General features: G+C 45.3%; 95 protein-coding genes. 52 read left to right on the top strand and 43 right to left on the bottom strand.

The features are described from left to right. The 6 genes from W234_RS0109030 to W234_RS0109055 all read left to right on the top strand — a co-directional run. The coding region (locus W234_RS0109030) for an RNA-guided endonuclease InsQ/TnpB family protein (protein WP_025646535.1) at positions 1 to 1,091 on the top strand (1,091 nt) is incomplete at its 5' end. Positions 1,092 to 1,269: 178 nt separating this feature from the next. Next, entirely contained in the window at positions 1,270 to 2,637 is a 1,368-nt protein-coding gene (locus W234_RS0109035) for a DASH family cryptochrome (RefSeq protein ID WP_025646536.1), read from the top strand. Between the two features lie 32 nt (positions 2,638 to 2,669). After that, positions 2,670 to 3,107, top strand: coding sequence for a DUF3429 domain-containing protein (locus W234_RS0109040; protein WP_025646537.1), 438 nt, complete (start codon positions 2,670 to 2,672; stop codon positions 3,105 to 3,107). Between the two features lie 192 nt (positions 3,108 to 3,299). Next, positions 3,300 to 4,529, top strand: coding sequence for an NnrS family protein (locus tag W234_RS0109045; RefSeq protein WP_025646538.1), 1,230 nt, complete (start codon positions 3,300 to 3,302; stop codon positions 4,527 to 4,529). A 27-nt stretch (positions 4,530 to 4,556) separates the two neighbouring features. Then, a complete protein-coding gene (locus W234_RS0109050; RefSeq protein ID WP_025646539.1) occupies positions 4,557 to 5,087 on the top strand; it encodes an Rrf2 family transcriptional regulator in 531 nt (176 codons plus the stop codon). A 299-nt stretch (positions 5,088 to 5,386) separates the two neighbouring features. After that, the gene (locus tag W234_RS0109055) at positions 5,387 to 5,830 is read left to right on the top strand and encodes an SRPBCC family protein (protein ID WP_025646540.1); all 444 of its coding nucleotides are present in this window, start codon (positions 5,387 to 5,389) and stop codon (positions 5,828 to 5,830) included. A gap of 46 nt (positions 5,831 to 5,876) precedes the next feature. Here the strand turns inward: W234_RS0109055 and W234_RS0109060 are convergent, their stop codons facing one another. From W234_RS0109060 to W234_RS13885, 4 genes are all read right to left on the bottom strand, one after another. Next, entirely contained in the window at positions 5,877 to 6,188 is a 312-nt protein-coding gene (locus W234_RS0109060; protein ID WP_025646541.1) for a DUF1244 domain-containing protein, read from the bottom strand. A gap of 63 nt (positions 6,189 to 6,251) precedes the next feature. Next, positions 6,252 to 6,995 carry a hypothetical protein gene (locus W234_RS0109065; protein WP_025646542.1) on the bottom strand — a complete coding sequence of 248 codons (744 nt, stop codon included), beginning with the start codon at positions 6,993 to 6,995 and terminating at the stop codon, positions 6,252 to 6,254. 179 nt (positions 6,996 to 7,174) lie between these two features. Next, complete coding sequence (locus W234_RS0109070) at positions 7,175 to 7,948, bottom strand: hypothetical protein (protein WP_025646543.1); 774 nt, start codon at positions 7,946 to 7,948, stop codon at positions 7,175 to 7,177. 171 nt (positions 7,949 to 8,119) lie between these two features. Further along, positions 8,120 to 9,067, bottom strand: a complete 948-nt coding sequence (locus W234_RS13885) for a dienelactone hydrolase family protein (RefSeq protein ID WP_025646544.1) — start codon at positions 9,065 to 9,067, stop codon at positions 8,120 to 8,122. A gap of 505 nt (positions 9,068 to 9,572) precedes the next feature. Between W234_RS13885 and W234_RS0109080 the strand changes: the two genes are divergently transcribed. The 6 genes from W234_RS0109080 to mmsB all read left to right on the top strand — a co-directional run bounded on the left by W234_RS0109080 (position 9,573) and on the right by mmsB (position 17,856). Continuing rightward, complete coding sequence (locus W234_RS0109080; RefSeq protein WP_025646545.1) at positions 9,573 to 10,712, top strand: MFS transporter; 1,140 nt, start codon at positions 9,573 to 9,575, stop codon at positions 10,710 to 10,712. A 192-nt stretch (positions 10,713 to 10,904) separates the two neighbouring features. Further along, positions 10,905 to 12,575, top strand: coding sequence for a fatty acid--CoA ligase (locus W234_RS0109085; RefSeq protein WP_025646546.1), 1,671 nt, complete (start codon positions 10,905 to 10,907; stop codon positions 12,573 to 12,575). A gap of 273 nt (positions 12,576 to 12,848) precedes the next feature. After that, on the top strand, positions 12,849 to 14,336 hold the full coding sequence (locus W234_RS0109090) for a CoA-acylating methylmalonate-semialdehyde dehydrogenase (protein ID WP_025646547.1): 1,488 nt from the start codon (positions 12,849 to 12,851) through the stop codon (positions 14,334 to 14,336). A gap of 46 nt (positions 14,337 to 14,382) precedes the next feature. Beyond that, on the top strand, positions 14,383 to 15,543 hold the full coding sequence (locus W234_RS0109095) for an acyl-CoA dehydrogenase family protein (protein WP_025646548.1): 1,161 nt from the start codon (positions 14,383 to 14,385) through the stop codon (positions 15,541 to 15,543). 51 nt (positions 15,544 to 15,594) lie between these two features. Next, complete coding sequence (locus tag W234_RS0109100; RefSeq protein ID WP_025646549.1) at positions 15,595 to 16,836, top strand: enoyl-CoA hydratase/isomerase family protein; 1,242 nt, start codon at positions 15,595 to 15,597, stop codon at positions 16,834 to 16,836. A 45-nt stretch (positions 16,837 to 16,881) separates the two neighbouring features. After that, complete coding sequence (mmsB, locus tag W234_RS0109105; protein WP_025646550.1) at positions 16,882 to 17,856, top strand: 3-hydroxyisobutyrate dehydrogenase; 975 nt, start codon at positions 16,882 to 16,884, stop codon at positions 17,854 to 17,856. A gap of 64 nt (positions 17,857 to 17,920) precedes the next feature. On the opposite strand, the gene W234_RS0109110 is transcribed toward mmsB, so the two are convergent. Further along, on the bottom strand, positions 17,921 to 18,682 hold the full coding sequence (locus W234_RS0109110; protein ID WP_025646551.1) for an IclR family transcriptional regulator: 762 nt from the start codon (positions 18,680 to 18,682) through the stop codon (positions 17,921 to 17,923). A gap of 619 nt (positions 18,683 to 19,301) precedes the next feature. On the opposite strand from W234_RS0109110, the gene W234_RS0109115 reads away from it, so the two are divergent. Further along, positions 19,302 to 20,165: a hypothetical protein gene (locus W234_RS0109115; RefSeq protein WP_025646552.1), complete on the top strand. Its 864-nt coding sequence runs from the start codon at positions 19,302 to 19,304 to the stop codon at positions 20,163 to 20,165. Between the two features lie 123 nt (positions 20,166 to 20,288). Here the strand turns inward: W234_RS0109115 and W234_RS14200 are convergent, their stop codons facing one another. The 3 genes from W234_RS14200 to W234_RS14205 form a co-directional block, all read right to left on the bottom strand. Further along, positions 20,289 to 21,086 (bottom strand): 4'-phosphopantetheinyl transferase family protein, encoded by a 798-nt coding sequence (locus W234_RS14200; protein ID WP_025646553.1) that lies wholly within the window; start codon positions 21,084 to 21,086, stop codon positions 20,289 to 20,291. Positions 21,087 to 21,271: 185 nt separating this feature from the next. Next, positions 21,272 to 21,808, bottom strand: a complete 537-nt coding sequence (gene pal / locus W234_RS0109125) for a peptidoglycan-associated lipoprotein Pal (protein WP_392397021.1) — start codon at positions 21,806 to 21,808, stop codon at positions 21,272 to 21,274. 239 nt (positions 21,809 to 22,047) lie between these two features. Next, complete coding sequence (locus tag W234_RS14205; protein ID WP_156923982.1) at positions 22,048 to 22,752, bottom strand: DUF6231 family protein; 705 nt, start codon at positions 22,750 to 22,752, stop codon at positions 22,048 to 22,050. Between the two features lie 180 nt (positions 22,753 to 22,932). Between W234_RS14205 and pepN the strand changes: the two genes are divergently transcribed. Beyond that, positions 22,933 to 25,584, top strand: coding sequence for an aminopeptidase N (gene pepN, locus W234_RS0109135; protein WP_025646556.1), 2,652 nt, complete (start codon positions 22,933 to 22,935; stop codon positions 25,582 to 25,584). A gap of 87 nt (positions 25,585 to 25,671) precedes the next feature. Here pepN and W234_RS0109140 read toward each other — a convergent pair whose 3' ends face one another. Further along, positions 25,672 to 26,754 (bottom strand): 3-deoxy-7-phosphoheptulonate synthase, encoded by a 1,083-nt coding sequence (locus W234_RS0109140; protein ID WP_025646557.1) that lies wholly within the window; start codon positions 26,752 to 26,754, stop codon positions 25,672 to 25,674. Positions 26,755 to 26,933: 179 nt separating this feature from the next. Between W234_RS0109140 and lpxB the strand changes: the two genes are divergently transcribed. Genes lpxB through W234_RS0109155 form a run of 3 tightly spaced genes read left to right on the top strand, consistent with a single transcriptional unit; the run spans position 26,934 to position 30,532 of the window. Next, a complete protein-coding gene (gene lpxB, locus W234_RS0109145; protein ID WP_025646558.1) occupies positions 26,934 to 28,283 on the top strand; it encodes a lipid-A-disaccharide synthase in 1,350 nt (449 codons plus the stop codon). Positions 28,284 to 28,328: 45 nt separating this feature from the next. Beyond that, on the top strand, positions 28,329 to 29,159 hold the full coding sequence (locus W234_RS13900) for a ribonuclease HII (RefSeq protein WP_084212648.1): 831 nt from the start codon (positions 28,329 to 28,331) through the stop codon (positions 29,157 to 29,159). A gap of 53 nt (positions 29,160 to 29,212) precedes the next feature. After that, a complete protein-coding gene (locus tag W234_RS0109155; protein WP_156923983.1) occupies positions 29,213 to 30,532 on the top strand; it encodes a CAP domain-containing protein in 1,320 nt (439 codons plus the stop codon). 78 nt (positions 30,533 to 30,610) lie between these two features. Here W234_RS0109155 and W234_RS0109160 read toward each other — a convergent pair whose 3' ends face one another. Beyond that, on the bottom strand, positions 30,611 to 31,192 hold the full coding sequence (locus W234_RS0109160; RefSeq protein WP_025646560.1) for a DUF924 family protein: 582 nt from the start codon (positions 31,190 to 31,192) through the stop codon (positions 30,611 to 30,613). 289 nt (positions 31,193 to 31,481) lie between these two features. On the opposite strand from W234_RS0109160, the gene nspC reads away from it, so the two are divergent. From nspC to radA, 15 genes are all read left to right on the top strand, one after another. Beyond that, positions 31,482 to 32,693 (top strand): carboxynorspermidine decarboxylase, encoded by a 1,212-nt coding sequence (nspC, locus tag W234_RS0109165; RefSeq protein ID WP_025646561.1) that lies wholly within the window; start codon positions 31,482 to 31,484, stop codon positions 32,691 to 32,693. A 206-nt stretch (positions 32,694 to 32,899) separates the two neighbouring features. After that, on the top strand, positions 32,900 to 34,165 hold the full coding sequence (locus W234_RS0109170) for a saccharopine dehydrogenase family protein (RefSeq protein ID WP_025646562.1): 1,266 nt from the start codon (positions 32,900 to 32,902) through the stop codon (positions 34,163 to 34,165). 117 nt (positions 34,166 to 34,282) lie between these two features. Further along, positions 34,283 to 34,489 carry a DUF2905 domain-containing protein gene (locus W234_RS0109175; RefSeq protein ID WP_025646563.1) on the top strand — a complete coding sequence of 69 codons (207 nt, stop codon included), beginning with the start codon at positions 34,283 to 34,285 and terminating at the stop codon, positions 34,487 to 34,489. Between the two features lie 140 nt (positions 34,490 to 34,629). Next, entirely contained in the window at positions 34,630 to 36,306 is a 1,677-nt protein-coding gene (locus W234_RS0109180; protein ID WP_025646564.1) for a GMC family oxidoreductase, read from the top strand. Between the two features lie 320 nt (positions 36,307 to 36,626). After that, on the top strand, positions 36,627 to 37,145 hold the full coding sequence (locus W234_RS0109185) for a hypothetical protein (RefSeq protein ID WP_051397468.1): 519 nt from the start codon (positions 36,627 to 36,629) through the stop codon (positions 37,143 to 37,145). A gap of 617 nt (positions 37,146 to 37,762) precedes the next feature. After that, entirely contained in the window at positions 37,763 to 38,275 is a 513-nt protein-coding gene (tsaE, locus tag W234_RS0109195) for a tRNA (adenosine(37)-N6)-threonylcarbamoyltransferase complex ATPase subunit type 1 TsaE (RefSeq protein ID WP_051397469.1), read from the top strand. A 21-nt stretch (positions 38,276 to 38,296) separates the two neighbouring features. After that, positions 38,297 to 40,087: a DNA mismatch repair endonuclease MutL gene (gene mutL / locus W234_RS0109200; RefSeq protein ID WP_025646567.1), complete on the top strand. Its 1,791-nt coding sequence runs from the start codon at positions 38,297 to 38,299 to the stop codon at positions 40,085 to 40,087. A 357-nt stretch (positions 40,088 to 40,444) separates the two neighbouring features. Next, positions 40,445 to 41,587 (top strand): tRNA (adenosine(37)-N6)-dimethylallyltransferase MiaA, encoded by a 1,143-nt coding sequence (gene miaA / locus W234_RS0109205; RefSeq protein ID WP_025646568.1) that lies wholly within the window; start codon positions 40,445 to 40,447, stop codon positions 41,585 to 41,587. A gap of 250 nt (positions 41,588 to 41,837) precedes the next feature. Then, positions 41,838 to 42,386, top strand: coding sequence for an RNA chaperone Hfq (gene hfq / locus W234_RS0109210; RefSeq protein ID WP_025646569.1), 549 nt, complete (start codon positions 41,838 to 41,840; stop codon positions 42,384 to 42,386). Between the two features lie 203 nt (positions 42,387 to 42,589). Continuing rightward, positions 42,590 to 43,582 (top strand): KpsF/GutQ family sugar-phosphate isomerase, encoded by a 993-nt coding sequence (locus W234_RS0109215; RefSeq protein WP_025646570.1) that lies wholly within the window; start codon positions 42,590 to 42,592, stop codon positions 43,580 to 43,582. Between the two features lie 54 nt (positions 43,583 to 43,636). Continuing rightward, a complete protein-coding gene (locus W234_RS0109220) occupies positions 43,637 to 44,212 on the top strand; it encodes a KdsC family phosphatase (protein WP_025646571.1) in 576 nt (191 codons plus the stop codon). Between the two features lie 6 nt (positions 44,213 to 44,218). Then, positions 44,219 to 44,815: an LPS export ABC transporter periplasmic protein LptC gene (gene lptC, locus W234_RS0109225; RefSeq protein ID WP_025646572.1), complete on the top strand. Its 597-nt coding sequence runs from the start codon at positions 44,219 to 44,221 to the stop codon at positions 44,813 to 44,815. Between the two features lie 260 nt (positions 44,816 to 45,075). Next, positions 45,076 to 45,558, top strand: coding sequence for a lipopolysaccharide transport periplasmic protein LptA (lptA, locus tag W234_RS0109230; protein ID WP_227501940.1), 483 nt, complete (start codon positions 45,076 to 45,078; stop codon positions 45,556 to 45,558). A gap of 154 nt (positions 45,559 to 45,712) precedes the next feature. Next, positions 45,713 to 46,495 (top strand): LPS export ABC transporter ATP-binding protein, encoded by a 783-nt coding sequence (gene lptB / locus W234_RS0109235; RefSeq protein ID WP_025646574.1) that lies wholly within the window; start codon positions 45,713 to 45,715, stop codon positions 46,493 to 46,495. A 232-nt stretch (positions 46,496 to 46,727) separates the two neighbouring features. Beyond that, a complete protein-coding gene (gene radA, locus W234_RS0109240) occupies positions 46,728 to 48,170 on the top strand; it encodes a DNA repair protein RadA (protein WP_025646575.1) in 1,443 nt (480 codons plus the stop codon). 117 nt (positions 48,171 to 48,287) lie between these two features. Here the strand turns inward: radA and W234_RS0109245 are convergent, their stop codons facing one another. Together W234_RS0109245 and rodA are read right to left on the bottom strand one after the other, a co-directional pair. Beyond that, complete coding sequence (locus tag W234_RS0109245; protein WP_025646576.1) at positions 48,288 to 48,902, bottom strand: septal ring lytic transglycosylase RlpA family protein; 615 nt, start codon at positions 48,900 to 48,902, stop codon at positions 48,288 to 48,290. Positions 48,903 to 49,423: 521 nt separating this feature from the next. Beyond that, positions 49,424 to 50,566, bottom strand: coding sequence for a rod shape-determining protein RodA (gene rodA, locus W234_RS0109250; RefSeq protein WP_025646577.1), 1,143 nt, complete (start codon positions 50,564 to 50,566; stop codon positions 49,424 to 49,426). Between the two features lie 334 nt (positions 50,567 to 50,900). Here rodA and W234_RS0109255 point away from each other — a divergent pair, with 334 nt between their 5' ends. Next, positions 50,901 to 51,830 (top strand): D-Ala-D-Ala carboxypeptidase family metallohydrolase, encoded by a 930-nt coding sequence (locus W234_RS0109255; protein WP_025646578.1) that lies wholly within the window; start codon positions 50,901 to 50,903, stop codon positions 51,828 to 51,830. A gap of 213 nt (positions 51,831 to 52,043) precedes the next feature. Beyond that, positions 52,044 to 52,598 carry a hypothetical protein gene (locus W234_RS0109260; protein ID WP_025646579.1) on the top strand — a complete coding sequence of 185 codons (555 nt, stop codon included), beginning with the start codon at positions 52,044 to 52,046 and terminating at the stop codon, positions 52,596 to 52,598. A gap of 412 nt (positions 52,599 to 53,010) precedes the next feature. Here the strand turns inward: W234_RS0109260 and W234_RS0109265 are convergent, their stop codons facing one another. From W234_RS0109265 to W234_RS14555, 3 genes are all read right to left on the bottom strand, one after another. After that, on the bottom strand, positions 53,011 to 54,555 hold the full coding sequence (locus W234_RS0109265) for a M16 family metallopeptidase (RefSeq protein WP_025646580.1): 1,545 nt from the start codon (positions 54,553 to 54,555) through the stop codon (positions 53,011 to 53,013). A 45-nt stretch (positions 54,556 to 54,600) separates the two neighbouring features. Further along, complete coding sequence (locus W234_RS0109270) at positions 54,601 to 56,043, bottom strand: M16 family metallopeptidase (protein WP_156923984.1); 1,443 nt, start codon at positions 56,041 to 56,043, stop codon at positions 54,601 to 54,603. A 121-nt stretch (positions 56,044 to 56,164) separates the two neighbouring features. Next, a complete protein-coding gene (locus tag W234_RS14555; RefSeq protein ID WP_156923985.1) occupies positions 56,165 to 56,356 on the bottom strand; it encodes a hypothetical protein in 192 nt (63 codons plus the stop codon). 916 nt (positions 56,357 to 57,272) lie between these two features. On the opposite strand from W234_RS14555, the gene ftsY reads away from it, so the two are divergent. Then, positions 57,273 to 58,184 (top strand): signal recognition particle-docking protein FtsY, encoded by a 912-nt coding sequence (gene ftsY / locus W234_RS14890; RefSeq protein WP_238063290.1) that lies wholly within the window; start codon positions 57,273 to 57,275, stop codon positions 58,182 to 58,184. A gap of 47 nt (positions 58,185 to 58,231) precedes the next feature. Then, on the top strand, positions 58,232 to 58,822 hold the full coding sequence (locus W234_RS0109280; RefSeq protein ID WP_413771577.1) for a methylated-DNA--[protein]-cysteine S-methyltransferase: 591 nt from the start codon (positions 58,232 to 58,234) through the stop codon (positions 58,820 to 58,822). A gap of 374 nt (positions 58,823 to 59,196) precedes the next feature. On the opposite strand, the gene W234_RS0109285 is transcribed toward W234_RS0109280, so the two are convergent. Beyond that, positions 59,197 to 59,949: a YebC/PmpR family DNA-binding transcriptional regulator gene (locus W234_RS0109285; RefSeq protein WP_025646584.1), complete on the bottom strand. Its 753-nt coding sequence runs from the start codon at positions 59,947 to 59,949 to the stop codon at positions 59,197 to 59,199. A gap of 228 nt (positions 59,950 to 60,177) precedes the next feature. On the opposite strand from W234_RS0109285, the gene W234_RS0109290 reads away from it, so the two are divergent. Then, entirely contained in the window at positions 60,178 to 61,008 is an 831-nt protein-coding gene (locus tag W234_RS0109290) for an ion transporter (RefSeq protein WP_025646585.1), read from the top strand. Positions 61,009 to 61,090: 82 nt separating this feature from the next. Here W234_RS0109290 and W234_RS0109295 read toward each other — a convergent pair whose 3' ends face one another. Both W234_RS0109295 and aroQ read right to left on the bottom strand, forming a co-directional pair. After that, positions 61,091 to 62,479 carry an ABC1 kinase family protein gene (locus W234_RS0109295; RefSeq protein ID WP_025646586.1) on the bottom strand — a complete coding sequence of 463 codons (1,389 nt, stop codon included), beginning with the start codon at positions 62,477 to 62,479 and terminating at the stop codon, positions 61,091 to 61,093. Between the two features lie 114 nt (positions 62,480 to 62,593). Then, entirely contained in the window at positions 62,594 to 63,082 is a 489-nt protein-coding gene (gene aroQ / locus W234_RS0109300; protein ID WP_025646587.1) for a type II 3-dehydroquinate dehydratase, read from the bottom strand. Positions 63,083 to 63,500: 418 nt separating this feature from the next. Between aroQ and W234_RS0109305 the strand changes: the two genes are divergently transcribed. Together W234_RS0109305 and W234_RS0109310 are read left to right on the top strand one after the other, a co-directional pair. Beyond that, positions 63,501 to 63,716: a cold-shock protein gene (locus W234_RS0109305; protein ID WP_025646588.1), complete on the top strand. Its 216-nt coding sequence runs from the start codon at positions 63,501 to 63,503 to the stop codon at positions 63,714 to 63,716. A gap of 293 nt (positions 63,717 to 64,009) precedes the next feature. Beyond that, a complete protein-coding gene (locus tag W234_RS0109310) occupies positions 64,010 to 65,164 on the top strand; it encodes a DEAD/DEAH box helicase (RefSeq protein ID WP_025646589.1) in 1,155 nt (384 codons plus the stop codon). A 207-nt stretch (positions 65,165 to 65,371) separates the two neighbouring features. Here the strand turns inward: W234_RS0109310 and W234_RS0109315 are convergent, their stop codons facing one another. From W234_RS0109315 to ilvA, 7 genes are all read right to left on the bottom strand, one after another. Next, the gene (locus tag W234_RS0109315) at positions 65,372 to 66,226 is read right to left on the bottom strand and encodes a sulfite exporter TauE/SafE family protein (RefSeq protein WP_025646590.1); all 855 of its coding nucleotides are present in this window, start codon (positions 66,224 to 66,226) and stop codon (positions 65,372 to 65,374) included. 59 nt (positions 66,227 to 66,285) lie between these two features. Beyond that, positions 66,286 to 66,534, bottom strand: coding sequence for a cbb3-type cytochrome oxidase assembly protein CcoS (ccoS, locus tag W234_RS0109320; RefSeq protein ID WP_025646591.1), 249 nt, complete (start codon positions 66,532 to 66,534; stop codon positions 66,286 to 66,288). 103 nt (positions 66,535 to 66,637) lie between these two features. After that, positions 66,638 to 67,408 carry a YdcF family protein gene (locus tag W234_RS0109325; protein WP_025646592.1) on the bottom strand — a complete coding sequence of 257 codons (771 nt, stop codon included), beginning with the start codon at positions 67,406 to 67,408 and terminating at the stop codon, positions 66,638 to 66,640. Further along, a complete protein-coding gene (gene murB / locus W234_RS0109330; RefSeq protein WP_025646593.1) occupies positions 67,398 to 68,531 on the bottom strand; it encodes a UDP-N-acetylmuramate dehydrogenase in 1,134 nt (377 codons plus the stop codon). The genes W234_RS0109325 and murB overlap by 11 nt, the downstream gene beginning before the upstream one ends. A 97-nt stretch (positions 68,532 to 68,628) precedes the next feature. Further along, entirely contained in the window at positions 68,629 to 69,126 is a 498-nt protein-coding gene (locus W234_RS0109335) for a low molecular weight protein-tyrosine-phosphatase (RefSeq protein WP_025646594.1), read from the bottom strand. A 295-nt stretch (positions 69,127 to 69,421) separates the two neighbouring features. Continuing rightward, positions 69,422 to 69,862: an RNA-binding S4 domain-containing protein gene (locus W234_RS0109340; RefSeq protein ID WP_025646595.1), complete on the bottom strand. Its 441-nt coding sequence runs from the start codon at positions 69,860 to 69,862 to the stop codon at positions 69,422 to 69,424. Positions 69,863 to 69,949: 87 nt separating this feature from the next. After that, the gene (gene ilvA, locus W234_RS0109345; protein ID WP_025646596.1) at positions 69,950 to 71,503 is read right to left on the bottom strand and encodes a threonine ammonia-lyase, biosynthetic; all 1,554 of its coding nucleotides are present in this window, start codon (positions 71,501 to 71,503) and stop codon (positions 69,950 to 69,952) included. Positions 71,504 to 71,714: 211 nt separating this feature from the next. Between ilvA and W234_RS0109350 the strand changes: the two genes are divergently transcribed. The 5 genes from W234_RS0109350 (at position 71,715) to rpiA (ending at position 75,503) form a co-directional block, all read left to right on the top strand. Continuing rightward, positions 71,715 to 72,077, top strand: a complete 363-nt coding sequence (locus W234_RS0109350; RefSeq protein ID WP_025646597.1) for an ArsR/SmtB family transcription factor — start codon at positions 71,715 to 71,717, stop codon at positions 72,075 to 72,077. Between the two features lie 43 nt (positions 72,078 to 72,120). Further along, a complete protein-coding gene (arsC, locus tag W234_RS0109355) occupies positions 72,121 to 72,531 on the top strand; it encodes an arsenate reductase (glutaredoxin) (protein ID WP_025646598.1) in 411 nt (136 codons plus the stop codon). Next, positions 72,515 to 73,273, top strand: a complete 759-nt coding sequence (arsH, locus tag W234_RS0109360; RefSeq protein WP_025646599.1) for an arsenical resistance protein ArsH — start codon at positions 72,515 to 72,517, stop codon at positions 73,271 to 73,273. The genes arsC and arsH overlap by 17 nt, the downstream gene beginning before the upstream one ends. Before the next feature lie 106 nt (positions 73,274 to 73,379). Next, complete coding sequence (locus W234_RS0109365) at positions 73,380 to 74,690, top strand: arsenic transporter (protein WP_025646600.1); 1,311 nt, start codon at positions 73,380 to 73,382, stop codon at positions 74,688 to 74,690. 153 nt (positions 74,691 to 74,843) lie between these two features. Beyond that, positions 74,844 to 75,503, top strand: a complete 660-nt coding sequence (rpiA, locus tag W234_RS0109370) for a ribose-5-phosphate isomerase RpiA (RefSeq protein WP_025646601.1) — start codon at positions 74,844 to 74,846, stop codon at positions 75,501 to 75,503. Positions 75,504 to 75,653: 150 nt separating this feature from the next. On the opposite strand, the gene argF is transcribed toward rpiA, so the two are convergent. From argF to dnaB, 3 genes are all read right to left on the bottom strand, one after another. Further along, entirely contained in the window at positions 75,654 to 76,577 is a 924-nt protein-coding gene (gene argF / locus W234_RS0109375; RefSeq protein ID WP_025646602.1) for an ornithine carbamoyltransferase, read from the bottom strand. Between the two features lie 182 nt (positions 76,578 to 76,759). Then, positions 76,760 to 77,923: an alanine racemase gene (gene alr, locus W234_RS0109380; RefSeq protein WP_025646603.1), complete on the bottom strand. Its 1,164-nt coding sequence runs from the start codon at positions 77,921 to 77,923 to the stop codon at positions 76,760 to 76,762. Between the two features lie 234 nt (positions 77,924 to 78,157). After that, positions 78,158 to 79,558, bottom strand: coding sequence for a replicative DNA helicase (gene dnaB / locus W234_RS0109385; protein ID WP_025646604.1), 1,401 nt, complete (start codon positions 79,556 to 79,558; stop codon positions 78,158 to 78,160). Between the two features lie 323 nt (positions 79,559 to 79,881). On the opposite strand from dnaB, the gene pdxA reads away from it, so the two are divergent. From pdxA to W234_RS0109400, 3 genes are all read left to right on the top strand, one after another. Further along, the gene (gene pdxA, locus W234_RS0109390; RefSeq protein ID WP_025646605.1) at positions 79,882 to 80,988 is read left to right on the top strand and encodes a 4-hydroxythreonine-4-phosphate dehydrogenase PdxA; all 1,107 of its coding nucleotides are present in this window, start codon (positions 79,882 to 79,884) and stop codon (positions 80,986 to 80,988) included. A gap of 148 nt (positions 80,989 to 81,136) precedes the next feature. Continuing rightward, positions 81,137 to 82,006, top strand: coding sequence for a 16S rRNA (adenine(1518)-N(6)/adenine(1519)-N(6))-dimethyltransferase RsmA (gene rsmA, locus W234_RS0109395; RefSeq protein ID WP_025646606.1), 870 nt, complete (start codon positions 81,137 to 81,139; stop codon positions 82,004 to 82,006). Positions 82,007 to 82,106: 100 nt separating this feature from the next. Continuing rightward, positions 82,107 to 82,943, top strand: a complete 837-nt coding sequence (locus W234_RS0109400) for a symmetrical bis(5'-nucleosyl)-tetraphosphatase (RefSeq protein WP_025646607.1) — start codon at positions 82,107 to 82,109, stop codon at positions 82,941 to 82,943. Between the two features lie 79 nt (positions 82,944 to 83,022). On the opposite strand, the gene W234_RS0109405 is transcribed toward W234_RS0109400, so the two are convergent. The 3 genes from W234_RS0109405 to W234_RS0109415 form a co-directional block, all read right to left on the bottom strand. Next, positions 83,023 to 85,527 (bottom strand): site-specific recombinase, encoded by a 2,505-nt coding sequence (locus W234_RS0109405; protein WP_025646608.1) that lies wholly within the window; start codon positions 85,525 to 85,527, stop codon positions 83,023 to 83,025. A gap of 275 nt (positions 85,528 to 85,802) precedes the next feature. Further along, positions 85,803 to 87,590 carry an acyl-CoA dehydrogenase C-terminal domain-containing protein gene (locus W234_RS0109410; protein ID WP_025646609.1) on the bottom strand — a complete coding sequence of 596 codons (1,788 nt, stop codon included), beginning with the start codon at positions 87,588 to 87,590 and terminating at the stop codon, positions 85,803 to 85,805. 412 nt (positions 87,591 to 88,002) lie between these two features. Then, a complete protein-coding gene (locus W234_RS0109415; RefSeq protein ID WP_025646610.1) occupies positions 88,003 to 89,796 on the bottom strand; it encodes an acyl-CoA dehydrogenase C-terminal domain-containing protein in 1,794 nt (597 codons plus the stop codon). A gap of 343 nt (positions 89,797 to 90,139) precedes the next feature. Here W234_RS0109415 and W234_RS0109420 point away from each other — a divergent pair, with 343 nt between their 5' ends. Further along, positions 90,140 to 90,790, top strand: coding sequence for an IS1595-like element ISPssp3 family transposase (locus W234_RS0109420; RefSeq protein WP_025646611.1), 651 nt, complete (start codon positions 90,140 to 90,142; stop codon positions 90,788 to 90,790). A gap of 44 nt (positions 90,791 to 90,834) precedes the next feature. Here W234_RS0109420 and W234_RS14210 read toward each other — a convergent pair whose 3' ends face one another. From W234_RS14210 to W234_RS0109445, 5 genes are all read right to left on the bottom strand, one after another. After that, entirely contained in the window at positions 90,835 to 92,073 is a 1,239-nt protein-coding gene (locus tag W234_RS14210; RefSeq protein WP_025646612.1) for an EAL domain-containing protein, read from the bottom strand. Between the two features lie 173 nt (positions 92,074 to 92,246). After that, entirely contained in the window at positions 92,247 to 93,143 is an 897-nt protein-coding gene (locus W234_RS0109430; protein WP_025646613.1) for a 16S rRNA (uracil(1498)-N(3))-methyltransferase, read from the bottom strand. A gap of 125 nt (positions 93,144 to 93,268) precedes the next feature. Beyond that, positions 93,269 to 94,177 carry a methylenetetrahydrofolate reductase [NAD(P)H] gene (metF, locus tag W234_RS0109435; RefSeq protein WP_025646614.1) on the bottom strand — a complete coding sequence of 303 codons (909 nt, stop codon included), beginning with the start codon at positions 94,175 to 94,177 and terminating at the stop codon, positions 93,269 to 93,271. A gap of 30 nt (positions 94,178 to 94,207) precedes the next feature. Continuing rightward, positions 94,208 to 95,632: an adenosylhomocysteinase gene (gene ahcY, locus W234_RS0109440; RefSeq protein WP_037059511.1), complete on the bottom strand. Its 1,425-nt coding sequence runs from the start codon at positions 95,630 to 95,632 to the stop codon at positions 94,208 to 94,210. A 326-nt stretch (positions 95,633 to 95,958) separates the two neighbouring features. Beyond that, positions 95,959 to 97,827 (bottom strand): TonB-dependent receptor, encoded by a 1,869-nt coding sequence (locus W234_RS0109445; RefSeq protein WP_227501938.1) that lies wholly within the window; start codon positions 97,825 to 97,827, stop codon positions 95,959 to 95,961. 552 nt (positions 97,828 to 98,379) lie between these two features. Between W234_RS0109445 and W234_RS0109450 the strand changes: the two genes are divergently transcribed. After that, the gene (locus W234_RS0109450) at positions 98,380 to 100,401 is read left to right on the top strand and encodes a mechanosensitive ion channel family protein (protein WP_227501939.1); all 2,022 of its coding nucleotides are present in this window, start codon (positions 98,380 to 98,382) and stop codon (positions 100,399 to 100,401) included. Positions 100,402 to 100,462: 61 nt separating this feature from the next. Here the strand turns inward: W234_RS0109450 and W234_RS0109455 are convergent, their stop codons facing one another. The 5 genes from W234_RS0109455 to W234_RS0109475 form a co-directional block, all read right to left on the bottom strand. Next, on the bottom strand, positions 100,463 to 101,095 hold the full coding sequence (locus W234_RS0109455) for a DNA-3-methyladenine glycosylase family protein (protein WP_025646618.1): 633 nt from the start codon (positions 101,093 to 101,095) through the stop codon (positions 100,463 to 100,465). Positions 101,096 to 101,192: 97 nt separating this feature from the next. Next, on the bottom strand, positions 101,193 to 101,924 hold the full coding sequence (locus W234_RS0109460; protein ID WP_025646619.1) for a Smr/MutS family protein: 732 nt from the start codon (positions 101,922 to 101,924) through the stop codon (positions 101,193 to 101,195). Between the two features lie 86 nt (positions 101,925 to 102,010). Beyond that, entirely contained in the window at positions 102,011 to 102,874 is an 864-nt protein-coding gene (trpC, locus tag W234_RS0109465) for an indole-3-glycerol phosphate synthase TrpC (RefSeq protein WP_025646620.1), read from the bottom strand. Positions 102,875 to 102,945: 71 nt separating this feature from the next. Further along, on the bottom strand, positions 102,946 to 104,076 hold the full coding sequence (gene trpD / locus W234_RS0109470; protein ID WP_037059512.1) for an anthranilate phosphoribosyltransferase: 1,131 nt from the start codon (positions 104,074 to 104,076) through the stop codon (positions 102,946 to 102,948). 74 nt (positions 104,077 to 104,150) lie between these two features. Further along, a complete protein-coding gene (locus W234_RS0109475; RefSeq protein WP_025646622.1) occupies positions 104,151 to 104,774 on the bottom strand; it encodes an anthranilate synthase component II in 624 nt (207 codons plus the stop codon). 949 nt (positions 104,775 to 105,723) lie between these two features. Here W234_RS0109475 and glnA point away from each other — a divergent pair. From glnA to W234_RS13910, 3 genes are all read left to right on the top strand, one after another. Beyond that, positions 105,724 to 107,133 (top strand): type I glutamate--ammonia ligase, encoded by a 1,410-nt coding sequence (gene glnA / locus W234_RS0109480; RefSeq protein ID WP_025646623.1) that lies wholly within the window; start codon positions 105,724 to 105,726, stop codon positions 107,131 to 107,133. 281 nt (positions 107,134 to 107,414) lie between these two features. Continuing rightward, positions 107,415 to 108,071: a DUF4124 domain-containing protein gene (locus W234_RS0109485; protein ID WP_198013351.1), complete on the top strand. Its 657-nt coding sequence runs from the start codon at positions 107,415 to 107,417 to the stop codon at positions 108,069 to 108,071. A 321-nt stretch (positions 108,072 to 108,392) separates the two neighbouring features. Beyond that, positions 108,393 to 108,839, top strand: coding sequence for a hypothetical protein (locus W234_RS13910; protein WP_025646625.1), 447 nt, complete (start codon positions 108,393 to 108,395; stop codon positions 108,837 to 108,839). 93 nt (positions 108,840 to 108,932) lie between these two features. Here W234_RS13910 and W234_RS0109495 read toward each other — a convergent pair whose 3' ends face one another. Both W234_RS0109495 and W234_RS0109500 read right to left on the bottom strand, forming a co-directional pair. Then, positions 108,933 to 109,835, bottom strand: coding sequence for a hypothetical protein (locus W234_RS0109495; RefSeq protein ID WP_025646626.1), 903 nt, complete (start codon positions 109,833 to 109,835; stop codon positions 108,933 to 108,935). 41 nt (positions 109,836 to 109,876) lie between these two features. After that, entirely contained in the window at positions 109,877 to 115,183 is a 5,307-nt protein-coding gene (locus W234_RS0109500; protein WP_025646627.1) for a DUF11 domain-containing protein, read from the bottom strand. Positions 115,184 to 115,343: the final 160 nt, after the last annotated feature.

A 115,343-nucleotide genomic window follows, 5' to 3' on the forward strand; every position in this document is an offset into this window, starting at 1 on the left:
TACGCATCAAAGACAAACACGTAAACCAGCTAAACAAAATAGCTGGGAGTGTTAACTATGCGTGGAACTATGTTAATGCGTTAAGTTTTGAGCATCTAAAGCGAACAGGTAAATTCTTTAGTGCCTACGACCTAAACGAATACACCAAAGGCAGTGGCGAACTATTAGGCTTACACTCACAAACTCTGCAAGCCATAAACGAAACTCATACCAAATCTCGTAAGCAGTTTAAAAAAGCCAAACTAAATTGGCGAACCAACCGACCCGATGCCAAGCGAAAAAGTTTAGGTTGGATTCCTTTTAAAAAGTCAGCAATCAAACATCTGCACACCAGACAAACGGGAAAGAAAGCACTTAAATCAACCATACAGCTATCGCTCTCTAAGGGTCAAAAGCTCATCATAGATGTCTTTGATAGCTACAACCTAAGCCTGTATCAAATCAACACGCTTGAGATAGTGCAAGACAGCCGTAATCGTTGGTATGCCTGTATTACCGTCAAAGATTTTCCTAGACAAGTAAGTGGGATGGGCAGCGTTGGTATTGACTTAGGCTTAAAGGAATCTGCTACCACATCAAACGGTGACAAGCTGACAACCAAACAAACGCAAAAGTGGGCTGAAAGGCTTGCAATAGCTCAACGAGCGAAAAACAAACAGCGTGTCAAAGCAATACACGCCAAAATCAAAAATTCAAGGTTAGATGCAATTCACAAATTCACCACCAAGCTTGTTAAAGACAATGCTTTGATTGTGGTTGGTGATGTTAAATCACGCTCATTCACAAGTAAGAAAACCAACCTAGCTAAATCAACATACGATGCAGGATGGTTTGAACTCAAAAGACAACTGGAATATAAATGCAAGTATGCAGGTTGTCAGCTTGAGATAGTAAATGAGAGTTACACTACCCAAACCTGTTCGCACTGCCTTAAAATAAGCGATAGTAGTCCGAAAGGTAGAGCAGATCTTGGAATAAGAGGGTGGAGGTGTGCTGAGTGTGGCACATGGCATGATAGAGATATCAATGCCGCCAAGAACATCCTTGCGGTCGGGCTTGACCGTCTTGCAGAAGGAATCCCCTCACTTTAGGGAGGGGAGGAAGTCAATCTAGTCGTTATATTTAAAACTATTCGCCAATACTAAGCCCGCTTTTAACACGCCATATACTGTATCTTATTTTTTATCACATTATAGTTACTCTTAACAGTAACTATTATTAGTTAAGGTTTAGTAATAGCTAAGTACAATTACAAATGGCAGATTAGATATGACTAATGAGCAAAATAAAAACGTAGTAATGGTGCTATTTCACAACGATTTGCGTATTCATGACAATGCGACATTGAGTAAAGCGGCTGAGCAGGCCAAATCAGGCAACCTTAAGTCAGGTTATCTACTGCCGGTATATGCTGTCGATTTGACTGAGGCACTCAATCAAGAGGCTTGGGGTCAGGCTTATCATTTCGATAAGCTTGGGCATGCCCGCCAGCAGTTTATCAATGAAAGTTTGATCGATTTAGACAGGTCTTTGCAGAGTCTTGGGAGTCAATTACTGTATTTGCGACAAGCGGATAAAGAATCAAGCGCCAATACTTTTAATCAGTTATGCCAGCTCATAGAGCAGCAGCAAGTGAGCGATATTTTTGTCAGTGATAGTGCCGATTATGCGCAGTTAAACGTTTATAATTTGTTGCGCGCTAAGTATACTAATATTGCTTGGCATAGTGAGTCGATCAACACCTTGTATCCTATAATGCCGACCAAAGAGCTACCGCAAAGCTTTACTCAGTTTCGTAAAAAAGTCGAATATGCTCAAGATTTACTCAAAGCTGAAACAGATTTAGTAATAACCGAAACCCCAAGATCGCTGTCACCATTGCCTGAAGCACTGATTAATGAGTCAAAGTATGCTCTGCAATTACCCTCAGTTGACAAACCAAATCCTAATGACGAAAAAGATAAACCCAAATATCAAGGCGGTGAAAGTGCTGCGCTGAATCATCTAAAAAGCTATTTTGCTTCTAACGCCCCAAGCAGCTATAAAACCACCCGTAACGCTTTGGATGAGTGGACGCATTCAACGAAGTTCTCAGCTTGGCTTGCTAATGGCACACTATCAGTAAAGGTATTGCTCAATCGTCTGCGTCAGTACGAGCGCGAAGTCGTGGCCAATGGCTCAACTTATTGGATCTGGTTTGAGCTATTGTGGCGTGAGTATTTTTACTGGTATGCCATAGAGCATCAAGAAGATTTATTTTTATTTAAAGGTATTGGCGATTATAGACCTTCGACGCGTCATGATGATCAGCGTTTAGCGCAGTGGCAAAATGGTGAGACTAAATATCCAATTATTAATGCTTGTATGTGCCAGCTCAATCACACTGGTTATATGTCGAATCGTGGTCGGCAGCTGGTGGCGAGCTGTTTTATTCATGAGCTAGGTCTTGATTGGCGTTATGGCGCAGCCTACTTTGAGCAGCAGCTGATCGATTATGATGTTGGGAGCAATTGGGGCAACTGGCAATACTTAGCAGGAGTAGGGGCGGATCCTCGCGGCTCTAGGCAGTTCAATCTAAAAAAACAAACCCAGCAGCATGATCCTAATGGCGAGTTTATGGATAAATGGCTGTCATAATGAATTCTAATATGTAGTGTGAGTTGTCAATCATGAAAAAACTCAGTCCTTATCTAACCTTTGCCGGTAGCATTCCCTTTATCGCTTGCGCCATCTTACTCATAGTAGGAGTCGATAGTGTTTTAGCTTTAGGAAAAACTAGCAATATTCTAGCGACTTACGGCTTAGTGATTGCCACCTTTATGGCTGGGGCGCAGTGGGGTAATCATTTGGCTTTAGCGGACGATAACCCTTGGGCTGCAAGGTTGCCTATCTTGAGTAACCTGATAACTTTGGTATTATGGTTTGGCTTTTTACTGTTATCGACAGCGGCTTTTATTTGGCTGTTAGTGATAGGGTTTATCAGCTTACTACTCATTGATTATGGACTTAATCAAGCGAGTATCATCACCACTAAATACTTTAGCGTTAGAAAGTATGTGACTTTGATTGTTGTTATCTCATTGATAATTTCTGTAGTACAAATATAAATAATTAAGAATATTTCATTGAGTGCTATATATGAGCTACCATTTAGGAGGCTCTTTTTTGTGATTTAAAAATTCTAGCTAGCTTCTCACGTATTAAAAGAATGACAGACATTGAATAACTTATAACATTCATTTAAAATGAATCTTAAATAACAGTTATTTAAATGAATCACTAATCATAAGCTGAACGCTATGCAAGCAATCAAATTACCGACGCAGCCACCAAGCTCACCGCATCCTATTCTCAATCTTAGTTTTCGCGTTTTCTTTAGTGGGGCGGCAGTCTTTGCAGTACTTATCATGACTTTATGGGCGTTCGTTTTTACCGGTCATACTGATATCGCCGCGCAGACATTGAATCCGCTGTATTGGCATGGTCATGAGATGATTTATGGGTATGCTTTAGCCGTGGTCGCAGGTTTTTTATTGACCGCTGTGCAGACTTGGACTGGGGTGAAGATGCCTTATGGCTATAAGCTGCTAGCTGTTTTTAGCTATTGGTTAATCGCGCGCTTGAGCTGGTTGGCCTTTGGCTTAGGTCTAGATATTGGTGCGGGGCTACTACTATTAGCGGCTATATTTGATATGTTGTTTGTCGCCTCAATGGCATGGGTAGTGTTTCGAGCAGTACTGCAAGTTAAGCAATACAAGCAAATGGGGATTTTGGCCAAACTTGCGCTACTCACCTTAGGCAACGGACTGTGCTATTGGGGCATTTTTGCTAATGATATGACTGTCACTAAGATAGGGGTGTATTTAGGGTTTTATCTAATTATCGGCTTGGTGTTGACGATTGGCCGGCGCGTGGTACCGTTTTTTATTGAGCGCGGATTGGCCCATGATGGTATTGATGTCAAAGTGCGCAATAGCAAATGGCAAGATGTCTTGAGTCTGGTTTTTTTCTTGACTTTTTTTATCATTGATCTATTTTATCCTAATAAATATCTGCTCACTATCACTGCTCTTGGCGTCGCTATAGTCAATCTCATACGTTTAGCCGGTTGGTATCACCCAAAGATCTGGCAAAAGCCTTTACTTTGGTCATTGTATTTAGCGTTTTTTGGCATGTGTTTGAGCTTTATCTTATACGCTTTGCAGCCTTGGCTTGGCTTTAGTCACAGTCTGGCGGTACACGCTTTATCTATCGCTGGCGTTGGTATGATGACACTGGCGATGATGGCGCGAGTATCACTAGGGCATACAGGGCGCAATATTCATCAGCCGCCAAAGATGGTCAATGTGATGTTTGCGCTCATGGTATTAGTATTTGTCAGCCGCGCATTTTTACCTATTATCGCTGTCGAACATTACTTATTATGGGTGATGATTGCGCAAGGCGCTTGGATTAGCTGCTTTGTACTATTTTGCATCAGCTATTTACCGATATTGTCCAAGCCCAGACCAGATGGTTTGTTTGGTTGAATTTGAATTGTTAAGGAGCATTTGCCCATGAAGTTGACGAACTATAGTGATTATGCGCTGCGCTCCTTAATCTATCTAGCCGTAAAGCCTGAGCCGCAGGCTTTAGCGAACATCAGTGATATTGCTAACAGCTATGATATCTCGAGAAGCCATCTGACAAAGATTATTCATCAATTAGGTCAATTGGGTTATATAGAGACGATCCGCGGTAAAAATGGCGGTATCAGGCTTGCCCGTGCGCCTGAAAATATCAATTTAGGTATACTCATTAAGCAGATAGAGCCGGACTTTGCGTTGGTTGAGTGCTTTGCAGCAACTGTACCTAAGACTGATGCCACGACGCAACAAGGCTTACCGATAACCTTGATTGATGAAACGGCTGATGAGATAGCTAACAAGGCCTCATCAGTTATAAAGCAAGGCTGCGTCATCAGTCCTGTATGTCGATTAAAGGGGGTGTTTTTTGAAGCCCTTACTGCTTTTGTTAGCGTTTTAGAGGGCTATACTTTAGCTGATATCATTAATAATAAAATTGAATTAAAGGCTTTGTTATCTTAATTCAGTATTCGTGCTAAACATCAGAAGCGATAAAACATCTAGCTTGGATGCATATAAGCAGCGATATCATGTAATAGCGTACTGCTTTGTAGTAAAAGTTGTGCTATAACAATATATAACTAGCCTAAATATAGTCGATGCACTCTAAAAAGCGCATAGCGCTACTGGGATGAATTTTGCGCAGCCTCTGGGAACGCAGCACGCAAGTAAAATTTATACCAGTAGCGCGTTTAAATTTATATAACAGTTTTATTTTCAACTGACTATAGCTTCTCATTTCCCATAAAAGAGATAATCCGATGTTTAAAATAAAAGTAGAGCGTACCGTAAATAAACCGATTGATGAGGTGTTTGAAGCCATAAGCGATCATGCCAGTTATGGATTATTCAAAGCGGTAGGGACGGCTAAGCTACTAACAAAAGGCGATGACGAGCGTAACGGCGTTGGTGCTTTACGTATCATTCAGACGGGGCCAGTCAAATTTTGGGAGCGAATTACGGCGTTTGAGCGTCCGACTCATATGCAGTACAAGATTGAAAAAGCCAGACCTGTTAAAGTGGATCACCGCAAAGGAAGCATAGATTTAAAAGATTTAGGCGATGGTACTACGCAGGTAACATGGATATCTGAAGGTCGATTAGTGATACCATTACCCCTGATCGGCCGCTTGCTTGATCGCAAGATGCAAAAACAAGGTACGGTAGGGTTTAGTAGTATACTCAAATCCATAGAAAGCCGCTAATTTAGCGGCTTCGTCTATTTTAAATTTTGAGCTGTATCTCGTAATCCTATTCTGCTTTGTTCTTAGCCGCTTCAAGCTCATTGAAGCGCGCTAACTGCTCAGGTGTGGCTGGCTGTTGATACTTCTGCTTCCACTCAGAGTAGGGCATACCATAGATCAGCTCACGAGCGTCTTCATAGTCAATGTCGATACCACGCTCCTCGCCAGCCGCTTTATACCACTTGGACAAGCAGTTGCGACAAAAGTCAGCAAGGTTCATCAGCTCGATATTTTGTACATCTTTACGCTCATCTAAATGAGCAAGTAAACGGCGAAATGCCGCAGCTTCTAGTTCGATATTGGACTCTAGTTTTGCCATAGTTTTTCCTTATCTTTACTGTGCATCTATAAATGCAGAGGTTTTTATTAAACTTAATCTTCCTTAAGCATTTTCAAGCTTAGGGCGAGCCTTATTTACGGCTTTAAGTAACGCTTCTTCAAACTCGCCTTGTTTAAATTTGACTAAGTAAGAGTGCGCGGCGCAGAAGTTACGTACGTCCCAGTCATGAGCAATTTGAGTCGCCCAGTCACAGTACTCTTTGCCGGCATTAGACTCGTCTTTAAGCGCTTTTTTGGTAGTAGGATGCAGCATCACCTCTGGCAACATTTTTTCGAGCAATTTAGAAGGAGGGCTCATAAAGGTATCATCGACGTGTAGGCTTTTACTCGCAGGATGATAAGCCAATAACGAGCCGGCATGAATCATCTCATTAGCATGGATATAATCGATGCCTTGCGACATAGAGAACTCAAGCTCAGGATAGCGCTCAGCGACTGCCGTACTTTCAACCAAATCCTCGCTCCACTCAACCTCAGGCACTTGTTTGGCGTGGCGAGTACTGCCATAAAAGATTGCTTGCGGAAAATCTTTTGCCATCTGTGCGCAGTGAACCGTGTGGAATGGATGTACGTTCAGTACCGCTTCGACGTCTTGACCGTTATTAGTCAATGCCATCACTTTATCGCGCACTTCACCTGTCAGCTTATAGCTGTCTAAGAAGATAAACTTGCCGGACTCTAATTTGACAAGCGAGCACTGCGTACCGATATTGATAACGCCGCCGATGCGAAACTCGCCGCGTATGTTCCAAAACCCTGACCCTAGATCATGTATCTTTTCTGCCATGGTTATTCTCCTCAATGATGTTAATAATTTTAATTGTAAACTCTATGATAGTACATCGTTTGATAAACAAGTCACTAGTAAATAGTAATGGATTCAAGCCGCTAGTATCGTTACACAACTTTTGTAACTTGTCCCAAGCTTTACAGTTGCCGTAACTGCATATCGATTAGGCCTTTCGATTAAGTCTGGCTAGAGGCCGCTTCTAAATCAGCGCGCGCGTTATCAATTCTCGATAGCAATGCAGCTTCAAACTCACCTTCTGCAAAAACGACTAGACCAGAATGGGCCCCGCAAAAGTTACGCACCTCTCGCCACTCGTGAGCAAGCTTTGTCGCCCAGTCGCAGTACGCTTTGCCAGCATCAGGCTCATCTTTTAATGCTTTAAGTGTGGTCGCATGTAGGTTGATACCGGCTTGCACATCATTAAACTTCTTTGATGGCGGTATCTCAAAGGTATCGTCGACATAGATGCTTTGACTAGCAGGGTGATAAACCAATAGTGAGCCTGAATGTACGGAGTCGTTAGAGGAGATATAATCAATACCTTTTGGTAAGGAGAACTCAAGCTCAGGATAGCGCTGGGCTACAGCTTCGCTTTCTACATAATCCTCGCTCCAGTTGACCTCGGGTACCTGCTTATGATGGCGAGCACTACCATAAAAAGTAGCGTGCGGAAAATCCTTGGCGACTTTTGCACAGTGTACAGTGTGAAAAGGATGTACATTGAGCACCGCTTCAATATCTTTACCATTATTGGTCAGCGCCAGCACTTGCTCGCGCACCTCACCAGTTAAAGTATAGCTATCTAGCAAAATAAACTTCCCTGATGCTAGCTTAACGAGCGCTGATTGATTACCGATATCGACCATACCATTTCTGACAAAAGAGCCTCTAATGTTCCAAAACCCAGCGCCTAGGTCATGTATCTGATCTTTTTTAAATTCTTCTGACATATAAGCCTCTATAGTGAATGACGTTCACGAATGTATAAAAGTAGTCTTTTAAGTGGTTTTTGAATAATTCTTTTTATTCATTCGGGAACCATAATACGCTTAATTAGATAGACTTATCCCTACGGTAACTGTTGTTGTACAGGGAACATACAAGCCAAGTATGTAAGTCAGTTACGGACAGTCAGCGTAATCATAATTCGATATACGCGGGCTTATGCTATAGTCTTCTCGACCACATAAGAACTGATCAAAGCGGGTATCGCCATTGATATGACGCTGCATCCACGCGATACTAGGCTTGCTTAGTAGCTTTTCATTCAAGCGGTAACTTGGACAGAGATGGCTGGCGTTATTGACCTCAATCTTCATCTTAGGCCCTGTCGCTTGTTTATAAAACAAATTGGTATACTTGTTATTAGCCGCAATAACATCGTACTCACAGGAGATAACAAAAGTCGGCGTTGTTACTTCACCATAGCTTCTATCATGATAAGGGGCGAGTGGCATAATGGCGCGTACGTTGCTATGCGTAGATGCTAGTTTGAGCGCGCCGCCCCCGCCCATGGACCAACCAATTGCCCCTAAGCGATCAGGATCTACTATATTGCCTACGGTATTATCGCTGATTACATAATCTAAAGCATGGCTTAGCTGCTTAGCGCGGCTATCGGGTCTATCATAAATAGAGTTGGTATTCATTGTAATCACGACAAAGCCCCAAGCAGCTAGGCGGGGTCCCAACCATTTAATCGACGATTCATAAGAGACGTAGCCAGGTATCACAGCAATTGCGCCCAAACGTCCGCAGTTGCTAGCGTTAGTCGGATAGTAAATAGTGCCACCGCCAAAGCCGTCTACTAACTCACGTGGTACTTTTTTGCTAGCAATGTTAAAGGGTCCGTTATTTTTTGTTTGACTTAAATTATCAGCGCTAATTGCACTGTCAGGAATACAAGTTACATCTTGGTTGAGCGATGCTACCGACGTTGAGGTTGGCGTTGGCACTGTCTGTGTCGTTTCTGTTAGTGCAATCTTAGCTGAAGCAGGCGCTGTAGACAGTAGCGCGTAGGTAGCTATTATGATTGTAGCTATACTCAAACGCGTTAGGCAATTTATCATAGTAGTTGTCTTTTGATAGTTGTCTTTTAAAAAGTTCAGTGCATTGCTTAATAGTCAATCTTAACAAGAGAGTAAGCTGATAAAAGCCGATTTATAGTAGGTTTTAATAGTTAATATGTCAAAGGGAGCGATGTATAAGCTTAGGACTTGTTGGACGTTGTTTTGCTGGACGTTTAAGAATGTCCATACTCAGATAGAACACCGAGCCACTTGAGAGCCTAGGTGATAAGTATCAATAACATTTTGTGCCCTTAAAACCGATATCGCTTGTGCTATAGTGCTTCATTAATTAATAAGCGCTAAGGGTTAGTAGGTAATTAAAATACCTAGAGCGCTACTTTCTTTTTACTTACGCTTTTTAGCGTCCAATACAGTTAGCACTATTTTGAAACCAATACATCATACAACAAGTCGCAACGTCGCCGACGCTCACCACTCAAACGGCGAGAGAGCATATCACGCAAACACGCCACACCATTCGCCTTCGTGGGTATTAAAGCTGACCATGGGGCTTATCGGCATGTTTGCTTTTTTGCAGGTCTATTCTGTGCAGGCTATCTTGCCAGTGCTTATCACAGATTTTGCTGCCACGGAAGTACAGGCGGGTATGGTGGTTGGCGCGACGGTACTGGCGATTGCAATTATGTCGCCTTTTTTGGGCATGCTGTCTGATGCTGTCGGCCGTAAGGTGTTTATTGTTGGTGCTTTATTGTTTTTGACGCTACCAACGGCGCTTATCGCTCAAAGCCCGAGCATCGGCTGGATGGGGGTTTGGCGGTTTTTGCAGGGGTTGTCTGTACCCGGTATCACGGTGGTGACGATTGCTTATATCGGCGAGGAGTTTGAGGGGCGTGCGGTCACAGAGCTGATGTCGTTTTATGTATCAGGCTCTGTACTCGGCGGCTTTATGGGCCGGTTTTTGCTGGGGCATTTGCATGAGCTGATCGGCTGGCGTGCAGGCTATTATGTGATGGCGGCGATGACGCTACTTGGCGCTTTATGGGTTACTAAGATGCTGCCTGCGTCGCGGCAGTTTGTGGCCAATCCAAACTTTCGCTCGGCGATACAGACGCTCGGCTCGCACTTAGTCAATCGTTACGTGGTCACCGCCTGCTTACTTGGCGCTTGCGTGCTATTTTCACTGGTGGGCTGTTTTACCTTTATTAATTTATATCTCGCTGATACACCATACAATCTCGGCACCGGCGCACTTGCGAATATTTTTGCCGTTTATCTGATAGGGGTGATCATTACGCCGCTATCGACTATTCTATTGCGCCGCTTTGGCTCAGCGCGCACGATTATAGTGGCGGTCATTATCTCGATGCTTGGAGTGTTGTTGACGCTAGCGACGCCTTTATGGCTGATCGTTATCGGTCTAGGGGTGATGTCCTCAGGGGTGTTTGTGACTCAATCGGCGACCATCAGCTATATCGCGGTCAATGTTAAACAAGGCCGCTCGCTAGCCTCAGGGCTATATTATTTATTCTATTACGCAGGCGGCACGGTAGGCGCTTGGCTTTGCGGTCTAGCTTATGCTTATGGGCAATGGCAATTTACGGTATGGCTGCTATTATTCGTACAAGTATTAGCGCTGCTGATTGCAAGTTTTGGCATGATAAAAACCAAGTCAAAAGCTGCTTAGCCTATACAGCTATGATCGCTTGTTAGCCTACCACTTACGCAAGCTCACTTTACAGCGCATTTAAATTTTTTTAGTATTAAGCGTATCTTGATTTGAAATTATTAGTATTCAAATGGCCAAAACCTGCAAACTGAATTACTAAGCCATGTTAAGACACGAAAATAACGAACACCCTCAAAGGAAATGAGATTTATGTCAAATGCTTATCATAGCGCCCCGTCTGCTTACGATTATCCGCTGATTATCAAGCAGCTATTGAACCGTGCTAAGACGGTCTCGCAAGCCCAAGAAATCATCTATGCCGACAAAAAACGCTTTACTTATAGCGAGTTCTTTACCCGTATTAACCGCCTAGCCAATGTCTTAGATAGTCTTAACCTGGACGCAGGGGACGTCATCGCTGTTATGGACTGGGACAGTCATCGCTATCTTGAGTCCTACTTCGCGATTCCGATGTCTGAATATGTGCTGCAAACGGTGAATATTCGTCTGTCGCCTGAAAAGGTGCTATATACGGTTAATCACGCCAAACCAAAAGTGCTGATGCTTAATTCTGAATTTGCGCCTTTAGTCAAAGACTATCAGTTCGAAAACTCCAGTATCGAGCACATTATCTGGCTTGATGATAATGGCACCACAGTTGAAGGGGTGTTCGGTGATAATCAAAGCCGCGTCATTGGTGAGTATGAGACGCTATTAGCAGATGCCAGTGATGAGTTTGAGTTTCCAGATTTTGATGAAAATACTATCGCCACTACCTTTTATACTTCAGGTACCACAGGTAATCCTAAAGGCGTTTTCTTTAGCCATCGTCAGCTAGTACTGCACAGCATGGCGGAGGCGGCAACCTTAGGAATGCTCCCAGATAAGCAAGGCGTCAGCTATGGCGACGTCTATATGCCGATGACGCCGATGTTCCATGTGCATGCGTGGGGCTTTCCTTATACTGCGACGATGACAGGTCTCAAGCAAGTTTATCCAGGTCGTTATGCGCCTGATACTTTGCTCGATCTCATCATCAATGAAAAGGTCAGCATTACGCATTGTGTTCCGACGATACTACAAATGGTGCTAAAAGAAGCCCAAGATCGCAATAAGAGCTTTAACGGTCTAAAAATGATCATCGGCGGCTCGCGATTGACCGAAGGATTAGCCAAAGCGGCTCTCGCGCAAGATATCGAAGTCTACACAGGTTACGGTATGTCAGAGACTGCGCCGCTCATTGGTCTGACCGAGTTCACTATCGATGAGCCTGAGATGAGTGTTGATGAAGATATCACCCGCCGCTGCATGTCAGGCAAACCTGTAATGATGGTCGATGCGCAAGTGTGGAGTACCGATAATAAATCAGTTGGTACAGGCGCAGACAATACTGGTGAGCTGGTGCTACGTGCGCCTTGGCTGACGCAAAGCTACTTCAAAAACGACGATGCCGGTACTGAGCTGTGGGAAAACGGCTACATGCACACTCAAGATATCGCTTATATGACCAAAGACGGCTACTTCAAAATCACCGATCGTCTCAAAGACGTGATCAAATCAGGCGGCGAGTGGATATCCTCGCTCGAGATTGAGACTATCTTGTCGCTGCACCCAGCAGTAGCCGATGTCTCGGTCATTGGCGTCCCTGATAAAAAATGGGGCGAACGTCCGGTAGCCCTGATCGTTCTCAAACCGAGCCATCAAGACACCACTGCTGATGATATTATAGCGGTTGCTGAGCAAGCGGTTGCTAAAGGTATCATTCCTAAATATGGCATCCCGAGTGAGTTTCAATTCTTCGATGATCTGCCTAAAACCTCAGTCGGTAAACACGATAAAAAAGTCATGCGTGACGAGTATAACGAGCAGAATAAAGGCTAATCGGCTTGCTTTAAGTGGCTGTGTTTATTTTATTGATGAATGATAAGTCTATTATCAGCTCGTAAAAAGCTCATGAGTATTCATGGGCTTTTTTTTAGTTTAACAAGCGATTTGTATTCACTCACAGCCAGATGCCTTAAAGCGCTTGACCTTAATTTGACATTGTTGTTATAGTCGATGACCATCAAATTGTTAATCTACTCTTCACTGACAGCTCAATCGCTATCTTTCATAATATATTTTGTGATGACTCAAACAAGATAAGGATATCTTATGCATCATGTTCAACAGCTCATCAATGGTGAGTTCAGCCAATCTAACACTAGCGAATGGATTGATATTTCTGATCCTGCCACTCAAGACATCATTGCTAAAGTACCACAAAGCACCGATGATGAGATCAACGAAGCCGTCGCCACTGCCAAAGCTGCATTTGCGACTTGGCGCAAAACGCCTATCACCACTCGTGCGCGTATCTTCTTAAAGTATCAAGCACTCATTCGTGAGCACATGGATGAGCTTGCGCAAATTCTAACCGCCGAGCAAGGCAAAACCCTTGCTGATGCGCGCGGTGATGTGTTTCGTGGTTTAGAAGTGGTCGAACATGCGGCGGGTATCGCTAACCTGCAAATGGGCGACTTTGTCGAAAACGTCGCCTCAGATGTAGATACTTATAGCATTTGGCAGCCGCTTGGCGTATGCGCGGGTATCACGCCGTTTAACTTTCCAGCGATGATTCCACTATGGATGTTCCCGATGGCCATCGCCACGGGCAACACCTTTATCTTAAAGCCCTCTGAGCAAGATCCAATGGTGACTATGCGTTTAGTCGAGCTAGCAGTAGAGGCGGGCGTGCCAAAAGGGGTATTGAACGTCGTGCATGGCGGCAAGCCAACCGTTGACGCTATCTGCGATCATCCTGACATCAAGGCGGTGTCTTTTGTCGGTTCTACCGCAGTTGGCAAACATGTCTATGAGCGCGCAAGTCGGTCAGGTAAACGCGCTCAGTGTATGATGGGCGCCAAAAATCATGGCGTCATCTTGCCTGATGCCAATAAAGAGCAAACGCTAAACCAGCTCGCAGGCGCGGCCTTTGGGGCAGCAGGACAGCGCTGTATGGCTTTGTCAGTTGTGGTGTTGGTCGGCGCAGCAGGCGAGTGGATCGATGACATCAAAGCCAAAGCTGAAACTTTAGTAGTCTCTGCAGGTAAGAACGACAAAGATCTAGGCCCGCTCATCTCGCCTGCGGCAAAAGCTCGCGTTGAGCATTTAATTAATACAGGAGTCGAGGAAGGCGCAAGCTTACTTCTGGATGGTCGCGGTATTCAGGTCGAAGGATTTGAGAAAGGCAACTTCGTTGGACCGACGATCTTTGATCATGTCACAAGTGAGATGCAGATTTACCAACAAGAAATCTTTGGTCCAGTGCTTTGTATCATGCGCGTGGGTAGCTTAGATGAAGCTATTGAGCTGATTAATAATAATCCTAACGGTAATGGCACTGCTATTTTTACTCAGTCAGGAGCGGCGGCGCATAAATTCCAGCAGGACGTCATGGTCGGTCAAATCGGTATTAATTTACCGATTCCTGTACCGCTACCTATGTTCTCGTTCTCAGGCTCACGCGCTAGCAAGCTTGGCGATTTAGGACCTTATGGCAAGCAAGCAGTGCAGTTCTATACGCAAACCAAAACAGTCACCGCGCGCTGGTTCGATGATGAAGCAAGCCGGGGCAAAGTCAATACTACCATCTCAATGTAAGCTGTATTGTAAGCTACATTTTGCCGCACTATTTAAGGATAACTGCATGGATTTTTCCCTAACCGACGATCAAGTAGCTTTTGAGCACAGCGCTCGTCAGTTCGCATTAAAAGAGCTAAGACCCAACGCTGCTGAATGGGATCGCAGCTCGTACTTTCCTATTGAGGTCATCAAAAAATCAGGAGAGCTTGGCTTTTTAGGCCTTTATACCAATCCTAATTATGAGGGTCTAGGCTTGCCGCGCTTGGACTCAGCGATGGTGTTTGAGGCGCTAGCTTGGGGCGACACTGCGGTGGCTTCTTATATGAGCATCCATAACATGGTGTCATGGATGATTGGAGAGTATGGTCATGACGCGCTATGCCAGCAGTATCTGCCGAAGATGGTCAATGGCGAGTGGTTAGGCAGCTATTGTCTGACAGAGCCAAATGCAGGCTCTGATGCGGCGTCCTTACGCACCAAGGCGGATAGACAAGGCGATTATTACGTCCTCAATGGCGAGAAAACCTTTATCTCAGGGGCGGGGTCAACTGATGTGTTGGTCGTCATGGCGCGCACAGGTGATACAGGTGCTAAGGGCGTTTCTGCCTTTGTAGTCGATGCCCAAAGCGACGGCATTGAGTATGGTAAAAACGAGCATAAAATGGGTTGGAAAGCGCAGCCGACGCGTACTATTAGCTTTAACAATGTCAAAGTCCCTGCATCCAACTTATTAGGTGCTGAAGGTCAAGGCTTTAGCATCGCCATGAAAGGTCTTAATGGCGGGCGTATTAATATCGGTATCTGTGCGGTAGGCACAGCGCAGGCCGCGCTTGAAACGGCGACGAGCTACGTCAAAAACCGCCAGCAGTTTGGCAAGCCAATAGCAGGCTTTCAATCCGTACAATTCAAGCTTGCCGATATGCTCACGCAAACCATAACCGCAAGACAAATGATCTATCTGGCCGCTAGTAAAGTTGATAACAACGACCCGCAAGCGGCAACTTATTGCGCCATGGCAAAACGCTTGGCTACCGATTTGAGCTTTGAAGTCGCTAATGAAGCGTTACAACTGCATGGCGGCTACGGTTATCTCAACGAGTATCCGCTTGAGCGTCATGTGCGCGATCTGCGCGTGCATCAAATACTAGAAGGGACTAATGAGATCATGCGCGTCATCGTATCCCGGCAGATGTTGCAAGACGACGCTCTTAGCTCTTTGCGTTAGCAGCCTTTTCTAGCCCGTTTTTAAATTCTATAAAGTTTCATAGGTCGTTTTATGAGCACAAATAATCAATCTAATAATCAAAGCATTGCTTCTCCAGAGCAAGAAGCTGCAGTACTTTTCGAGACCCAAGAGACGCATTGCGGTCATCAGCTTGGCATTATGACTTTAAACAGCCCAAAGTCGCTTAATGCTTTGAGCGTTGAGATGTGTCAACTGTTATCACAGCAGCTCGAAGCTTGGCAGACGGACAGCCAAATAGTCGCCATCATTCTTAAAGGCGCAGGTGACAAAGCCTTCTGCGCTGGCGGAGATATTCGCAAGCTTTACGACAGTATGTCAGAGTCTGCACCACTGCCCAATCCTTATGCAACCGAGTTTTTTGGTCATGAGTATCGCCTCTATCGGCAAATGCACTTTTATCCCAAACCGCTGATTTTATGGGGTGACGGGATTATTATGGGCGGCGGTATGGGACTGATGGCAGCTTGTAGCCATCGTATCGTCACCGAGCGTACTCGCTTTGCGATGCCTGAGATTACCATAGGTCTGTTCCCTGATGCTTCTGGTAGTTGGTTCTTGCAGCGTATGCCTGCTCATACAGGGCTGTTTTTAGGTCTGACCGGCGCTATGTGCCATGCCGGCGACGCCATCATTGGTAACTTGGCTGAATACTATGCCCAAAGTGGCGACTATGAATCTATCATTGAGCGCCTAAAAGCTGCCGATTGGCGCGCGGAGATGGAGCAAGGCTTTGGTAGGTTGCCAAGTGTTGCTAGTCGCGCTTTAGCGGCACAGCCAGCGACTGACCTGCCTGAGAGTCATTTGGCCAAATATTGGCAAACCATTAATAAGCTTATGAATAGTGGCGGGTTAGCTGAGATTGATCATCTGCTACAAAACGATGACGCTCTAGCTAAGATTGATGCTGACTTTGCTGCCGATAAATGGACACAAAAAGCGCTGGCAACTTATCGTCACGGCTGCCCAGTAACCGCCGCTTTGACTTATGCGCTGTATTATAAAGTCAGCGCTTTATCACTAGAGCAAGTGCTGTATTTAGAAGCCAATGTCGCCGTGCACTGCGCAGCCAATCCTGACTTTAGAGAAGGGGTGCGCGCGCTGCTCATTGATAAGGATAAAGCGCCGCAGTGGTCACGCACCTTAGCGGACTGCCTAAGCGCTGAGGGACAAGCGTATATTGAGTCGCATTTCGACAACCCTTATGCCCCTTATCAGCATCCCTTGCAAGATTGGCTTACCGCTGATGCTTTAGGCGCGCAGCATGTACGCTAGACTTTATTGAGTCAATAACCGATAACGACATCAAGGAATGATGGAATGAATAAAACTGCAAACGCAAGTGAGTCAGTCAAGGACAAAAAGCCTAACATCGCTTTTATTGGCTTAGGTAATATGGGCGCGCCAATGGCACAGAACCTGCTAAGCGCAGGCTACGCGCTGAGCGTCTATGATTTATCTTTGGCTGCGACCGAGCGTCTACAGCAAGCAGGCGCTAGGGTGGCAGATAGCCCGCAGCAAGCGGCTGCTAATGCGCAAGTAGTGATTAGTATGCTGCCCGCAGGCGAGCATGTGCTATCAGTGTATTTAGGAAGTAGCGAGAATGATGAAGAGCAAGCAGGCGGCGAACAGAAACAAGGACTGCTATCTCATCTTGCTAAAGACACCTTAGTGATTGACAGTAGCACCATTGCTGCAGCAGACGCTAGGCAAGTCGCAGCTGCGGCAAGTGCGCTTGGTATAGACTTTTTGGATGCGCCAGTATCAGGGGGCACCGGCGGGGCAATAGCAGGTAGTTTGACTTTTATTGTAGGCGGCGAAGCTGAGGCTTTTGCTAGAGCCGAACCTATCCTTACCGCCATGGGCAAAAATATCTTTCATGCAGGCGAGCACGGCGCCGGACAAGTGGCTAAGATCTGCAACAATATGCTGCTTGGTATCTTAATGACAGGCACGGCAGAGGCGATAAACCTCGGCGTCAAAAACGGCTTAGATGCCAAAGTACTCTCGGATATTATGCTACAAAGCTCAGGGCGCAATTGGACACTAGAGGTCTACAACCCTTATCCGCAAGTGATGGATAATGTCCCCTCTAGCCACCACTATCAAGGCGGCTTTATGAGTAAGCTGATGCAAAAGGATTTAAACCTTGCGCTGCAAACGGCTAGGCAGACTGAGGTCGACACGCCAATGGCACAGCGAGCCGCGCAGCTGTATAGCGCTCATACTGGCGAGCATGGTGACAAGGACTTCTCGAGCATTATGGCTATTCATGATCCATCAGTACTGCCTTAACAGCGTAAAGACGTGAGCACATTTTATTAGAGTACCGTTACAGAGTGATAGCCACATCCGCTGATCATTTCATTTCAAACTCATAGCACAGCGTTTGGATATTCTGCGCCGCGACTCTAAGTCTGGGTACGTGTGTCTGAAGCGCTTCTAAAGAGACGCGGATAGTAGGTGCATTTACAAATAAAGATGCCAAATAGCGTGAGTCCTTATCGAGTATAGGCACGGCTACTGATAAGGCCTCAGAGATAAACTCTTCGTTGTCTATGCCGACGCCTGACTTCGCGATAGTGTCTAATTCAGCAGTTAAAGCATCAACATCGGTAAAGGTGTTTTCAGTAAACCTATCAAGTGGGAGCTGTCGCAGCATCTTCGCACGGGTTTGCGTAGGCAGAAGACTAAGATAGAGCTTACCCGTTGCGGTACACCACATTGGCGACTGAGAGCCGGCTGGTAAATAGATCTGGATAGGCCGATCAGTCTGTACGCGATTGGTATATAGCATGCTCATCTGATGCGGTACAGCGATGCCGCAGCTCTCCTTTATATCATCCACCAATCCTTGTAGTATCAACTGCCGCTCCTGAAAGAACTGCTTTTGTTGCCACAGCTCTATACTCAGATTACGTACGCGCTTGCCTGGTATTATTCCGCCTCCTATATCCACTCCAATAAACCCTTCTTCGACCAAAGTCTGTATCAACCGGTGAATAGTAGGTTTTGGAATGTCTAAATCCTTTGACAGCTCAAGGGGTGAGAGCGGTCTTTGGGCATAAGATACGGCTTCTACAATCTCTAATACACGAGTAATAGATGATACTTTAGGCATAATATTGGCTCGATAGTTAAGGGGTGTCATTCATGCGATTGCTCAGCAGGCAACTCGCTAATCTCGTTTTGCATAAAGAGTATAGCTTACTATTTTCATAATCTAGGCAGGGTATCAGCAGCCAGCCATACTACTCAATTTGTCTCTATGGCTCGCTAAGATACATCATTTCACATAACACAACAAACTGTAGTAATTAGTTATATAAGCTACACTGTTTAAAATATTATAATAAGCCAAAATAGTATTCAGTTACTTAGATATGTCATTAAGAGTTTTTAGCTTACCGATACCACGTTTATTTACGCTTTTAAACGTTGTTCTCATTAGCGAGGTTACTCGCTTTGTAATGATGAGTTATTATTTACTAGATATATTGATACGCTAATTATTCTGTCTTGACATATCTTGTAACACTAATGCGCTTTATGACAGAGTGTAACGGTAATAATTACAATACCTACGTAATCTTTACATAATGGCAAACAAAAAGCGCTTCTTAGGGGATGACTTTTAGAGTCAAAATTGTTTTAATCTGCTCAACAAAATGATGGTTTGTAAAAACGCTAAGTCGTCATTCACTGTGGGCAAGCTACTTCATATTTTTAGGAGATTAATGATGAAACTTATTAAACTTACGGCAGTATCTGCCGCTATTCTAGGCTCAACTGCTGCTATGGCTGCCGATCCTATCGTTGTTGTAGATGATAATGATACGGTTGCTTACCCAGTAGCTGCTCCTGCTTATCAGTATAACCAAGATGCGGGTATCATCCGCAATACTACTGGCGCAGTCGTTGGTACAACTAAGACTCTATTTAACACAGCAATCAACCCTGCTGCTGTTAGTGCAGAGATTGGTAGCTTAGGTTATGGCGCAAACATCGCGTGGAGCATCAACGAGACTACTGAACTACAAGCCGGTTGGGCAGGTGGCGACGTTGCTGACCTATTCGGCGGTGACTTCGATGCAAATGACATCAACTATGACGTAGATACAGATTTTAGCAACCCATACTTAGGCGTACAGATGCGCCCTGCAGCGAACTGGTTTACTGTGGGTGCTGGTATCATCGTTCCTGATAACGATATTGATGTTCGTGCAAATGCTGAAGGTGAAGGTTACTACAGTATTGATGGCAACAAGTTCTATGCTGGTAATGCAACTCTTGACCAATCTTTAGCTGAAGATTTTGGCGGTGATAACGTTGGTAACCTAGAAGGTAGTATTGAGCACCGTAACAAGTTAGCCCCTTACTTAACTGTAGGCTTCCGTCCTAATATCACTAATAACTTTGGTTTATTTGGTGAACTAGGTGCAGCTTATATGGGCAAAGTAGATGCAAACGTTCGTTACACTGGTGAAGGCGGAAATGTAGTAGCGGCGCAAGATGCAGCGCGTCAAGCTGAAAAAGATCTAGAAGATAAAAGCTGGTTAGAGTGGTTCCCAATCGTTAAAGTTGGTGCAACTTACCGCTTCTAATTTAAAGACTGAATCTTTCTAATAAAAAAAAGCGATCTTCGGATCGCTTTTTTGTGTTTTAAGTTTGCTTAAATGGGGTAAGAGCGTTAGTTAAACTGAATATTACGCTAAATACTGGTTATATCAGAATACTACTATCGTCTGATAGTTTGAAATATAAGCTACTCTACGCTGAGCGTCCTGGTTCAGCTCTATAAATAGCTCACGAGCAGAACTATTATTCTTAATAATATTGTCAGCACTATTATCAGCGCTATCATATTCGATAAGCGTCTGAACTAGCGTTAGGTCAGCGCGACCTAAACCTGCTGCGAGTGTTGTTTGATTGATTTTGATCAAACTCTCTTTGATTTGCCATAGTAACCTGACCAGATAATCGCGTTTATCGAGTGACAGCTGCTCGAGCATAGCGATTTCACTGGGATGATAGAAGCGTTTGGCGACTTGCCATGCCACGCTATTTACCTCAATATCTATACCAATAGCGCTGTCAAAGCTCAGAGCGACGGCTACTGTATCTGCCGAATGACTGAAGCACACATAATGGCGATGGTTTTTGAGTCGATAGGGGAACGCCGACTCGTCTAGCGTATCTGCTATGCCGAGCTCAGCGAGTAATCTATTTAAGAGTAAGCGCACGCCAGTACGTTGACTTTGACGCTTAATTTTTTTATTTAATAAATCTTGCTTTGTAGCACCTAACGAAGAGAAGTCACTGGCTGGGTTATAAGAGGGCGACACGATACAAAACGTCTGCGAAGATAATGAGTCATGATCAAAGCCGCTAGTAGATAGAGTAACAGGTGTGAGAGCAGTCGAATGATCTCTCCATAATCGAGTGCCAATAGGCTGCAAGCGAGCAATAGCGCAATAATGAGTCGCCGTAAGCTGCGTATAGTGAATGTCATTCAGTAAGATCATAAGGGCGAGTGAATACTATTAATAATCATAAGCGTATTATTATGGCAGGTATGAAGGAGTAAGCGCAAAAATCCTTAGCTAATCTTATTGTAGAATACAAAAAAACCCAGTAATACTGATATTACTGGGTCAAAGTCAAAATACGAAATGAGATGAGAATAGGCTAATAACCAGTAAGCTGGCTATTAGTACGACAGCTCAGCACGGCGGTTTAAGGCGTAAGCCTCTTCAGTGTTACCAGCTGCTGCAGGACGCTCTTCACCGTAGCTAATAATACGGATATTATTGGCAGCGACGCCTTGCGCTGCTAGATAATTACGTGCAGCTTGTGCACGGCGCTCACCCAAAGCGATATTGTACTCGCGGCTGCCGCGCTCATCAGTATGGCCTGCGATTAGCACCTGTGTACCTGGATTTGCGTTTAATAAGCTGACGTGTTGATTCAGTACGCTGGCAGCTTGTGCGGTGATCTCGCTACTATCAAATGCAAAATAAACGACCGCTTCCATATTGTCTGAAGCATCGACTACGGCTACAGGATTATCGACTACGACCGCACCGGTATAAACCCCTTGACCACCAGGGATACCTAAAGGCGCGACGACGACTTCAGAGGTAGCGCGTTTGGTGGCACAACCTGTAGTTAAGGCCACCGCACTAGACAAGACAGCTAGCGCAGTCATTTTGGCAAAACGGTTACTAAAAGAAGAAAGTTGTGACATTTGAAGCTCCTAAATAGGTAATTTATTTGTTGTTTTATATATCGCACAATAAACTTAGGTCATTGAGGTCTATCATAAAATCAATGTTACGTTGTGTAAGTAGCATTACTGTAAATAATACCAAGGTTCGGTAAGTATTACAGCATGTGTCAGACAACTTAGTCGTATAAGTTTTTATTTTTTAATTTCAGCGAGATTATCGATAACGCGTATAGATAAACTAGAGCCATTGTTATTTTTTACCAGCGATGCTTATCCCAGTTTTCAGGATTGGCCCAGTATTTACTATTTAGCCAATTGGGCAGGCGTTTATAATCGTACAGATTAAACTGCCAAAGGGTTAAAGAAGAGGCTGCTGGTAGCAGACGCTCAGCCGTAGGAGAGTCTATGGCTGTGATAGCTGTGTCAATTGCTTGATCGCCTAAGATATCGAACGGCATAAATCCGTACGCTCGCAGGTCTATCTTATCCTTGACAGCGATTAGCAAATGAGCGGCGTACAGATCCCTATAACGCATTATAGTCGGTATAAATTGCTGCAACTGCTCGGCTGACATCGTAGGTAGCCAAAAGCAGGCAAGCTCAAAACGCTGAGGACTATACTGATGACTAAGCTTGGCTAAAGTGCTTATCTCAATATCTGGTTTTATACTATTTTCAACTCTGTTCTTTTTAGCCTTATTCTCTTCAGTCTTGTTCTCTTCATTTTCCTCTTTATCAGCATGACTATTCATAGCAAAGACCTCTTGCTCGTCTTGTTTTTGCAGCAGTAGGCTGAGACTATCAGCTTGCTGGCTATCTTCAACTGCCCAGAGTAGTTTGGGTAGCCTGAGTAGCTTGGGCGATGGGGTTGCCTCTTTTGTAACCTCTAATAAAGAAGGTAGAAGGGCTTGAGTGTAAGCTATCAGCAAGGCTGGGGTAAGAGGAGGAGAGTTAGGATTCATAAAAGGCGCCAAAGTGGTTAAATCGCGAGGTTGCTCTTGAAATTTACTTATTGAGGCCAATGTAGCGTTAAAGCTTAGCAGAATCAAACTTAATTTAATGAGCGCGTTTAAATAAGCGGTAATGACGCCGTATAAAAACAATAGACTCTAGCCTTCTTTAGAACAACAATAGGATTATCAATGTCAACGACTCAAACTGATGCCAATATTATCAATGCAGACATGCCGGATGTTCCTACGCATATGCCCAGCAAAATCCATCTAAAAGACTATAAGCTGCCAAGCTTCGATGTTGATACCGTTGATTTAGATATTCAGCTGTTCGATGACCATGCTATCGTCGATAGCACTTTGGTGATGCAGCGGCAGAGCGATGGTGACTTAGTCCTCGATGGCGAGGAGCTTGAGCTGATAGCTATCACACTTAACGATGAGGTACTGTCTAATGATTGCTATCAGCAAGCTGACGGTAAGCTTATTATTAGTGAGGCGCCAGATAAGCTGACTTTGCAGCTGCAAGTACGTATTTATCCGCATACTAATACTGCGCTTGAAGGTCTGTATATAGCCGGTAGTGGTAGCGATACGATGTTTGTCACTCAATGTGAGCCTGAGGGCTTTCGCAAGATTACCTTTTATCCTGATCGCCCTGATGTGCTATCTGTTTTTACTACCCGTATTGAGGCCGACAAGCGCTTTCCGACTTTACTTGCCAATGGTAATTTGATCGAAGCGGGTGAAGTTGCCGACGACAACACCCGTCACTATGCAATTTGGCACGACCCAACCAACAAGCCCAGCTATCTATTCGCGAGCGTCATCGCTGATTTAGAAGTATTGAGTGATAGTTATACCACTAGTGAGGGGCGCGAGGTCTTGCTTGAGCTCTACGCCAAGAGTGATGATATCGATAAGTGTCATGTGGGTATGCAGGCGCTCAAAGACTCGATGCGCTGGGATGAGGTCAATTATGGCCGTGCGTATGATTTGGATCGCTACATGATAGTGGCCGTCAGTCAGTTCAATATGGGCGCGATGGAGAATAAAGGTCTCAATATCTTTAACACTGCTTGTGTGCTCTCAAGTCCTGAGACGACGACGGACGCGCGCAGCTTCAGTGTCAAATCCATCATTGCTCATGAGTACTTTCATAACTGGACTGGTAATCGTATTACCTGCCGTGATTGGTTTCAGCTGTGTCTAAAAGAAGGGCTTACCGTCTACCGCGATCAATCTTTTTCTGCCGATCAGCAGTCAAGCGCGGTGCAGCGTATCGATGATGTTGCCACTTTGCGCGCGCATCAATTCAGCGAGGACGCAGGGCCACTGGCGCATCCGGTACGTCCTGAGAGCTTCGTTGAGATTAATAATTTTTATACCACGACGGTATATGAAAAAGGCGCTGAAATCGTGCGGATGATAGCCAATACTTTAGGCCCTAAAGATTTTCGAAAAGGTACTGATGAGTACTTCCGCCGTTATGACGGCCAAGCGGTCACAGTTGAGGATTTTTTATCTGCGCTTAGCATTACCGATAGTAAGATTGAGGACTTTATCGATTGGTATCGTCAGCCGGGTACGCCCGTAGTATCTGGTCATCAAAGCTATGATAGTGATTCACAGACTTTGACAATCACTCTTAAGCAGCAGACGCGCCACGTACCAGGGTTTGATGCACCAAAGCCGCTACCAATACCAGTGGCGACCGCGTTATTTGACAAAGATTCCGGCGCTATCATTGATGAGCGTATGCTGATGCTTGATCAGGCAGAGCAGACCTTTAGTTTTGATAATATTACGCAAGAGCCAGTGGTTTCTTTGCTGCGTGATTTTAGTGCGCCGGTGCAGCTCAATTATGATTATCAAGATGAGGACTTAGCGTTTTTGCTTGAGCATGAGACCAATGGCTTTAACCAATGGCAAGTGACACAGATGCTTGTCAATCGTATCTTACTCACTATTCAAGGCAATAAAAAAAGCAGTCCTGATATCTATCTGCAGGCTTTAGCGAAGACCCTGCCTAAGCTTGCGGTCACTGATGCTATGCTCGCGGCGCGTCTGCTCGATATTCCATCGGTGCAGGAGCTGGCCTCAGCCATACACCAAGACTACGATCCTAAAGTGGTCAAACAGCAGCGCAATGGCTTATATAAGCAAGTGGCGCAGACGCTTAAAAATGAGTGGACGGCTTTATATAATCAGTTGCCATTGCAGCCTTATTCAGATACGCCAGAAGCGCTTGGTAAGCGTGCCCTGCGTAATGTGGTCTTAGACATGGCATTGACTGCCGAAGTGGCTGGTGCAAAGGAGTGGGCACAGCAGCAATATGAGAATGCTAGCTGTATGACTGAACGCTTCGGCGCGTTAAAGGCGATGGTGAATCATCGAGTTGCTGGTGCAGATAAGTGTTTAGCGGACTTTTATCAGCGCTTCTATGATAATGATTTGGTCATTGATTTGTGGTTTAGCGTACAAGCCTCGAGCGCTCATGTCACCACACAAGATATCAAAGCTTTACTCGTGCATGATGATTTTGACTGGAACACGCCTAATCGGATACGCTCAGTGATTAGCGCTTCCACCTCGCAGCCGACCGTACTTTGGACCGCTGAGGGCTTGTCTCTCTTTACAGGGGTAATCAAGACGTTAGATGGCACCAATCCGGTATTGGCATCTCGCTTGCTACAAGTGCTAGCGCGCTGGTATACGCTAGCAGAGCCGACTCGGCAGATGGCGCAAGATGAGCTTGTCGCTTTGCAGCAGCAAGTCTCCTCTAAAAACGTAATAGAGACGCTAGATAGTGTGCTCAGTGCCGCAGAGGCTTCTGCTTAATAGCTCAGAGCTGGTAGAACACAAAAAGCTCATCTTAATAGATGAGCTTTTTTCGTTAAGCAATACAACTAGCGATAATGTCAGCAACTATCGATTAGGTAATATGTCTTTTACCGCGTCACGCAGCTCATGAAGAGCAGTGACTGTGCTGTCCCAGTCTAGGCAACCATCAGTGATAGACTTGCCATACTCAAGCTGACTAAGATCAGCGGTGAGCTTTTGATTACCGCCTTTTAGGTGACTCTCAATCATCATACCGATGATGGATTTATTGCCATTTCGAATTTGCTCAGCGACGTTGTTGATGACCATTGGCTGCAAATACGGATCTTTGCCTGAGTTGGCATGGCTTGAGTCAATCATAATCTTCGTGCTGGTTTTGCCTTTTTTTAGCTCGTTTTCTGCAGCTGCGACAGCGGTTTCATCATAGTTTGGCTTACCATTGCCGCCGCGCAGTACGACGTGGGCATAAGGATTGCCTTTAGATCTAATAATCGACACTTGACCATCAGCAGATAGACCTAAGAAGCTATGACCTGCTTTGACCGCTTGCATAGCGTTGACAGCGACAGTCATACCGCCATCGGTGCCGTTTTTGAAGCCGACAGGGCAGGACAAGCCTGAGCTCATCTCGCGATGCGTCTGACTCTCAGTGGTACGAGCGCCAATCGCTGACCAGCTGATAAGGTCTTGTATGTACTGCGGCGTATTCGGATCGAGCGCTTCGGTCGCACAAGGCAAGCCTTTTTCGTTCAAATCGATCAAAAGCTTACGAGCACTGCGCAGACCTTTTTCGATATCGAAGCTGTCATTCATATCTGGATCGTTGATCATGCCTTTCCAGCCCACAGTGGTACGCGGCTTCTCAAAATAGACTCTCATCACCACAAAGATGCTGTCTTCGACTTCTTTGGCCAATACAGCCAAACGATCTGCGTATTCGTGAGCGGCCTTTATATCGTGAATAGAGCAAGGGCCAATAACCACAAATAAGCGCTTGTCTTTACCATCCAAGATGTCTTGAATCGTATGACGGCCTTTGAGTACGGTTTGATAGGCGGCATCGGTAAGAGGTAGCTCAGTTTTTAGCTCAGCGGGGGTGACTAAAGGGATGAATTGGTCAATGTTCACGTCATCAATGTCTGCATTGTGGGTAACTGTTGTTGTCATGGGTATCTATCATTTAGCTGATTTGTGGGAATAATCATTATGAGGACAAAAGTGTGCGTTGACAAGGGTAGCTGTGCAGTTAATTGACTGATAACTGGAATGTGAAAACCAAAATTTTGTTATACTTGTTATTTTATGATTATATTATTCTTTATTTTTATCATTATTAAAGGTTTGTCATGACTCGTTTTGCTAAGCCTACTCAAGCGGATGAACAGCGTGCACCCTTAGGTGAACAGGCATTATCCTCAGTGCCATCAAAAGCACCATTAACACCACCATCGTCACCGCCATTGGTCATAGGGATAGTCGCCGGCGAGGTATCGGGGGATAGCTTAGGGGCAGACTTTATGCAGCAGATGAATAATCTGCGTGATGATATTGTTTGGGTGGGAGTGGGCGGACCCAAGATGCAAGCGCAGGGGCTACAAAGCCTGTTTCCTTTATCTCGGCTAGCCGTCATGGGTTTGGTTGAAGTGGTCGCGCAATTATCTGACCTTTTTAAAGCGCGCCGCGAGCTTTTAACTGCTTTTATGGATGCTCAGATAGATTGGTTTATTGGTATCGATGCGCCTGATTTTAATTTACGCGTCGCTAAGAAGCTCAAACCAAAAGGCGTGTTCTGTGTCCAGTACGTCAGCCCCTCTATTTGGGCATGGCGTGAGTCGCGTATCCACGGTATCAAAGAGGCGACTCATTTGGTGCTGTGCTTGTTTCCATTCGAGCTGCCCGTTTATGAGCGCTACAACCATCCGGCGATATGTGTGGGCCATCCGCTACTTAGAACGCTTGATACTGAGCTGACTGAGACGCCGACCAATCAGCTGCGTAGTGAGCTGGTTTGGCAAAACGATGGCTTACAGCAGTTTTTTAGAGAGCGTTTTGAGGCAGTCAGTCAGCTTATCTGCGTCATGCCAGGCTCGCGCCGCAGTGAGATTACTGCTATTTTACCTTTGATGCTCGATGGTATGCAAAAACTGTTGTTAGTCGATCCCAAGCTGTGTTTTATTATCCCGACAGTCGATCAAAATCATCAATATATCGTGCAAGACGTGATAGATAAACGCTCTGAACCCCTGCGCGATGCTATTGCTGTAGTCTATGATGAGAGTCAGCCGAGTTTTAGTCAGCAAGCGATGGCGGCCTCCGATATTGTTATGCTCGCTTCGGGCACTGCAACGCTTGAAGCTATGCTGCTTGAGCGGCCTATGGTAGTTATTTATCAGCTTAATCAGCTGACTTATCAGATCGCTAAGCGCTTGGTCAAAGTTCCTTATGTGGCACTACCTAATATCTTAGCGGGAGAGATGATAGTCACTGAGCTCATTCAAGAGCAGGCAACGGGCGAGAATATTTGCCGCACGCTGACTAAGCTTTTACAGCCGCGGGCTTATAATGAACAGCTACAGCATTTACTAGCGACTAAGCGCAATCTGCAGCAGCAGAGCAACCACGACCCCGCCAATAGCGTGGTCGAGCAATGGTTTGCCCAAATGAGAGCACGTACCGCTCGCGATGCAACGTTCTAACAACCTCTCCAATCCTTATGATATAAAATAATTCCAGTGATAAAAATGAGTATTAATTCCCAAGTTTTGCCTATCGACACTTGTATTGAGCACATCACTATCAAAGGTCAATACACGTCCTTAGCCGCCCCTATAACATTAACTGGACAGTTACTTCTGTCGCAGCTCACAGCTGAGTATCCGCCGAGAGCGGTGCAAAGTGGCAGCTTACCCACATTACAGATAGGTATTGATGAAGCAGGGCGTGGGCCTTTGTTAGGGAGTGTCCATGTTGCGGCAGCTATTTTACCGAAGACTTGGTCAGATCTTATCGAAAACCAGCCGCTAAAAGACACACCTTTATCCATCTTGACTGACTCCAAAAAGCTCAGTGAAAAAAAGCGCGATACTCTTTATCCTTTAATACAACAGCACGCGCTTGGATATATTATCGCAGATATTCCAGCAGCGGTTATCGATCAGCTAAATATCTTGCAAGCGACAATGCTCGGAATGCGCTTATGCACGGAAGAACTGCTAGAGGCATTGGTTAGCAATGCTGCGAATATTCAAACAAGCCAAGTTGAGGTGTTAATCGATGGCAATCGCTGCCCTGAACTGAATTATGTTAAGTTGTCTGAATTTGGACTGTCCTCATCTGCTATTGATTGCCAAGCTTGGGTAAAAGGGGACGCACGGCATACTAGTATAGCGGCAGCTAGTGTCTTGGCTAAAGTTAGCCGCGATCAGACGATGTACGCTTTAGATAGCAAGCATCCTGAGTATGCTATTGCTAAGCATAAAGGCTATCCGACTAAGGCGCACCTGCAAGCTATTGAGACTCATGGCGTGCTAGATGAGCACAGACGTAGTTTTTCGCCCATAAAACAAAGGTAGAGTATGTGAGTACTCCATATTAACGACAAAACTTATGACTAAAAGGGGAGTAAGTGAGCGCTAGATCTTCTGCTACCATGCCGGTGTTATTATTGGCTTTGCTATTGCTAATACCTGCCGATGACGGAGTAAAAAGAGCCTATCTACCAGCACTTTATCTACAAGATGTAAAAGCGGCGATAGCACATCTGCAGTTAGAGGAGGCGTTTGCAGTCTTAGGTATAAAGATCGATGAGCAAGCTGATACGAGTATTTTAGCCCAAAAGGATAATGATTTAAGCTCAGGTGAAAAGACTCAAAACCATGACAATAATGATAGTAATGACGATAATAACAGTAACGAAAACATTAACGTCGATGATGATGATAATGCATCGGCTATAGCCAATAAGGTGTTTAATGACGCTAGAAGCCGCTGTGGCCTTGACACTTTATCGCCAGATGCTGAGCTTAAACAAGTCGCGTTAGGGCATGCGAACTATATTAAATACATTTTTGCACATTCGCAGCCCGCGCTGTTTTATCCGCACTATCAAAACGAGATTAAAGATATTAAAGCGGTTACTAGCAGCAATAACCCGCATTATAGCGGCCTAGATATCAAAAACCGTTTATTCAATGCCAGCTACGCCAATCTAAAGTATGGCTTCACAGAAAACATCGCGCAGAGTATGTATTACCATTCTGCAGGTGAGCTACTCTCAGCAGAGACCATAACCACTTCGATGGCTAGATCCTTGCTTGCCGCGCCTTATCATCTGCGCTCGCTGATGCAGCCAAGCTCGAAAGTAGTAGGGACGGCGGTCGTCGCCTACAAGCCCTATAATAAAGACACGCGCAATAATCAAGGCTATGTGCTAGTCAGCAACGCCGCTGCTACAGCTGACACGGTGGATGCTAACTATGCTGGTGTTTTAACTTATCCGTGCCAAGGCGTAACCGGCACAGTAACGGCTCTTTATAACGAAACCCCAGATCCAGTAAAGCATACCGGCCGCGACTTAAGTACCGATCCTATAGGTCAGCCTATCTATATCAAAGTGGCAGCAGCCGACACTATTCAGATTATCAACATTCGCTTTTATGATGAGCTGCGCAGAACAGCGATACCGACGCAAGTACTTGATTATCAATCAGATTCTTACCTAAATACAGACTATAAACTGCCCAAAAACGAAGCTTTTATCTTACCTATCACAGACGCAGTCGATAGCTGTAAGGCTAGCATAAAGCAGACAATGATAAAAAAAGCAAACAACTGCGGCTTGCAGGGCAACACTGAGTATAAAGTAAGCTTCGATGTCATCATAAATGACCAACGCCTGATCAGTAAGTCGTTTAGCTTTATGACAGGCGAGGTGAACTACTCATAAATGAGCAGTCATCGAAAACTGAGTCGTCAGCATAGCCTTTTAATTATAATCTTTTAAGTATAGACCTCTAATCTGCGCCTAAAATGAAGAGCCCGGCTGCTGCAAAAACTCTTTTTCTTTGTCAGTAGACTCTCGGCCCAAAGTCTCATTACGATGCGGATAGCGACCAAATTGCTCAATAATATCTTTATGACGATGCTCAAACCCTAATGTACTTTCATCATTAAGCTGCTCAAATAGTGGCAAATACTGCTCATGAATGGCTAAGGATTCAGAATGCATAAATGGTATGATAGTAAAGCGTCGCCATTCCATCGGTAAGCTATCAAAATGCGGCTGCTTGATCGCTTCTTGCGCAAGCACTACAGCCATGCCGTCTTGTGAAAAAGCACAAGGCTTGCCGCGGCATAAATTACGCGAGAACTGATCTAAGACAATAATCTCCGCCAAGCGTCCGGCGAGATTGGTAATGGAGCTATTGGCGTCGGCTTTATTGTCACCGCGGCGCCAGTGAGCGCACTCACCATGTATAGCTGCTTGCCAAATTTTGCCAAACTTTGACTCAATACGCTGATCAAAATCGTCGTTTTTCTCAAACCAGTAAGGCTCGTTGTCTTCATTAAACCAAAATTCTAATACGGCACGCGCATCAGCATTGATGTGTTGTAGATTAATATCTTCAGCATTTATTTTATTATGATTCGCTTGACTAGCGCTGGTAGAATAATCGGTTGAGAGCGACATAAGCTATTACTCCTAGTAATGAATTTAGCTTACTATAACTTAAATAGTAGCTGCGGTCATGATGTTAAAATGTAGCACCCCTTGTGCTTGCAAAAGCGAATATAAACCTTATTATTAATCGCTACGAATGACCATCTGCCATCTGCTTCGCCTCTTTAACCTATACTATTCCACTTTTTTGCTTATCTGATTTAGGCTGCTTTATATGAATTCAGTAAACCCATCCTTAAAGGCTTCCAAAGTGTCGTCTCAATTACCAGCGACGCCTTATTATTTACTCGATGAGGCGGCAATCGTCAGCAATATGCAGATTATCGCGCGTCTATGTGAGCTATCAGGAGCCAAGGCGTTACTCGCGCTTAAGTGCTTTGCAACTTGGGGAGTCTTTGACGCGATGCAGCCCTATTTGCACGGTACAACTTCATCGTCACTCAATGAGGTGCGTTTAGGTTTTGAGACGTTTGGCGGCGCGCAAGATAAAGAGACGCATGCTTATAGTGTGGCTTATAGCAGTGATGAGATAGATGAGGTATTGAGCTATGCCGATAAGATTATCTTTAATTCTATCTCGCAGCTCACCGCTTTTAAAGAGCAAGCCTATGCACAAAACATTCCTGTAGGCTTGCGTCTGAACCCTAAGACCAGTAATTCTTCTTTTATCATTGCTGATCCAGCGCGCCCGTTTAGTCGTTTGGGCGAGCATGACAAAGATAAAATTGCAGCGGTGCTTGCTGATATTAGTGGCGTGATGATTCACAATAACTGCGAGAACGATAGCTTTGAGGCGTTCAGCGATAGTTTGGCAGATATCGAAGCGAAGTTTGGTGATGTTTTAGCTGAGCTCGAGTGGGTAAGTCTCGGCGGCGGTATTCACTTTATTGCGCCTGATTATCCATTAGAAAAACTGGCCGATAGGCTAAAAAGCTTTAGCGAAAAATACGGCGTGCAAGTCTATCTTGAGCCAGGCGAGGCGAGTATCCATAGCGCGGGCACGCTCGTAACAACGGTACTCGATACGCTGCACAATGAAAAAAACATCGCAGTGGTTGATGCTTCTATCGAAGCACATATGCTCGATTTGCTTATTTACCAAGAGTCGGCAGCTATCGCGGCTATCAATGACGAGGCCGTCGATATCTTGCCCGCTGCAGAAAGCTGTAATCAGCAGGCGCTAGACAATACCATCGTTTGTGGTCGTTCTTGCCTAGCGGGTGATATTTTTGGCGAGTATGCGCTAGCGGATAAACTCAAGGTAGGCGACCAAATAAGCTTTGCTAATGCCGCAGGTTATACTATGGTGAAAAAAAACTGGTTCAATGGCGTCAACATGCCAGCCATTGTAATTCGCCGTTTAGATGGCAGTATTGATATCCAGCGTGAGTTTGATTATCAAGATTATAAAGCGAGCTTGTCTTAATTTTTACTCGCTAGATAGTGCTAAAAAAAGGATAAAATTGTTATAATTGCACTAGGTAAAGGTTATAAGACAAATAATAGTTTTTGCCCGACGGGTGTATGGGTTTTCCTCGGTCTTCCTTTTTAATTCATACACATCATTCATCTGTTACTGTTTTGCATAGCCACCTCTGTGGCATCGGCAGGAACACAAAGGAGGATTGTTCATTGAACATAAGTCAAACCAAGCTTAATAAAAAAGACGTTCTTATTATCGGTGCAGGCGGCGTAGCACAAGTGGTCGCGCATAAATGTGCCATGCATAATGACGTACTCGGCGAGATTTATATTGCCTCGCGTACTAAGGCCAAGTGTGATGAGATAGCGCAAAGCGTCCATGACAAAAACAGCTTTAAACGTCCAGCGACGCTGCACACCCACCAAGTCGATGCGATGGACAGTGCAGCGCTGATCAAACTTATCAACGACACGGGTGTTGAGATCCTTATCAATGTCGGCTCAGCCTTTATTAATATGAGTGTACTAGAAGCTTGTATTGAGACGGGAGTAGCTTATATCGACACTGCCATTCACGAAGATCCGCGCAAGATTTGTGAAACCCCGCCTTGGTATAATAACTATGAGTGGCAACGCAAGCAGCGCTGCGCTGATAATAATGTCACTGCTATCTTGGGCGCAGGGTTTGATCCGGGCGTGGTCAACGCTTACGCGCGCCTCGGCTATGACATGATGGATAAAGGTTCAGTCACTGATATCGACATCATCGATATTAACGCTGGCAGCCATGGTAAATACTTTGCAACCAACTTCGACCCTGAGATTAACTTTCGCGAGTTCACCGGCACAGTTTACTCTTGGCAAAATAGCCAATGGCAAACCAACGATATGTTCGAGGTCAAGCGTACCGATGATCTGCCTGTCGTTGGCGTGCAAAACAGCTATTTAAGCGGACATGACGAGATTCATTCGCTATCAGCCAATCTAGATGTGCCGAATATTCGCTTTTGGATGGGTTTTGGTGAGCACTACATTAATGTCTTTACCGTCCTACAAAGTCTGGGCTTGCTCTCTGAGCAGCCAGTGACAACTGCCGAGGGGCAAGAAGTGATTCCGCTCAAAGTGGTCAAAGCGGTATTGCCAGATCCTAGCTCGCTTGCACCTAATTATACAGGCAAGACTTGTATTGGTGATAAAGTCAAAGGACGGATAGACGGTGTTGATTCTGAGGTGTTTATCTACAACGTCTCTGACCATAAAGAGGCCTACAATGAAGTGGGTAGCCAAGGTATCTCCTATACTGCAGGCGTGCCACCCGTCGCAGCCGCTATGCTTGTCGCGACTGGGGAGTGGGACACCGGAAAGATGGTCAATGTCGAGGAGCTAGACGCTAAGCCATTCATTAATCTACTCAATAGGATAGGTCTGCCAACGCGTATTCAAGACGCCAACGGAGACAGAGCGCTCGAATTTTAGGTTAAATATTAGTTTTATAAAAAAGCTTATCTGTTATAGATAGGCTTTTTTTGTAGACGCTGATATAGTTGATTAAGCTGATATATTTAATTAAAAAATATTAATAAGGACTAACCAATGGCAAAAATCCTAATTATTTTGGGAGCTATATTAGTAGTAATAGGGGCTATTTGGCTAGTGTTTCCAAGCCTGTTTTCGTGGATAGGCAATCTACCAGGCGACATCAAGCACAGCTCTGGCAATACCAAAATTTACTTTCCAATAATGACGATGATTGTGATAAGCGTTGTAGCAAGCATTCTGCTGAATCTATTTAATCGCTAAAAAGTCATGTCAGTTTTAGCCTAGAGTTTTGTTAAATTTTCTAAGCAGCGATAGCTAATTCTGCTATAGTGAAATGACTGTATCGCGTTATATGATCGGTACTATCTATTAGTAAGCTATTAGCAAGGAGCGCTTTTCTCATGGAATTTGACTATGTCATTATCGGCGGCGGCTCAGCAGGATGCGTGATGGCCAGCCGCTTATCAGAAGATCCAACTATCTCAGTGTGCCTATTAGAGTTTGGCGGCGACGGCAAAGATTTAGCCGTACGTGTACCTGCAGGCGTCATCATGCTGATGCGCGACAAGCCAGTAAAGATCAACAACTGGGCATTCAATACTGTACCGCAAACCCAGCTCAATAATCGCATAGGATATCAGCCGCGCGGACAGTGTTTGGGTGGCTCATCCGCTATCAATGCGATGGTCTATACTCGCGGTAGTGCCAAAGACTATAATCGCTGGGCAGATAACGGCTGCGAGGGTTGGGGCTTTGATGATATGTTGCCTTTTTTCAAAAAAGCCGAAAACAATATTCGTGGGGGCGACGAGCATCACGGCGACTCAGGTCCCCTGCACGTGTCCGAGTTACTGAGCCCGCGGCCTATCTCTAAAGCCTTTGTTGATGCTTGTGTGGCTAATGGTCTCGATGCCAACGACGACTTTAATGGTACAAAGCAAGACGGCGCGGGCCTATATCAAGTCACCCACTTCCATGGCGATAAGCAGGGCCAGCGCTGTTCAGCCGCCGCCGCTTACTTGCACCCTATTGAAGAGCGTCCGAACCTCACCATCATCACCGGCGCTATGGTATCCAAGGTTATCATAGAAGATAAGCGCGCCACGGGTGTCGCTTACGTCAAGCATGGTGAAGAATATACGGTCAGCGCTCTCGAAGAGGTGCTACTATGCGCGGGCGCGTTCGGCTCTCCAAAGACGTTGATGCTATCAGGTATTGGGCCAAAAGAGCACTTAGAGCAGCACGGTATCGAGGTGATTCAGGAGTCGCCGGATGTTGGCGGTAACTTGCAAGATCACTTAGATGTGGTGTTCGATTATAAGGTCAATACCAAAGACATTATCGGTATCGGCCTAAGCACGGTTGCGCAGATGACGTCCGCCTTAGGACAATGGCGCAAAGATGGGACGGGCATACTATCGACCAATTATGCCGAAGGCGGCGCTTTTTATAGCGCTACGAATAAGACGCCAAAAGACTGGCCTGACACTCAGCTGCATTTTGTCATCTCGCGCGTGATTAATCACGGACGTGAGCTGAAGTGGGGTTACGGCGTCTCAGTACACAGCTGCTATTTGCGCCCTGAGAGCCGTGGCACAGTGAGACTGGCGTCAACCGATCCTAGCGAGCCGCCACTGATTGATCCCAATTATTTGTCAAACGACAAAGATGTAGAGTTTATGGTCGCGGGCGCCGAGCGTGCTCGCGCTATTATGGAAGAAGCGCCTCTTGCCAAGTTCATCACCGAGGACTATGCCGCGCCTTATATCAAAAAAGATGGCTTGCTTGGTTATATTCGCAATAAGTCCGACACCATTTATCATCCTGTCGGTACTTGCCGTATGGGCACAGATGAGCTGTCGGTTGTCGATACGGATCTGAAGGTGCGCGGTATTGAGGGCTTACGGGTGATTGATGCGTCGATTATGCCGACACTGATTAGCGCTAATACTAACGCACCAACCATTGCTATCGCCGAAAAGATAGCCGAACAAATGAAATCAGAGCGTCATAGTAGTGAAAGTGTACCGACGCAGATCACTAACTATGCCAAAGCTGAGCACGTAGCAGCAGGGTAATCAAGCTTTTGAAGCTAAACAAGCTATTAGAGTTTAAATAAAGTTTTCTAGTGTTTTAATACTAGAAGGCTTTTTAAGTAATCACAATTTTATCTTAATAGTTTTTATCATCTGCTTAAAAGGGCAATATAACGCTTTAACCGTAGGTGATATGAAGCTACAAACCGTCATAAAGCATGATTCGTTTTACAAAAAGCTAAGGCATGACTAGCAAGGGAGTATAGAGTTGTGCACTAAGAAGATGTAACAAAGTGATTTTGCAAGTGATATTTTAGACCTTGCAAGCAACATTGAGTTTATGAGATATCAATTGGGGGTTTATGAAAATAGGTGATAGCAAAGAAAATAGGTTTGCAAATATAGAGCAGAGCAGCATGAACGGTTATGCACCAGAATATACAAAAAAAGAAAAAATAGTATTATTAGCTAAATATCTTACTATTGCAGCCGGTTCGATAGCTTTGATTGAGTGGTACTTACTACCCAAATTTAGCTTGTATATTGATAACATCAGTTGCTACGATTATAAATGGTTCACAGGTTTTGAGATTATGTTCTATGGATTGTTTGTAGGATTCCCTTTAGGGCTAGCAATAATATTGTTTTGTTTAGAAGGATTCAGAAATCTTAAAGTACTCCAACTAAATCAAAACCCTCTACCTAATGAGAAGGTTTGGAAACCGACCAAGTATAGTTACGGTTTAAAAGCAAAAGTAAAACCAATTGGTTTCTTTACTCTACTGACTTTACTGGTGCTGTTGAGTATTCTTGGCGCATATAAAGCAAGTCAGCTCCTCGCTAATGATACTCTCACAGACGATGCACCCTGTTTAGTCTAACTATAGTGATAATGCTCAAAGCAAGAGCCTAAATATAGCAGTTCAAGTAGAATGATTTAGCTCAAGCGCTATCGAACTAAAACTATCAATCCTCAACCTGCCTTTTATTACTCAAATAAATCAAATAAAGCGCGCCCGTCAGCCGAATCCCAAAAATACTGCTAATCACCTGATTTTCTCTCCTAAAGGCCCTAGAAATGCCGCTTCAGTGGCGAGCGCCATACCGCCCGATACTACGAATAACAATACCAAGATCTGCTTCATAGTCTGCCTTTATGAATCTTAGGGTTGAACGTTTTAAATCGTGCAATTGATAGTTTAAGTTTAAAAGCATTTCATAGTTTCGTCGCATGTATTGTAGGGAGGGCGCGGGGTAAAGACAATAGTAACCGCGAGTGTTCATTTCCAATTAGCGATATAGAAAAATCAGTGACTGCGTAAACTGAGTATGAGATTCTATATAGTTCATGTTTTTGTTTCTGGTTTGGTATCGCTAGTAGATGTCAGCGTTAATAAGTGCTTACTTACGAATGAGAAGCGATTTGCTATACTGTCTTATCAATAATGAGCATCGATAAAAATTTTGATGTAGAGATAATCCGAGTAGGGGCCGCTAAATGTCTGATAGTAATTCGAGTGCTATAGTAGGACTGCAAACCTTAACATTGCACTCAGAAACCGATACCCAATTAGTAGCGCAGCAGTTGGCTACGCTACCGATAGAGGGCAGTGTATGGCTATCCGGGGACTTAGGCGCAGGCAAGACCACTTTGACACGTTATTGGCTACAAGCGTTAGGTCATAAAGGCGCGGTCAAAAGTCCGACTTACACCTTAGTGGAGCCTTATCAGATTGAGCAAGAGAATGGCTCTGTAAAGCCGGTGTATCATGCTGATTTATATCGATTGCAAGACCCAGAAGAGCTATCTTTTATTGGTTTTGATGAGTATCTTGATGAGCCAAATGCGCTAGCTATTATAGAATGGGCGAGTCGCGCCGATAGCTATTTGCCGCCACCGGCTATATTTATCGATATGACGGAAGTCGATGACGGCGCGCGGCAGATTGAGTGTCGTCTCTCAAAAATAGGTCAAGCCCAAGGCTTAGACTTATCCACTTTGCACTTATAACTCTGCAATCATAATTCTGTTATGCTAGAAAATACCGCCATTAGTCGTATAAAAAAACTCTCGCCGCTACTGATCAATCAATTGGCGGCAGGCGAGGTGGTGACGCGTCCGGCCGCTGTGGTCAAAGAGCTGCTCGAGAACGCTATCGATGCCAAAGCCACACATATCGAGGTACATATCACTCAAGGCGGTATGGGAATGATACAGGTCGCGGACAATGGCGCGGGTATCCATCCAGATGATATGGTAATGGCCATTACTCGCCACGCTACTAGCAAGGTCGCTGATGTTGCTAACCTACAAGGTATCCGTACGTTAGGGTTTCGCGGTGAGGCCTTAGCCGCTACGGCTGCAGTCTCACGCCTGACTTTGATCAGTAGTCATGATGACAATGGTATAGGTCGACAGCTGCAAGTCTCAGGTGTACTTGCTGAGGAGCCGCCCTTGACGCCAGTGGTGCACAACCGCGGCACCACAGTCACGATTAAAGATTTGTATTTTAATGTGCCTGCTAGGCGCGGCAATCTAAAGTCTATCGCTACTGAATTTGCTCATATTGAAACCATAGTCCGTGAAGTTGCTTTAGCGCGTGCTGATGTGACGCTCGTTCTTTTCCATGATAATAAAAAACGTATCACCCTATCAGCAGATCGAGACGATGATACGACTAGCAGCGCCTCAGTCGCTAATATCCGCCAACATCTCCCTATCTTTCGACTAGAGCAAGCGCTAGGTTTAGCGCTACAAGAGAATGCTGTAGAAGTTGCTGTAGATTTATCAGGTCTACAGCAGCAGTACGCTGACTCGAGCAAGACAAGTCCATCAGCAATGACGCCAGCGCAAGTTAGCGGTTGGTTATGGCCAGCTATGCAGCCGCAGCCCAATCTCCCCAAGCTAATCTATGTCAATGGACGCTTAGTCAAAGAGGCCATTATCAGCAATCAGCTCCGGCAATTAGCAGCAAGTGCTGAGATTGCGGCGCTGGGGTACGCGTTATACTTTGAGCTGCCATTATCTTGGTTGAATGTTAATGTGCATCCTAGCAAACAGCGCATCAAAATCAGCTCTCTCAATAACATCGTGGCGCATCTGAGTTATGCTATCAGCAACAAGCTCAAAAGCGCAGTGATAGACTATCCTTCGTTAGCATCATCAAGCCCAGAATTATTAGAGGACGAGATAAACGAAAATCAGCCTGATGACAGTGGGCATAATTTTTCGGCTTTTAAGCCGCAAGTACAGTCTGTTAAGCACTCTTATCAGCACTCACAAGAGCCAGATACAGTTGCCAGTGGTGCCAATCAGGTAAATGACAACGCTGCGATAACGACAGCAAGCGATAAACAGTCCAGTACTCCCTCAGTATTACCTACAATAAGTGGCAAGCGTTCAATGCCTTTGCCATACTGTTTAGAAGTGATTACTGACTTGTCAGAGTATGAGCTTGGAGCTTCAGAAGATCTTGTAGGCGCAGTGAACGATAATGTCCCTAGCGCTTTGTCACCTTGGCTATTGTTTTATGCTTTAGTGCACAATCAAGGACAATTAATGGTGATAACAGAAGCGGAGTGGCATCAGCGGTTCGCTCGATTATTTACAGCCAATGATTATCGGCAGTCTCATAAATCAGCCAGTCAGTTGGCAATAAACCAAGAGATTAATGCGCAGATTAGCCATTACGCGGCACAAATGTCGACGCCAGATTTGCAAGCTTTTACCTCAGATATTATAGAGATACTCACGACCAAAGCCATTGTACGGACAGATAGCAAACCGTTAATTGGCTTATTATTATCGTCCGCTTTAGCTTAATCGTATTTAGCTTTACGCTGTCACACTCTTTATTAGGGCGTGTTGAACATTCACAAATGCGCACTGCTGATCGCTAAAATAGTTCTAGTCGTCGTTAAAATTGCAGATAATGCTTATTGCATTGGCTAGCTGATTTTATTTAAACAGTCGCAACGACTAGGGCGATTTTAGCATCAGCCCTAACTACAACAACAGGGACAGGACTATTTTTTGCCGCTTTATTGATAAAAATAGACGCTTAGAACGACTAAACTTACCATTTTTATCTGCAAATCGCCTAAAAAATAGTCTCTGTCAGTGCCACGGTCGAATGTTCAACACGCCCTAAATGGTTAAACTCTTTTTATAGGCAACTTTATGTCAGACGCTCCTCATCCTATGTCAGATAATAGCGTCATTTGCTTAATGGCGCCAACGGCGAGTGGCAAGACCGCCTTAGCTTATGAGCTTTATGATAGTGGTCGTTATGAGCTTATCTCAGTAGATTCTGCGCTTATTTATCGTGGGATGGATATTGGTACCGCTAAACCTACGGCTGCAGAATTACAGCGTTATCCGCATCATTTAGTCGATATTATTGATCCAACACAAAGCTATAGCGTCGCGGAGTTTGTCAGCGATGTTGAGTGCCTGATTGATGAGTGTCATGCAAAAGGTAAAATCCCGTTGTTAGTGGGCGGTACGATGATGTACTACATGGCACTGATAGAAGGCCTGTCGCCTGTTCCGGATAGCGATGAGCAGGTACGCAGGCAAGTCGAGCAGTGGCGACAAACAGCAGGTATTGGCGCTTTATACGATTATTTGGCTGACGTCGATCCTCAGAGCCATCAACGGTTAGCGCCTGCTGATACGCAGCGAATCACGCGAGCCGTCGAGGTATATAAACAAACCAGTGTCCCAATAAGCGACTGGCAACATCAACCCAAACAAGCATTGGCCCATAATCCTAACCAGCAGTGGCATGTCTTATCCGTGCTACCGGAGCGTTCCTGGTTACATGAGCGCATTCATCAACGTTTAGATATTATGTGGCAAGAAGGCTTAGTGGATGAGGTGATCGGTTTACTTGAGCGCTATCCGCTGACCCCAAATATGCCTGCCATGCGCTGCGTGGGCTATCGTCAAGTGCTTGAATATTTGGTGCATATCGACCATCCAGTCTTTGAGCGCGCGCATTTAGATAAGTCGCTGTTTTATGAGGCTTTTGCTAATAGTACAGATGACAAGGTTAAGGTGTCTAATAACTCTGCAAAACCGATGCAGTCTCAGCAGCAGCATCTCGCTTGTGAAGCGATGCGAAATAAGGCATTATATGCTACCAGACAGCTGGCTAAGCGCCAGTACACTTGGCTGCGTAAGTTGTCCAAAGGCTTAGCGGTAGCAAATCAGTCCGCTATAGCGCCTGCACAAATTGATACAAGCATTACTGATACGCAACACAATATAGTCATAAGCTCATTTACTTCTATCGAGCAAGTGAGAGATTATTTAGGGTAGCCGCTACAGTACATTTATATAGCATCGCTATTTTGTATAAATAGATTAGTACAAATAGAATGAGCTAAAGAGTAGTATGATTGAATCGTTTTTATAACATTACGCAAGAAATGATGTGTAAGAAACGATTATATTAAATAACGATAAACGACAATAGAGCAGGGTGTTAACTGTTATAATTTAGAATGATTTTTCTTAGTATAAAATCACAGTACATTACAATAAAATAATAACTATTAGGAGAATTTTTATGTCAAAAGGACAGACTCTACAAGATCCGTTTTTGAACTCATTGCGCAAAGACCGTATTCCAGTGTCCATTTTTCTAGTGAATGGCATTAAGCTACAAGGCCAGATTGAGTCTTTTGACCAATATGTGGTGTTATTAAAAAATACCGTTAGCCAAATGGTTTATAAGCATGCCATATCGACAGTAGTACCAGCGCGAAACCCTCGTAGCAGTACAGCGTCATCTTCTAGTAGCAGCGCACAATCCTCAGGCTCGGCTAGTGGCTACCAAGGCGGCGGCTTTGACCGTGGTAATCAAGCGGGCGGTATGAGTAGTGGCTACGAAGAGCGCGGCTTCCCTGCAAATCGTAGCGGCTTTAATCGTAGCGGTTTTGGACAAGATCGCGGTTTTGAGCGCGGCGGCTTTGGTCAAGACTCTAATCGTAGCGGCTTTGGAGCAAGCTCTGATCGAACGGGCTTTGGTCAGGATCGCGGCTTTGAAAACCCAGGCGAGAATACCGGCCTAAATGATACGCCAAAAGAGGACTTTAACGATAGCGACAATCATTAATCGCCATTATTCTTCTAAGTTTCCTAGGTCAGCTGGTATGGCCGATAGTTTCATGAAGCTGTTGTAGTAAATGAAGACCTACTCACGCAGTGGGTCTTTTTTGTATTTGCTCAACACATTATTGATCCCATTTAGAGCGCGGTTACTAAAGTTGTCGATAATATAGTAAAATAGGCCATCAAATAATCAATAATGAGTTATATATGAACAGCGGTAACAGTCATCTCACTCATGAGCAGTTTATAGCGACTGCTATTGAAGCTATCAACACAGAAAAAGCCGCCTTAGCGCTACTAACCGAGCAAATAGACGATCGGTTTGCTCAGGCTTGCGATATTATTTTGGCCTGCCAAGGACGCTTAGTGGTCACTGGCATGGGTAAGTCAGGACTGATCGGTCGCAAAATAGCCGCAACCTTTGCTTCTACGGGCACGCCAGCATTTTTTATGCATCCAGGAGAGGCCGGACATGGCGACTTAGGAATGCTAGTGCACGGTGATGTGTTATTGGCCATCTCCAATTCGGGTGAGTCTGATGAGATCAAAACCCTACTCCCTGTCGTCAAGCGCCTTGGCATACCGCTCATTAGCATTAGTCGCGACAAGCGGGGGATGTTGCCACGAGCGGCTGATGTCGTATTGACCTTAGGTCAGTCGCAAGAGGCGTGCCCGCTCAATTTAGCGCCAACGTCGAGTACGACCGCAACGCTCGCTTTGGGCGATGCATTAGCAGTAGCTTTAGTGCATGCGCGTAATTTCACTTCAGAGGATTTTGCTCTATCGCATCCTGCCGGTGCGCTTGGGCGTCAGCTATTAACGCGGGTTGAGGATCTGATGCACACCAGTAGTGAGAATCTGCCTTTAGTCAATCAGCAGGCGGCTCTCAACGAAGCACTGTTTACCATGACCAATGGTCGCTTAGGCATGACAGTAGTCGTCGATGATAAAGATAAAGTAGTCGGGGTGTTTACCGATGGCGACTTACGCCGAGTACTTGAAAAAGGCATCGATTTGGCCACGCCGATGCGCGAGATTATGACTACAAATCCGCGTCATGTCAGTAAAACCATGCGCGCCTCTGATGCCTTAAGTGTGATGAATGAAAATGCGATCAGCCAGCTATTGGTAATGGATGAACAAGGTCATCTAGATGCTATTATTACCGTTCATGACTTATTGCAAGCAGGGGTAAAATAACCCTTTCTCACTGAGCATAAATTATAGATAAAAACTAATAATAAGAGGTAGCCTATGCAAGATTTAATCGAAAAAGCCGGTAAAGTTAAAATGCTAGTGTTAGATGTCGATGGTATTTTGTCCAATGGGCAGATTATTTATGATGCAAACGGGGTTGAAACCAAAGCTTTTTCGGTACAGGATGGCGTAGGTATCAAGGCATTAGCACGTTATGGTATTTTGACCGCGATTATCACCGGTCGTCGTAGTCCTATGGTAGACAAACGCGCCAAAGAGATAGGTATCGATTATGTGGTGCAAGGCCGAGATGATAAAGTTGTGGCGCTAAAAGAGCTGATGACTATGGTGGATAAAGCTGCTGATATCACCACAGCAGACTGCGCCTACATGGGGGATGACTTGCCAGATATAAAGGCGATGCAAACGGTCGGGTTTGCGGCCACAGTACCTAATGCCCACTCTGAAGTTATCAATCGCAGTGATATGGTCACTACGCGCGCGGGCGGTTACGGTGCGGTGCGTGAGATATGTGACCTTATTTTGAAAGGTCACGGGCATTACGAAGCGTACATTGCAGGCTATACCTTAGAGGGTAGTGCTCCCCACAGTGCAGAGTCATCAGTAGGATAAATTATAGTGAATACTCGTGTCTTAATCATCTTGGCCCTAATCATCGCTGGTATCGCAGGATGGTTTTTTCAGCAGCAAGCAGAAGTGACGCCGCCAGTGAGTGTGGGTCCCTCAGAAGTGGACTACGAAGCTACTGATATTAAGGCAGTACAGACTAATGAGCAAGGCGAAACAGAGTATGAGCTCAACGCTGAATCGCTAAGGCATGATCCTAATACTAATCAGGACATAATGTCCGGTATTACTATGAACTGGGAGCCATCAGCTAAGCAGCTGTACCGTATTGAGTCAGGAACGGCAACGGTCAATCAAGAGACCGGTGAGCTGCACCTGTACGGCGGCTTTAGTTTAGCTAGCCAAGATCAGCAAAAAACCACCAAAAATGGTGAGAAAATAGCGCCTATAACCGTGACAGGTGAAGCATTAAAAGGTAATACCCAATCAAAGCAAGTTTATAGTGAGCAGCCCGTACAAGTCGTCCAAGGCGCCAATCGTTTTGAAGCGGCTAGCATGACAGCCAATTTAGAAACGGGCGAGTATGAGTTTGAGCAAGTGGCCGTAATGTTTACTCCTGCTGAGCGTCAGGATAAGGCGCTTTTTTAACTCAGTATATTTAATTTTAAAGCGCTTTAACTATGAGTTGTGAACTATAAATTGTGAACTGTAAGTTGTTAACTATAAACTACCTTTCATTATAAAAATTTTAAAGTATAAAACCGTTATTGAATAATCACGACTACTGCTGCTTTTCATACCTATCATAAAAAGAGTATCCAAACATGAAATCAAGTCTTTTGCCTATAGTTCGTGCGCTAGCGCCCAAGCTATCAGCAGCATCTCATATAAGCGCCCTTCCAGTAGTTATGCTGCTAGCTCTGCCTATCTATAGCCATGCGCTACCTTCTGATGCCAATCAGCCTATCAAGCTGCTTGCCGATCGTGCCACGTATAGCGAGAGTACTGGCGTAACGAGCTATTCAGGAACAGTGGTTATTACCCAAGGCACGCTCAAATTAACAGCGGATAATATTACGGTCAATCTCTCAGAGCAGCGCAGCATCCAATCAGCTGTGGCAACCGGTCGACCGGCGACGATGCAGCAAGTGGTGACCGCTGAAAAAGGCTTAGCAAAAGGCCGCGCTAATAAAATTGATTATAATGCGGCCACTGGCATCATGACTTTGACCGGCAATGCAAAATTGACGCAAAACGGTGCAAGCTTTGCAGGTAATGTGATTCGTTATAGTCTCAAAGCAGGGGATGTCGAGGCGACAGCGGGCGGTAATCAGCGCGTAGAATTGATCTTCCCGCCTAATAACAATACCAATCAGACGGGCATACGTTAGTTTACAGCCATTATTAAAACAGCCACTACTAAAATAACCACTACTTAAGACAAGTAGCGCATTATATTACGCCGGTAGCCTAATTATCGTTTTAAATTGACGCGTCTAGATAAGCGCTAAAGTTTATAAGACTTAAATAGAGCATGAGTAAGTTATGATAGACAATAATGAGAGCAGCACCTCATCAGCAGTGAGCTCTGCAGCGCCAGTACCCCTGCGCTTATCGATGCAGAACTTAGGCAAGCGCTACGGTAAGCGCTGGGTCGTCAAAGACGTGTCGTTCTCTGTTGAACAAGGACAAGTGGTTGGCCTGTTAGGTCCAAATGGCGCGGGTAAGACCACTAGTTTTTATATGGTAGTTGGTCTCGTCAATATGGATAAAGGCCGCGTTAGCCTAGGAAAAATGGATCTATCTAAATATGCTATGCATGAGCGGGCGCGGGCAGGGATAGGCTATCTGCCGCAAGAGGCTTCTATCTTTCGTAAGCTGTCTATCGAAGATAATATACTGGCTATTTTGCAAACGCGCAGCGAGCTGTCTGCAAATGAGCAGCGCCAAGAGCTTGAAAAACTGATCGCTGAGTTCCATCTAGAGCATGTCCGTAGCTCTTTGGGCATGAGCGTCTCAGGGGGCGAGCGGCGCCGCTGCGAGATTGCTCGAGCTTTGGCTGCAGATCCAAAGTTTGTGCTATTAGATGAGCCGTTCGCTGGCGTTGATCCTATATCCGTGGGTGATATCAAAGAGGTGATACTCACCTTAAAAAATCGCGGTATTGGCGTGCTGATTACTGACCATAATGTTCGTGAGACGCTAGCGATTTGCGAAAAGGCGTATATTGTCTCAGAAGGCGCTATCATCGCTGAGGGCTCTTCTCGTGAAGTGCTAGAGAACGAGTTGGTTAAGTCCGTCTATTTGGGTAAAGACTTTCAGGTTTAAAGTTTATTCCTGTTGATGAACTAGTATTTTATTTGTCATATCTTTCTTTTATGACGACTTTATTTTAATCGTTTATTAAACGACGTCAATTAGGTAGCCAAGTGGTCTTGGCTATCATCTCCTATCCTTTATTTTTACTACCTCCTTATTTAATACACTATATCTTCTTTTATTCCTAGACTTTTGATCTTATATTCGTTTGAGCTCATAATTCACTTAAGGTGCATATACTATGGCAAAAAATAAAAGCAGCTACGTCTGCCAAAATTGTGGTGCTCACTTTGGTAAGTGGGCGGGGCAGTGCAGCGACTGCGGCGAATGGAATACCTTAGTCGAAGCGCCAGATGTTAGTATGCCGCATCATAATAAAAGCTCAGCTAAGTCGGCATCCAGCCGTGCTACGCCGCGTGCTAGCAGCGCCCCTGCAGGGAACTATTCGGGAACGCATAGCGCAGTGATGCCGCTAAATGCAGTGAGCGTCACTTTAGATACCCGCCTGCCAACTGGCATCAGTGAGTTCGACCGCGTATTAGGCGGCGGCTTAGTGGCAGGCTCGGTTGTGCTTATCGGCGGTGACCCTGGTATCGGCAAATCCACTATCTTGCTACAGACAGCGACCAATATGGCGAGAGCGGACTCATTAGCGGGTAGCGCGCTATATGTCACCGGCGAGGAGTCATTAGCGCAAGTTGCTATGCGCGCCAAACGTTTAGAATTACCAGCAGACAGACTGCGAGTCTTGGCTGAGACTAATGTAGAGACCATTTGCGCCGCGTTGACTCAAGAGCAGCCCGCTATTGCCATTATTGACTCTATTCAGACGATCTACACTGATGCTATCAATTCAGCTCCCGGCGGTGTCAGTCAAATTCGTGAGTCAGCAGCGATTTTGACTCGTTATGCCAAGCAGACGGGGACTGCGCTGTTTTTAGTGGGTCATGTGACCAAGGAAGGTACCTTAGCAGGCCCTAGAGTGCTTGAGCACATGGTGGATACGGTACTGTATTTCGAGGGTCAGTCTGACTCGCGCTTTCGCATGATTCGCGCCGTCAAAAACCGTTTTGGTGCGGTGAATGAGTTAGGCATTTTTGGTATGACGGATATGGGGCTCAAGGAAGTCGCTAACCCATCAGCGATATTTTTAAGCCGTTATGATAAGCCAGTGGCAGGGTCGGTGGTCATGGTGAGCCGAGAGGGCACACGGCCACTATTAGTGGAGGTGCAAGCTTTAGTTGATGACTCACAAGGGCAGCCAAGGCGTATGGCGCTAGGGCTTGATTATCAAAGAATGTCTATGCTGCTTGCGGTAATGCACCGACATGGCGGCATCCATACGAGTGGGCAGGATGTCTACGTCAACGTCGTGGGCGGTGTAAAGGTGATTGAGACCGGCTCTGATCTAGCAGTGCTGCTCGCTTGTGCCTCTAGTATAAAGGAGAAACCGCTACCTTCTTCATTAGCGGTATTCGGTGAAGTCGGGTTGTCCGGTGAGATACGTCCTGTGCCGAACGGACAAGAGCGCCTAAAAGAAGCGATGAAGCATGGATTTAAGCATGCCATCATCCCTAAGTCCAATGCACCCGCTGCCAACTCAGCTCAGTTTAAGGGCATCAATGTCATAGCCGTAGAGCGTCTTGACGATGCTATTGAAAGCGCCTTTGAGATAGACTTTTAGCTATTAATTGCTGTATCCGTTTATTATGCGCAACAAAAAGAGCGCCTAGTTCGTTAAACTAGGCGCTCTTTTTAGCTTAATAAAGCTATCCGCTGCAATAATAACAGCTAATCAAGATTAGGGACCAGCAACGCGTTCGATTGAGACGTTACCGACGCCTTTACTGGTGATGCCCAACTGCTTAGCTGCACCGTAAGATAAGTCTAAGACTCGCTTACCATGGAAAGGGCCACGATCATTGACTTTTACTACCACGCTTTTACCATTGTTTTTGTTGGTCACCTTTACATAGCAGTTCAGTGGTAGTGAGCGGTGAGCAGCGGTTAGAGCGTTCATATCGAAGGTTTCACCGCTGGCTGTTTTACGACCATGAAACTTACGACCGTACCATGATGCCAGACCCGTTTGCTTAAATTTGCCTACAGAATTGGAAGCCACAGCGGTCAAACGCTCTAGCACATCTTCGTCATTACTCGCCTGCGAGCTGTCGGCAGCTAGTAACGGGCTGTTTAATGCCAGTGAAGTTGGCTTGCGGGCTGATTTGACTAGGCTTGATGCACCATCGTGCTGGCGAGTTAACTCACCTAATACGCGATCAATATGGGAGGCGTTATCTTGAGATATTGCAGACAGCGCAGGACTCGTCTCTGCTGCTTGAGCATTAGAGATAACAGCAGAACCAGTAAATAGAACCACTGACATTGTCAGTAAACCAGATAGACGCTTATTCATATATACCTCTTTGACTTGTACTCTAAAACTTGAGCGCAGAAATATTAAATCATAGTAACTTATGCCGATTACCAGTAGACCGGCTTTAATCGCGCTGGCTGTTTAGAGTGATACTGCTATGTATTCTAGTACTAGCAGATAAAAGCCATTATTTTTAAAGTAGGGTAAGTTTATCTTTATATAAACAATTCAATAACAAATAAAATAATCAATGTCGGACTATACTTGCAAGTTATGGCTTCACTATATACTTATGAAAAGTTGCTTAGCAGCTCTGTATAAGTTATGTACCATATTACGATTTAAACAGGTTATCGTAATTGAACCGTAATGACAAGTAAAAAACCTTGCAATGTTATACAAATTACAGCTCTAGTTAAGTTTAGCTAATTAAAGCAACCTTTTTATAAAGTTACTCTGTTCTCAGCTAGTTTATGTCTAGCGTCTATATAAGGACAAGGGACATAAAAATAAAGCTATTAAAGCACTGTAACTATAACTAAGACGTTGAATAAAAAGCGCTAGGCGGCTCTATGCGTATGGATAGACATTAGCAAACCGAAGCCTGCCATCAAAGTGACAATTGCCGTACCCCCATAGCTGATAAAGGGTAGCGGAACACCAACTACAGGCAGGATACCGCCGACCATGCCTACATTGACAAATATATAGACGAAGAATGACATGGCGATAGCCCCTGCCAATAGCCGACTGTAATTGTCTGGATGAGTAAAAGCGATGAATAGAGCACGGCTTAATAAACAGGCATAAATAAACATCAATAACATGACGCCGACTAAGCCAAACTCTTCTGAGAATGCCGCGATAATAAAATCTGTATGACCCTCAGGCAAAAAATGCAGGTGCGATTGCGTGCCGTCTAAGTAGCCTTTACCTGTTATACCACCAGAGCCAATAGCGGTCTTCGACTGTATAATATTCCAGCCCGCGCCTTGAGCATCTGCGTCTGGATTAAGCAAAGTCAAAACTCGCGTGCGCTGATAATCATGTAATAAAAAATACCAAGCAAAGGTCACAAGCGGTATTGATAGTGCGACAGCGCCAGCGATCATCCACCATGATAGACCCGCCAAAAATAACACAAAAATACCACTAGCTGCGACCAACAGCGACGTCCCCAAATCAGGCTCTTTGGCGATTAATAGAACAGGGATCATAATAAGCGCTAGTGTACCGACGATGCTCGTCCACGATGGCGGTAGCTCACGCCTAGAGAGAAACCAAGCGCACATCATCGGCATGCCAAGCTTCATAAATTCAGAAGGTTGTACGCTACCAAAGCCTGGTAAGTTGATCCAGCGCTGCGCCCCCATACGCACCTCGCCAATGAGCTCGACTAGTACTAATAAAAACAGCCCTAATACATAAAATATAGGTGTAAAGCTACGGTATATAGTTGGCGGTATCTGCGCCATAGTAAACATCACGGCAAAGGCTACCACGTAACTGACCATTTGACGCATGACCATACTTACGTTCTGAGTCGATGCGCTATATAAAATCGTCAGGCCGATACAGCACAACGCTAGCAGCAGTAAGGTGAGCCAAGGATCAATGTGGATGCGCTGCCAAATGTTAGGCTCATGACGCTGGCCGAGGTGATGGCTTTGACGTGAAAAACGATATTGCAAATTAGAGGACATAGATAGAGTCGATACTAAAGAGAGAAGGTCAATGAGACGTTACGGATAACGCTAAACTATAAAGAGGGCGCAAAAACACATGATTGTAAATGATTATAAAAAGTCACGTGATTATAAAGATTATGATAATAAATGTTAAAAGCGAAGCTATTGCTTATTATGATAGACGATATTTTAGCCTGCTTACTCAAAATTTGATAGTATCCATAGATTATACTACAGCTATAGACTCAATACTCTTTGTGAGTGCTTGCAAGCGATATTGACTTGATCATCTAGCGATAGGCGCTGTGTCTTAATAAATTCGATAAATATCTAGTGGTAATAATTGCATATGATAAACACAAAAAATATGGCAGCGCTTAGCAAGCTGACGTTATTAACGCTGGCGTGCACGACTAGTATCTATACGAATGCTGCTATCTTAAATGATAGTAGCGAGCGCCGTATTCAAGTACGTCAGGGCAGTAGTACGACTACTGGTCAGGTTTATATCTCCCCTGCCAATACCAGTGTCATCAGAGGCGACAGTATGCAAGGACTGATTGCCCAAAAAAACCGGCAGTACAATTTCGATGCCAAGCTCTCTATCGAAGAGAATCAGCGGGTTATCACGCCTAGCCGCTCACCGCGTTATAACACCTCTTATAACACAGCTTATAATACTCAGTACGGCAGTCCGAATAACAACCACGACAGCTACTATGGTGATAGGAGTGCGGACTTCAATACTTGGTTAAACAGTAATCGCTTCCGCGCGCAGCAAGTCGGCGACTATCAGCGTTATCTCAGCTCACAGTTAGGGACACGAAACGTACCTCCGATGGAGCAGTTACTGACTACCGCTCGCAGCTGGGATCGCTGTGGTTATGAGCCTTTTCAGTTGCCGCCGCGGGAGCTTTGGTCAAATATGGTACCGACGCTAAGCTTATATAGTCAGCTAAAAAACCAAGGCGTGCTGCCTGCTAGTACCGAGATTCGTTCTGCCTATCGCAGTCCCAGCCTCAACTCCTGTGCAGGCGGTGCCAGAAATAGCAAGCACATGACGGCGGGCGCGATAGATGTTTGGGTGCCTGAATATGACGGAAATCTGTGGCAGCTGAGCCGTATGCAAGATAGCTTATGTCAGTTTTGGCAATATCAAGGTCAAGCTATGGACTTTGGTTTAGGATTATATTCGACAGGGGCGGTACATTTAGACTCGCAAGGTTACCGCAAATGGGGCTTTGGTAACACCAGTAGTAGCTCTTCTTGCCGCTACTAGTAAACCATTCTGAATAATTGTTTACCCTTTAGACCTATAGGTCATTTAATAATGTTTAATAAAAGCCTATAGTATGTTTTAATGCCTAGACTGTTTTTGCAGAGAGGATAAGTTATTCCTCTGCTGTCATTGGGTAGTACTATCAAATATCAGAGCTTACTATAAAATATTTTATTTTAAGGTTGAAGCGCTTAAAAAGCAAAGGGTATAACAGTGTCAGATAAACAATTGTCTCGAGTAGCGAACCGCTATTTAGCTCAGAGTAATCCGGTAGGGCTCACTAAAAAATACTCAAGCTTTTTGGCTCTAACAGTCAGTACAGGATTGCTCTTTATCTCTGCTTGTACTTCTGATAAGGCGAATTCGCCTATAGCAGATGAGCCAGCTGTAGTAAGAGAGCAAGTCCAGTCTGATATCGAAGATAAAATTGTGAACTCATACGCCCGTGTTGCTGCTAAAAAACCGGATCTATGCCCAAAGCTCGTTCAAAAAGAGGTAGATAATACTGTAATCGAACGCAAAGCTGAGGTTATGGTAAATAACAGCTGTGATTACTTCTTATATCCTAAAGTAGGCGAACACATAGCGGTCAGTCTTAATAACGATCAGATAGAAGCGTTATTGCTTACCCCAAAGATTTACAACTTTGCTAATGGCGACTACGAAGTGCTGTCTTACGACAAGCACGTGATACGCCTGTCTTATGATGGCGCAGGCTACAAGCCTGAGCAATTTAGTTATGACGTGACGATAGCCATTACAGAATAAGCTGTCTTGTAAGGGCGTGTTGAACATTCACAAATGCGCACTGCTGATAGCTACTAGTTAATCAAAGCTGTGTTCTAGTCGTCGTTAAAATTGCAGATAATGCTTATTGCATTGGTTAGCTGATTTTATTTAAACAGTCACAACGACTAGGGCGATTTTAGCATCAGCCCTAACTACAACAACAGGGACAGGACTATTTTTTGCCACTTTATTGATAAAAATAGACGCTTAGAACGACTAAACTTACTATTTTTATCTGCAAATCGCCTAAAAAATAGTCTCTGTCAGTGCCAAGGTCGAATGTTCAATACGCCCTAATAAAAAACTAGTACAGCGCGTTTAAAGTTAAATGGCTATACGTTCAAACGCCCTACTAGGATTGTTTTTATCTTCCTGTCTTTTTATTCGCGCTTTACTCTTTAGCGCTATCGCCTTTATCCTGCGAAGGGTCATCCGCTCCCACAGTCACAATCAAAAACTTATCGGTATCTAATGTGCTGCGTAACGTTTCGTTGACTTCAGCGAGCTTGACGCTATCAATACGGCTCATATAATCCTTCAGATAGCTGTCAGGTAAGTGATAAAAATTCATCATACCAAGCAAGCCGTTGATGCCTGCATTACTAGCGAAGCTCATAGGAAAGCTATTCTTTAGATTATCAGTGGTTAGGCGCATCTCATCTTTCGTAATTCCTTCCTCTAAAGTATCGTTAATCACGCCTAAGCTGGCATCGATAGCCGCGCGCGCTTTATCGTTGCGCGTTGAGAAGCCAATCTGGTAGGGGCCGCGCGCAAGCATTGGGTTCATAGCGCCTGAGATACCATAAGTGTAGCCCAAGTTTTGGCGAATCTCAGTCATTAATCGCGCATTAAAATTTCCGCCTGCTAACACATCATTACCCACCGCAAAGTTGGTTTGCTGCTGCTGGGCAATAGGGTCAGTGGCACGCTTAGTACCCAGTTGCCCCATTAACACAGTGGTCTGAGTGCTGGGGAAGTCAATATGAATGTTTTGTGACTGCGTTAATGGCTTAGGCTCAGGTAATATCGGCGCCGTTTTGCCTCTTGGCAAGTTATTGGTGATGTCATTTGCCAGCCGCTTCGCTTGCGCTAACGTCAAATTACCTGTCATCGCAAGAGAGGCGTTATTTGCGACCAAATAGCGGTTCTGAAAGTCTTGCAAGTCTTTTTGGTTCAGAGTCGGCACCGTCTCAAGTGTACCAGAGGAGGGGTGAGCATAAGGGTGCGTGCCATAGAGCGCTTTGTTAAAAGCGAGACTGGCAAGGCTACCTGGATCTTGTTTTTGTTGCTGCAGACCGACTAGGAGTCTAGCTTTATTGCGGGCCAGTATTTGTTCATCAAAAGTCGGCTCAGTGAGCATCTGGGTCATCAAGTCGATAGCGGGGAGCAGATGCTCATCATCAGACAAACTTCTGAGAGAGACGATAAACATATCCTTATAAGCGCTACTATTTAGCGTAATACCTAGAGTCTCCACCGCGCGAGTGAAGTTATCTTCATCTCTGGTCTCAGTGCCCTGCGTGAGCATAGTGGCGGTCATGTTAGCGATACCAAAACCTTGCTTGCGAATACTGCCATCACGGGCGCTACCGGCGTTGAAACGCAAATCGATATCGACGATAGGGAGGGCAGTAGTACGGACAAAAGAGACGGGCACGCCGGAGACAGTCGTGAAATGCTCAATATCAGGCACAGTCATTTTCAAAGGAGCAACGTTATCAAGGCTTGTGAGTTTTGACAGGGCGGCAATAGGCGCACGGCTATCAACATTTGTAGCTGAACCTTTATAGTCTTCAGCAATATCAGTATCGGCAAGAGCAGTATTAGAGAGCGCAGCTAGGCCTAACAGGAGGCTACTGGTTAAAGTGGTGAGTAAGGCGCTTGGCGTAGCCTTTTTGGTAGTTGACTTAGTGACCAATGACGGTTTTTTATTCATAGCTCTTTCTTATTTGTAGTAGGCATTTGAGTAGCAGTGTGCTCATTAGCGATGCTTTTTGACCGCATTATCAGTACTGGTGTTAGCCGTGCTGTTAGGCGGCACAATGTGCATAACGGTCAAATTGTCTTCGACGAGATACTTTTGACTGGCAGCCTGAATGTCAGCCACAGAGACTTTATCGAGCTTAGCTGGTAGGTTGGCGATTATTCGATCATCAATACCGATGGTCTGTAGCGAGCCAATCATACGCGCTTGTCCTGCCATGCTGTCTTGCGCGTAGACGAGACCGGTCACGGTATTGGTTTTTGCCCGAGCAATCTCGTCCGCCTCGATAGGATCGCGCATGAGCTTATCGATCTCATTGCTAATAGCTTGCTGCGCTTGCTCTAAGCTGACGCCTTCACGCGGCGTGGCTTGGATGAGAAACAGTCCATCGCCGCGATCAAACAAATCATAAGAAGTACCGACGCTAGTCAGTAAGTTCTGCTCCCGAATGAGCCGGCTCTCAAGTCTGGCTGAGAGTCCGCCATCGAGGACGTCTTGTGCTAACGATAAAGCATAGGCTTGGTTTTCGTGACCTAAGCCTACGGTCAGTAAGCTTGGCACGTTAAAGCCCATCAGCAGTACTGGCACTTTTACCGCTTGCTCTGAGTCGACCTTTTGATAGCCGCGAAAGCCTTGTTGACGAACGGATGGACGCTCAGGCAGCGCGCTTGGTTTAAGCTCACCAAAGTAACGTTTGACTTGCGACAATACCGCTTCAGGCTGCACATCTCCTACGATGACTAACGTAGCATTATTAGGCGCATACCAAGCCTGATACCAGTCTTTGAGCTCGCCTAGGGTGATAGATTCAAGCTCATCCATAGGCCCAATTACCGACTCACCTTTAGGGCTATCAGGTAGGGCGAGCAGACGAAACGACTCATAAGCTTTGGCTAGCGGGTTATCATCGGTGCGTTGGCGGCGCTCCTCCATGACCACTTGATGCTCTTTGGCAAACTCCTCTTCATTGAACAACAAATTTGTCATGCGATCGGCTTCAAGCTCTAATGCGAGCGGCAAGCGATTGACCGGAAACAGCTCGTAGTAGCCAGTGTAATCGTAGCTAGTAAAGGCATTGTTTGAGCCGCCAAACTTAGCGATTAGACGCTCATAATCATCGCTTGAAACGTCAGCGGTGCCTTTGAACATCATATGTTCAAGTAAATGCGAGATACCGCCTTTATCCACGGGCTCATCTGTCGAGCCGACACAGTACCAGATCTGGGTCATAGCGACAGGAGCACGGTGATCTTCTTTGATAATGACTTTAAGACCATTATCTAACAGATACTCATGACGACCTGAGAGATCCATTTGTAAATCAGATGCGCTATTCGCCGTCTCGCTAGCCACGTTTGGTGAAGTAGCGGTCTGCGCTGCTGGAGTTGCAGTCACTGTTGTAGTCTGACAGGCAGCGAGCGTAGCTATCAAGCTTAGCATGCCCGCAGTTCGCCGTAATAAACGAGACGGTTTGGATGAATAATGGTAACGCTTCACAAGCATAATATTCTCAAATGTTAAAAACGATAAATAGGGCTATATCCATTAAAGTGCTACGCAATTAGATGGATTTATGCCCGCCAACCATGACGCTTGCGGTAGGTTTAAGACCTTGCGTAGTGTGACAACCACTCGTTACCAAAGCGGATGCCGCGATGGCTACAGCTAGAGCACCTGTCAGAACTGTCTTAGAAACAGTCGTTTTGGGCTGAGGTTTTTTATTAATGTTATGAGTGGATAGGGTAGATGACATGAGCGTTCCTGATAGTAAAAATCGAGTAATAAAAGCCTAGTAATAAAAGTCTGATCCTACTTGATCATAATGGCACTAAACAAATCGATGGCTAAGGATAGGCCAATCTTATTTAAACTGAGGTCGGAGTTTTGTGTCTAAATCTTAAGCGAAGCTTGCATAGCTCTTTATTTATTAAGTGTATAGCTAGTAACATATCTAATTGGTATCTCATTAGAATTTGGTAGCTGTGTTTTTATAAGCTTATTTTTATAAGCTTCGACAACTAGCATTAATGAGGCTGCACCGAATTATGCTAAACTAAGGTATATGCATCTATGCTTCTTATACGTTTCTTATAACACGGTAACTCATTAAAACTAGGGTCTATTAAACAGATCCTAAATAATACTTTGATCAATTTTAGGGCAAGTTTATGAATAATGCTGACAATCCCAATCGCGTGGTTATCAATCTAGATGGTGATCTAGATAATTTAGATGACGATGATATTACCTTACCCAGTTTGCCGGTGCAATCGGTCGATATTATTGATGAGGCGAAGTCTGCGAACACGACTCCTATTGAGCCTACAGAGGCTACGGAAACCGCATCAGATAAAGCTGCCAACGCTACGCAAGTGGGTAATATAGCGTTAGGATCCCCTATTGTGTCGCCGGAAGCAGACAGCGAAACGCCAAACCAGTCCATAGACGTAGCAGCTAGTGATGACAAGACTGATATCAATAATGACTCAGCTGAGTTTGATGTCTCTAAGGTTGACGTACCAAAAATGCCCTTACAAGCACAGTTAGGAGAAGCTACAAACGCTAGCAAAGAGGACGCTCATTTAGAACCAAGCACAAAGGCGACAGCGCAAGACGATCTACAAACCACTGAGCCTAAAGGCGGTAAAAAAGGCAGTTGGTTCAACCGGATGAAGTCAGGTCTGAGTAAATCGCGCAAAAATCTAGCTGAGGGGATGGTCAGTATCCTTATCGGTGGCAAAGAGATTGACGATGAGCTGCTAGAGGAAGTGGAAGATCAGCTGCTCGTTGCAGATATCGGGGTGAATGCGACTAATCGTATTATCAAGAGCTTAACTGAGCAGACCGCTCGTGGCGATCTGATTTATGCGCATTCTCTTTATAAAGCGCTACAAAACGAGCTGGTCGATATTTTGACGCCAAAAGTTGCGCCGCTGATGATTGATACTAGTAAAAAGCCCTTTGTGATTTTGATGGTTGGCGTCAATGGCGTGGGTAAAACCACGACTATAGGTAAGCTTGCCAAACGCCTGCAAGGCGAGGGTAAATCAGTAATGCTTGCCGCTGGAGATACATTCAGAGCGGCCGCGACTGAGCAGCTACAGATTTGGGGTGAGCGTAATAATATCCCTGTCGTGGCTCAAGGTCATGGCTCAGATAGTGCCTCGGTTATCTTTGATGCGATGCAATCGGCTAAGGCAAAAAACATCGATGTACTGATTGCTGATACTGCTGGGCGCTTGCAAAATAAAACCCATCTGATGAGCGAGCTTGAAAAAGTCGTACGGGTCATGCGTAAGGCGGATGAAACAGCGCCGCACGAAGGTATGATTGTCCTCGATGCTGGTACTGGCCAAAACGCGATTAATCAAGTTAAGCTATTTAATGAAGCAGTACCGCTGACTGGTATTACAGTGACTAAGCTTGATGGTACTGCCAAAGGCGGGGTAGTCTTCAATATCGCTGAAACTACCGATGTTCCTATTCGCTATATTGGCGTTGGCGAGTCTATTGATGATTTGCGCGCCTTTAGTCCTAAACAATTTGTCGCGGCGCTCTTTGAGACGGATGATAAAGAGTAGCAGCTGATGCTTAGTGCATTTACATAGGTCTTTGAGGACAAGAGATAATGATACTAGTTACCACGACCAAACTACAAACCTATAGGCTCGTCTTGATGGTGATTCAAAGTGAGGGCAGCTCAGCTGATAAAGACGAGCCGAAGCTTGTGCAAGTCAGCTGGCTGTCGCAGGATCAATGGTGGACGGACGCAAAATCATTTGCCAAGCTCAAAAAGCAATATCAATTGGCAGATAGCGACTTTAAGTTTATTGAAAAAAATAGCCTAAGCACAGACGAGCCGGCACAAGCGGTATTGATTGACGCTATTATTCAAATTCGGGAGTATGCGTTAGAAGAAAGGAGGGTTTTTGATTTGCCGCTTGACTTATCACTAGGGACTACATTTCAGCAACAAGTCTGGCAAGCACTACAAGAGATTAAGCATGGTGAAACCATAAGCTATGCTACTTTAGCGCGCCGCATCGGCAACCCCAAAGCGTTTCGCGCGGTCGCCAATGCCAACAGCAACAATCCTTTTAGTCTCGTTATTCCTTGTCACCGAGTCATAGCTAGCGATGGCAAACTTGGCGGTTATACGGGCGGCCTAGACAAAAAACAGTATCTGCTAGCGCTCGAAGGCGTGAAGTGCAAGAGGTAAAATTACGCTTAGGGCGTGATGAACATTCAAATGTGGCACTGGCGGCGGCTATTTTTCAGGCAATACGCAGTGAAATTTTCGAATCCTAGTCATTCTAGGATAGACAATTTCACCATGTATTGGCAAAAAAGAGCCCCGCCCCAAAGGGCTGATGCTAAAATCACCCCAAACGGTGTTGTAAACCTAGCTAAGGCCTCGACATTATCGTCGGTTTACGCCTAGTTTGGTGCGATTTTATCTATCAGCAGTCCTAATATTTGAATGTTCAACACGCCCTAGTTTTATATAAAAATAAAGGCTAAACGTTGTACACGTTTAGCTTTTATAAATATTAGAGTTTAATCAAATTGAGTCATGATGCATGATGCACTTAGTTACTCTGACTCCAGCTGCGCCATAACCTCATCTGAGATATGGACATTGCTATAAACCTCTTGTACATCATCGATATCTTCTAGCATATCGAGCATTTTCATCACTTTTTCAGCGTCATCTACATTATCGATCTCCGCACTAGTTGCAGGGGCCATAGTGACCTCAGCACTGTCAGAGACTAAGCCTGCTTGATTAAGCGCATCTTTGACTTGACCGAAGCTTTCCCATTCAGTTGTAACAAGCAACGACTCGCCATCGTTCTCGACATCGAGCGCGCCAGCATCAAGTGCAGTCAGTAGCACATCGTCTTCGAGGCTGACATCATCGAAGCGAATCTCGCCGCGTTTGGTAAACAGATAAGCGACAGAACCGCTCGTGCCCAAGTTACCATCAAACTTAGTAAAAGCATGACGGACTTCGCTGACTGTGCGGTTGAGGTTATCAGTCATAGTCTCAACTAATACTGCTACGCCGCCAACACCGTAGCCTTCATAACTGACTTCTTCCATGTTTTCGTTGTCACCGCCGCCGGTGCCGCGATCCACCGCGCGATTGATAGTATCGCGGGTCATATTGACAGACAGCGCTTTTTCTACAGCGGCTCGAAGACGCGGGTTTTTATCAGGGTCAGGATCGCCTTGCTTGGCAGCTGACACAATCTCACGAATGACTTTAGTAAATATCTTACCTTTTATCGCATCCTGACGAGCTTTTTTGTGTTTAATGTTTGACCATTTGGAATGACCTGCCATATTACATCCTTAAAGTTTACCTAAACGGCTGATGTCTAAGTGTGCGATTTGTATATTGTTAAAAGCTATTTTTTGCTACACTGTGACAACCTGATTGTGGGTTAGTACGCAAATTAGCCTGAGTGAATGAGCAGTATTATAAACCACTTATAGCTATTTTGACAAAACTCCTCTTTGGCGACTAAGCCTATTTATCAGAATCACCTTCCGACTTAAGCCCTAAACTCTATGAAGCAACCAACCGCTGAAGCTATTACTCATATGCGTAATCGTATCCATGTCATCATTGAGGGCACAGATACGCGTCTAGGTAAGCTTTTTGATATCGTGTTACTGATTGCCATTTTGACCAGTGTCGCTGTGGTGATGCTCGATAGTGTGCTTTATATGCGTTTGCAATATGGCACTTTGTTTTTTTACGCTGAATGGTTTTTTACGATTTTATTTACCATTGAGTATTTGCTACGCTTATTTTCAGCGCCAAACCGCTTTCGATATGCCTTTAGCTTTTTTGGTATTGTTGACTTACTGTCGGTACTTCCAAGCTATCTAAGCTTACTGTTTGTGGGCGTGCAGTATCTATTAGTGATCCGTATTTTGCGGATTCTGCGCGTATTTCGGGTGCTCAAGCTCAAAGCTTACATGCAGCAAGCGGGCTTTTTGGCCTCAGCCTTGAAGACCAGTCAGCAAAAGATTACCGTCTTCTTTTTATCCTTAGTGCTGCTCGTGACCATCTTTGGCTCGGTGGTATACGTGGTGGAGGGCCCAGAAAATGGATTTACCAGTATTCCGCTTTCCATCTATTGGGCAGTAGTGACGGTAACGACTACCGGTTATGGCGATATGTCACCGAAGACACCGATCGGGCAAGCGATTGCATCGATGGTGATGATCACCGGTTATGCGATTATTGCCGTGCCTACGGGTATTTTTACCGCTGAGCTGGCGCGTAATATGCGCCCTCAGCTCAACCCTATTACTTGTCCAAACTGTGGTAAATTTGGTCATGCGGTAGGGGCTGGATACTGTGATCGTTGCGGCCACGCGCTACATGTTTAATCTAGTATCGGAGTGCTTAGTAGTAAGTCGTTTGTACTAAGTACTGGTACTAATTAATTGATGCTAAGACTACTATTAAAGCCTACTGATCTGGAGTCTCAGTAAGCTGCGGCGAGATAGGTGCTACCGGCTCTGCTTTGGTTAGGTTAGCTGCTGAGGATTCTGCTGTCGTGACTTCTAGATATTCATCAACCAAAGGCGACAAATCAATCTCCACGCCAAGATTAACGAGATTCCAGTATTGTCCTGACACTGTCCGATCGAGCATCATCGTGGTCGCTGAGGGCTGAAACTGATTAAAGTACTTCAATGAAGTACGCATTTGCGTGATCGCTTCGTGATGGACTTGACTGCTTGCAAAGTCAAAATCGCCTTCGTGATAAGGGGCAATAGATAAAGGTTTAAGGCCGATAGCGAGCCACTGTTTATAAAACTCCCCTGGAATATCCGTATCATCGTCACGGCGTATGCCTAGCGCAATAAGATCTTGCTCAAGCGCGGTCACATCGCTGCGCACGGCATGCTGAGCAAAGCGTCGAAATAGCTGTACTTCATGATCACTATAGCTACGGATACCGCCGAAATCGTAAGCGATGACGCTGCCATCAGGACGAAACGCAAAATTCCCTGGATGCGGATCGCAGTGCATTCGGTACAAGCCAAATAGTTGCCCGGCACTAAAATGAAACAGACGCTTAGCGATTTTTTGTTTGATATCATTATCCCAAGTAGCAGCGGTCGCTAGGCTCTCGCCCATCTCTTCGCTCAAAGTAAGAATACGCTTTGAGGAGTGACTGCCGATCACTTTAGGAATAACAAGCCCGGTATCGCTAGCATGAAACGCGCCAAACACTCTGAGGTTACTCGCTTCTTTAATATAATCTAGCTCATCATATAAGCTGCTACGAATCTCATCAAAGAGCTGATTTTGTAGCTCGCGACTCATATTGAGCACACCGGCGACTTTCAACGCCATTCGTACTTGCTTCAGGTCGCTATCGCAGTTTTCATCGACATTAGGGTATTGAACTTTGACGACTACGTTTTGACCTGAAGGCAGGGTTGCTTTATGTACTTGCCCGATAGAGGCGGCGGCGAAAGGCGTTTCTGCAAAATCAGCAAACAACTCACTAATAGGCGCTTTTAGCTCGCGCTCAACTTGCGAGCGTATCTGCGAGTAGGGCATAGGCGGTGCGTCTTTTTGTAGCTTCTCTAGAGCCTCTGCAACCTCTGGCGGAAAGACGTCTTTATATTGCGAAGCAATTTGCCCCACTTTCATCACCGCGCCTTTCATTTCACCTAGCGTCTCAGCGATTTGAATACCCACATCTTGCATCAGCTCTGATCGAGCTTGCAAGCGCTTTTCTTCATCGCTCGATAGATGTTTAAAAGAGTTTTTAGCAGCTTTACCTGCGATGCTTGCGGTCATACCTGCAAGCTTCATAAAGCGTTTTCCGGACGTTTTTGCCATTCATATCACCATCTATCGAGTATTGAGTCGTCACCTTTTTATTAAGGCGTTTTTGTTTTAATCAAGCGACTCTATTTATATTAACCACCAAAATTTAGGCTTAAAACACTCTGCTTAATCCGCTAAATTTGCTTGATATAAGTGAGCTAGCCAATACTCCAACGCCATCTGATAGCCTAAATGTCCAAGGCCGCAGATGACGCCGGTTGCAATATCGCTCAGATAAGAGTGCTGGCGAAACGGCTCGCGGCTATGAATATTGGATAAATGCACTTCGATGAAAGGCTTTTGTGTGGCGAGTAGAGCATCGCGGAGCGCCACCGACGTATGCGTAAAGGCACCGGGGTTAATAATGACGGCATCGACTTGTGTATCCTTATTCGCTAACAAACCATAGTGCTGAATCTCATCGACAAGTGTACCTTCGTGATTGGACTGAATACAGATAAGCTCAATATGATGTTTGGCTGCTTGCGACTGCAGGCGTGCTTCGATATCAGCTAAAGTTGTATGGCCATATATTTCAGGCTCGCGTTTGCCTAATAAGTTTAGGTTGACGCCATTGACTACGAGTAGCTTACGGTTATAAGTAGATGCATCCATACTGGCCTCAGTAAATAAAATAGCTCAATAACAATAAATAAAGGAGATAATAAGTAGATAACATAAGATAAAGAACGCTAGCGACAAAAATCTGACTTGTTAGTAACCAGTTATAATAACAGTTTAAGCAATATTGCTGAAAATTTATCCAAAAAGACTTTAACCCGTAAAAATCGTACTAAAAGCCTTTAAGTTACTAAAAACCCGTGCTATGATATTTTCAAGCAACATAGGTTACAAATTTATTACTGGTGAGTTCAATAATAGTTTTGTCGTCTGCCTACCATTAGTTGCTATCTTATAACGATATAATAGCAACTAATGGGTCTGTAATTCTAATATCATTATCTTAGTACCCGTTTATATGCAATGTTGCAAAGGAATTTGGGGCTAAGCGCACTGTTTAGGAAGTTTTATTATGTCAGCTCGTGAGCAAGGTATCGTTAAGTGGTTTAATGACTCAAAAGGGTTTGGTTTCATTCAACGTGATGGCGGCGAGGACATCTTTGTCCATTTTCGCGCGATTCAAGGCGATGGTTACCGCTCTTTGAAAGATGGTGAAAAAGTGGAGTTCAGTGTGGTTGAAGGCGAAAAAGGCCTACAAGCTGAAGAAGTTAGAAAACTAGAAGAGTAGACGCTGCAGGCGTTATGGCGCTTTGTCATAATATTGGTAGCAACTACGCTATACTACCGAGTCAAACCTGTCTCATTTAGCCCGTATTGTATGTATAATCATATGTACAGGTAAAATGAGCCACTAGGTTTGGCTCTTTTGCGTTTTATAGCTAGGATATTGGCTTTTGCTTTGCACTAGTACTAGCAGACGCTATCATTACTTTAAAAGTAATCGTAGTGAAAGTAGTGTTAATGCTGATCAGCATGGGCTGTAGGCGTGTTAATAGACGCTTCACCTATAAGGATGATTTTTTGAGTAATTTTACCACTTTTAGTGACTTACCATTATCAGCGCCGACATTACGCGCTATTCAAGATTTGGGCTTCACTGAGCTCACCGCTATTCAAGCGCAAATATTGCCGCATACTTTAGCGCATCAAGACGCTATTGGACAGGCACAAACTGGTACCGGTAAGACCGCGACGTTTTTGATTACGATTATAGAGGCGCTACTGAAGCGACCTTTTGATAATGATGAGGCGCGCTATCTAGGGGAGCCGCGAGCGGTGGTGATGGCACCAACGCGGGAGCTTGCGCAGCAGATATTTGATGATTGTGTGGAGCTGACCAAATACACTGACTTGCATAGCGTTTGTATTATGGGCGGGACGAGCTATGATACTCAGCAGCATGAGCTTGAACGTAAATATATCGATATATTGATTGCTACTCCTGGACGTCTCATTGATCTGATGCATAAAGGGATGGTCTATTTAGATCGGGTAGAGGTATTAGTATTAGATGAGGCGGATCGTATGCTCGATATGGGCTTTATCCCTGATATCAAGCGCCTAGTCGGCCGGATGCCAGCGAATAGTGATCGTCAAAGCTTATTGTTTTCAGCGACTTTTAATCAAGACGTGATGAATCTAGCCTATCGCTGGCTACATGAGCCGCAGTTTGTAGAGATTGAGCCTGAGCACAAAACCAGCGAGCTGGTCGAGCAGCATTTTTACCTGTTGACTGAAGAGCAAAAGCTGGCCGCGTTGCAGCGTATCATTGCAGATAATAGCGTCGATAAAGTGATTGTCTTTGCTAACCGTAAAGATCAAGTGAAGCGCCTATATCATAAGCTGCGCCAAACCCATAAAACGGTCATGTTATCGGGTGATGTCATCCAACAAAAACGCGAAAAGTACTTGCAGCGCTTCAAAGACGGGAATGCGTCTGTGTTGGTCGCAACCGATGTAGCAGGACGCGGCATTCATGTTGACGATATCAGCCATGTGGTCAACTATACTTTGCCCGATCAGCCAGATGATTATGTGCACCGTATTGGCCGTACCGGGCGCGCTGGACAAACCGGAATTAGTATCAGCTTTGTGAGCGAAGACGATGCTTTTAACTTGCCAGCCTTAGAGAAGCATTTGGATACTAAGTTTAGTCTTGAGCAGTGGCAAGAGTAGGGCGATATGTATCGTCTAGACTCGGGCGTGCCCTTATTTTTAAGCCATTTAGGTGACTAGCAATTAAATTAAGGACACGCCCTAATACAAAAAGCCCTTAATCTCAGTAGTGAGGTTAAGGGCTTTTGGCTAAAGTGTCTTAGTAAAATACGATTATTTCGAAATAAAGACGAGCCTTAGCTGTCGATACTTTTATATGTATGATGTCTACGAAGACGGCTCGTGGTGTGTATGATGACTCATGGCATCATCACTCATATCATGCATACTATGATCGACTGTGCTATCCATCTGGCTCATATCATGATGGGCTGTGCTGTCTGCATCAGACATCATCGCTGAGTGACTGCCATGATCCATTTGCCCATGGCCACCGCCGTGTCCACCGTGCATATTTGCCATGACCATAGGGATGGCAACGACAGCCAAGCCAGATAGCACCATGATTGCGCCATTGAGCTGTCTTAGATGAAAGCGGCCAATTTTTTCACGTAACCAGCCGACCGTCTCATGGGTGGCGACCAGCATCGGCACCGTGCCAAGACCAAAAACAAACATCAACGCTGCACCGCCCAAAGGATTGTGAGCGACCACCGCGATGAGTAGGGCGCCATATACCAAACCGCAAGGCAAAAAGCCCCAAAGTAGACCAGCTGTCAATGCACGTGGAAAGGTGTTTAGGGGAAATACCTTTTGGCGTATCGGGCTTAAGAACTGCCAAAAGCGCATACCAAAGCGCTCAAGCTTATTCAAAAAAGGCGCGCCAAGCATGGTCACACCCACAAAGACCAACACTGCGCCCAGTAAAATACGTGGCAAGCTATTGCCTTTCATGAGTGGCTCTAACACCGTCGTACCGATAAATCCTGCCAGCAGACCTAACAGTGCATAACTGCTCAGACGGCCAAAATGATAAGTAAAGACAAGAGCGCGGCGCTTGGCTAGGCTGACATCCTTCATCGATAGACTAAAAGCCGTGACTAAGCCTCCACACATACCTAAGCAGTGCGGAGAACCAAAAAAACCCATAAATAATGCGGCAATAAGTAAAGCTGTGGTCATACAGAACTTCTCCTAGCAAACAAGAGCACTGTCGGTCTTGATACAAAGGTAAATAAAAATTAGGAGTTGGAGTGTGAATTATCTTCGTTGTTATCGATATGAGTATCAGCGGTATCAGAGGGTTGACTCGTGACCTCTTCATGGGCTTGAATCACCTGACGACGCTCTTGACGATCCTCTAAGATAATACGCTGAGAGGCGTTATCTAAATCCTCAAATTGATTGGATTTTACCGCATAACGCACCGCCCAAATGGCGACGACAAATAGCATCAAACTCAAAGGAATCAACAAAAAGATACTGAGCATCATAAACCTCTAACGGTTAACTCTAAAAAACGTTTGTCAGCGGTTATTATACGCTTAATAAGACTCAATTAGGAGAAAGGCACAGGCGAAAAATCTGTTATCGCTACTCATTGGTTTTTTGCGCTTTGCCTCTTGGGGTTAATAGCTGCTCTGTGCTTACCTCTTTAGCGTCACGGCAGTTATTCTGCGGGCGAATGATATCGCGTAAGTAGGCGGCAATCTCATAGACTGCACGCCTTGAATGGGTCAAGTTTTGCGCCGGCTCCATCCAATCTCGCTTAACCGGCAACGGAGCATTGAGAGCAGTACTTTTAATACCATTTAGAGCAAACTGCCTGCGCGCACGCGGCATGTGATAACGATCAGTGATTAAATAAACATGATGCAAAGGCACACGTTTCGCGGTAAAACGTGCGTTTTCGCAAGTATTCATACTGGCATTTTCGCTAATCAAACCATCGATACCATGCTCAAGTAGCCATTGGCCAAGCCAAGGGGCTTCTGCGCCACTAAGCACGATGGGTAAGGGCAGATCATGATACGCAGCTGCCGCAGTCTGTGCCCGGTTCAGGCTGTAGCTATTGAGAACAATTTGATTATTATTATCATTGGTCAAGCCGCCGCCTAGTACCACATAAGCGGTTGGCGGCGAGCTTATGGCCGACGAGGCCGTATTAGGGAGAGGCAGGCGCGTCAGCACGTAGACCACGGCTTGCGAAAATAGCGGCGTAAATAAGCTAATGAGTACTAAGACAACAGCAGTAGAACCCACTAAAAAGGTGATATTAATAATACGAAACACTTTGACCATACGCTCAGCTGCGCGCAGATAATAACGCCATAAACGTTTTGACAATGGTCGTTTAGTCGGCATGGCCACTTTGTCCAATACTAGCGTTAGTATTGACCCAAATAGGTTCGCGGGTTAGAGCGACCTTAAACTTATCATAGACTTGGCTACCAATAAACTCTTGGGATTTTGCGACATCTATTTGCCTCGCTTGGTAGGGCTGGTGATTGGTTAAGACTAAAGCTTGCCGCTGATGAGTGAGAATAGGCGCAATGCCGCCGCCTTTTAGCCCAGCATGCTCGATCAGCCAACCGGCAGCTACTTTGACCTTTTGCTCTGGCATCGGGTAGCCAACGATATCAGGATATCGGCTTTGCAAATCGTCGAACTGATCTTGATCGATGATCGGGTTTTGAAAGAAGCTGCCGCAATTGGGCAGCTGCTTAGGATCTGGGATTTTTTGCTGACGAATATGGATAATGGCCTGCATCACATCGCTAGGCGCAGGTTGAGACCGGTTATGCTGCTCAGCATAGCGCTGTGCTACCAATTTCACATCACCATAATTAACAGCGACTCGCGCCGGATCGGTATGCAAACGCAGGCTCACTCGGCTGATGAGCCAAGTATTAGGGCTGCGTTTAAACAGGCTGTCACGGTAGCCAAACTGACAGTCGCCAATGGACAAGTCATGCCAAGTTTGCGTAGGCAAATGATAAGCTCGCACTGATTGTAAGTAGTCTTCTAATTGTACCCCATAAGCGCCGATATTTTGGACCGGAGCGGCGCCGGTTAAGCCTGGAATAAGGGCTAAATTCTCTAAGCCGTACCAGCCTTGAGCGACGGTATAAGTGACTAACTCATGCCAGTTTTCTCCTGCCATCACTTCGATATCGACATATTCTGCGGTCTGATTGGTGACCTCAATACCGCGCATAAAGGGACGTAGCACAATAGCGTGCAGCTGCGCGGGGAGTAAGACGTTACTACCGCCTGACAGAACAAATAAAGGTAGCTGACCGTCATCTCGTTTATTAAATTCCGCCATAAACGCATCTAGTTGAGACTCTTCAGTGATAGTCACCGCTTTGTCCGCTACGCAAGCTAACGCCATAGTATTAGCATGTGACAAATCGTGTGCTAGATTATGGGAGAAGCTTAAGTCATTCGCACTAACGCTTGAGCGAGGTGGTAAAACTGAGGCCATAAATAGTCCTATGCGACTAATAAAGAATGATATAAAAGTAAATGCGAAAAATCTTCAGTAAACCAAACAATCAAGGGAGGAGTATTATATAAGCTCCTTAATTCGTCTTCCAGCTCTCAATCCAAGCTTGCGTACTCGATTCAATACGTTCGATAACGTCCTCGAACGCTTCGCTTTCGCCTTGATAAGGATCAGGCACATCATCACCGCCATAAGTAGGATCTTCTTCACTAAACAAAGCCAGTTTTGCTAAGGTCTCTTCAGGCTCATCTATCCCGTCCTTTATTGCTTGCAAATCCGCTAGATTTTGAGTGTCCATAGCCAAAATTAAGTCAAAATTCCGAAAATCATCGGCAGTCACTTGCCGAGCCACTAATTTACTAATGTTATAGCCGTTGAGTTTGGCATGACGCTGCGCGCGCGTATCAGGAGCGTGACCAATATGCCAATCGCCGGTTCCGGCTGAGTCTATCTTGATATCTAGACCAGCTATAGCAGCCTGTTGACGAAAAATCTCTTCAGCGGTAGGCGAGCGGCAAATATTACCCAAACAAACCAAGAGTACAGACGAGGGGGCAGAGGCTTTAATTGGCATAAAATAACCTTTTTTATCAGCATATTGATTATGTATTGACTCTATAGCGCGCAAGCTCCCCTAAAAAGAGCAGCTGGCGTCTACTTTCAATATAAAACGAATTATGGCACAGTGCTATGACTGAGCAACAATGTGTTTAAGTAAAAACGTAACGATCAATCACACTGTTATAAAATAGCCACTAGCGTAACGATAAATGATGACAAAGGCAAGAAGAGCGAAGAGATAAACGCTAGTAATAATAAGGGCTGTAGTGCTAAAGTATCAGTGGTTACAGACGTTATTAAAAGCTGATTTAGTCTTGTTTGTCTTTAAACCGCTGCAACTCTCGGCGCTGCTTTTTATTAGGCTTATTATCAGGACGCGCTAAATTGGCCAGTTTACGCTGCTCAGCATAATAGGCGCGGCGCTCAGTGCTTTCATCCGTCTCTGAATAGAGCATTTGCGCAGCAGAGGCGTTACCGCGCTGGGCGCTTAGGGCTTCAACGATGACCGTTTTTTCAGTCATTGCTGTCGCGGATCCCTGCCGAATCTGTAGCTCATCACCAACGGCAATCTCTTTGCTGGTTTTGACTCGGCTACCAGCATAATGCACACGCCCGCTCTCAATCGCTTCTTTGGCGAGCGTACGTGTCCGATAAAAGCGCGCCGCCCATAGCCATTTATCAATACGCATACGTACCGCTTCAGGTTGGCTATGGCTAGGCCGGTTATGGTTTTTGTTATGTTTACGCATCAAAACCTCATTAATATCAATAAACTATGATAGTAAATGGTGTTTTTTTTATAAATTAAAAGAGCGCTCGGTCTCTTATAAAAACCGCTATTTTAAAAACAGCTGATAAGCGACATTATCATTGAGCATAGTACAGTCATAGCCGATATCAAGTAGCGCATCTTGCAATTGACGCGAGTTGCTCATCGAGGCTTGTAGGCCAACCAACACGCGACCTTCAGCGGCGCCATGATTGCGATAATGGAACAAGGTGATATTAAAATCATCGCCAAGTTTTTCTAAGAAAGTCAGCAACGCGCCAGGACGCTCGGGAAAGACCACTTTTAGTAGCTGCTCGTTTTCGACATGAGCATGGCCACCGATAAGATGGCGGATGTGTGATTTGGCGATGTCGTCGTCGGTCAAATCGTGAGCGGTATAGCCATCATCTGCCAGCTGTTTGCTGATGGTGTGTCGCTCTTTTTCGCCCTCTTTTAGGGCGATACCGACGAAGATTGAGGCAGGCTCCATCGAGTCTGGTGATTTTCGACTATCGGCGCGGTAGTTGAATTCAGTAATATTACGTCCATGTAGGCTACGGCAGAAGTTTAAGAAAGCGCCAGTCTGCTCAGGAATGGTCACGCCAAAGATGGCTTCTTTTTTCTCGCCGATTTCGGTGCGCTCAGCGATATAACGCAGGCGGTCAAAGTTCATGTTAGCGCCGCAGATGATGCCGACGCAGTTTTTACCTTGCAAGTCATGCGCTTTGATATATTTTTTCATACCAGCGACCGACAGGGCACCCGCTGGTTCAACGATACTGCGGTTTTCTTCAAACACATCTTTGACCGCTGCGCAGACTTCATCGTTAGTACAAGTCACCACTTCTGGTTCGACGATAGGCCCGGAGCCATCGCTTTTTTGCGTGCGCACCACATCAAAAGGCAGCTCACCGATTTGCGCCACAGCCACACCATCGACAAACAGACCGACTTGCTCAAGCTTAACGCGCTCATTGGCTTCAAGAGCAGCTTTAAGCGAGGCTGATTGTTCCGCTTCTACAGCGATGACTTTGACATGCGGCGCAACTTCGCCTAAAAATGCGGCAACCCCTGAGATGAGGCCGCCGCCGCCAACCGCCACAAACACATAATCCATGTTGCGCCACTGCTGGGTGAGCTCAAGCCCGATGGTACCTTGACCGGCAATGACCAACTCATCATCATAAGGCGGGATAAAGGTCAGGCCCTCAGTCTTGGCGCGGTTGATCGCATAGCGGTTAGCTTCATCAAAGCTGTCGCCGTGCAGATCGACATTACCACCTAAGGCGCGTACAGCCGCAACTTTGATATCGGGTGTGGTGGTAGGCATGACGATGATGTTATTAAGCATAAGCTTGCGTGCAGAATAAGCCACGCCTTGCGCGTGGTTGCCTGCTGAGGCACAAATGACGCCGCGAGCTTTTTGCTCATCGGACAGCTGGCTAATGCGATTATAAGCACCGCGCAATTTAAAGGACTTGACAGGCTGCAGGTCTTCGCGTTTAAAGCGAATATCATTAGCAAAACGTTGGGTCAGCTTGGGAGCCGCTTCTAGTGGCGTTTGAATAGCAACGTCATAGACGGTGGCTTGCAAGATGGCGCGTACCCAATGTGACAGCATAATAATTCCTAAAAGAGAGTTAAAAAAGCAAATGGAGACAAAAAATTTAAATAGATTAGCCTATGCTGATTTTGCCTATCTTGCAAGACACAATTGCAGTTTTTATAGCAGTTTTACTGCCTTAATGGTTTTTGAGTAAAAAACAGTCTTCTTATAGGATGATGAATTTAAAAGTATTGAATTATTTTGATATGTCTGTATTATTGGACATATGGAAATAACTAACGCTATCGCAAGCTTTGCCGCACTGTCTCAAGACACGCGTCTAAAAGCCTTTAAGTTACTGGTCAGTCAAGAGCCAGACGGCCTACCTGCAGGTGAAATAGCCCGTCAGCTATGTGTGCCGCATAACACCATGTCCGCGCATCTATCAGTACTGGCGCGAGCAGGGTGGGTAGTGTCAAAACGCCAAAGTCGGCAAATTATCTATCGCGCGTCGTTGTCGCATATGGAGGCGGTCGTGCAGTTTTTATTGCAGGACTGCTGCGCAGGGCATTCAGAGCTGTGTGCTTCGCTCATAGATAGCTTAAGCGGCTGTGAGGCTGCCAAATCTGATAAAAAAGACAGTCTGTAAAGCACACCCTAATAACTAGATTCAAAAAATAGGTGAAATCGCTATGAAACCCTTGATTTTTCACAATCCCAACTGCGGTACCTCTCGCAATACGCTTGCCATCATAAAGGCATCAGGTGAGCAGCCAGAAGTGGTGGAGTATCTAAAAAACCCGCCGAGCCGTGACGAGTTGGTTGACCTATTGGCAAAGATGAATATCTCGCCAAGAGAGTTATTACGTAGCAAAGAAGCCATCAATGATGAGCTGGGCTTAGACAATCCTGAGCTATCTGATGACCATATTATCGATGCGATGATCGCGCACCCTATCTTAATCAATCGTCCTATCGTGGTCACGGATAAGGGCGCAGCGTTATGCCGACCTTCAGAGCGAGTGTTTGCATTGTTAGAAAATCCGGTGAGCAGCTTTACTAAAGAAGACGGCGAGACGATTTATCATGACAATAGCCAATAATAATCAGCCTCACACAGAGGGGTCGTTAAAGTTAGATGACCTGCCTAATATTGATGCCAGTCAATTACAACCGATTGATATTGAGTCATTGATTGCACCAAATGACCCACGTCATCCACCTAAGATACTCGTCCTATACGGGTCATTACGTGAGCGCTCATTTTCTAGATTAGCGGCTGAGGAGGCAAGTCGGCTGCTGCGTTGGTATGGCTGCGAGGTGCGGATGTTTAATCCGTCGGGGTTGCCGCTGCCTGATGAGGCTGACAGCAATCACCCAAAGGTGCAAGAGCTGCGCGAGCTGGCGCAGTGGTCAGAGGGCATGCTGTGGGTGAGTCCAGAGCGTCACGGCAGCATCACCAGCATTATGAAAGCACAAATTGATTGGATACCGCTTGCACTGGGCGGCGTACGCCCCACTCAAGGCAAAACCTTGGCAGTGATGCAAGTGAGCGGTGGCAGTCAAAGCTTTAATACCGTCAATCAGCTGCGCATTCTGGGGCGCTGGATGCGCATGATTACTATCCCCAATCAATCATCGATTCCAAAGGCTTTTTTAGAGTTTAATGATGACAATCGTATGGATAAGTCGCCTTTATATCTGCGTCTCGTTGATGTCTGTGAGGAGCTAGTGAAGTTTACGTGGCTCACTCGTGGACGCTCGGCCTATCTGACTGATAGATACTCTGAGCGGGTGGAAAGTGCCGAAGCAGTGTCGCAACGTGTCAATCAAAAGTCGATTTAGTCTTTTGTAGATTCAATCGGCTAAACCAAATAGCTCAACAAAATCGGTTAAAACAAGCCGGTTAAACCAATTCGGTTAAAAAAGCCAGCTCAAATAAGGTTGTACCATGCTTGCATTCATTATCTTTATCGTGACTTTGGTTTTGGTGATATGGCAGCCTAAAGGTTTGGGCATTGGTTGGAGCGCGCTGGGAGGAGCCTTGGTCGCCTTGGCTTTTGGTGTGGTGCAGTTATCCGATGTCGGTATTGTATGGGACATCGTTTGGGATGCTACCTTTACCTTCGTGGCGCTAATTATCATCTCGCTTATCTTAGATAGGGCGGGATTTTTTGGTTGGGCGGCGCTACATGTGGCGAGACTGGGCAATGGGCAGGGACGGTTGTTGTTTCCCATGATTGTGATATTGGGCGCGTTTATCTCCGCGTTTTTTGCCAATGATGGCGCTGCATTACTTCTAACACCGATTGTCATCGCTATCTTGCTCCGGCTTAAGTTTTCACCGCCATCGGCATTGGCTTTTATCATAGCGACGGGCTTTATCGCTGATACCGCAAGTTTGCCGTTAGTGACTTCTAATCTGGTTAATATCGTCAGCGCCAATTATTTTGATATCAGCTTTGGACGTTATGCGGCGGTCATGGTGCCAGTCAATATTGTCTCTGTCATCGCGACATTAGCAGTGCTGTGGGTAGTCTATGCGCGCCAAATTCCAACACAATATTCCATTGCCAATCTTAGCGCACCTGCATCCGCTATCGAAGATCCGCTGGTGTTTAAAGCCGCCTTTCCGCTACTGGGACTATTACTTGTTGCTTATTTTGCCACTGAATCATTAGGTATTCCTATCTCCTTCGTGACTGGCGCTGCTGCGCTGGTGCTGATGGCAATTGCAGGTCGCTGGTGGCAGGGCGGGCGAGATGCGGTTGTTTCTGTATCTGACGTCGTACGTAAAGCGCCTTGGCAAATCGTCTTGTTTTCAATCGGTATGTATTTGGTGGTGTATGGCTTGGGTAACGCAGGACTGACGGCTTATGGTGCTCAAATACTCAACTGGCTAGGGCAGCAAGGCAATATCATCGCCACAGTAGGCACAGGATTTCTTTCAGCGATTGTGGCTTCTATTATGAATAACATGCCATCTACCTTGGTAGGCGCGCTGGCTATCGATAGCGCGCAAGTACCCGCAGCGACTCGTGAGCTGATGATTTATGCCAATGTGATTGGCAATGATCTGGGGCCGAAGTTTACGCCCATTGGTAGCCTTGCGACCTTATTATGGCTACATGTCTTAGCAGAAAAGGACTATAAAATTAGCTGGGGGCAGTATATGAAAATCGGCCTGCTTATTACGCCGCCAGTATTATTAGCGACGCTACTAGCTTTGGTGTTTTGGTTGCCTCATGTCTCTGGGATTTAAAAGGCATTTATATGGGTTATCAATTCCAGGTGGAAGACCTCATTATTAGAATTGGTTTTACGCTGACATATATCGAAGTCATCGGTTATAATAGCCGCGCATTTTAACTTTTTAACTTTTAAGACGGTACGTTTATTCTGTCAAGGATTTATGATGAGTGATCAGCAAGCACAAAAGCAAGCCGCAGCCCAAGCTGCTCTAAGTTATATCGAAGATGACATGATACTTGGCGTAGGGACAGGTAGTACGGTGAACTGCTTGATTGAGCTATTGCCGCAGGTCAAGCTTGCTGGTGCCGTTGCCAGCTCACAGGTGACAGAAGACAAATTGCGTGCTTTGGGTATCGAGATTGTCGATCTAAACTTTGCCGGCCAGCTTGATGTCTATATAGATGGTGCTGATGAAGTTAATGCCCATCTGCAACTCATCAAAGGCGGCGGCGGCGCGCTGACGCGTGAAAAAATCGTCGCTGCAGCGTCCAATAAGTTTGTCTGTATGGTTGATGAGAGTAAGAGTGTCGATATACTAGGCCGATCGTTTCCTGTACCGATCGAAGTCTTGCCGCAAGCGCGCTCCTATGTGGCACGTCAGCTAGCACAAATGGGCGGTGAGCCAGTCTACCGTGAGGACTTTGTCACTGATTATGGCAATGTCATTCTCGACACTTATGACCTAGATGTCAGCAATCCTATAGCGCTTGAAAAAGAGCTAAATAATATCGTGGGTGTGGTCTGTAATGGTATCTTTGCCGCCAATCAAGCCGATGTTTTGCTAAAGGCGAGTAGTAATGGGGTTGAAACGATAACGCGTTAATAAGCGTCATTATTTATCGTTTAGCTTTTAACGCTTGAAGCTAGAACTTAAAACTTAAAACTAAGAAAAGGCAGACTACTATAAGTAATCTGCCTTTTTTGCTATCTGTTTTAAAAATATGTGCTTTTAAACAAATCGATTATCCATCAGTTAAACCGATAGTTTAATCTTATCCTTGAGCAAAAACTCCATCAAGGCCTTTTGCGCATGTAAGCGGTTTTCGGCTTCGTCCCAGACCACGGAGCGCGGATCATCAAGCATGTCGTGAGAGATTTCTTCGCCGCGGTGCGCAGGCAAGCAGTGCATAAAGACAACATCTGGATCAGCTTTATCTAATAGCGATGGCGTCACTTGATAGGGTGCAAAGCGGCGCGCGCGTGTATTTTGCTCAGACTCTTGACCCATACTGGCCCAGACGTCAGTGACGATAAGGTGCGAGTCTTTTGCCGCATCTTGCACATCTTCGACTAAGCTGACGCAATGCGAGAAACGCTCCATCAGCTTAGGATCAGGCTCAAAGCCATAAGGCGCGGCCACGCGTAGCTCAAAGCCGAACTGACTCGCCGCTTGCATAAAGGAGGCGCACATATTATTACCATCGCCGACCCAAGTGACGGTCTTGTTCTCGATACTGCCGCGATGCTCATAGAAGGTTTGCATATCAGCGAGGAGCTGACAGGGGTGAAAGTCGTCCGTCAAAGCGTTGATAATCGGCACACTAGAGTATTTAGCAAAGGTTTCGACTTTTTCGTGACCAAAGGTGCGAATCATTATGATATCGACCATGCTCGAGATGACGCGGGCTGAGTCCTCTAAAGGCTCGCCGCGACCAAGCTGCGTGTCATTTGGTGATAAAAAAATCGCACTGCCGCCAAATTGTCCCATACCGGTCTCAAACGAAATACGCGTACGGGTAGAGGACTTCTCAAATATCATGCCAAGCGTCCGGCCCACAAAAGGCTGATAAATCTCACCTGCGTGTTGCATTTTACGCAGCTCGCTGGCTCGTTTGATTAAGGTTTCTAGTTCTTGTTTGCTTAAATCAGATAAAGTCAAAAAATGGCGCAAGCTCATAGCAGTCCTAGCAGTCGATCACGGTCAATTATAATGGTGGGCTATCAGCCGGTGTTGGTAGTTGTGCCTCAGCACACTGACCGCGGAGATAACAAACTTTTAGTATAGCGTAATTACCTTTAATGTAAATGCCCAATTTTTGCAGATTTCGAATAATAGACTAGGCTTAAAGATCAGACAGATTATATGGTTTGCACACGCGCAGGCCTTGCGCTTAAGCGGCAAAGAAGCTCATAACCGATAGTGCCTGCTTGGGCGGCGACGTCATCGACATGTGGCGCATTACCCCAAAGGACCACCTTACTATCTAGTGGTAAAGCTTCGGGCAGAGCGCTGACATCGACAACGATCATATCCATCGCTACGCGTCCGCGCACCGGGCAAAGATAGCTTGTATAGCCTTGATCACTTTGATCACTTTGATCGCTTTTTTCTGAGTCTTCTGTTTTACTTTTAACCAGTACGCAAACGTGCGTCTCGTCATTTACTACGCGAGGATAGCCATCACCATAACCTATGCTGACGAGTGCCGTTCTAGTGGGCTTATCCGCAATCCAGCGACTGCCATAACCAATAGCCTCACCTGTATTGACCGTAGATAACGCCATAATTTGAGCGCTAAATTCCATCGCCGGTTTTAAATTTAACTCGGACGCTGACTTATCAATGACGGGCGAGCTACCATAGAGCATGATACCGGGGCGTACCCAATCATAGTGGTGTTCAGGGAAGTTCACGAGTCCTGCTGAATTACATAGCGAACCTTGGATATCTTCGCTAACTGTCTTTTTTAATAGTGCTAGCATCTCATCAAAGCGCTGAATCTGTAGCGCATTTAACGGATGTTTGCGATCATCAGCGTTGGCAAAATGCGTGGTTAAAATAAGCTGATAACCAGCTTGATGTAGCTGCTTTGCCGCTTCAATTGTCTGCTGATAATCAAAACCCAAACGGTTCATACCGGTATTATATTTAAGCCAAACTATTCGCGTCGCACTATCAGAGCTTGGGATATTCGCGAGCGCCCAATCAAGCTGCGGCTGATGATGAATCACGCAGCTGCAATCATAGTCGATAGCTTGTTGCCATTCATCTGCGCTGAATACCCCTTCGACTAAACCAATGCCTTTATCCCAGCCCAACTGCCGCGCCTCAAGCGCCTCGGTAAAGCTTGCGACCCCAATACCATCCGCTTGCTGCAAGGCTGGTAATATCATAGCGACGCCGTGACCATAGGCATTGGCCTTGACCATCGCTAGTACCCTTGATTTAGGCGCTAAGCGTTTGGCTTGCATCAAGTTGTGAGTGAGGGCAAGAGGATCGATAGTGACGGTAGCGGTACGCATAATAGATTTCTTTTAGCAAAATTTTGGCGGGTTTTAGGTTATATTCAATCGAAAATAAAATAGATACGATAGTATCATCGTGCTACTGGTACCAGTTTTTCTTTGCTTAATGTGCGCTTTGCACTGCAGAGGCTACGAAAAATCATCCTAGTAGCATCGTATCGGTTGTAAAGTGAATTGATTATATAAGTTTTTAAGTGAGTTCAAAGCCGCGGGACAGGTAAATAGCAAGCATTACTCATCATCAAAAGTCGCGCCTTGATAGTATTCAGGGGTTAAGTTAGTAAAGCGGGTAAATTGTCCCTCAAAAGCTAGGCGTATCGTACCGATAGGGCCGTTACGCTGCTTACCGATGATGACTTCGCCGACGCCTTTATGGTCTGAGTTTTCATTATAGACCTCATCGCGATAGATAAACATAATCAAATCCGCATCCTGCTCAATAGCACCAGATTCACGAAGATCAGACATGATCGGGCGCTTATTAGGGCGATTCTCAAGACTGCGGTTGAGCTGCGAGAGCGCAATAACTGGACATTCAAGCTCACGGGCAAGCGCCTTTAGACTACGTGAGATCTCGGAGATCTCGCCCACACGGTTGCCATCGAGGCTAGGAACTTTCATCAGCTGCAGATAATCGACGATAACCGCGCCAATTTTACCATCATGGTTTTTGGCGATACGGCGGCAGCGTGAGCGCAGCTCGGATGGGGGTAGCGCCGTACTGTCATCGATATACAGATGCTTGGATTGTAGATGCTGTATGGCGTTCATCATCTTCGCCCATTCATCTTCATTCATCTGCCCTGAGCGCAAATGTGTCTGGTTAATCGCGCCCCAAGAAGACAGCAGACGCATAACGATAGACTCAGCGGGCATCTCCATCGAGAAGACCACAACGGGTAACTCCTCATTAAATAAGATACCTTCCGCCAGATTCATCGCAAAAGTCGTTTTACCCATAGAGGGGCGCGCCGCGACAATAACTAGATCACCTGCTTGCAAGCCTTGGGTTTTATTATTCAGCTCAGTAAAAGGCGTTTGTAGGCCTATCATGCCATCAGGGTTGGATTTGAGCTCTTGTATTTGGTCGATGACATTGGTCAGTACCGAGGTGATACCGACAGGGCCGCGCTGTTCGGCGCGTTTATTATGCTGCTCGTTAATACTAAAGATAGTCGCCTCAACACTGTCTAAGATATCGCTGACCGACTGATCTTTGGGGTTATAAGCGAGGCTGAGCATATCGTTACTAGCAGTAATGAGTTGGCGTAGCGTCGACAGCTCGCGAACCCGCTGGGCGTAAGCGGTCAGGTTAAATAGAGTCGCTGGGCTTTGGCTCAGAATATCCGCTAGATAGCTATCGCCGCCGGCGCTCTTAAGAAGCTTTTGCGCCTCTAACCAATCATGTACCATCACCGTATCATAAGGCTCGTTCACTGCCGCCAAGTGCGCAATAGCCGCGAAAATATGCTGATGACGGCCAGCATAAAAATCGTCCTTGGTAACAATATCGGCAATCTTGTCGTACGCCTCTTCAATACTCATCAAAGAGGCCAGCAAAGCCTTTTCGATATCGATATTGTGCGGGGGCTGCTGATTGAGTAAGTCGTCGGTTTTGTCGTTATATGCCATGAGCGCCTAATATTAAAGTAAAAACAATACAAAATGATGCAATAACTACTATAGGTTTGAAGCCAATTATTGATAAGTGAGGAGTGCTGAGACTTCTAAAACGCAAAATAAAACTCAGCGTATTGATGCTACAATTAACAGCGAAGTTTAACACATTATGCCCTTTTTTTAGCCATAATCGTTAAGTATCTTTATCTTGCTCAGTCGCTACTCACTGTTTCATTGGCTTTTGTGATTTAGGTAAAGACTAAGAGGATGTAATAAAAAAAATAATAAAATCAATGCTATAAATATAAGTGTTATAAATAAAAGGATGGTTTGATATGCAAGATCTATTAGCTAAGCGGCCCTTACTCATTACTACCGGAGAGCCTGCTGGCATAGGCATGGATGTCGTATTGATGCTTGCTGATGCTGGTAAACTGCAGGATTTCGATCGGCCCATTTGGGTCACGGCTGACCACGAGGCGATGAGCGCGCGCGCTGATAGATTGCTCAAAGCCGGCACAATAAAAAACGATCCTAAATGGCAAGTGGTCGATTGGCAAATATTAGAAGACGATTTTGATAATAATAAAGATGACAGTGAAAAAACTATAGCGTCAGAAGGCGCGCAAAATAAGCTGAATGATAGCGGCTTTACCTTAATCAATATACCTTGTCATGCTCCGGTAGTGGCAGGTCGTATTGACACCAATAATTCCGCGATGGTCGCGCAGCAACTCACTCTAGCGCACAAGCTTGCCACTAGCGCACAAATCGCTGCTATCGTCACCGGACCACTGCAAAAGTCTGCGCTAATAGATGCCGATATCAAACTGCCTGATGGCACTATGTTCAGCGGTCATACTGAGTTTTTTATGCAGCAAAGTGGCTGCGACAAAGTGGTAATGATGCTGGCTAATCAAGCCATGAAAGTGGCGCTAGTGACCACTCATCTGGCGCTCAGAGATGTAGCTGATGCTATTACTCCAGATAATGTGCGGCAAACAATACAAATCGTCCTCGATGATATGCACACAAAATTCGGTATGAATAATCCGCGTCTCTTAGTTTGCGGTCTGAATCCCCATGCAGGCGAGGGCGGGCATTTGGGGCTTGAGGAGATCAATATTATTAATCCAGTATTGCAGGAGTTTATCAATGCAAGTGTCGATATCTCTGAGGCGATGCCAGCTGATACGCTGTTTACCACTAGACATTTAAACAACTGCGATGCGGTCATCGCTATGTATCATGATCAAGGTTTGCCAGTACTTAAGTCGCATGGCTTTGGCGATACTGTTAATTTAACCTTGGGCTTGCCTTATATTCGCACCTCTGTCGATCATGGCACCGCGCTTGACCTAGCAGGGCAAGGCGGCGCTAACGACAACAGTCTGTATCAAGCTTTATTGATGGCAAACGATATGGCCAATGAAGCGTTATAGCTTGAGGGCTGCCACACACTATAAACGCTAGAGCCAATGCAGCTTAATTATGAGCTATGTTATAATTCTGATTACGTTAAGCGCTTAGGCTTATACAGCTTTGTTGCACAAACCCTGTATATCTATTCATTTTATATAAAGAACCTTTATGTCAAAACCGTCGTTCGATGCTAAAACTCTCTCGGCCAGTTTGCGCACTGCCAAACACCAACCGCGTAAACGCTTTGGTCAAAACTTCTTGCATGATACTAGCGTTATTCGCCAAATCGTCGATAGCATCCGTCTGGAGCGCGATGATAATTTGATTGAGATTGGTCCTGGTATGGGCGCTTTGACTGAGCCGCTGCTCGCGGAAGTCAATGCTATGAGCGTAGTGGAGCTTGATCGCGACTTAGCAGATAGCTTACGCATTCGCATAGGTGCCAATAGCCATCCTAACTTTACGATTATTAAAGCCAATGCCATGGATGTTGACTATCGCGAGTTGTATAGCGAAGAGAAAGGCAAGCTGCGAGTGGTTGGCAACCTACCTTATAATATCTCTACCCCAATTTTGTTTCATTTGCTTGAGTTTGCTGATGTCATTGAAGATATGCATTTTATGCTGCAAAAAGAAGTCGTTGAACGTATTACCGCAGATGTCGGTAGCAAAACTTATGGCCGTCTGTCAGTGATTATGCAGTATCACTGCGAGACCGACTATCTGCTGACAGTACCGCGCGGTGCGTTTAATCCGCCGCCGAAAGTCACAAGCGCGGTTTTTCGTCTGACGCCTCATACTACCAAGCCTGTAGTCGCTGAAGATGAAGATCATTTCGCTATCGTCGTTCGCGAAACCTTTAACCATCGCCGCAAAACGCTACGTGCTATTTTTAAGCAATCAGCCTTACTGCCCACACTAAACGAAAATGACTTTGCTGCTTGCGCTATAGATCCGCAAGCGCGGCCTGAGACTTTAAGTGTTAGCGACTTTGTCACCCTGAGTAATCGCTCGGGCACTTTAATGGTTACAGAGTAATAAAAACAAAGTAGGGTATTAGCGTTTTTTAGCTCTTTAAGACTTACTTTGAAAAATTAAGCTTTTCGTTTTAGCAATAATAATCAACTCTTGAGGTTTTATGAGTTTTCGTCATCAGTATGTCATAGGCGACCTACAAGGTTGCTATGCAGCCTTTCAGCAATTACTAAAGACTTTAGATTTTGATCCAAAACAAGACAAGTTATGGTTTGCAGGAGACTTAGTAGCACGCGGAGAGGATTCGCTAAACACTTTGCGACACGTAAAGGTGCTGTGCGAGCAAGGCGCTGCTGCGACCGTGCTTGGTAATCACGATATCAATCTAATCGCGGTATGGCGCGGTGCGGCAAAACTTAAGGAAAAAGATAAAACCGCGCCTATCTTTGCCGCAAAGGACTGCGACGAGTTATTAGAGTGGCTGCGTCATCAGCCGATCTTAACTTATCCCAACGCGCAAACGGTGCTAGTGCACGCGGGTATTCCGCCGCACTGGAGTATTGATGAGGCGGCAGGCTATGCTAGAGAATTAGAAGCGCAGCTGCAAGGCAGTAAAAAGACTCTTGATAAGCTACTACCAAATTTATATAGCAAAAAAGCCGACGTTTGGCATGATGATATTAGTGGCTATACCAGATTACGCGCTATTAGTAATTACTTTACGCGCATGCGGTTATGCCAGCAAGATGGCAGCTTAGAATTTAGTTTTACCGCAAGCTTAGAGGAGGCCATGCCCGATGATTTTATGCCTTGGTTTGAATGGCAGGTGCCACGGACGCGTAAGATATTATTCGGTCATTGGGCAGCCCTAAAGGGAGATGTGGACTTACCGTATGCTCGCGCGCTCGATGGTGGCTGCGTTTGGGGTAACTGTCTACTGACCTACCGACTTAGCGATGGTGAAGTCATTAGCTCAAGCGCTCATTGTCCTAAGCCTTAATACAGCGTCTATATAAAGAGATAGTCTAACCTTCATTTGCCGTCTTCAGTCTAGAGCTAAACCGTCCAAACTACCTTAATTAATTGGGTAGTTTGGGAGGCTTTTTAGGTTTCGGCAAGGGCGACTTCGCATTACCAACGGCTTTTTCATCAGATTGAGCTGCCGACTTTGATGTTACGGTTTTGGGCCCTGATGTCTCTGATTCTAAGTTTTCAGAATCTAAAGCCTTCGTCATTTGCTCATATTGGATATCATTGGCATAAGGCACGCTATTTAGCTCTTCATCTCTTAGCCCATCATCTAAATCGATAACTTTTTTGGAGTTATTAGCACCAGTGTGCTGCGCTGTATTTTGCGTATTATTTTGTACTGAAGCTCTTGTAACGTCTGCCTGCGTAGCAGAGGCGGGGTTGTTGTAATGAATATCGGTATTTTCTTGCGCGACCGATTGCACCACTTCTGGTGATATTTTGACATCAGATAGACGTCTTATTACATAGTTGCTTGGTAGGGCTTGGTTACCTTTTTGTGCCGAGCTGTCTTCAAATATCATGTGCCCTTGTCTATCGATACGAGCGTAACTCATCGGCTGAGGACGGGGCCAAAAGAAGTCAGAAGGATGGCTGATTACATGTCCAAAGACCAGTCGTATAAGACGACTCCATCCAAAGAAGCGCACCTCTTTTGAGCGTAAGGCCACAAACAGCGCTAGCGAAAAGCTCACCATCAAATTGACAATACCGATTAAGGCCACTCCCAAAATCGAGATGGCAATTAAGCCCCAGCTCATATCAGCAGCGGGTAAATTAAACAGGCCATGAGCTAGGTTGGCTGAGGCAAAGGCAATGTGGCGAATATCAATAGGTAGACCAAAGATATAGCCTATCGTCGCGGTACTGCCTAAGAATACACCAAATAAAAAGTTGCCCATAATCGCGCCGAGATTGGCTTCTACAAAGCCGCCCAAACGCATGAGCCAAGATTTTGGTAAGATAAACTTTAGCAGCTTATGGCGCTGAATACGCGCGCCTATATGGTTATAAACCGCCAAGTTATCATAGTAGCCAGCGATAAGCCCCGATAAGAACAAATACACCCCAGCAATGGCAGCATGAGGCAGGGCAAGCGAGCGAAAGGGGTCGAGATCATGCAGTAAGCTGGCGGCTTTATCAGGATCGATCATCGGCACACCGCTGTATTGCCACCAAGCAAAAGAGATAAGCAGGGCGACTGGCATGGCGAGCATGATGTTACCCATGATAGCGATAAACTGCGTGCGCAAAATATCGACGACCAACTCAGAGAGCTTAGTTAACTGATGGGATTTTTTACCGGAGCCATCAGAGATAGTCGATGCGATAGCCGCTGCCGTCATCGCTGGTTGTTTGGTCGCCACCGTACCATGGACGACGTGGATAAAGACAAACCCTAAGCCATATATCATGCTATTGACGAAGGCGCGGCCCATAGGGGCAAGGGCTAAGTGATAAGCAGATATCTTCAAAGTCGCCATAAAGGCAATAAAGAAACCACCGATAGAGGCCTTTTTGAACATCTTTTTATAGCCGGCTTTGTCAGTGCTAATATAGTGCTCACCAACGCGGCTGGCATTTTCGGTGACTTTTTTGGAGAGCAGCTTAGTATTATTATCGATCAGATAGCCGATACTATAACGACGACTGGCGGTACTGATGAGTGATTGAATCAGCTCAATGATAGCGCCGTCACGCTTATGGTCTACATCTGAAACCAGCTCTGTTAAGATACGAATACGCTGCAGGCTTTGCTCAAGGCGCATCATCATATTGGTTAAGCGAATAGAGATACCCGTCTTATAGATACGCTTACGAACGGTCGCTACCACCTCTTCACATTGCTCTAACATAACCAACAACGGTGCAGCATCCACCGCCTTTTCAGGGGTGATATCAGTTAAAGTGTCAAGCTCATGCGCTTGACGGTACTGATTGACAAATAGTACCGCTTCTTGATTTTGTGCGACAAAAGAGGCGGAATAGTTCAGTATTTGTGGATAGGACTCCATAAGCTCAGGGTGTAGACCTATACCGCTGACTCGGTAGGAGAGGATAATAATAGCGTTTAGTATGCTGTTTTTGGCAGTAGCGACTAAGTGTAAATGCTCCTCTTTAATCTGCAGGAGGGCAACTAGCGTATCCCATTTGTCTTTGTCGATATGAGCAAGCCAGCGCTCATCAGTGCTTTTGTCAAACAGATAGCTGACCAGCTCGACAACAGAGTCCTCTTGCGGCAGCAAAGGTAGAAAACGATGTCCTATCAGTCGTCGTAAACTACTAAAAAACCCCTGATCTGACATGATACCGGTATCGGTATACAAAGTAATTTGACGATATTCGGTAATTAGCTTTAACACAAAGCTGGCAAGCCCATCTCCGTATTCTGGATGTTGTTGCAAGATATCAATAAGTGCCTGTATCTTCTGATTGGCAAGCGCAGGCTCTTTGTCAGTGACTCGCAGCTCATCGATTAAGCGTTTGAGCACCGAAGGTTCTGGCACATCACTTAAAGCAGTAATCTGCTGTAAAATACGTTTTATTTCAGACACATGGTACCCTTAGTTGTTTTTATAGAGTAGGCCGTTTAGCGATAAAGATGAACAAGCATTCAGTCAGCTGCTGATCTAGGCAAGCTCACACGATATTTTAATCGCAACCTAACGTTTAAGGTTGATTATTTTGTTAGTAGTTATTTACGAGGCTCAAAAAGCAAAGTCACATGGACAAAAAACACGGACAAAAAAAGGACAGCTCGAAATGAACTGTCCTTTTTTATGAAATAGCTTTTAATAACTATTAGGCAACTATTATTTGGCAAGTAGCCCTATGAGTTAGTAGCAGTCTCAAAATATGCAAGATCAAAGTCCATCATCGGATCGCTACCAGTCTCGACCATCTGTACATGAGCATCGATGCGCGGCAAAATACGGCCAACGAAATAATCGGCAAGCTTGGCTTTATTGGTATAAAACTCACCCTCTTTACCGTCAGCAGCTTCGACCATCATCGCAAACATATACGAGTAGCATAGATAACCAAAGGCATGCATGAAGTCTACTGCACAGCCGTTGATCTCATTTTTGCGCTCACCGATATTAGCAAGTACCGTTGTGGTCAAGTTTTCAATCTTGTCAGTCGCTGCTAGTGTCGCTTGCTTCACTTGATGATCCGCTTGCATGTTGTTCACAAAGTCGCGAATCTCGCTTAAGAAGTTATTGATATATTTGCCATTATTACGCGCCACTTTTCGGCCTAATAAATCAAGCGCTTGGATACCGTTAGTGCCTTCATAAATCTGGGCGATACGCGTATCACGAACGATCTGCTCCATACCCCATTCGCGCACGTAACCGTGACCGCCGAAGACTTGCTGGCAATCAATCGTGGCTTCAAGCGCTTTATCGGTTAAGAAACCTTTAGCAACAGGCGTCAATAAAGCCACGCGAGCTGCTGCCGCTTTAGCCACTTCGGGATCATCACTGAACTTTTCTTTGTCGAGATTCTGCGCCACATACATGGCAAAGCAGCGTGACGCCTCAGAGTTGGCTTTGGCATTAAGTAACATACGGCGCACGTCCGCATGATGGATAATCGCATCGGCAGGCTTTTCTGGGCTTTGCAATTGAGTATCGCTACGACCTTGACCACGATCATTGGCATAGATAACGGCGTTTTGATAAGCCAGCTCAGTACCGCCAAGGCCTTGTAAGCCCATAGTGACACGCTCGTAGTTCATCATCACAAACATTGACGATAGGCCCGTGTTTTCAGCGCCGACCATCCAGCCTTTAGCATTGTCAAAATTCATCACACAAGTGGCTGAGGCTTTGATGCCCATTTTGTGCTCAATAGAGCCAACGGCTAAGGTGTTGCGCTCGCCTAAGCTGCCATCTTCATTGACCAAGAACTTAGGCACGATAAATAAAGAAATACCTTTTGAACCTTCTGGCGCGTTTGGCGTTTTGGCCAATACCAAATGAATGATATTATCAGTGAGGTCATGCTCGCCGCCAGTGATAAAGATTTTAGTACCAGAGATGTCATAACTACCATCATCGTTAGGCACAGCTTTGGTTTTGATAATACCCAAATCAGTACCAGCGTGCGGCTCAGTTAAGCACATCGTACCTGACCATTCGCCGGCGTACATTTTCTCAAGATATGTCTCTTTTTGCTCTTCACTAGCCGCCGCGTTCATACATAGGGTTGCGCCAACCGTCAGGTTAGGGTAGAGGGCAAAAGATTGGTTAGTGGTAAAGATCATCTCTTCGGTCAGCATCGTGACCATTTTAGGAAAGCCTTGACCACCGTACTCAGGATCACCGCTCAAGCCCACCCAACCAGATTCAGCGTACTGCTTATAAGCTTCTTTGAAGCCAGTAGGAGTCGTGACTACGCCATCACCTTCAAAGGTTGCGCCTTCTTCATCACCGCTGCGGTTGATTGGTAATAAGACATTTTTTGATAACCTTGCCATCTCTTCTAAGATCATATCGACAGTATCCATGTCAACATGAGCAAGCTTATCAGTACTTTGCCAAAATTCATGGGCACGAAAGACATCGTTTAAGATAAAGCGCATGTCATTAAGAGGGGCATTATAAACAGCCATAAAAAATCCTTTCATTCAAATGTAGTAGAAAAATGGGCAAGTATCAGTGGCGAAACTGGCCTAGAGTCCAGCTAAAATCAGGTACTGATAAATGTGACAAGCTAGGTCAGCATATCGATTATCAAACATACTAAGAGTATTGCAATCATTAAAGTTTAGCAAATTAGCGCATTATCATGTGTGTTTGTTCGTGAATACTGGGTGCACCAAAAGTTTCACAATAGCTTTGTGGTTCTTAAATTTGACTTAAAAGAGTATGAGACAACTAAAGTATAGTTAATAGACAGCAAGGACTGATCACTACAGCCTGCCATAAGACTTCATAATACTAAAAAAGCAACATACTTAAGTATGTTGCCTCTGATAATACTCATTAAGATCAAGCGAATTCACCGCTCATTACAATGGCAACTTAAAAAGCAAACTGCTCAACATCCATACTCATATATGGCGCAACACCCGTGCCGATACGCTGCGCATGAGTAGCGGTACGAGGGAGCAATTTGGCAAAATAGAACTGCGCTGTTTTGACTTTTGCATCATAGAAGGCTTGCTCACTATTGCCGTTGGCAAGCTCAGTTTGCGCGACTAATGCCATACGTGCCCATAGGTAAGCGACAGTCACATAGCCACTGAAATATAAGTAATCCACCGCTGCAGCGCCAACTGCTTCTGGATTTTCAGCAGCTTGCTTACCAATTTCAGTAGTCAGCTCACCCCATTGTTTGACATGCTGCATGAGCGGCGCTGTAAACTGTGCCATGTCATCATTGTCTTTATTCTCATCACAGAACTGCTGAATGATAGTGACAAAGTTGGCAAGTAGTTTGCCTTGCGAGCCCAGTACTTTACGACCCAATAGGTCAATAGACTGAATCTCGGTTGTACCTTCGTATAAGCAGGAAATACGCGTATCACGAACGTTTTGTTCCATCCCCCATTCACTGACAAAGCCATGACCGCCATAGACCTGAATACCGTGGTTCGCCGCTTCAAGCCCTGTCTCAGTCAAGAAGGCTTTGGCAATCGGTGTCAGTAACGACAACATCTGATCAGCAAATTCACGATCTTCACCTTCGCCTTTAGCTACGGTGTCGGCAAAGTGTGAGAGATAATAAATCAAAGCACGTCCGCCTTCTGCAAATGCCTTTTCGGTCAAGAGCATATTGCGTACTGCGGGATGAACAATGATAGGATCTGCCGCTTTTTCTGGCGCTTTGGCTCCTGATAGCGAGCGCATCGCTAAGCGATCTTTTGCATAAGGAAGTGAGCCTTGGAATGCATACTCAGCAGCAGTTACGCCTTGAACAGCAGTACCAATACGTGCCACGTTCATAAAAGTAAACATGCACTGTAAGCCGCGGTTTTCAGGGCCAATCAGATAACCAGTTGCACCATCAAAGTTGATCACACAAGTAGCAGAGGCTTTGATGCCCATCTTATGCTCAATAGATCCACAAGTGACTTGGTTTGGCTCAGCCAAGCTGCTATCTGCATTGACATTGATTTTTGGAACAATAAATAATGAGATGCCTTTAGTGCCAGCAGGCGCGCCTGGTAGACGAGCTAACACGATATGAATAATATTATCCGTTAAGTCATGCTCGCCAGCCGAGATAAAGATCTTTTGCCCAGTGATGCTGTAAGTACCATCGTCGTTGGGCTGCGCTTTGGTGCGAATGATACCCAGATCAGAGCCTGCATGTGCTTCGGTCAGACACATCGTACCTGACCATTCACCGGTGACCATTTTTTCAAGGTAGGTGTCTTTTTGCTCATCAGTGCCATGGTGTTCGATGGTCTGAATAGCGCCATGAGACAGTCCAGGATACATAGAAAATGACCAGTTCGCTGTACCTACCATCTCATTAATAACAGTTGATAAAGAGAATGGTAGGTTCTGTCCACCAAACTCTTCTTCGGCAGATAAAGCCGGGAAGCCAAGCTCGCAGTACTGTTTATAAGCTTCTTTAAAGCCTTTAGGAGTGGTTACTTTTCCATTGTCAAAATGGCACCCTTCGGCGTCACCGCTTTGATTCAATGGCGATAGCTCGTTTTCTGCAAAGCTTGCTGCCATCTCAAACAAACTGTTCATCAAATCGCGATCTGCTTCCTGGAACTTTGGAAGACGCTTATAGTGGCTTTCACTATCAAGCAGCTCATGCATGACGAATTGAATATCACGTAGGGGCGCTTTGTATTGCATGTTATTTTGTCCTTTGTTTTTGGATGTAGCCAATGACGGTCTATACCTATAGCCGTTTACTATCGATGAAAAGTGCTGATATTAGCTATCTAAAATTGCCATGATAACCATCAAAGAGGGATAACTATAATGATAACCATAGAGGTCTGAAAAATAGGCCGGTGACAGTATCACTCAACCTTCAACGCTTACCCCTAAAAGATAGGCTTTCAGAAGCAATTATACAAGTTTTGAGCTAATACTGATAAGTCATCAACCTGCCTTGCAACCTTTACGGGATAAGCATTAGCGTCAATTGTTTATGGGGCTGTCCTAGATAAGTAAAATTATTTAGGATAGCACTATGAGAAAGAGTAAACTAAGTTGGTATAAACAAAACAGACTCATCGAGTTATTTGTTGCCGGTTCTACCGCCAGAACAGCAGCAAGCTTAGTTAGTGTTAATAAAACGACAGCCAGTTATTACTTTCATAGGCTAAGACTGCTTATTTACGAGAATAGCCAAGACCCTGGTCTATTTGAAGGCGAAATCGAAGTAGACGAGTCATACTTTGGTGGCACTCGTAAAGGCAAGCGAGGGCGAGGTGCTGGTAGCAAAGTGCCCGTGTTTGGCCTATTAAAGCGTAATGGCAAGGTCTACGCTTGTATTATACCCAATGCTAAAGCAGATACTTTGATCCCCATCATAAGAGAAAAAGTGAAGCCTGATAGCATTGTTTATACTGACTCATTTAAAAGCTATAACGCATTAGATGTCAGTGAGTTTACTCATTATCGTATCAACCACTCTAAAACCTTTGTTAATGACAAGAATCATATTAACGGTATAGAGAACTTCTGGAACCAAGCTAAACGGCATCTACGTAAGTTTAACGGGGTCCCAAAAGAGCATTTTCACCTCTATTTAAAGGAATGTGAGTGGCGTTTTAATCACAGTGACCCAAAGTCGCAATTACTACAATTAAAACAATGGGTTAAACAGGGTTTGAGCTAGTTATCTAGGACAGCCCCTTGTTTATTCAAATATTGTAGCTTGAGCTAGTGATTTGAGCTCTCAAGCAGTTGAGTGGCAGCTTGTGCATCAACCGGACGGCCGAGCCAATATCCTTGTCCATATAAGCAGCCCATCTTACGCAGCTGCTCATAGTGTTGCTCCGTTTCTATGCCCTCAGCGACAGCTTGCATATCCAAAGCAAGCGCTAAGTCTAATATCGCCTGCACAATAGCTTGCTGAGTTGGATTTGAGTCAAGCTCAGAGACAAAGCTTTTATCAATCTTGATGAAGTCAAAAGGGTACTGTTGTAAATAACTCAAAGAGGCGTAGCCGGTACCAAAGTCATCTAGCGCAAGACAAACCTTGAGTGCTTTGAGCTCGGTGAGGCGCTGCTTTATATTATCATTGCTAGGCAGCAGCGATGATTCAGTCATCTCTATATGCAGACGATACGGAGCGATATGATAACGAGCTAATAACTGGCTAATGATTTTGTTAAAGTCAGGATGACTAAATTCGGTAGCATCAGCATTGATGCAAATATGCTGGGTACATTGCATGCCTTGCCATTGAACTAACAGCTGCGCGGCTTGCTCTGATAACTGAGAAAATAGCGCAAAGGAGAGACCATAACTGATGATATCAGCGATAAAGTCTTTGGGTTTTAAAACCCCGCGAGTTGGATGTTGCCAGCGAACTAAAGCCTCAAACCCCACAATAGATTTGGTCGCTAGATTGAATTTTGGCTGATAGTATGCGACGAATTGATTATCAGCAATAGCTTGGGCAAGTAGCTGCTTTTGATCGGGTAGACTTGCTGAGGGCTTGTTATTGACATAAAGATTATCTGTCTTATCTTCACCTAGCAAGTATTCTGATCGCGGCTCTTTGACTTGGTTGCAGGTAGGGTCTTGTAGCGTACCAATATAAAAAACCTTATTGTCGATGGTAGACTGTTGAAAAACGATAAGGTAATCTAAAACTTGATGGTCTTTATTGGGTAAGGTAAAGGTTTTTTTGTAGCTATTATGATTTGCTAGATGGCTAGCCAAGTCTTTTAAAATCTCAGGCTTATGTTTTGTGAGGCACTGAGTGATAAAAGTGCCAAAAGGATAGCCAATAAGCAGATTTTCACGGTAGCCGGTGAGTCTTTCATAGGCACTATTCATCGATACATAGCGCTTGTCCGCGTCCAAAATAAAGACAGCCTGATCTCGCTGCTGATAATAGTTAGTGAGCAGATGTTGTTTGGACATGACTGAGAGAGGCTCAAAAGGCGTCATGGCGAATCTCGTAATAAAAACATTAGGCTGTGTACCAATTAGTGGTGTCAAACAACCATTATAAACGAAAAGGTTTATAAAAATGTTGCTGTAGACTGAACGAACTATTGTTTTATAGTGCTTGACTTATCCTTGTTTAAAAGTGCTAGTCTATACCGTTAAGGCTCAGCGGACTAAGCCTGAGACAAAGCTGATTGTGACAGAGCATATAAAGTAGACAGCGCGACGACGGGCGCAGTTTCAGTACGCAGTACGCGCTCGCCGATTTGCCAAGGCAAAAACCCGACTTGCTCTGCTTGCTGGCATTCTTCGACGCTTAATCCTCCCTCAGGGCCTATGAGGAGCTGCAGATAAGGATTTGGTATCGCTAATACTTCTTTGAGCGCAGCTGGCATCAAAGGCTGATCGGCGGCAGGTACGCTCAATTGCAAACGCAAATCCACGGGGCGCTTAAGTTTCTGATAATACTCATCTTGGCTTAGAGTAGAGAGGTTGGCGCTGACTGCTGATGACAAGGATGATGATGACATATCTGCTGCATCCATACTATTGTCAGCCTCGTTTTGCGTTAACCACTGCTGAATGGGCAAAGGAGCTAAGATTAGTGGCACGCGATTCAAGCCACATTGCTCACAGGCGGCAATAGCAATTTGCTGCCAGTGCGCAAGCTTTTTCTCGACTTGCGCCGGCTTGAGGGTGACTTCGCCATGCTGGCTGCTGAGCAGTTGAATCGCGGTTACCCCAAGCTCTGTTGATTTTTGGATTGCATAATCCATACGCTCTCCGCGGCTCATAACTAAGCCGATCTTAGTCGTCACGGGGGCTACGCGATCGATATCATGATAAGCGAGTAGGGTAGCTGTCGCTTGTTTTTTGCTAATGGTTTGTAGCTCGACTTGATATTCGCCGCCAAAACCGTCGAACAGTATACCTTGATCGCCGATATTGGCTCGCAGTACGCGGCACCAATGGTGAGCGATGGCCGCAGTCAGCTCAAGGCTTTGGCCTATGGCTATGCTGCTAAGCTTTGGATATTCATTGTTATTAGTGGCATAAAAAAAACGTCGCACGCTAAAGAGTTCCTATCAGGATAAAATACGATAAAAAGACCAACCAAAAAAAACTGGCACTCCAAGAGTACCAGTAATTATACTTGCTTAAGCTAATATAGCAATGAGCGACTTTATCTATAGCTTTATACGCTAGCTGATTCAGAGCTCAAGGTTTTAGAGCTCAAATCATTAGAAACCAACTCATCAGAGACGAGACCTAAAGCCTCAACCAAGCGCTTATTTGGCTCAACCTTGTTCATACTATAAAAATGCATCGCCGGTACGCCCTCGGCAATCAAGCGCTCACAGAGACGGTAGACAACATCAAAACCAAACTCGCGAATGGCTTTGCGATCATCGCCGAAGTCAGCTAGCTGGCGGCGCACATAACGCGGGATATCAGCGCCGCAGCTGTCGGCAAAGCGTATCAGATTGCTCGAGTTGGTAATCGGCATAATACCGGCGACTAAGGGCTGCGCTACGGTATCAATACCGCGCTGCTCAAGCGCGTCACGTAGGTGCAAGTAGCTATCCGCGTTATAAAAGAACTGCGTAATCGCCGTATCAGCGCCCGCTTTATACTTATTGACTAAGTTGTCAATATCGAATAAGAAGCTTTTGGCTTGCGGGTGCATTTCAGGGTATGCGGCGACTTCGATATGAAAATGATCAGCCGAGTGCTCGCGGATAAACTTGACTAAATCCAAAGCAAACGGCAGCTCACCCATACCGACTTGACCTGAAGGTAAGTCGCCACGTAGCGCCACCAGACGGCTGATACCTAAAGCTTTATAAAGATCTAGCAGCTCAGCAATCTCTGCCTTGTCATCACCGATACAAGAGATGTGCGGAGCCACTGGCGTATCACTGCGCTCAAGTAATGCCTGTACGATACTCAAAGTACGATCACGAGTCGAGCCGCCAGCGCCATAGGTCACTGAAAAATACGTTGGTGACAACTGATTGAGCTCATCAAAGGTAGTGAGCAGCTTCTCATGTCCCTGCTCAGTTTTGGCCGGGAAGAACTCAAAGGAGAAAGCAGGCTTACTCATAGTCACATTCCTTAGTCATTACTATCAGATTTAGTATTTGTATTCTTCAGGCTTAAACGGCCCTTCGACAGGTACACCTAAGTACTGCGCTTGTTTCTCGGTCAGCTTAGTCAGCGTACCGTTGAAGCCCGCTACCATCGCTGCTGCGACTTCTTCGTCAAGCTTTTTGGGCAATACTTTGACATATAAGTTATCAAAACGCTCATCAACGGGCAGATCAGCGAATTTTTCATCGAATAAATACATCTGCGCGAGTACCTGATTGGCAAATGAGCCGTCCATTACTCTCGATGGGTGACCGGTTGCGTTACCTAAGTTGACCAAGCGGCCTTCAGCGAGCAAGATCAAATAATCATTCTCATCGTCTGAGCGGAAGATTTGATGGACTTGCGGCTTAACCTCACTCCAGCGCCAGTTATCACGCATGAACTGAGTATCGATTTCGGTATCGAAGTGACCGATGTTACAGACGACCGCACCAGGCTTCAATGCCGCTAGCATGTGCTTGTCACAAACATGATAGTTACCGGTAGTGGTAACAATTAGATCGGTATCTTGTAGTAGACGCGTGTTGATGCTGTCGCTACCACCAGTATTATCGCCATTGATATAAGGTGATAATACCTCATAGCCATCCATACAAGCCTGCATGGCACAGATAGGATCAACTTCTGATACTCGTACGATCATGCCTTCTTGACGTAAGCTTTGTGCTGAGCCTTTACCGACATCACCATAACCGATGACTAGAGCGCGACGACCAGCTAAGAACATATCAGTGGCGCGTTTGATAGCATCGTTTAAGCTATGGCGGCAGCCGTATTTATTGTCGTTCTTAGATTTCGTGACCGCGTCGTTGACGTTGATGGCCGGTACTTTGAGCTCGCCTTTATTCAGCATCTCAACCAAACGGTGCACACCCGTGGTGGTCTCTTCAGAGATACCATGGATAATATCGAGCATTTGCGGATAGTCATTGTGAACAAGGGCGGTCAAATCGCCGCCATCATCTAAGATTAAGTTGGCATCCCAAAGCTGGCCTGATTCTTCGCCGCCAACGTGGATTTGCTGACGCAAGCACCATTCGTACTCCTCTTCAGTCTCGCCTTTCCAAGCGAACACTGGGATACCAGCTGCGGCAATAGCGGCGGCGGCATGGTCTTGGGTTGAGAAGATATTACAAGAGGTCCAGCGTACTTCGGCACCAAGCGCGGTTAGCGTCTCGATAAGTACAGCAGTCTGGATTGTCATGTGAATACAGCCGGCGATTTTAGCGCCTTTTAGCGGCTGATCCGCTTCGTAGCGGCGACGCAGACCCATTAGGGCTGGCATCTCAGCTTCAGCAAGGGTGATCTCGCGGCGACCATAATCAGCAAGGCTGATGTCAGCGACTTTATAGTCAGTAAAAGAGGGATCGATCGTATGGGCAGAGGGAATGTTAGACACTGCGTCCATAATATGCTCCTATCGTTGATAATGATAAAAAGAATAAAAACGCAGGTGCCGTTATTTGCGCTGTGAGCGACCAAAACGATGGACTCTCGACAGTTAACCGAGCCTAACATAACCTGTGATTGCATAACTATAGAATATTAATGCAGTAAATCACTATTATGGCGCAACACCTCTCGGGAGGGTTATTGTAATAGATGCGATGCAGCTTGTCACCTTTTGCTTGATATAAATAGTAAGCGTTTGGAGTATTTACTCATACAAAAAAAGGCCATCCAGTGATAGCCTTTATTATTGATAATCTAAGTTTTAATCGGTGCTAAAAAAGCTTAATACCAGTTATAGGTTAGTGAGGTGAAATAACTAGTCCCATCGGTGGCATATTCATTACCGAATTGACTGGCGAGGGTATAGTCTTCATCAGTGAGATTATCTATACGCAAATTAGCTCGCAGATTGGGATTAATATAAACACTACTACTTAGATTGACTAAGGTATAGCTATCTAACTTATTTTGATTGGCGACATCCGAAAACCTATCATCAGTGTGCTTAGCTTCAAGACGTAAATCGAAGCTAGGCTGCTGATAACCGACATAGATTAAACCACTATTCTTGGGGCGGTAGACGAGCTTATTGCCTTTATTAACACTGCCTGAGGTATCATTCTCTGCTTTTAGGTAATCATAGCCTAACCCAAAAATGAAATCATCAACCTGCCAATCTGATGTCAGGCTCAGCCCCTTGATTTTTGCTTCAGCAGTATTGGTGTTGCCACCAATTAAATCTTCAACGTCAGTGTGATATCCCGTCAAACGAGAGACTTGATTGCCTTTATTGTACTCCACAAATACCTCAGTATTTTTACTGGTTTCAGGCTTTAACTCTGGGTTGCTATAGCCAGGGTAGTATAAGTCGTTAAAGGTTGGGGCGCGAAATCCAGTAGAGTAGCTTGCACCAATACGCATGCCATCTAGTGGACGAATAGCGGCGCCTATATTATAAGTACTTTCATTACCGTATTGTGAATTATCATCTACGCGGTAGTTGGCTTGCAGATCGTAATAAGTGTCTGATAATTGGTAACCCACAAACGCGCTTTTGACGGTTCTGTCATCAGGGTTGTAAGCAGTCTGAACGGGAGGATTGGTTTCAGGGTAAGGAGGATAAACCAAGACGTCTGAGGCATCTAATTTTTGCGATAACCATTCTGCGCCAACGATAACTGTGCCGGGCTGTGCGTTGATGCTAGTCTCTAAGCGTGCCTGCTCTTGTGTGCTGTTAAACTCGCTTCCTTCATTATAGTCAATGGAGTTTGCATCATAAGAGGTGAGTTTGTCGATACTTTGACCGTAGCTCAGTTTAGTAGCAGTTAATGGCGTTTGATACTCAATAAAAGCATTAGCGCTGCCGTTTTTTTGATCTGAATGAGTATCAGGGAAAGCATCTCCCCCTGAATCATACTCAGTTGTAGAGTCTGAGTATAAACCGCTGACTCCTGCACTTAACGCATCAGTAAATCGGTGCTGTAATACTAGACTTGCATTAGTAGACTCAAAGCCATCGTCATCATTGTTATAATCATAAGAATCTGAGTTGGCAATCGCATTAAAACCATCCGTTTCATTGCGACTGACACCCAAGCTCAATGAGGAAGTATCGTTTTTGAGCTGACCGGTTATACCCACTTGATAATGATTGTTACTGCCATAACCTGCGCTAGTAGAAATATTGGACTGCTCTACGTTATTACCTTTAGTAAAGATTTGAATTACACCGCCCATAGCGTCTGAGCCGTAGACACTAGAACCTGAAGCGCCATATAAGATCTCAATACGATCGATTTGATCGATAGGCAGTAGATTTAATGAAGGAGTGCCGGTCGAGATAGAGCTATAGCGGACACCGTCGATGATTACTAGAACTTGCTTACTATCAAACCCGCGCATATAAAAATTACTAATCGTTCCCATCCCGCCGCTTTGAGAAATATTAATACCAGATTGACTCTTAAGCACATCAACGACGGTTTGACCTTGATAGCGCTGCAACTGCTCATTATCAATCACCCGTGTCTGCGCAACCACATTGCTTGTTTTAGTCGGTGTACGCGTCGCAGTGACCACGATCTCGTCAAGCTCAACCTGTGGCAACGAGTCATCGCTAATTGGGTTGGTAGGCGCTGCGGTAGCACTCATAGCGCATAAACCGAGTGCGCTCAAAATACAAAGTCGTAGATAAGAGGCGGGAGGAGCTAAAAACAGCATAGTGTTTTCCAAAATTATCAAATCAAAAGGGAGCCGAAAAAATACCAATCACAAAGAAATGGTTAAAAATTATAAAAGTTAAATAAAGGCTTGAAAGAAACAGAACAATGCTGGCGCTGCTAAAAAAGCAGTGCCTTTATAAAGCGTTTATTATTGCTGAATTATAACGGTTTGCAAGCGTTTTTAAGCCAATAATTATTCAGTATAAGCTGAGTGCTGCTCATTTTGATAAGTAAGCAAATGAACTAAGATAAGTCTGGCCACGAACTGGCAGGCGAGTTTTTTTATTAACTGAATCGAGGTGTTTGTAGCTGACAAAGTAATGTGCCTAAAAAAAGGTAAACATAAATACTTCAGTAATAAATAATTGTTATCATAGCAAGGGTTTCATGCTGTAGTGTTTTAACTACTTTATACCCACTCAAGTTTATACTCACTCAAAATCAGCTTACCGAGCCCAATAACTAAATGATGAGGTCCGTTTTGTCTATCGCGCGTCACAAAGAGTCAGTCACAGCACCGACACTGTCACTCAAGATCTTCACGATGATTACGCTACTGCTAGCGACACTGTTAGGAGTACCATCGGCGCCTGCATTCGCAGCAGAGCCAAATGCTTTGGGCGTCGGCAGTAATAATGCTAGTGAGGATAGTGAGGGTAGCGCTCGTGCCCCAATACCAGATTCTTTTGGGCGCGATACCCCTAGACAAACGGTACAAAGCTTTATCAATGCTTTGAGCGATAATGATTATTTACTGGCGAGTAATTATCTGAATTTGTCCAAATCAGATAACCCAACGCCTATCGTTCGCCAGTTTAAGCAGGCTTTAGATGCAGGAGGGCGTTTTCAGCCTGATTTGCAAATCAATAATACGCCAGAGGGCAACCTTGCCGATCAGCTGCCGTCCAATCAAGAAAAAGTCGGTAACATCAATATCAACGATAAGAATGTCTCGCTCATACTAGAGCGAGTCGTCGCTGAAAATGGTAAGCAGTACTGGCAGTTCTCTAGCGGTACGCTAAGCTTAGTGCCAGATGTGATTGAAAACACGGAACCGACGCTCATCTCTCGCTATACCATGGAGAGCTTAGAGGACGAAAAGTTATTCGGCTATCAGTTGGCAGATTTGGTGGCTGCTATCATGCTAGCTTTGGGTAGCTTTTTAGTCACTTATATCGCAGTATGGCTCTGCTACCACTTTTTGCGTATCGCTTATCCTCGAGTGCGCGGTCAGCCTTTACCGCTACCAGATAAAATTATTCTGCCGCTTTCAGTCGTCATCATGGCATTGATACTCTCTGAGGTCATGGTCTACTCGGGAGTGTCTGTGACGCTGCGTGAGCCAATCAATCGCTTCACGGATATTGCTTCTTGGGTCGCGGTGACTTGGCTGCTGCTACGTATGGTAGATGTGATATTTACTCGCGCCGTCAATCTAAGCTATAAAAAGAACTACATTGAGCGCGTCTCTATTCTAGGTCTGATGCGTAAGTTAACCAAAGCGCTGCTGCTTATCTTTGCCGTAATTGTCATCTTTGGTAATTTGGGCTTTGATCTGACTACGGGTATTGCTGCTCTAGGTGTCGGTGGTCTAGCTTTAGCACTTGGTGCGCAAAAGACTATTGAAAACTTGGTCGGTAGTGTCGTGGTGGTCGCGGACTCGCCGGTACGCATAGGCGACTATTGTAAGTTTGGTACTTATGAGGGGACTGTTATCGATATCGGTATTCGCTCTTCTCGCGTGCGTACTTTAACCCGAACGATTGTCACTGTACCTAATGGCGACTTTTCTTCCATGCAAATTGAAAACTTTACCTCGCGTGATATGTTCCAGTTTTTGCATAATTTATATATTAAACGCAGTGCCGATATCAATGAGATCTTTGAGATGGTCAACGATTTAGATACGCTACTCAAAGAGCATGAACTGACCAACAAAGAATGGAATCAGGCTAATATCTTGGAGCTGCGTCAAGACTGTTATGTTATCCAGCTACGAGCTTATATCAATGCCTTCGATACGATTGAGTTTTATGGCAAGCAAGATACCTTATTAGTCGATGTATTGAGCAAAGTCAAAGACTACAAAGTGGAGCACGCACTACCCACGCAGCAGTTACTTGTCAATCAAGGTGATTTCGATAGCCATTCAGAGCCTAAGACTGCTGATGCTATCTCTGATGAGCAAACTGACACTACTGACAATGGCTCAGCGGACGAAGTAAGCAGGCAAGCTGTAATTGCTCAGAAGGATAGCGATGCGCAGTTTGCCGAGACATCGGCTCAGGCAGATAGCTCTGATAGTAGTCAGATGGATAGCAAAACAGATAGTCGCAAGAGGGCGACAAAAGAGAAAAAAGCAGCAAAGCTGGCCAAAGATAAAGTCAGTAATCCCAATAAGTCTAAGCAAATTACCACACTGAGACTGGCCAAACGCCACTTTGAGCGCACTAAAAAAAGCTTCAATATCTCTATCTGGAATCAGCCTTGGAACAAGCATTAACTCTCATTACTTATGCACAAAACGGCGATGAAATAAGAGATTATAGCTACGTTACCGGCACTTATACCGGCATCGCTTCTTTATCTTTTAGCCCGCCATAGTATGCCCACAGCAATAAGCTTGCGGCGCTAAGATAAGGCGACCAAGATTGCGTTGCTACTTTGAGCTGTTTTGGAGTAGGGCGCTCGGGCAACTCTAGCAGTGCCATGGCAGCGACTCGAATCGCTAAGTCATCGACAGCCAAGATATCAGCGCGGCCCAAAGAGAAGAGTAAATACATCTCAGCGGTCCAGCGCCCTATACCGGTAACTGCAGTCAAAGTGGCAATGACCTCGCCATCACTCATTGTTGTGAGTGCCTGATAGTCAATATCATGATCTACCAAAGAGCGCACATAGCGGATTTTTTGTCTGGAGAGTCCTTGCGCTCTTAAGTCCTCATCATCGGCTTGTATAAGCGTCTTTGGCGTTATTAGGTTTGCATCCACCAACCTTTGCCAAATACTACTAGCCGCTGCCACAGATAATTGTTGCCCGACTATCGCTCGTAGTAAGGCTGCAAACCCGCCTTCATTACGCCGTAAACTTGGCACACCGACTTGTTCATAAACAGGCGCAAACCTGGGTTCTAATTCGATAAGCGCTTGAATATGTGTTTTTAGCTCAGCTGAGCTATCAAGGGTAGTCATGCTCATAATGGGCGCTCCTAATTATAAACGAGCTGTAAATTATCCATAAACCAGTCACAAAAAAGGACCGCGTTAGGCAGTCCTCTATTAACATACTTATACTTTATTCACTATCTGCTTTAGGTTTCTTTAGTAGTACTAAAACCGCACCGTTACCGCCATCTTTTGGCGGCGCCGAACAAAACGCTAGCACTTCTGGAAGCTGACGTAACCAACCATTAACGCAAGTCTTTAAGATAGCCTCAGAGCCTTTACCATGGACAATTTTTACCATGGTTTCGTTATTTCGCTTAGCTTGCACCAGTAACTGAGTCATGGCTTCGCGCGCCTCTTCGATGGTGCAGCCGTGGATATCTACCGCGTCATACCAACGAAGCTTACCTTGCTTAAGCTGAGTGAAGACTTTGTTTTGTAGCGTTGGCTGCTTATAAGAGAGATAAGCTTCGCTCGCAACTGGGTTCAATAGCGCTTGCATATCTGATAGGCCAGTACTTAGATCACCGTCTTCGTTGCCTTGCGCAGCAGCACGTTTCGACAAGGTCGCCGCGTCAGGTTTGCCGGCTTTATTCGCTTTGACTGGTGAGCGTACATTTTTGTCTTCTAGTTGCTGAACACCATGCATCGCTTGCATAAACAGCACTTTATCATCGTCGACATGCTCGCTGTCCATTTGTTTAACGGTCTTTTTGACTTGCTTTTGCGTTGGCAAAGCGACAGGCTCAGTGGGCTTTTGATTTTCGCCTTCAGGGCTATTGGTATCACGGCCTTTACTGAGTTGTCCTTTGAGCTCTTTGAGCTGATCTTGCATTTCTTTTGAAAATAGAGAGTTTGCCATAATAAGTATAAGTCTGTTTTGTTGATAAAATAAATAAGGAAGCTTTTAAGCTGCAGTGCTCTCACAGCGCTATAAGTAGGTGTACTTTACGCTTGTGTATTGACGCTCGCAAGTAAGGATTGTAACGCTTGTCCTGGATGATCGGTTTTCATAAACTGCTCACCGATTAAGAAGTGCTGAATACCTTGCGCTAGCATCAGCTCGATATCATTGTTGCTATGAATACCGCTCTCAGTAACGATAAGGGGCTCTATAGCCGAATCATCGTCAGCTAAGGTTTTAATCAGACTATCTTTAAGCTTTAGGGTGTTTTGTAGGTCCACCTCAAAAGTATTTAGATCGCGGTTATTAATACCATAGATATTGTGCTTGGAGCGTGGCAGTTGTAGCGCGCGCTCAAGCTCATCACTCGTATGAACTTCTATCAGCACATCCATACCCAGCTCAAGGCTTAGCGCGTGTAGCTGACCAGCTTGCGCATCGTCAAGACAAGCCATAATCAATAAGATACAATCCGCGCCCAGCAAGTACGACTCATAGATTTGATAGATATCAATCATAAAGTCTTTGCGTAATACCGGCAGACTTGCCGCATTATAAGCTTGCAATAAGTACTGATCATCGCCTTGAAAATAGTCACGATCGGTCAGGACGGATAGACAACTAGCGCCGGCCTGCTCGTATTGCTGGGCAAATAAAGCGGGCGAGAAATTATGATTGATAATCCCTTTAGAAGGCGAGGCTCGTTTGATCTCAGCGATAATCCCGATGTCGGCTGCGCGTAAAGCATTGGCAAAGCCGCGGCGAGGCTGCGTGTCCTTTTCAGCTTTGGCTTGTAGCTGTGCTAGTGAGCGCTGTTTTTTGGCGGCAGCTACCTCTAGCTGTTTGGTGGCGACAATGCGCTGTAACACTGAGGGAATGTTGCTATCGGTTGTGGTACTTGCAGTCATGGTGATATCCATAATTAGGGATAATAATTAAAACGATAGATAAGAGCGATTGAGTAGGAGCTAAATGACAATTAAGCTTGCGCGGCGAGCTGCTGAGTGTAAGCGGCTAAGGAATTAAGCTTAGTTAAAGCACTGCCGTTTTGGATCACCTTCTGCGCGCGGCTGACGCCATTTGGATAGTTGCTCGCGAGCCCTGCGGTATAGATAGCGGCGCCGGCATTGAGGGCGATCATATCACGCGCTTTTATAACAGAGCGGTCATGAGTTTCTTCACCAGATAAAGCCGCTTTGATAAGCTCAAGACTTTGCTCAGGAGAGTCGACATCGAGGCCGATAAGCGTTTGTGATTCCACTCCAGCATCTTCTGGCATCATCTCATAGACCGTGATCTCGCCATCTTTGAGCTCAGCGACGGTAGTGGAGGTGGCAAGACTAATTTCATCTAAACCGTCTTTGGCACCGACGACCATCACGTGCTCGGCGCCTAAGTTTTTCATAACCTTAGCCAGCGGCTCACACAGCTGAGCGGTAAAAACACCAATAACCAGATTAGGCACGCCAGCAGGGTTAGTTAAAGGCCCCAAAATATTAAAGATAGTCCGTGCTTTTAAGGCGCGGCGCACCGGATTGGCGTAACGCATGGCGCTATGATGATTGGGAGCGAATAAAAAGCCAATCCCTTCATCTTCGATACACTTAAGCGCTTGGGCAGGGTCTAGCGCTAAGCTGATACCGGCTTGCTCTAATAAGTCTGAGCTGCCAGATTTGGTTGAAACTCCGCGGTTGCCGTGTTTGGCAACTTGTGCGCCTGCAGCAGCGGCGACTAAGGCAGAGGCGGTGGAGACGTTAAATAAATTTGCACCATCACCGCCAGTACCAACGATGTCGACTAAATAATCGCAACCTTTAGGCTCGATGTTCGCCGCTAAATTACGCATGGCGCTCGCAGCAGCGGTAATCTCGTCGATAGATTCGCCTTTCATTCGTAGACCAGTCAAGATAGCACCCATCAAAGCATCGCTACATCTGCCTTGCATGATGATAAGCATCACCTCGCGCATCTCATCAAAGGTCAGATCAATCCGCTGTAATATCCGATCTAAAGCCGAGGTCAGCAACTTGTGCACTTGCTCTTCTGAGAGTTCGGTAATCTGCTCTGGCGTGCTTTGGGTTAGGGAGTCAGTCGTATTTTCGGCGCTCATGATACCTCACTTATTATTATGTGTTTTGTTTATTATCATTGGATGTAATAGCAAGCTATCCGTATTGACAGCTATTAACCCACTTGCGGTAACTCATCTGCGTCTAAAACTGCTAGATTATGAGTTTGCAAAAAGTTATTTAGCAGCTGGTAGCCTGCTGTACTTAAGATTGATTCTGGGTGAAACTGCACTCCTTCAATGGCGAATTGTTTATGACGCACGCCCATAATCTCCTCAATGCTACCATCAGTGTTTTGGGTCCAAGCGGTGACCTCTAGGCAATCGGGCAGGTTCGCTTTGTCTACAACTAATGAGTGATAACGAGTAAAATCAGTCGGGTTTGCTAAATCCTTAAACACGCCTTGGTGGTTATGATAAACCGAGGACACGCGGCCATGCATGACTGCGCCGGCTTTGACGACTTGACCGCCAAAAGCTTGGCCGATAGCTTGATGACCCAAGCAGATACCTAATATCGGAATCACACCTTTAAAGGTATCAATCAGCTCCAATGAGATACCAGCACGATCGGGATCGCAAGGGCCAGGACCGATGACAATAAGCTTAGGGGCCAGCATTTTGACCTGCTCGATTGTGGCTTGATCGTTACGCCAGACGGTGATGTCCTGCTGTAGTTCACCGAAGTACTGTACAATGTTGTACGTAAAGCTGTCGTAATTGTCGATCATTAGAATCATTAGCGTTTACTCATATTAAATGGACGGTTTGCGGCTGGTGTTTCGCTTTGCTATCTTACCACTATTTTTTGCGCGAGCAAATTTCTAGGGTATTAACTCGTAAGCGCATCGGCTAGTAATGGTGCCAATGCGCTTTGTCTATTTAAAAATAGCTATCGTGGAGAGATAGTATAGATTGAAGATAGTCAGCTGCACTATTAATTAGTTGTATCACTAATTAGTTGCACTGTTTTGGCATCTAAATTCAAGAAAGCACTTTTATAGTGCGTTTTTGCGTTGTAAAGAGGCTTTTTTAAACAAGGTGAACAATGATAAAAGCGAAAGCTGTCCTCTTAATATGATAAATTAGCTTGTTTTAGGGCGTATCCACTGGCAAAATGCCTGTTTATTATGATTTAACGTATATATTGGCACAGCAGTTGCACAATTATTGTCATAGTCAGCTGTTTGCATTATCTTATAACAGTTGAGCAGCATCGATTAGGGCGTGTTGAACATTCGACCATGGCACTGACAGAGACTATTTTTTAGGCGATTTGCAGATAAAAATGGTAAGTTTAGTCGTTCTAAGCGTCTATTTTTATCAATAAAGCGGCAAAAAATAGTCCTGTCCCTATTGTTGTAGTTAGGGCTGATGCTAAAATCGCCCTAGTCGTTGTGAAAATCTAACCAATGCAATAAGCATTACCTGCAATTTTCACTTAGACTAGAACTATTTTAGCTATCAGCAGTGCGCATTTGTGAATGTTCAACACGCCCTAGATATTGTTAAAATAGTGCCTTAGTATATTTATACATAAAGCAGTTTAGGATATAGCAAAGTTTGTTATAGTAGCTTGTCAAATAAGTATCGCGGTATAGGTAACGACTTTTTAGAAACAAATTTGAATGCTAAAAACGATAGTAGATGGTAATCACCAAATCCTGACAACCCCAACGGAGACTATTCATGTCGAATAAATTATTAGATCTTATCGAATCCTCAAATGCGAAATGGGTGGATTTTCGCTTTACCGATACTCGCGGTAAAGAGCAGCACATCAGCTTTCCAGCGCATAGCGTTGACGAAGAGGTGATGGAAGATGGCAAAATGTTCGACGGCTCATCCATCGCAGGCTGGAAAGGTATCGAAGCGTCAGATATGATCTTGCGCCCTGATCCAGAGACCGCTTTTGTTGATCCGTTTTTTGATGCCGTTACAGTCGTCGTGACCTGCGATATCATCGAGCCATCAACACTACAAGGCTATGATCGCGATCCACGCTCTATCGCACGCCGCGCTGAAGAGTACTTAAAGTCGACTGGTATTGGTGACACCGCTTACTTCGGTCCTGAGCCTGAGTTCTTTGTATTTGACGATGTAAAATGGTCAGTCGATATGTCTGGCGTGAGCCACAAGATCACTGCTGAAGAAGCGGCTTGGTCAACCAATGAGACGTACGAGTGGGGCAACATGGCGCATCGTCCACGCGTCAAAGGCGGCTATTTCCCAGTCCCACCAATCGATAGCTCGCATGATATGCGTTCTGTGATGTGTGAACGCATCGAAGAAATCGTTGGTGAAGGCCGCGTAGAAGTTCATCATCATGAAGTGGCTTCTTGCCAGTCTGAGATTGGTGTTGCATTCAACACCATGGTACGTAAAGCGGATGAAGTTCAGCAGTTGAAATATGTTGTCCATAACGTGGCGCACCAGTTTGGTAAAACAGCAACCTTTATGCCAAAACCAATCGTTGGTGACAATGGTTCAGGTATGCACGTTCATATGTCAATCTCAAAGGACGGCGTAAACACCTTCTCTGGTGATGAGTATGCTGGTCTGTCTGAGACAGCATTGTACTTTGTTGGTGGTATCATCAAGCACGCTCGTGCATTGAATGCAATTACCAACCCATCAACGAACAGCTATAAGCGCCTTGTGCCGCATTACGAAGCACCTATCAAGCTTGCTTATTCAGCGTCTAACCGCTCAGCGTCTATTCGTATTCCGCACGTGAGCAGTCCAAAAGCAGTACGCGTCGAAGCGCGTTTCCCAGATCCAACAGCTAACCCATACTTAGCATTTGCTGCGCTATTGATGGCAGGTCTTGATGGTATCCAGAACAAGATGCATCCAGGTGAAGCGGCTGACAAGAACTTGTATGACTTGCCACCAGAAGAAGAAGCACAAATTCCAACGGTTGCAGAGAGTCTAGATGTTGCACTACAGGCGCTAAAAGACGACCACGAGTTTTTGTTAAAAGGCGATGTGTTCACTAAAGACATGCTAGAAGCGTTTATTGCTTTGAAAGAAGAAGAAGTACAACGTCTGAACGTAACTGTGCATCCTGTTGAGTTTGACATGTACTACAGCTGCTAGTAGCTAGCTGATAAGCGCAACCAATTAAGATAAGCAAAACCAGCTAAGGTAATCTTGGCTGGTTTTTTTGTTCAGACATATTGGAGAGTCTTAAATTTATATCGTTTTTTCATCGTTTCAAAGCAATTACGGTAATGGCCTAAACAATAAAGCATAATAATAACCATCACTATTATCTAGGCTAACCGACTATGACGACCATACTGAAACAAAAATTTGTGATAAAACAATCAGCAATAAGTCTGCTGACGTTTTTTACTATAACAACGGTTGGGAGTTTTATGCTAGCGGCTCATGCGGCTCCTATTTATAAAGTCGTTGATGAGCGTACCGGGCAAGTAACCTTTACCGATAGTCCGCAGTCGTATGAGCAGCAAGCGGACAAGCAGATCAGCCAAACGGGTATCAGTACTGGCAGCACTACTAGCAATAGCAGTAGCGTTAATGCTGCTAGCGGCAACCGTGCAGATACTAGCGTAAATAATAAGCAGACCAGTCAACCGGCAGCAGTACCAAAACCGACCCTGCAAACCGCCGTCAATTACCAGTTGACTATGATTGAGCCAAAGGCTGAGCGCGCTTATCAGCGTCCAGGACAAATTATCACCGTGAATTTACAACTGAGCCCAGCGCTGCAAGCCGGTGATAGCATCAGTATCTATCTAGATGATACTTTGATCTCGCAAGGCATAACCGCATCTATCGCTACAATCGACCTCAACCCAGGAGAGCATACGATTCAGGCGATAATAAAAAACAGCGCAGGACAGGTTGTCAATCGAATTAGCCGCAGCGTTTATGTCATTCAAAACACGGCAATATTAAGACAAAAAAAGCAACTTGCGCAGCAGCTGCAAGCCTATCAGCAACTGCCTTGGCAACAAAAACTGTTACTAAAACTTCGTCAAAAAGACAGTATCAATAACGATAGCCAATAAGTTACTGGGCTGAAGTGTGCTGAACTGAAGTGAACTGGGTTTTATTTTCTTATTCAATTTAATTGTCAGCGCGGCTATCATTGAACTACTCATTAATGGTGTGCTATTATTCTTAATAAATCTATCGTGGGTTTAATTGATTGGTCATGTTATTTTTATAATGAATATTGTGACCAATCTTGCAACTTCCAGCACGATATAAAATAATACTGGTAAAGCGCATGAGCTGGTACTCCGACACTCTCATCTGTGCCTAATTTGTTTGTCAAAACATATAATGACAATCCTTATTATTTATTGTCGGAGTTGCAGGAGTACACCATGCCCACCAGCTCTCACTTGGCAGCTACCCAGTATAGCTGCTCTTCTGTATATACTCGCGACTACCAGCCGCGTCATCTGCTAGCTTTGCAAATCATTCAGCAAATACATCAGCTTAAGCTGCGTCCACAACACATCACCCGCATGCTCGGTTATCCGTCCAAGCATACTCTACCTGCCTGCGAGCGCTTGCGGCACGTATTGTCGAACCCCTATTTAGGGCTGGATGGCAGTTATATTGATGGGCGTTTTACAGCGCAGGAGTTTTTAGCCAAGCTGTTCTTTGCGGTACAGATCGACTATGAGACAGTCGAAGATGACCTAGCTCACATTCAGTATCAACTAAGTATTGAGGCTGATAAGAGAGCGAATACTGACAGTGAAACGGATACTGTTAGTTCGCAGCAGAAGTGCTCAAGGGTAGAGCTAAAGACTGACTATAGTTAAGCCCACTGAAAGCAAGTTAAGTGGGCTTGAAGTATAGAGTAAGAAGGGATGCACTTGACTGCGAACTAAACAATTAGCTGACTAATCAGTCACTTAGTAGCTGACCATAGGTTCGGTACTAGGGATGGTACTTGCTATGTTAATTCGATCGGCGGTAGCGGCATCAGTTATGGAGAGCGAGATAGGGGCGGGCATAGCTGGAGTCAGCACTTGTCCGCGGCAAACATCATCGCTTGGATCTAAGGATTTGTACTGCTCATAATAGCTGACTGCCAGCTCTTGCATCGCTAGACTAGCGGCTGAGTCATTGGCGTTGACAAAGGCTTCGCGCGCTTGCTCAAGCCAGCGATCCGCCATACGAAAGTGAGAGCCTGAGCTACGAAACCCATGCTCGCAGTGGTCTGCGGCAGCCCACACTAAACTGACCTCACTAAAAGCAAGCTCGCGCGGCGCACTAGCGATACCGCCGCTATCTTTGAGGGCGCTAATATTGGCCCAAAGATCAGGGCGCATCAGTGCTGAGGTCTCAGGAATATCAGTCATCAAATCTAGCTTATATTCTTGGCCCTCTTGTAAAGCCTGTAAAATCATTTGTGCATCATTAAAAGCGTAGTCACCAGCGGCAGTCGTACTATTAACACTGTCTTCGTGATTGGCATAATTGAGCCAAGCCTGCGCCTTATAAGCAAAGTACTGCTGCTCGGCGTTCATGCTAGCGAGCTGATACTCTTTTAGCTGTAACTGCATACAAGCGATTGCGCGCTGGCGAGGACTTTGGAAGGTGGTATAGCGAGACGCTGGCTCATTATTATCAGCGTTATCGTTGCAGTAGTTAGCAGTTGTTACTGGACTGATCTTCGCGTTTTCATTGAGCGAGATAGCCGCTTGTGCGGAGGTAAGGGTAGTCAGTCCTAGTGCTAGTAGTAGTGAGGATGACAAACTTATTGAGAGCATCGCTGCTCTCAAAGGTGGGCGTTTATTTACTATAGTAGTCATAGAGCAGACCTTAAATTAAGGTAAAAGTAATGTTAGATGGCTTATAAGGTAGAGTTAGGATCTAAGCGTGGGTTAGTGCTCGTATCATTACCTTTAAATAAGTCTTCGTCAAACTTAAATCGTAATCTAAAGTAAGCGCCCTGCTGAGTCGTGTCGTCATAAGCGATGTCGTCATCTTCAAAGCCCATAAAGTTATAGCCAAGTGATAACCAGAGGTTAGTCATCGGGCTGTAGCCGACTTCAGCGCCAAGCATGTAGGACATGTCATCGGCTTGCTCATTCCAGTAAGTACCGGCCTGTAGGCCAATATCCCAGCGCTCAGTTAAGTCGTATAGGCCTCGACCATATAGAGCATGGGCAGTGTTATCGCTACTGATGCCATCAGCACTAAATTTAGTATATTTACCGGCATAACGACCAGACAAGGTAAGCGGGCGAGTTGGGTGATAGTTACCATTCCATGACCAGATAATCGCATCTTTTTGATACGTATCGTTGCTAATATTATTATCGTCTAAACGATATTCAAGTTTGGCGAGCATATCGAGCTGATTACTATCATAGTCACGATAAGCGGCACCAAGTTGGAAACGATTGATAGTACGATCACCATCATCATAATCTACTTGTGAGTAGATGTCTTTAGCAAGCAAAGTTATCTCATCAGTGTAGCGGTAAGCAATACCAGCGCTACCGAGTAGCGTATCGCTAGTCTCGCCCCAACGTTTCTCTAAGCGTCCTGAGGCCTTGTAGTTCTCTTGTGCTAAATATTCAACTCCAACACCAGCTGCAGTCGCTGTATTGTTCTCTTCGCCTTCTAAAGACTCAACACGCTCAAACAGTGTATTAAGGGTCAAGCCTTCTTGCACGTACCATTTGTTTTTGAGGCCAATAGCCGCTTCAGCTTCACGAGCACTGATCGCATCGCGCATACGGTATTCGCTATAGACCTTACCATCTTTCATGTAGTTGGCGTCAAAACCAAATACCGTGCGTTGACGCTCTTCGGTATCGTCAAGGCCGTAGCTGCCAGATAGGCTATTGATTAGATCATGACGAGCATATAAACGGCCCAAATTACCAAGCGGCGTCTCACCACCGATAGAAGTAGCATTGCGCTCGCTGTTATCGATATCTTGCTCATATTCTGCAAATACTAGCGAGTTATTGAGCTTCGGTAGACGCGCGGTAATACGGGCGCGCGCTGTCGTACCTTCAATATCTTTATCAGCGTCACTAACACCGCTAAGTGCCGATTGGTTAATGATATCATCATCGAACAGAGTATCGTCAGACGGGTCAATGGTATCGGTCGCGTCTTGAATATTGCGCGAGGCGGCTGTCGCGTCTTGCTTATAGTAACGGACACCAATCTCGCCGACGACATTAGTGCTTAAGCGCTGCTCGATACTCGCGAGCACCCCTTGACGGCTCGCTTCGGTAGTATGGTCTTTGGTGCGTACGCCTTCTAACTTAAGCGCGGTCTTTTTGTCATTGATGAGATGCGCAACCTCAAAGCCTGACTCTTGACGACCAGCAGTCTGCGGAGAAGCACCAGTGACAAAGCCTTCATCCGTGTCATTATAATACGCTTTGGCGCGAGTGTTTTTCTTGTCATCATAATCCAGCTCTACGCGTAGCGCATCGCCGTCAGCGTCTTGAATATCTAGTTCTTCAGCATTGATCTGATTGCTAGGCTGGAAGTTTGGATTATCAGCCTTATTCATTGCATATTCAGCGACCAGCTTTAGCTTGTCATTCATCTTGATAACGGTATTAACACTAGCAAGCTGTTCTTTATTTAGCGGATCATCACTGTTGACATAGCTGCCGCCGATAGCGACTTTATCCGTAAGCTGATGCTTAACGGCTACGCCGCCAACCAAATAATCGTCACCACCTTCGTCGACTTCTACCGTGACGCGTAAATAGATAGGATTACCCGCTAAGTCTTGGCTAGCGATAGGCGATTTCAAAAATAAGCTGCGGCTGATTGGGTCAATCTCATAATCCGCAAAACGCGTGAGGGTCTCACGGCGCACGATAAGTCCAGGATTGTTGGCATCGCGAGTGATGACTTCGATGGTCTCAGAGTTTTCAAGTACCGCGTCAAAGTTTTCTGCGAGCGGATAAGGGCCTGAAATACCAAGGCCACGAGTTTCGTTGACACGCTGTGATGAGCTGGTCTCTGCAGCGAAGGCTGTAATACGAGTGTTGTCGTCTTCGTACTGTGCTTTGACACCGGTCAAAGTGCGGTTGTACTGACCAAGCTTAATGCCTTCGTCGTCTGTCACGTCAGTCTTCAAGTCACCATACATGGCAAACGAGCGGCCTTTATCCAAGCGTACATAGAGCTTGCTGGTCGACTGCGCATCGAAGCCTTTGGCCGATGAGTCACCATAGACAGGATAGTATTCACCTGGCTCGATATCACGGAACAGGCGTTCGCCTTTTTTGTCGCTATCGTAGGCCAGGGTTAATAGATAATCACCACGCACCTTGCCTTTGAGAAACATAGCGGCACGGCCCGTCGCTGAGTAATCATCATTACCCGAAAACTCGTGTAGCTCCTTTTCAAAGGCGCCTTGAGCATCTGTGATGCTGCCGCCATCAAAGTCTTTAAGCGAGATCGCACCTTCGACGATACCGACCGCGATCAGCGGACGTAGCTGCGCGGTAAACTGTAGCGGAATAATTTGCTTGGTACTACCCGTGTCGATGACCAGCTCACCTTTACCTGGTGCACTTGGTGCAATCACTGGAATCAGTAGTTCGCCACCGCTGACGGTGACCTGAGTGCCCGCTTGGTCTTTGTTGCTGTCTTTTAGGTTGATACGGCCGATATTGGTATCGATGGTGATCGGGGTAGAAGCAATATAAGGACGGTTGTCACGGTCTTTTAGACTGATGACGACTTGATATTCGCTGACACCATCGGCTTGTATCAGTTGTGTTTGCGTACGATAATCGATGGCTTGCAGGCTATCAGGGGTGACTACTTCTATGCTCTGCTCGGAGATGACTTGGCCAGTGATATCAGTGGCTACACCGCGCAAGGTATTACGGCCACGCTTGAGATCTACCGCATAGTAGTCAAAGGCGGTGACGTTTTGTTTTTTCTGCTCGGCGGTCTTACCGATTTGCTGCTCAGATACTGCTTTGCCATTGGCATATAAAGTAAACTGAGAGCCGAGTGGCGCTTGTACTTGTACCATTTGCTTATAGCTGCTGAGCTGCTGGCCTTCGCTTAGATTAATAAAGGCAACATCGTTATTAGCAACCTCTTTTAGAAACTCTTCGAGTACTTTTTCTTTCGGTTGAGTGATAGTATTGACTTTTAGGTCGATACGTTCGTTAGCTGGACTGACCATCTCATTGACGATAGCTGAATCACATTGGATACCTTGATCTAGCGCGTCGTTAGACTTACAGCCGCTGGCATCGACGTTGTCATCGTAATCGCGATCGTAGATAGGCTCTAGATCTAGCTTGCTCTTAATCGCTTGCTCAAGCGCGTTATTTTTTGCGCTGATAGACTTACTACGAGCGATGAGCTCTTCGTTTAGACGCTCAGTGCTATCACCCATACCGCCGACGATACCGAAATCGGCACGGTGCAGCTCGCCATATTTCAAATCGACGAAACGGCTACCAGCATCGCCAGTATTACGGTTGCTTTGAAGCACTAGTTCTGTAGCGTTTGGAATAGTGGTGCGATCGACTTTTAACACGTGCGTCTTGGCACTGACGCCATAGAAGTTATATTTACCTTCAGGGTCGGTAACGATGAAGTTGCCGTTTTCCATATAGATACGCACGCCTGCCACGCCAAGCTCGCCATTTTCTTTTTGCTGGATGCCGTCGCGGTTGATATCGTGATAGACCTTACCGATGATAATACCGTCAGTATTCATCACGCCGCGCTCAACTTCGATCTGCCACTGTGCTTCTCTTGAAACAATACTTTGGCCTTGCTCGTTATTGGCTACAGCGATAGCGCGGTTGATACCGTCGCCGCCTAGTGCAGAAGCACCGACCAATACGCGATAAGTGATCTCTTTAGTCTCATTAGCATCCAAGTTCCCTAAATTAAGGACTTGATATTTTCCTTCAGCGCTAAATTCAGTGCTCTGAGGCTGGTTGATATCGACACCGTTGTCGGTATTGTTTTTGTCGATACGAACGCTGTTCGATACCATGTCAAAACCGCGCGGTAGGGCGTCTTTTAGCTCGACATCATAAGCAGTAGTACTACCATTGTTCGTTACATTGATTGTGTAGCTGACATAATCGCCAAGCTCAGCACTTTTGACTTCACTTTCTTTGGTGACGACTAAGGTAGGATTATCGTCAACGATATCAAGGTTGCTACTGAGGTTATTAGTAATTTCTTCTTTTGTACCGTCTGCTTTAATACAAGCATCTAAAGCCGCTGTCAATGTATCGCCCTGTAGGGTCTGGATGATGTCGTCATCGATAGCATTAGCGTTATTCTGGGTAGGCGCTGATAGCTGATATTTACCGGTACTGTTACCAGTCTCGATAGCTTTTAAGGAGTACTTATCGCCTGTTAGTGAAGAGGTGATAGTGACCCAAACTTGATCGGGTTTATCTAGCTGCACATTACATTGAGCGTAACTGGCTTCGATATAGACGTTACTACCAAGCTGTGAGGTGGACTTGTCGCCATCGAAATTGGGGGTCGTAAAGTTAATCTCAGGCTCAACGATAACTAAGCTGTCGACAGCCGAAGCGGTTATCGACTCGTCTTCCAATACCACAGCGCCGATTTTGATATCAGCGGTGTCGCCACTGTCGCCATTCGCATCTGATAGAGCTTGAACGATAAGCTCAATATTCTCGCTTTGACCCAGCTTGATCTGCGCGGTTAAGTTATCGAAGATAATCTCGCTATCTTCACCATCGATGATGCCGTTGTTATTTAGGTCTTGATAGACTTTGACATTTGAAAGCGATGGAGCAACGTCAAGGCTCAGCTCGACAGTCTGATTACTATAGCTGGTGTTTTTTAGGACGTTTATCCAGTTGACAGTAGTACCAGGCTCAACAGTTTGTATTAGAGGTTGGGTCAGCTCAATACCATACTCAGGCAGAGCAGAAGACTTGACTTGCACTTGGTTAGAGGTGCTAGATAGGCTGACGTCAGTTTTATTATTGACGTTATAGCTTGCGTTAGCAATATTATTGATAATCTGTAGATTTGGGTTTATATCATCGGCTGCGATGGCGATATTTGATTGCATAAGCAACATAGCAAACGACAGCGCAGATATCTTCGCTGTACGTAAGGCAATACGATTAGACGGTGTCATAATAGATAGAGCCATGTGTCGCTTATCCAATAAAACAAAATGGGGGTGAAACTCTCCTAGCTTAATTAAATCAGAAGCCAGAGAAGGTCTCTATAAGTACCCGCAGATACTTATAGAGTGAAAATTCAGTTTAAGGTAATAGTTTTAATCTAAAATAAAATTATGGTGTAGGTGT

The organism is Psychrobacter sp. TB15 (assembly GCF_000511655.1).
In the GTDB taxonomy this organism is placed as follows: domain Bacteria; phylum Pseudomonadota; class Gammaproteobacteria; order Pseudomonadales; family Moraxellaceae; genus Psychrobacter; species Psychrobacter submarinus.

Excerpts from the sequence above, each read along its gene's own strand:
- W234_RS0109055 (WP_025646540.1), top strand. The coding sequence starts at position 5,387 with ATGTTTAAAATAAAAGTAGAGCGTACCGTAAATAAACCGATTGATGAG.
- W234_RS0109365 (WP_025646600.1), top strand. The coding sequence starts at position 73,380 with ATGCTTGCATTCATTATCTTTATCGTGACTTTGGTTTTGGTGATATGG.
- W234_RS0109315 (WP_025646590.1), bottom strand. The coding sequence starts at position 66,226 with ATGACCACAGCTTTACTTATTGCCGCATTATTTATGGGTTTTTTTGGT.
- W234_RS0109485 (WP_198013351.1), top strand. The coding sequence starts at position 107,415 with ATGCTAGCGGCTCATGCGGCTCCTATTTATAAAGTCGTTGATGAGCGT.
- W234_RS0109500 (WP_025646627.1), bottom strand. The coding sequence starts at position 115,183 with ATGGCTCTATCTATTATGACACCGTCTAATCGTATTGCCTTACGTACA.
- W234_RS0109475 (WP_025646622.1), bottom strand. The coding sequence starts at position 104,774 with ATGATTCTAATGATCGACAATTACGACAGCTTTACGTACAACATTGTA.
- W234_RS0109090 (WP_025646547.1), top strand. The coding sequence starts at position 12,849 with ATGCATCATGTTCAACAGCTCATCAATGGTGAGTTCAGCCAATCTAAC.
- W234_RS0109050 (WP_025646539.1), top strand. The coding sequence starts at position 4,557 with ATGAAGTTGACGAACTATAGTGATTATGCGCTGCGCTCCTTAATCTAT.
- rsmA (WP_025646606.1), top strand. The coding sequence starts at position 81,137 with ATGTCAAAACCGTCGTTCGATGCTAAAACTCTCTCGGCCAGTTTGCGC.
- trpD (WP_037059512.1), bottom strand. The coding sequence starts at position 104,076 with ATGAGCGCCGAAAATACGACTGACTCCCTAACCCAAAGCACGCCAGAG.
- tsaE (WP_051397469.1), top strand. The coding sequence starts at position 37,763 with ATGTCTGATAGTAATTCGAGTGCTATAGTAGGACTGCAAACCTTAACA.
- W234_RS0109295 (WP_025646586.1), bottom strand. The coding sequence starts at position 62,479 with ATGGCAAAAACGTCCGGAAAACGCTTTATGAAGCTTGCAGGTATGACC.
- W234_RS0109100 (WP_025646549.1), top strand. The coding sequence starts at position 15,595 with ATGAGCACAAATAATCAATCTAATAATCAAAGCATTGCTTCTCCAGAG.
- W234_RS0109140 (WP_025646557.1), bottom strand. The coding sequence starts at position 26,754 with ATGACAACAACAGTTACCCACAATGCAGACATTGATGACGTGAACATT.
- ftsY (WP_238063290.1), top strand. The coding sequence starts at position 57,273 with ATGAAGTCAGGTCTGAGTAAATCGCGCAAAAATCTAGCTGAGGGGATG.
- W234_RS0109045 (WP_025646538.1), top strand. The coding sequence starts at position 3,300 with ATGCAAGCAATCAAATTACCGACGCAGCCACCAAGCTCACCGCATCCT.
- arsH (WP_025646599.1), top strand. The coding sequence starts at position 72,515 with ATGACAATAGCCAATAATAATCAGCCTCACACAGAGGGGTCGTTAAAG.
- hfq (WP_025646569.1), top strand. The coding sequence starts at position 41,838 with ATGTCAAAAGGACAGACTCTACAAGATCCGTTTTTGAACTCATTGCGC.
- pal (WP_392397021.1), bottom strand. The coding sequence starts at position 21,808 with ATGTCACAACTTTCTTCTTTTAGTAACCGTTTTGCCAAAATGACTGCG.
- W234_RS0109285 (WP_025646584.1), bottom strand. The coding sequence starts at position 59,949 with ATGGCAGGTCATTCCAAATGGTCAAACATTAAACACAAAAAAGCTCGT.
- nspC (WP_025646561.1), top strand. The coding sequence starts at position 31,482 with ATGAATTCAGTAAACCCATCCTTAAAGGCTTCCAAAGTGTCGTCTCAA.
- W234_RS0109085 (WP_025646546.1), top strand. The coding sequence starts at position 10,905 with ATGTCAAATGCTTATCATAGCGCCCCGTCTGCTTACGATTATCCGCTG.
- ilvA (WP_025646596.1), bottom strand. The coding sequence starts at position 71,503 with ATGCTGTCACATTGGGTACGCGCCATCTTGCAAGCCACCGTCTATGAC.
- lptA (WP_227501940.1), top strand. The coding sequence starts at position 45,076 with ATGCTGCTAGCTCTGCCTATCTATAGCCATGCGCTACCTTCTGATGCC.
- argF (WP_025646602.1), bottom strand. The coding sequence starts at position 76,577 with ATGAGCTTGCGCCATTTTTTGACTTTATCTGATTTAAGCAAACAAGAA.
- W234_RS0109220 (WP_025646571.1), top strand. The coding sequence starts at position 43,637 with ATGCAAGATTTAATCGAAAAAGCCGGTAAAGTTAAAATGCTAGTGTTA.
- W234_RS0109110 (WP_025646551.1), bottom strand. The coding sequence starts at position 18,682 with ATGCCTAAAGTATCATCTATTACTCGTGTATTAGAGATTGTAGAAGCC.
- W234_RS0109410 (WP_025646609.1), bottom strand. The coding sequence starts at position 87,590 with ATGGCTGTTTATAATGCCCCTCTTAATGACATGCGCTTTATCTTAAAC.
- arsC (WP_025646598.1), top strand. The coding sequence starts at position 72,121 with ATGAAACCCTTGATTTTTCACAATCCCAACTGCGGTACCTCTCGCAAT.
- W234_RS0109265 (WP_025646580.1), bottom strand. The coding sequence starts at position 54,555 with ATGAATAAAAAACCGTCATTGGTCACTAAGTCAACTACCAAAAAGGCT.
- W234_RS0109335 (WP_025646594.1), bottom strand. The coding sequence starts at position 69,126 with ATGCCAATTAAAGCCTCTGCCCCCTCGTCTGTACTCTTGGTTTGTTTG.
- alr (WP_025646603.1), bottom strand. The coding sequence starts at position 77,923 with ATGCGTACCGCTACCGTCACTATCGATCCTCTTGCCCTCACTCACAAC.
- aroQ (WP_025646587.1), bottom strand. The coding sequence starts at position 63,082 with ATGGATGCATCTACTTATAACCGTAAGCTACTCGTAGTCAATGGCGTC.
- murB (WP_025646593.1), bottom strand. The coding sequence starts at position 68,531 with ATGGCCTCAGTTTTACCACCTCGCTCAAGCGTTAGTGCGAATGACTTA.
- ccoS (WP_025646591.1), bottom strand. The coding sequence starts at position 66,534 with ATGCTCAGTATCTTTTTGTTGATTCCTTTGAGTTTGATGCTATTTGTC.
- W234_RS0109070 (WP_025646543.1), bottom strand. The coding sequence starts at position 7,948 with ATGTCAGAAGAATTTAAAAAAGATCAGATACATGACCTAGGCGCTGGG.
- mmsB (WP_025646550.1), top strand. The coding sequence starts at position 16,882 with ATGAATAAAACTGCAAACGCAAGTGAGTCAGTCAAGGACAAAAAGCCT.
- W234_RS14555 (WP_156923985.1), bottom strand. The coding sequence starts at position 56,356 with ATGTCATCTACCCTATCCACTCATAACATTAATAAAAAACCTCAGCCC.
- W234_RS0109290 (WP_025646585.1), top strand. The coding sequence starts at position 60,178 with ATGAAGCAACCAACCGCTGAAGCTATTACTCATATGCGTAATCGTATC.
- W234_RS0109035 (WP_025646536.1), top strand. The coding sequence starts at position 1,270 with ATGACTAATGAGCAAAATAAAAACGTAGTAATGGTGCTATTTCACAAC.
- W234_RS0109420 (WP_025646611.1), top strand. The coding sequence starts at position 90,140 with ATGAGAAAGAGTAAACTAAGTTGGTATAAACAAAACAGACTCATCGAG.
- W234_RS14210 (WP_025646612.1), bottom strand. The coding sequence starts at position 92,073 with ATGACGCCTTTTGAGCCTCTCTCAGTCATGTCCAAACAACATCTGCTC.
- W234_RS0109115 (WP_025646552.1), top strand. The coding sequence starts at position 19,302 with ATGAAACTTATTAAACTTACGGCAGTATCTGCCGCTATTCTAGGCTCA.
- lptB (WP_025646574.1), top strand. The coding sequence starts at position 45,713 with ATGATAGACAATAATGAGAGCAGCACCTCATCAGCAGTGAGCTCTGCA.
- W234_RS0109270 (WP_156923984.1), bottom strand. The coding sequence starts at position 56,043 with ATGCTAAGCTTGATAGCTACGCTCGCTGCCTGTCAGACTACAACAGTG.
- radA (WP_025646575.1), top strand. The coding sequence starts at position 46,728 with ATGGCAAAAAATAAAAGCAGCTACGTCTGCCAAAATTGTGGTGCTCAC.
- W234_RS0109280 (WP_413771577.1), top strand. The coding sequence starts at position 58,232 with ATGATACTAGTTACCACGACCAAACTACAAACCTATAGGCTCGTCTTG.
- W234_RS0109460 (WP_025646619.1), bottom strand. The coding sequence starts at position 101,924 with ATGGCAAACTCTCTATTTTCAAAAGAAATGCAAGATCAGCTCAAAGAG.
- W234_RS14200 (WP_025646553.1), bottom strand. The coding sequence starts at position 21,086 with ATGATCTTACTGAATGACATTCACTATACGCAGCTTACGGCGACTCAT.
- W234_RS0109080 (WP_025646545.1), top strand. The coding sequence starts at position 9,573 with ATGGGGCTTATCGGCATGTTTGCTTTTTTGCAGGTCTATTCTGTGCAG.
- W234_RS0109495 (WP_025646626.1), bottom strand. The coding sequence starts at position 109,835 with ATGACTACTATAGTAAATAAACGCCCACCTTTGAGAGCAGCGATGCTC.
- W234_RS0109095 (WP_025646548.1), top strand. The coding sequence starts at position 14,383 with ATGGATTTTTCCCTAACCGACGATCAAGTAGCTTTTGAGCACAGCGCT.
- W234_RS13900 (WP_084212648.1), top strand. The coding sequence starts at position 28,329 with ATGAGTATTAATTCCCAAGTTTTGCCTATCGACACTTGTATTGAGCAC.
- rpiA (WP_025646601.1), top strand. The coding sequence starts at position 74,844 with ATGAGTGATCAGCAAGCACAAAAGCAAGCCGCAGCCCAAGCTGCTCTA.
- glnA (WP_025646623.1), top strand. The coding sequence starts at position 105,724 with ATGTCGAATAAATTATTAGATCTTATCGAATCCTCAAATGCGAAATGG.
- W234_RS0109400 (WP_025646607.1), top strand. The coding sequence starts at position 82,107 with ATGAGTTTTCGTCATCAGTATGTCATAGGCGACCTACAAGGTTGCTAT.
- W234_RS0109325 (WP_025646592.1), bottom strand. The coding sequence starts at position 67,408 with ATGCCGACTAAACGACCATTGTCAAAACGTTTATGGCGTTATTATCTG.
- rodA (WP_025646577.1), bottom strand. The coding sequence starts at position 50,566 with ATGTCCTCTAATTTGCAATATCGTTTTTCACGTCAAAGCCATCACCTC.
- ahcY (WP_037059511.1), bottom strand. The coding sequence starts at position 95,632 with ATGGACGCAGTGTCTAACATTCCCTCTGCCCATACGATCGATCCCTCT.
- W234_RS0109415 (WP_025646610.1), bottom strand. The coding sequence starts at position 89,796 with ATGCAATACAAAGCGCCCCTACGTGATATTCAATTCGTCATGCATGAG.
- metF (WP_025646614.1), bottom strand. The coding sequence starts at position 94,177 with ATGAGTAAGCCTGCTTTCTCCTTTGAGTTCTTCCCGGCCAAAACTGAG.
- trpC (WP_025646620.1), bottom strand. The coding sequence starts at position 102,874 with ATGACTGCAAGTACCACAACCGATAGCAACATTCCCTCAGTGTTACAG.
- W234_RS0109350 (WP_025646597.1), top strand. The coding sequence starts at position 71,715 with ATGGAAATAACTAACGCTATCGCAAGCTTTGCCGCACTGTCTCAAGAC.
- W234_RS0109255 (WP_025646578.1), top strand. The coding sequence starts at position 50,901 with ATGATAAACACAAAAAATATGGCAGCGCTTAGCAAGCTGACGTTATTA.
- W234_RS13910 (WP_025646625.1), top strand. The coding sequence starts at position 108,393 with ATGCCCACCAGCTCTCACTTGGCAGCTACCCAGTATAGCTGCTCTTCT.
- W234_RS0109245 (WP_025646576.1), bottom strand. The coding sequence starts at position 48,902 with ATGAATAAGCGTCTATCTGGTTTACTGACAATGTCAGTGGTTCTATTT.
- W234_RS0109065 (WP_025646542.1), bottom strand. The coding sequence starts at position 6,995 with ATGGCAGAAAAGATACATGATCTAGGGTCAGGGTTTTGGAACATACGC.
- W234_RS0109445 (WP_227501938.1), bottom strand. The coding sequence starts at position 97,827 with ATGAGTGCTACCGCAGCGCCTACCAACCCAATTAGCGATGACTCGTTG.
- W234_RS0109040 (WP_025646537.1), top strand. The coding sequence starts at position 2,670 with ATGAAAAAACTCAGTCCTTATCTAACCTTTGCCGGTAGCATTCCCTTT.
- W234_RS13885 (WP_025646544.1), bottom strand. The coding sequence starts at position 9,067 with ATGATAAATTGCCTAACGCGTTTGAGTATAGCTACAATCATAATAGCT.
- W234_RS0109305 (WP_025646588.1), top strand. The coding sequence starts at position 63,501 with ATGTCAGCTCGTGAGCAAGGTATCGTTAAGTGGTTTAATGACTCAAAA.
- W234_RS0109060 (WP_025646541.1), bottom strand. The coding sequence starts at position 6,188 with ATGGCAAAACTAGAGTCCAATATCGAACTAGAAGCTGCGGCATTTCGC.
- W234_RS0109185 (WP_051397468.1), top strand. The coding sequence starts at position 36,627 with ATGAAAATAGGTGATAGCAAAGAAAATAGGTTTGCAAATATAGAGCAG.
- W234_RS0109340 (WP_025646595.1), bottom strand. The coding sequence starts at position 69,862 with ATGCGTAAACATAACAAAAACCATAACCGGCCTAGCCATAGCCAACCT.
- W234_RS14205 (WP_156923982.1), bottom strand. The coding sequence starts at position 22,752 with ATGAATCCTAACTCTCCTCCTCTTACCCCAGCCTTGCTGATAGCTTAC.
- W234_RS0109215 (WP_025646570.1), top strand. The coding sequence starts at position 42,590 with ATGAACAGCGGTAACAGTCATCTCACTCATGAGCAGTTTATAGCGACT.
- pepN (WP_025646556.1), top strand. The coding sequence starts at position 22,933 with ATGTCAACGACTCAAACTGATGCCAATATTATCAATGCAGACATGCCG.
- pdxA (WP_025646605.1), top strand. The coding sequence starts at position 79,882 with ATGCAAGATCTATTAGCTAAGCGGCCCTTACTCATTACTACCGGAGAG.
- W234_RS0109175 (WP_025646563.1), top strand. The coding sequence starts at position 34,283 with ATGGCAAAAATCCTAATTATTTTGGGAGCTATATTAGTAGTAATAGGG.
- W234_RS0109180 (WP_025646564.1), top strand. The coding sequence starts at position 34,630 with ATGGAATTTGACTATGTCATTATCGGCGGCGGCTCAGCAGGATGCGTG.
- mutL (WP_025646567.1), top strand. The coding sequence starts at position 38,297 with ATGCTAGAAAATACCGCCATTAGTCGTATAAAAAAACTCTCGCCGCTA.
- dnaB (WP_025646604.1), bottom strand. The coding sequence starts at position 79,558 with ATGGCATATAACGACAAAACCGACGACTTACTCAATCAGCAGCCCCCG.
- W234_RS0109455 (WP_025646618.1), bottom strand. The coding sequence starts at position 101,095 with ATGAGCATGACTACCCTTGATAGCTCAGCTGAGCTAAAAACACATATT.
- miaA (WP_025646568.1), top strand. The coding sequence starts at position 40,445 with ATGTCAGACGCTCCTCATCCTATGTCAGATAATAGCGTCATTTGCTTA.
- lpxB (WP_025646558.1), top strand. The coding sequence starts at position 26,934 with ATGACTCGTTTTGCTAAGCCTACTCAAGCGGATGAACAGCGTGCACCC.